Genomic DNA, 115343 nt, shown 5'->3' on the forward strand with positions numbered 1-115343 from the left:
CGGCCTCCCGCTCCAGCGAGTCCAGCAGCGGCGACAGCCGGTTCCACTGGGCGTGCCTGCGGTACTCGGAGGCGACGGCCAGCCTCTCCTGGAGCGCGGTGGGCGGACCGCTGACGGCGGGCACCTCCGACGCGGCGATCTTCGCCAGCACCTCGCCGCGCGCGGAGCGGGCCTCGGCGAGCGTGCGGTCCGCGCGGGACAGGACGTCACGCAGCTGGACCAGGCGCTGCTCGGCGTCCTGCCGGACCGCGAGCACCGCTTCGATCTCGCGGCGTACGTCCTCCAGGGCGCGGGCCGCGGTGTCGTAGCGCACGGTGTCGGGACGCCCGCCACCCGGTGCGGCGCTTCCGGGCCCCGGCAGCCAGAAGGCCAGCGGATCGGAGATCACCTGCACCCGCAGCGTGGTCAGCTCCTGGGTGATCGACTCCAGGTCGTCCCCGGCCGGATGCTCCCCGGGGCGGACCCCGACGGAGTGCGCCAGGGAGCGGGTGCGGCGCAGCTCGGCGGCGAGCAGGTCTATCCGGGCAGGCAGCGCCGACCACACGGAGTCCGCGGCGACGACCATGTCCAGGGACCGGGCGTAGAGGTCGTTCATCCGGGCGACCAGCTCCTCCAGCGTGAACCGCTCGGAGAGTCTGGCCGGACCGCCGGTGGAGGGGCCGGGGCTGACGGCTCCCGGGTTGGCGACGGTCACGCTGTCGCCGCGGAGCACGTCGGTCAGGGCCACCAGGTCGTCCTTGCCGGGGTGGCGGCGCCCCGCACGGATCTCACGCGCCCTGGCGAGCGCCCCGGCGTACGCGTCGAAGTACCCCCACAGCAGGGTGATCGACTGATCGGTCGCGGCCCAGCGTTCCTTGGTGACGCCGGTCAGGTCGGCGCCCTCCAGGAGCCGGCGCCCGGCGTGGTCCTGGAGGGCCAGGAGCGAGGTCTCGATGGCCTCGTGCTCCGCACCGAGCCGGGCCAGCGCACGGTCCGCCTCGTCCCGGTCCATGACCGGGCCGGGGGGCCTCCCCGCGAAGCCGGGGAAGGATCCCGCCACGCCCATCGATCACCTCTCCGTTCCGGCCGCCGGGCCCGAGGGCCCGGACGGGTTCAGTTGCTGCGGTACTTCGGCGCGGGGGGTCCCTCGATGCCGGGCAGCCCCTCCGCCAGCCAGGTCCGGTAGGACGTCATCCAGGGGCTGTCCGCACCGCCCCGGCGGTAGCCGTCCAGCACGTGGTTCACCCGCGCCACCAGGTCGTCGGCGCCGAGCTTGGCCGCGACGCCGTAGTACTCGGTGGTGAACGGTTTGTCGCCCTTGAGCTCCACCGCCGGGTCCTGCGCCGCCTGGCCGGCCGCCAGCGCGTTGTCCGTGACCACGGCGTCGACCTCGCCGAGCTGGAGCCTCACGAGGCAGTCCAGCTGGTTGGGGACGGTCAGCTGGTCCTCGTCCAGCTCGGTGTCCTCGTGCTCGTCCTCGAATATCGCCCCGAAGGACTCCTCCTTCAGCGCGTCGTTCGCCGTCGAGCCCTCCGCCGTGCAGACCCGCTTGCCCTTCAGCGACTCGTCGTAGCCGTCGATCGTGGACTCCTTGGGAGCCAGGACCTGCTGACCGGCCTGGAAGTACGCCGTGGAGAAGGCGACCTGGCCGACGCGCTTGCAGTTGATCGTCATCGTGCGGACGACGACGTCGACCTTCCCGTTCTCCAGGGCGGCGATCCGCTGGTTGGTCGGGATGGCGCGGAAGATCACCGCGTCCCGGTCCCCGAGGATGTCCTCCGCGATGGCGTGCACCAGATCGATGTCGAAGCCTTCGAGCGTGCGGCTCTCCGGGTTCCGGTACCCCCACTGGAAGCTGTTCTGGTCGACACCGGCGATCAGCTTCCCGCGCTCCCGGATCTTCCGGAGACTCGGGCCGTCGCCCGTCGACGCGGGAACACTCGCCTCCGGGTCCTTGCACGTCTCGGCGGCGGCCGGAACGGCAGAGGTGGCCTCCTGCCCGGCGCTCCGGCCGCCGAAAGCCCCGTCGCCGTGCGCCAGCGGCAGCAGTGTGAGCGAGGCCGTGACCGCACAGGCCACCGCCATGCCCGTCACACCGCCCCAGCCGCGCAGCCCCCGCCGCGCGGCCCAGCCCTTCGCCCTGGTCATCGCTCGTCCCCTCACCGGTACTCCGCGAGCCTGCGGTTGACCCCGACGATCGCGGCGACCGCGCCCAGCAGGGCGAGGACGGCGGCCCCGGCGGGCAGTCCGCCCAGCGCCCCGCGCCCGCTCCCGGCAGCCGCGTCGAATTCGCCCTGCTCATGGGCGAGCGCCTTCTCCAGGGCGTCGTCGACCCGCTCGAAGGACTGCCCCGTGGTGTCCTTCGGCCCGATGATCTGCCCGAGCGCGGCGTCGTACTCGCCCCGGTCGTCCGTCTCCCGGGCCTTCCTGTGGCGGTCCTGCCACTCGGACACACCGTCGATGGCGTCCTTCACCGGTCCGCTCCCCGTCGTGTCGTCGCCGGCGAGCTTCTCCGCGGTGCCGAGCTGGGCGCCGAGCGCCCTCATGCCCGTGCTGTAGTCGTTCTCGTACTTGTCCCGGGTGCCGTCCGGGGTGAGCACCGCGCCCCGGGCCACCAGTGTGAGGTTCTCGTTCGCCCGCGCCTTCAGGGAATTGATCCGGGCCTTGTTGAGGACGTCGAGCGACTCCTGGCCGTTCACCATGGCGCCGCGCAGCTCGGCCCTGGCCACCGTGTGACCCACGGCCAGCCACAGCAGCACCACCGTGGCGGCGGCCGTCGCCGCGAGCAGCCCGCGGCTGAAGACACGGTGCGTCCGGCGGTAGTTGCGGCGCTGCATCCAGACCAGCGCGGCCAGCGCCACGATCCCGGCGGCCAGCGAGAGGAACGGCCAGCGCCGCGCGTCGGCCGAGTCCTTGCCGAGGCGGCCCGTCTCCGCCGCGTACAACCGCTCGGCGGCCGGGAGGAGTTCGTTCGTCATCTTCTGATTGGCGTAGCGGAGGTAGGCGCCGCCGAGCGGCAGTCCCTGCCGGTTGTTGGCCCTGGCCCGCTCGATCAGGCCCGTGTACTCGGGGAGCAGCTCACCCAGTTCGGTGATCTCCCGGTGCGAGGGGGTCGAGACGTCGGTGCTCGCCGCGGCCTTCACGAGCAGCCGGGAGGCCTCCTTGATGTCCTTCTCGTACTGCGCGTGGACGTCCTCGGGCTCCTCGGCGCCGGCGAGGAAGCCGCTGGCGGCCATCGTGTCGGCGTCTGCCAGCGAACGGTAGATGCTCGCGGCGTCCGCGCTCAGCGGCTGGCTGCGCTCCACCACGTCGTCGGCGGACGAGGCCCGTCCGGAGATCTCCAGGAAGGTGACCGTCCCGAACACCAGTACCAGCAGGGTGAGTACGGCGCCGATGATCTGGAGCCGGCCCGGCTCGGTGGTCGCCGCGGCACGCAGCCGCCCGGCGGCCTCGGAGCGCAGGCCCCGGCGCTGGGCCGGCACGGTCACGGGCGCGGCCGGACTCTCCGGCCCGGGCTCCCGCAGTGCGGCCCCGGTCGGCGGGTATGTCACTCGACCTCCCCCTCGGTCTCTGACGTCGGCCCCGGCCCCCGGCCGATCGGGGGACTGGCGCCCGGCCAGAAGTATGGCCGCAGGGACCGGCATTCACCAGGAATACCTGGATCCTGCACCGAATCGATCTCCCCATCAAGAACACGTTCGGGACATCTGATCGGTTCCCGTACGGAAGGGGGCGTCTCCCGGCGACCGGCCGGGCAACGCCCCCACCTCTGTGACCAGTCTGTCAGGTGTAGTACGCGCGCAGCCTACGGTGCGCCCCGGCCGGCGCCCCCGTGTGGTCCAGGCCGAGCAGCGCGGCGCCGAGGACGGGAGGCTCCGCGACCACCTGGACCACCGCCTTCGGCGCACGCTCCGCCAGCAGCCGGGCGATGCCCTCGTCCAGCCGGGCGTGCCGTGCCGCCAGCACGCTGCCGCCCAGGACGACCGGCACCTCCTCGGCCAGCAGCCCCAGCCGTCCCAGCGCCACCGTCGCCATGGAGACGACCTCGCCGGCCAGCCGGTCCACCAGGGCGCTCGCCACGGCGTCCCCGGCCGCGCTCGTCGCGAAGAGCACCGGCGTCAGCTCGTGCCGGCGCCCCGCGGGGATCAGCCCCCGGTGCAGTGCCTCGATCAGCTCGTACATCGAGCCGAGGCCGAAGTGCCCCGGCAGCGTGCGCACCAGCTCCGTCGGCTCCCCGCGGCCGTCCTCGGCCCGCGCGGCGAACCACAGGGCCTCCTCGGCGAGGCCCGAACCGCCGCCCCAGTCGCCCGATATCCGGCCGATCGCCGGGAACCGGGCCGTACGGCCGTCCGGGACCATGCCCACGCAGTTGATCCCGGCACCGCAGACGACGGCCACTCCGCGGGGCTCGTCCAGAGCCGCCCGCAGGATCGCGAAGGTGTCGTTGCGCACCTCGACCGTGCGGCCCCAGCCCCGGGCGAGCAGGGCCTCGGCCAGCTCGGCCTCCTCCACCGGGAGATCGGCGTTGGCCAGGCACGCCGACACGTGCTCCACGCTCCCGACGGGCTCCCCGGACGCGGCCAGGGCCTGTCCGATCGCCGAGGCCAGGACGTCCACCGCCGTCTCCACGCCGACGACGGGCGGCTGGAAGCCGCCGCCGCGTGCCGTGGACAGGACGGTGCCGTCCTCGCCGATCAGAGCCACATCGGTCTTGCTGTTCCCCGCGTCGATGGCGAGGACCGAAGCCTTCACGCCCACGCCAGGTGCTCCCGGTTGTGCGCGATCAGCCGGTCGGTGAGGCCCTCGGCGTACTCGAACTGGCCGATGAGCGGGTGCGAGAGCAGCGCCTTGAACACCCGGTCCCGGCCGCCCCGCAGCGCGGCGTCCAGCGCCAGGTCCTCGTACGCCGTCACGTTGGCGATGAGCCCGGCGTACAGCGGGTCGAGGGCCGGCACCGCGAGCGGGGAGGCGCCCGTGCCGTCCACCCGGGCCTGGGTCTCGATCACCGCGTCGTCCGGCAGGAACGGCAGCGTGCCGTTGTTGTACGTGTTGACCACCTGCACGGCCGGGCCGCCCCCGCCGAGCAGCGAGGCGGCCAGGTCCACGGCCGCCTCCGAGTAGAAGGCCCCGCCCCGCTTGCCGAGCAGCGCCGGCTTCTCGTCCAGCGCGGGATCGCCGTACATGGCCAGGAGTTCCTTCTCCATCGCGGCGACCTCCGCCGCCCGGGACGGCTTGGTGCCGAGCTCCCGGACGACCTCGTCGTGCGCGTAGAAGTACCGCAGGTAGTACGACGGGACGACCCCGAGCCGGTCGACGATCTGCCGGGGCATGCGCAGGTCGCCGGCGATCGCGTCGCCGTGCTCCGCGAGCAGCTTCGGCAGGACGTCCTCGCCGTCGGGGCCGCCGAGCCGCACCCCGAGCTCCCACGACAGGTGGTTGAGCCCGACGTGGTCCAGGTGGATCTCGCCCGGAGCGACGTCCAGGAGCCGCGCGAACTTGCGCTGGAAGCCGATCGCGACGTTGCAGAGCCCGACGGTCTTGTGCCCGGCCTGCAACAGGGCGCGGGTCACGATGCCGACCGGGTTGGTGAAGTCGATGATCCAGGCGTTCGGGTTGGTGCGCCGGACCCGCTCGGCGATGTCGAGGACGACCGGCACCGTGCGCAGCGCCTTGGCGAGGCCGCCTGCGCCCGTGGTCTCCTGGCCGACGCAGCCGCACTCCAGCGGCCACGTCTCGTCCTGGTTGCGCGCGGCCTGCCCGCCGACGCGCAGCTGGAGCAGCACCGCGTCGGCGCCCTCCACCCCCGCGTCCACGTCGGAGGTGGTGGTGATCCGGCCCGGGTGGCCCTGCTTGGCGAAGATCCTGCGGGCCAGCCCGCCGACGAGCTCCAGCCGGTCGGCCGCCGGATCGACGAGCACCAGCTCCTCGACGGGCAGGGTGTCCCGCAACCGCGCGAACCCGTCGATCAGTTCGGGTGTGTAGGTGGATCCGCCACCCACTACTGCGAGCTTCATGTCAGCCCTTCACTCCAGTCAGTGTGACGCCTTCGACGAAGGCCTTTTGTGCGAAGAAGAACACGATGATGACCGGCGCCATGACCAGCAGGGTCGCGGCCATCGTCAGGTTCCAGTTGACCGCGTGGGCGCTCTTGAACGACTCCAGGCCGTAACTCAGCGTCCAGGAACCGGGATTCTGTGCCGCGTAGATCTGCGGTCCGAAGTAGTCGTTCCAGCAGTAGAAGAACTGGAAGAGCGCGACGGCGGCGATGCCCGGCTTGGCCATCGGCACGACGATCCGCAGGAGCGTCCGCAGCTCACCGCACCCGTCGACCCTCGCCGACTCGATGTACTCCTGCGGAATGGTGAGCAGGAACTGCCGCAGCAGGAAGATCGAGTAGGCGTCGCCGAACGCCATGGGGATGATCAGCGGCCACAGCGAGCCCGACAGGTGGAGCTGCTGCGACCACACCAGGTACATCGGGATGACGATGACCTGGGGCGGCAGCATCATCGTGGAGATGACGAGGATCATCGCGGTACGCCGCCCGCGGAAACGGAACTTGGCCAGGGCGTAGGCGACCGGCACCGACGAGCACACCGTGAACACCGTGCCGAGCAGGGCGTACATCAGGGAGTTGCGCCACCAGCCGAGGAAACCGGGGGTGTGGAAGACGGTCGAGTAGTTCGACCAGTGCCACGCATCCGGCCACAGGTCGCCGCTCATCGCCTGGCTGTCGCTCATCACCGAGGTGAGGAGGACGAAGACGAACGGCAGGACGAAGAAGAGGGCGAGTGCCACGGCCACGGAGTGGACGGCGATCCAGTTCAGGACGCGCCTGCGCCGGTGGGAGGCGGCGTCCGCTCCGCGCGGCCTGCTCGCCACGGGAGCTTCCGGCCTGGTCAGGGTGGTGCTGGTCATCTCAGTCCTCCGCCGGAATGAGGCCGACGCTCTTGCGCATCAGCAGAAGGGTGACGCCCATGGCGATCGCGAAGAGCACGAGGGAGAGCACGCACGCGGCACCGGTGTTGAAGTTCTGGAAGCCCATCGAGTAGACGAGCTGCGGCACCGTCAGGGTGGAGTGGTCCGGATACCCGGGCTGGATCACCGTGCCGGGTCCGATGGAGACGCCCGAGGCGAGCTTCCCCGCGACGAGGGCCTGTGTGTAGTACTGCATCGTCTGCACGACGCCGGTGACGACGGCGAACAGCACGATCGGGGTGATGGCGGGCCAGGTGACGAAGCGGAACTTCGTCCAGGCGCCGGCGCCGTCGAGATCGGCGGCCTCGTACTGCTCCTTCGGCACGTCCAGCAGCGAGGCCATGAAGATGACCATCAGGTCGCCGATGCCCCACAGGGAGAGCAGGACCAGCGAGGGCTTGGACCAGTTCGGGTCGTTGAACCAGCTCGGGCCGTCCAGGCCGATCCACGAGAGCATCTCGTTGACCGGTCCCGTGGACGGGTTGAGGAGGAAGACGAAGGCGACGGTGGCCGCGACCGGCGGGGCCAGGTACGGGATGTAGAAGGCCGTGCGGAACAGCCCCACACCCGTCTTGATCTTCGTGATGAGCAGGCCGATGCCGAGGCCGAACACCACGCGCAGCGCGACCATGACGACGACCAGCCAGAGGGTGTTCCACAGGGCCGGGCCGAACAGGGGCATCTGCTCGAACACGTACCTCCAGTTCCGCAGTCCCACGAAGGTGGGCGCCTTGATCTGGTTGTAGTGCATGAACGAGAAGTAGACGGTCGCGATCAGCGGGTAGCCGAAGAAGACCGAGAAGCCGACCAGCCAGGGCGAGAGGAACCCCAGGATGCGCAGCCGCTCGCGGTTCCTCCTGCGCCGCAGCGCGGGGGTGCGGGGATCCGGTGCGGCCCCCCGGCCGGCGGACTTCGCCGAGGTGGGAAGGGAAAGTGCCATGACCCGGCTCCTCAGTTCTCCGACTGGACGTTGTCGGCGTCGATCTGGTCGTCGAGGTCCTTCAGGGCCTTGTGCAGGTTCTTCGTCCTGCCGGCCTCGACGGACTGCGAGAAGTCCCCGAACGAGTTGATGTACTGCCCGCCGTTGTTCGACGGGGGAACGGCCTGGCTGTGCGGGTTCCGGGCGATCGAGAGGAAGGCGCGGAACGCCGGATCGGCGTCCAGGGCGGGTGACTTCAGCGCGTCGAACGTGGAGGGCACGTTGTGGATGGCGTTGGCGAAGTGGACGACCGCCTCGGTGTCGATCGTCAGGTACTTCACCAGCTCCCAGGCCGCGTTCTGGTGCATGCTGCTGTGCGCGATGCCGGCGACGGTGCCGGTGAGGTACCCGCGCCCGTAGGTGTCGGCCTGGTCGTCGGGGACCGGGAGCGGGGCCACACCCCAGTCGAAGTCGGCCTTCGCGTCGTCGAGCATCAGCCCGCGCCACTCGCCGTCCAGGTGCATGGCGAGCTTGCCGGTCAGGAAGCCGTTCTGGGACGACATCTCGTCGCCGAAGGTGGCGCGCAGCCGCTCCATGGCGCGGTAGCCGCCCTGTGCGTCGGAGAGACCGCGCATGGTGGAGAAGAACTGCTCGGTCTTCGGCTCGTCGGCGAGCTTCGCCTTGCCCTCGTCGTCGAAGTACTGCGGCCCCCACTGGGCGAACATCCGGTCGGGGGAGTTCTGGTACAGCTGGAAGTTGGGCATGAAGCCGGCGCGTTCGAGCGAGCCGTCCTTCTTCTTCCGCGTCAGCTTGACCGCGTCGGCCTTCATCTCGGACATGGTGCGCGGGGGCCGGCTGATCCCGGCCTCCTCGAAGGCATCCTTGTTGTAGTACATGCCGAACGCGTCGGCGAGCAGCGGCGTCGCGCACTGGACGCCCTCGTACCGGGTGTAGTCCAGCAGGGTCTTCGGGAAGACCTTCGTCTTGTCGATCCCGCTCTTCTTCATGAAGGGGTCGAGGTCCACCCACATGCCGGAGGAGCAGTACTGCCCGACGTTGTTGGTGGTGAAGGACGTGACGACGTCGGGAGCGTCCCCGCCGCCGGCCCGCAGCGCCTGGTTGATGGTCTCGTCGCTCACGTTGCCCGTGGAGACGACGTCGATGTTCGGGTGGAGCTTCTCGAAGCGGGCGATGTTCTCCTTGATCGCCTTGGCCTCGCTCGGCGCCGACCAGCCGTGCCAGAACTTGAGGGTGACGGGCTTCGTGGGGTCGTCGGTGTCACTGCCGGTGCTCGGGTTCGCGCAGCCGGCCAGCAGCAGTGCGGCCGCGCCGAGTGCCACGGGCACACGGGTACGGATGTGCCATCGCGCCATGTCGGACTTCCTTAGCGGGAGGGGAGGGGAGGGGAAAGGGGAGGTGGGGCACAGGGACGGGGGCTGGGGGCGGCAGGCATGGAGGTGCCGTACGGGCCACCGGACCGGGGGCGCCGCCGCGGGGTGACGGGTGGTTCAGACGGTGTCGAAGACGCTGTCGCGGGCCTGGGCGAGGGCCGTGCGCAGCGCGCCGGTCAGGATCGGGTTCCCTTCGATGTCGCTGATGCGCAGCAGGGGCCTGGGCAGCGCCAGGCCGGTCAGCTCGGCCTCGACCAGCGTGCGGAGCGCCTCGCCCCCCGCCTGGGCCACCCGGCCGGAGAGGACGACCAGTTCGGGGTCGACCACGGCGACCACGGCGGCGAGTCCGGTGGCCAGCCTGCGGGCGACCTCGGCCCGGACGGCTTCGTCGGCGAGCGCCTCGGCCAGCGGCCTCCCGCCGGCCAGGGCGCGTATGGCGGGGCGCGAGACGAGGCTCTGGAAGCCGCCCCCCGCGTCCGGGCCCGCCCAGTCCCTCTCGCCGCCGCGGGCGAGCGGGGCGCCCGGCAGAGGCATGTAGCCGATCTCCCCCGCGCCGCCGGTGGCGCCGCGCAGGAGGGAGCCGCCCAGCACGATCGCCGCGCCGACGCCCTCGTCGAGCCAGGCGAGGACGAAGTGGTCGTGGTCCTGCGCGGCACCCTCGTACTGCTCGGCGACGGCGGCGAGGTTCACGTCGTTCTCGATGACGACCGGCCTGCCGACGACCTCGGCGAGGTCGGCGACGAGGGTGCGCGAGTGCCATCCGGGAAGATGGGGTGCATAGCGCAGCTGACCGGTGTGCGGGTCGATCGCGCCCGGGGTCCCGATCACCACACGGTCGAGGTCGTCGTGGCCGAGCCCGGTCCCGCGCAGGGCGCCGTCCACGGCCTCGGCGACGAGCTGGGCGGTGCGGTGGCGCACGTCCTCCGCGACGGCTTCGGCCTCCACGCGGCAGGAGCCGATCACGGTGCCGGTGATGTCGGAGACGACGGCGTCGATGCCGGTGTGCCCGACGGAGAGCGCCGCGACGTGCCCGGCGGCCGGGTCGATCTCGTAGAGCACCGCCCGGGGGCCCGGGCGCCCGCTCTGGCTGCCGGTCGAACGGACCAGGCCGGCGTCCTCCAGCCGCGCGAGCAGCTGGGAGGCGGTGGGCTTGGAGAGCCCGGTCAGCTCGCCGATCCGGGTACGGGTCAGGGGGCCCTGAGCGACCAGGAGATCGAGCGCAGCCCGGTCGTTCATGGCGCGCAGGACACGTGGGGTACCCGGTGTTGTTCCGGCCATGAGCGACGCGCCCTCCCTCTGTTAGGAAACTTTCCTATTCGTTGGGAGGAACGTAGGACCCGTGTCACCGGATCGTCAATGGGGTCGGCCGACACGGCTGCCGAAGCGTTACCCGGGCCGGGCCTCCCGGGAACGCGGAAGGGGCGCCCCGACGGTCTCGCGGAGCGCCCCTCGGCACGGGTCCTACTTGGTCAGGCTGGGCGGCGGTATCGGGGTCGCCGCCAGGGACTGCGGGGACGTCGTCGACGCGTACGCCGAGGGCGCCGCCATGGCCGCCGTCGGGTCGGCCGTGGACTCGCCGTCGGCGCTGAGGGGGAGTGCGCCGATCATCCGGATGCCGGCTGCGTCCAGCGCCTGCTTGATCCGCCAGCGCAGCTCCCGCTCGACCCCCAGCGACTTGCCCGGCATGGTCTTCGCCGTGACCCGTACGGTCATCGAGTCGAGCAGCACCGCGTCCAGGCCGAGGATCTCCACCGGGCCCCACAGCCGCTCCGACCAGGGCTCTTCCTTGGTCATGGTCTCGCCCGCCTCGGCGATCGCCTTGCGCACCAGGTCCAGGTCCTCGGTGGGACGGACCGTGACGTCGACACCGGCCGTGGACCAGCCCTGGCTGAGGTTGCCGATCCGCTTCACCTCGCCGTTGCGGACGTACCAGATCTCGCCGTTGTCGCCGCGCAGCTTGGTGACCCGGAGGCCGACCTCGATGACCTCACCGGAGGCGACGCCCGCGTCGACGGTGTCGCCGACGCCGTACTGGTCCTCGAGGATCATGAAGACACCGGAGAGGAAGTCGGTGACGAGGTTGCGGGCCCCGAAGCCCAGCGCGACACCGGCGACCCCCGCGGAGGCCAGCAGGGGGGCCAGATTGATCTGGAAGGCGCCCAGGATCATCAGGGCCGCCGTGCCCAGGATCAGGAACGACGTGACCGAGCGGAGCACGGAGCCGATGGCTTCGGAGCGCTGGCGGCGGCGTTCCGCGTTGACCAGCAGGCCGCCCAGGGCCGTGCCCTCCACCGCCTGGGCGCTGCGGTTCATCCGGTCGATGAGGTTGGTGAGGGCGCGCCGGATCAGGTACCGCAGCACGATCGCGATGGCGGCGATCAGGATGATGCGGAGACCGGTGTTCAGCCAGGTGGACCAGTTCTCCTCGACCCAGCCTGCGGCGTTCCCCGCCCGTTCGGCGGCTTCGTCCAGAGAGCCGCCGGCGCCGGGTGACGGAGCTGCGGCCAGCAGGGCGGACAGGGACACGGCGGGGACCTCCAGGTGGGGCGACAGCAGACCAACCACAGTAACGAAGCCGGGGGAGTGGTTCGTTGCCGTCGGGGAGGGAGATCCACGTCTCACCGGGGGGAGCACGGGGTGGGGCCGCCCCCGGGGCGGGGACGGCCGCCCCTGCGGCACACCTGTTCCGGTGTGCCCGGGGCGGGGACGAGGCGGGCGGGTGAGAAAAATCCCTCCGGCCCGTTACCCGCACGTGGTGGCGCTCGGACCAGGCATAAGGAGAGACTGAGAGCGGATCGTCCCGGCGCGAGCCACGCGTCGCCGGCGTACAAGGAGGCATCCACGTGCCGCACGTCCTGGTTCTCAACGCTTCGTACGAGCCGCTCGGCGTCGTACCTCTCCGCCGCGCGCTCGTCCTCGTCCTCGAGAACAAGGCCATCTGCCTCGAGGAGTCCGGCGCCTTCATGCACAGTGCCACCCGTGCCGTGCCCGCGCCGAGCGTCGTCCGCCTCAAGCGGTTCGTGCGCGTCCCCTACCGGGGGCCCGTCCCCCTCACCCGCCGTGCGCTCTTCGCCCGGGACGGCGGCCGCTGCATGTACTGCGGGGCCGCCGCGACCAGCGTCGACCACGTCATCCCGCGCAGCCGCGGCGGCCAGCACGCCTGGGACAACGTGGTGGCGGCCTGCCGCCGCTGCAACCACGTCAAGGCGGACCGCCATCTGCCCGAGCTGGGCTGGCGGCTGCGCCATCAGCCGGCGCCGCCCAGCGGGCTGGCCTGGCGGATCATCGGAACCGGACACCGGGATCCGCGCTGGCTGCCCTACCTGCAGCCGTTCGGCGCGGACGACGTGATGGCCCGGATCGACGGCGTTTCCGCCTGAGCACCGGGCCTTCGGCGTACCGGGGCCCTCAGCGGCCCTCCGGGTCCTCGCCGGCGACGGCGTACGCCTCGACCGACCACAGCGAGTAGCCGTACTCCGTGGCCCGGCCGTCGCCCTGGACCCGGAGGAAGCGGGTGTCCTTCGCGTCCATCCGGACCGACTCGCGCCCGCCCCCGCCCTCCCGGACGGTCGCCGCGGTACGCCAGGTGCGGCCGTCCGGGGAGACCTGGACGCGGTAGCGGGAGGCGTAGGCGTCCTGCCAGTGGAGTACGACCTGGCCCAGCCGCACCGGCGCGGGGAGTTCGGCCTGCCACCAGGCGCCGTCCTCGACGGGGGACGACCAGCGGGTCTCCGGGTCGCCGTCCGAGGCGGCCGACGCCGGGAAGTCCGGGGTCTCGTCGCCGGAGGAGGACACCTCGGCCGTACGCACCAGGTCGGGGCCCGCCGTACGCGGGTAGGCCCGCACCGTCAGCGTGCTCTCCTCGCCCCCGAAGCTCAGCGGCACCTCGTACTCACCGGCCGGGGTGTCGGCCGGCACGGTGATGTCCACGGGGACGTGGGTGCGCGAGCCGCGCGTCACGGTCGACTGCTTCGGCACCCTCACCTCGATGCCCTTCGGAGCCTTCGCCTTCAGCTCGCCCTTCACCTCGCCGGGGCGCCCGCCGGCCAGCCGCGCCTCGACCCGCTGCGCACCGCCGCCGATCACGGCGTCCGTCCTGTCCCGGACGAGAGCGAGCCGGGCCGCCGGCTCGTCACCGAACCACGGGACCAGCGCCCGCACCCGCGGGGCGTCCGATGCCGGGGGAGCTGTGCCGGTGACGCCCGGGGCCGGAGGTCCGACGAAGGCCGGGCGGGCGGAGGGGACGGTGACCCGGAGGGCGTCCGCGCGCAGCCCGCGCGCCGCCGTCTGCGTCCAGCCGGCCTCCGACAGGGGGCCGAGCCCGCGCCAGCCCTCCCCCGGCACATGGGCCTCGAGGACGGCGCCCTGCGAGCCGTCACCCGGCCGGGCCAGCGTGGTGACGGCCTCCAGCGGACGGGTCCGGCCGAGACGGAGGGTGTAGCCGTGCGCGTCCTTGCTCGCCGTGCCCGCGTCGCGGTCGGTGCCGTTCCAGGCGCCGGCGTCGCGCAGGACCCGGTCCAGGAAGGGGTCCAGGACACCCTTGCCGACGGTGGCCGTGTGCGCGCCGATCTCCTCGCGCAGGGGTTCGAGTGCCAGCTGGGCCCGCCAGGCGGCCGCCCCGTCGCCGCGGCGCTGGGCCTCCAGCAGATCGACGGCGAGCTCACCCGCCCTGCCGTACCGGGCCAGCTGCTCGGTCCACGGCCGCACCTCGTCCCGGAGCCGGCCGTTCGCGGGCGTCGCCAGGCGCTCCGGCGTCCGCCGCATCACCCCGAACGCCGCCCGCAGCCCGCGCGCGGCCCGGTCACCGTCCGCCGCGTCCTCGCGCGAGGTCCAGAACGCCTTCAGCAGCGGCTTCAGGTACGCCGACTCGTCGCCGCCCAGCACGGAGGCGGCACTGTTGCCGGCCAGCGCCTCCAGGGCCTTCCGGGCCTCGGCGTCCCCGTCCGCCAGGTCGTCGAGGGCGGCCTGCCAGGACTCCTGCGGCCGGTACTGCTTCGGGTTCCAGGCGAAGTCCGCGGCCGTGAACAGCGGGATGCGGGAGGCCGACGGCTGTTCCATGGCGTTGGCCAGCAGCGCCGCCGACCCGCCGGCCACCGCCGGGTCACGGCCCGTGTACGGGCCGAGGAAGATCCGGTCCTGCGCGTAGTCGTTGACCGGGTAGTTGTCCATGGTGACCAGGGGGCGGCGGAAGACCGCCCGCGCGTCCGCCAGCTCCCTGCCGGTGATCGTCCTCGGCACGACCCCCACACCGGTCCAGGCGACCTGCACCCGGTGGTCCAGCTCCGCGGCGAGCGCCGTGCGGTAGTCGGTGGCGCCGTCCTGGTAGTACTCGGTCGGCATCACCGACAGCGGTTCCGCGTCCGGGTGCCGGTCCGCGAGGTGCCGGGCGACGGCGCTCGCGACCCGCGCCTGCGCCCTGGCCGCCGCCTCGGGCCCGCTGCCGTACGTCTCGGCGTCCTGGTCGCAGTGCCACTCGCTGTAGCTGACGTTCTGGAACTGCAGCTGGAAGGCCCGCACCCCGAGCGCCCACATCGCGTCGATCTTCCGGGTCAGCGCCCGTACGTCCGCGTCCGAGGCCATGCACATGGCCTGTCCCGGGGAGACGGCCCAGCCGAGAGTCACGTGCTCGGCCCGCGCCTTCGCGGCCAGAGCACGGAAGTCGGCGCGTTCCGCGGCGGGGTACGGCTCACGCCAGCGGGTCTGCCGGAACGGGTCGTCGCCGGCCGCGTAGAGGTAGCGGTTCTGCTTCGTGCGTCCCATGAAGGCGAGCTGGGCCAGCCGTTCCTCCTGGCTCCACGGCTGCCCGTAGAACCCCTCGGTCGTCCCGCGGACGGCGGTACCCGGCCAGTCCCGGACCACGGCCCCGGCCACGGTGCCGTTCCGCACGAGCTGGCGCAGGGTCTGCACGGCGTGGAACAGGCCGTCCTCACCCACGCCGTCCAGGGCGACCGTGGGGCGGTCACCGGCCCGGCCCACGGCGAGGCGGTAGCCGCCGTACGGCAGGTCGGCGCGTTCGGGTGCGCGCATGGCCCGCAGCGCCCGGCCCGCGTCCGGGCCGCCGAGCCGGATCACCGGGCCCTTGCCGGGCAGGGAGGCGTGCACCGTCCTGACCCCGGCGTCACGCAGGAGCGCCCTGAGCGCGTCCACCGCGTACGGGTCGGCCTGCGCGTCGGCGAGGAGGGTCACCTCGGAACCCAGCGGTACGGACCGTCCGGACGCCTCGACGGACTGCGGGCGCGGCCAGACGGCGGGCAGCCGCGCTTCGTCCGCGCGGTCCGGACTGGTCGCGGCGGGGCCCGGGGGGCTGACGGGGGCCGCGACGGCGGCCGGCCCGAACGGGCCGAGCAGCCCGCCGATCACAGCGACGGCGACGGCCGTCGCATGCCTCCTGCGCCCGAGCTGCACGCCCCGCTCCTTCACCCTGACCTCGCCCCGGCAGTGACGTCCGAGCCCACCATCCGGGCGCGGGGGTGTCAATGCGCATGGCCGTTCCGGGCGGTATGCCCGGTGTATTCCTGGCGTGGCGCGTGACCGCCCGGGGAAGGATCCACGGGTGGCCTAAAACCGCTCATACCTGGCAAGCGGGGGAACCGGATGTGACCCACGGCACGTTGGGCTCGTTGTCCATAACGCCTGTGTCACGTCCACGCCTGCTCGCGCGCCTGCTGGGTAGGCCTGCTGTGTCCTGTTGTCCACGGCCAGGAGGCCCACGTGCCCGCTTCCGCGCAGCTTCTGCTCTCCGCCCTCTCCAAACAGGTACCGAGCCTCGCCGGGACCGACGCGCCGGCAGGCGCCAAGTCCCCGACCCTCACCGCCCCTCCGATGATCAGTGAGCTCCCGCTCGCCGACGTCTCCCACCTGGTCGGCGAACCCGCGTCCGCCGACAGTGCTCCTCTCCTCGGCGAGCCCCCGCTCACCAGTGAGCCCCCGCTCGCCGACGCCACACCTCTCACGAGCGAGCCACCGCTCGCCGCCGTCGCCCCTCTGACCAGCGAGCCGACAGCACCTGGCACCGCAGGGGGCATGGAGTCCCCAGGAGTCTGAATGGGCTTGTCCCGGCTCGCCGCACTGCACGGCGTCGCCACCTCCTTCTCCCCGTCCGCGGACGTCACGGTGTCCGTCCCCGACGACACGGTCACAGCCGTGCTCGCCGCGCTGGGCGTCGACGCCGCCACCCCCGCGGAGGTACGGAGATCACTCGCCGCAGCCGAATCGGCGGCGGCCTCCCGACTGCTCCCGCCGACGGTGGTGGCCTGGTCGGGAGAGCCGCTGCCGGCCGCGCTCGCCGCGCTCCCGCCCGGCTCGGTCCTGACGGTCGACCCCGACCCGGACGCCGGCGGGCCGTCCGCGCCCCTGCGGATGCGCGTGCTCCCGGCCCCGGCCCCCACGGAGAACACCCCGGTCACGCCCTCCTGGTGGACCGAACCGCCCCTGGGTGTCCACCGGCTGACCGTCCGTACCCCCGACCGCCGGTACGCGGCCACCACGCTCGTCGTCGCACCGGACCGCGTACCCCAGCCGCCCGCCCGCACGCACGGATTCCTCGTCCAGCTCTACTCGCTGCTCTCCACCCGCTCCTGGGGCATGGGCGACCTCGCGGACCTGGCCGACCTCGCCGCCTGGGCCGGCAGGACCCTGGGCAGCGGATTCGTCCAGGTGAACCCGCTGCACGCCGCCGTGCCGGGCCGGCCGACCGACCCCTCCCCGTACCGCCCCTCCTCCCGCCGCTTCCCCGACCCGGTGCACCTGCACATCGAGTCGGTCCCGGAGTACGGCCATGTCTCCGAGCCCGGCAGGGCCGCCCTGGACGACCTCCGCCAGGAAGCCGCGGCACTGCGCGAGGCCGTGCTGAACAAGGGCGCCCTGATCGACCGGGACGCCGTGTGGGAGCTCAAGAAACAGGCCCTGGAGCTCATCCACCAGGTCCCGCTGACCCCCGGGCGCCGCGCCGCGTACTGCGACTTCCTCGCCGCTCAGGGGCAGGCCCTGGAGGACCACGCCCTGTGGTGCGCCCTGGCCGAGGTGTACGGCCCCGGGTGGCGCACCTGGCCCGAGGGGCTGCGCGACCCCCGCTCCCCGCAGAGCGCCCGCGCCCGCACCGACCTGCTGGACCGGGTCGACTTCCACTGCCGGCTCGCCTGGCTGACGGACACCCAGCTCGCCACCGCGCAGAGCGCCGCCCGCGAGTCCGGCATGGCCGTCGGCATCGTCCACGACCTCGCCGTCGGCGTGCATCCCGACGGCGCGGACACCTGGGCCCAGCAGGACGCCTTCGCGCACGGCATGTCCGTCGGTGCGCCCCCGGACGCCTTCAACGCCCACGGCCAGGACTGGGGGCTGCCCCCGTGGCGTCCCGACGCCCTCGCCGCATCCGGCTACGCCCCCTTCCGGCGGCTGCTGCGCGGCCTCCTCGCCCACGCCGGAGCGCTGCGCATCGACCACGTCATGGGCCTCTTCCGGCTCTGGTGGGTGCCCGAGGGCCGCCCGCCCACCGACGGCGCCTACGTCGGCCAGGACGCCGAGGCGATGCTCGCGGTCCTCGTCCTGGAGGCGCACCGGGCGGGTGCCGTCGTCATAGGGGAGGACCTCGGGACCGTCGAGCCCGGCGTGCGCGAGGCGCTGGCCCGCCGCGGGGTGCTCGGCACCTCCGTGCTCTGGTTCGAGCGCGACTGGGGCGGCACGGGGCGTCCCCTCGCCCCCGGGGAGTGGCGCGAGGGCTGTGTGGCCACGGCGACCACCCACGACCTCCCGTCCACCGCCGCCCGGCTGACGGGCGAGCACGTGACGCTCCGCCACCGGCTCGGGCTGCTCGGCCGCGAGCTGGAGCAGGAGCTGGCCGAGGACGCCGCCGACACCGCGGAGTGGCTGGCCTACCTGGCGAGGCTCCGTCTGCTGCCCGAGGGGGAGGGCGACGAGGAGGCGGCCGTACGCGCGGTCCACCGCTTCCTGCTGAGCACCCCTGCCCGGATGACCGGGATCTGGCTCCCGGACACCGTGGGCGACCGCCGTCCGCAGAACCTCCCCGGGACCTGGGACCAGTACCCCAACTGGCGCCTGCCCGTCGCCGATGCGGAGGGCCACCCCGTCACGCTGGAGGAGATCACCGCCTCGCCCCGGCTGCACAGGCTGATGACCGTCGTGACCGACGGCCGGGAGTCCCGTACGGCACCCCCGGGCGCGCGCCCCTCGTAGGCGTTCGCTACGTTTGCACCGTGGACAAGAAGAACGCTATGCGCGCCGGCGCCGTCGCGGCCGGTACGACGCTGATGATGCTGCTCATGTCGTCCCCGGCGCTCGCGCTCACCCGCGACGACGGCGACGACCCGGGTCCGGGCCTCAACGTGATGGAGACCCTCGGCCTCTTCGTCGCGGCACCGATCGTCCTGTTCCTGGTCATCGCGGGGCTCGTCATGGTCCTCGACAAGTCCAAGAAGCAGGCCTAGACAGCTGTTCTCCCGAGTGCGCCGCCGGTACGACGTACCGCGCGGCGCACCGGCGTGTCCGGCGCCCGGTAGGTTTCGGCCATGACCGAGTGGGACGTCAAGAAGCTCCGCATCCTGCGCACGCTGCGCGACCGTGGCACGGTCACCGCCACGGCCGAGGCCCTTCTCATGACCCCGTCGGCCGTCTCCCAGCAGCTCACCAATCTCGCCGGACAGCTCGGCGTACCGCTCCTGGAGGCGCAGGGCCGCCGGGTCCGGCTCACCGATGCCGCGCATCTCGTGCTGCGTCACGCCGAGACGGTCTTCGCGCAGCTGGAGCGGGCCGACGCCGAGCTGACCGGTTATCTGCGGGGCGAGGCGGGACAGGTGCGGGTCGGGGCCTTCTCGACGGCCGTGCCGGCCCTCGTCGTGCCCGCCGTACGGCTCCTGCGCGCCGAGGGCCGTCCGGGCCCCGAGGTGCGCGTGCGCGAGGCGGAGGCCGCCCAGGCGTACGAGCTCCTGTCGGCCGGGGACGTGGACCTCGCCCTCTCCCTGGCGGCGCACGCGCCGACGGCACGGGATCCCCGCTTCACCCTGCTGCCGCTCCTGGCCGACCCGCTGGACGTCGCGCTGCCCCTGGACCACCGCCTCGCCCGCGCGCCGGGCCTCCGGCTGGCGGATCTCGCCGCCGAACCCTGGATCTTCGGCGGCTCGGGCCCCTGGTCGGAGATCACGCGGGCCGCGTGCGAAGCGGCAGGGTTCGTACCCGAACAGGCCCACAGCGCTTCGGGGTGGACCGCGATCCTGGCCATGGTGGAGGCCGGGATGGGAGTCGCCCTCGTCCCCCGGATGGCGTCCGCCGCTGACCGGTCGGGTGACGGCGTGGCCATGCGGGTCCTGGACTCGGACCGCCCGTGCCGTCATGTCGTGGCCGCCGTGCGGCAGGGCGCGGAGCGGGGGCCGGCGGTCGCGCGGGTGCTGACGGCGCTCCAGCAGGTCGCGGGGGCGGAGGATCGCCGGGCCGGGGACCGGTGAGGAGGGCCGGGCAGCGGCCCGGCCGGAAGCGGCCCCGGGTCCTCCGGGGCCCGGCGTCCCCTCGCTGGAGCGGCGTTCCATCTGTGCCAGACTGTTCTTATGGCAACGCGGACAGGCCGGACCCGGCGGCGTACGGAGGCGCTCTCCCGGGAGCGCATCGTCGAGGCCGCCGTCGAACTGCTCGACACGGCCGGTGAGAGCGGGCTGACGTTCCGGGTGCTGACCGAGCGCCTCGCCACCGGCCCCGGAGCGATCTACTGGCACGTGGCGAACAAGGGCGAGCTGCTCGGTGCGGCGACCGACGCCGTAGTCGCCGCCGCCGTGGCGGTCACGCCCGGCGCGTCCCCGGCCTCGCCGCGAGAAGGGGTCCGCGCGGTCGCGCTCGGCCTGTTCGACGCGATCGAGCAGCACCCGTGGCTCGCCACGCAGCTGGCCACCCAGCTCTCCCGCAGCCCCTGGGGGCCCGTCACACCCCGCATCTTCGAGAGCATCGGACGGCAGGTCCGCGCGCTGGGCGTGCCCGAGGCCGACCAGGCCACGGCGACCTCGGCGCTGATGCACTACGTCCTCGGTGCCGCCGGGCAGAACGCGGCGAACGTGGAGGGCGCCCGCGCGCTCGGACCCGGCGCGGACCGCGCCGAGTTCCTCGACTCCGTCTCGGCGGCGTGGGAGGAGCTCGACCCCGACGCGTACCCGTTCACCAGGGCGGCCGCGGACCAGATGCGCGGGCACGACGACCGGGAGCAGTTCCTGGCCGGGATCGACTTCATCCTCTCCGGCGTCACCGCCCGTCCGGTGGCGTAGCCGCCTCGCTCCGGCACGACCTTTCGATAAAACTGAAAGAACCGTACGAAAACTTTCGATGGACCTGACAGGTCCCGGTGGGCGACAGTCGTGACATGACCACCGACGCGAACGAGACCGCATTCCACGACACCGACCCCCACGCGAACGACGCGGCCCCTTACGGCGGGGGCGACCCCTATGCCGACTACCGCGCGGCCACCGGCCTCTTCTTCACCGACCTCGTCGACCTCGCGGACCGCCGCCTCGGCGCGGGCGTGATCGCCGCCAACGACGAGTTCTTCGCCGAGCGCGAGAACCTCCTCATCCGCGAACCCGCCGTCTTCGACCCCGAGCGCTTCGGCCACAAGGGCAAGATCATGGACGGCTGGGAGACCCGCCGCCGCCGCGGCGCGGACGCCGACCACCCCTTCCCCGCCCCGGGAGAGCACGACTGGGCGATCGTCCGGCTCGGGGCCCCTGGGATCATCCGCGGTCTGATCGTCGACACCGCCCACTTCCGCGGCAACTACCCGCAGCGCGTGTCCGTGCAGGCCACCGCCGTCGAGGGCTCCCCGAGCCCCGAGCAGCTCCTCGCCGACGACGTGAAGTGGGAGGAGATCGTCCCTCCGACGCCGGTACGCGGCCACGCGGCGAACGCCTTCGAGATCACCGGCGACCGCCGCTACACCCACGTCCGCCTCTGCCAGCACCCCGACGGCGGCATCGCCCGCCTCCGCGTGCACGGCGAGGTCGTCCCGGACCCGGCCTGGCTCTCCGCGCTGGGCACGATCGACCTGATCTCGATCATGAACGGCGGCACCTACGAGGACGCCTCGGACCGCTTCTACTCCTCGCCGGCCCAGATCATCCTGCCCGGCACCTCCCGCAAGATGGACGACGGCTGGGAGAACCGCCGCCGCCGGGTCCGCGACACGAACGACTGGGTGCGCTTCCGCCTCCCGGCCCAGGGCGCGGCGCGCGCCGTCGAGATCGACACGGCCTACCTCAAGGGCAACGCGGCCGGCTGGATCAGCCTCCAGGGCCGCGACGGCGACGACGGCGAGTGGTTCGAGATCATCCCCCGCACCCGCCTCCAGCCCGACACCATGCACCGCTTCGTCCTCGACGCCGAGGCCGTCGTCACCCACGTCCGCCTCGACGCCTTCCCCGACGGCGGTGTCGCCCGGATGCGGCTCCACGGCTCGCTGACGGAGGCCGGCACGGCCGAACTGGCCCGCCGGTACGAAAGGTCCAGGGGCTGACGCTCCGGGACCACCCCGACTTCCGCCCGGCGGACGGCTGCGCACTCGACGCCCGTCCGCCGGGCGGTTCTCATGCCCCGCCCGGACGTCGAGCCGCCGGACCGGCGGCAGGCCGTCGGCCCGGGCACCCGCACCGTGCGGGACGGCCCGGCACCGTGCGGGACGGCCCGGCACCGTGCGGGACGGCCCGACACCCGCACCGTGCGCGAAGAGGGCGCCCCCTGACGGGGACGCCCTCTCGCACGTGGACCGGGTCCGTTACGCGGTGGCGGCCGCCGCATCCGCGGCCTGTGCCTTCAGCGCGCGCTCCACGCCCGACCGGGACTCCGACATCAGCCGGCGCAGGGCCGCGCTCGGCTGCGCCGATTCCAGCCAGGCGTCCGTGGCGTCCAGGGTCTCCTGCGAGACGTGGAGGGACGGGTAGAGGCCCACGGCGATCTGCTGTGCCATCTCGTGGCTGCGCGTGTCCCAGACGTCCTTGACCGCAGTGAAGTACTTCTCCGCGTACGGAGCCAGCAGCTCACGCTGGTCGGTCTGCACGAAGCCGTCGATGACCGACTCCTGGAGGGAGTTCGGCAGCTTGTCCGACTCGACGACCGACGCCCACGCCTCGGTCTTCGCCTCCTCGGAGGGCTGGGCCGCGCGGGCGGACGCCGCGTGGCGCTCGCCCGCGGCCGTCCGGTCGCGCTCGTACTCGGCGGTGATCTCCTCCTCGTCGAGCAGACCGGTCGCGGCGAGGCGCTGCACGAACGCCCAGCGCAGCTCGGTGTCGACGGCCAGGCCCTCGATCTCCTGGGTGCCGTCCAGCAGCGACTGCAGGACGTCCAGGTGGAGCGGGCTGCGGGCCGTCGCCGCGAAGGCGCGGGCCCACGCCAGCTGGTGGTCACTGGCCGGCTCCGCCGCGCGCAGATGCGCCAGCGTCGCCTCGGTCCACTGGTTCAGACCCGCCTCGCGCCACTCCGGGGCGGCGTAGAGGTCGAGAGCCAGCTTCACCTGGCGGTGCAGCGACTGCACGACGCCGATGTCCGTCTCCTTGCCGATCCCGGAGAGGACCAGCGCCAGGTAGTCGCGCGTCGCCAGCTCGCCGTCGCGCGTCATGTCCCAGGCCGAGGCCCAGCTCAGCGCACGGGGCAGGGACTCGGTGAAGTCGCCCAGGTGCGCGGTGACCACCCGCAGCGACTCCTCGTCGAGGCGGACCTTCGCGTACGACAGGTCGTCGTCGTTGAGCAGGACGACCGCCGGGCGGGCCGTGCCGGACGGGAACGGCACGGTGGTCCGCTCGCCGTCGACGTCCAGCTCGATCCGGTCCGTGCGGACCAGCTTCCCGGCCTCGTCGAGGTCGTAGCAGCCGATCGCGATCCGGTGCGGGCGCAGCGTCGGCTCGCCCTTCGCCCCGGCGGGGAGCGCGGGGGCCTCCTGGAGGACGGTGAACGAGGTGACGTGGCCGTTCTCGTCGGTCTCGATCTCCGGGCGCAGGACGTTGATCCCCGCCGTCTCCAGCCACGCCTTCGACCAGGTCTTCAGGTCACGGCCGGAGGTCTCCTCCAGCGCGCCCAGCAGGTCCGACAGGCGCGTGTTCCCGAAGGCGTGCGCCTTGAAGTACGCCTGCACCCCCTTGAAGAAGGCGTCCTTGCCGACGTAGGCCACGAGCTGCTTCAGCACCGAGGCGCCCTTGGCGTACGTGATCCCGTCGAAGTTCACCAGGACGTCGTCGAGGTCCTGGATGTCCGCCATGATCGGGTGCGTCGAGGGCAGCTGGTCCTGGCGGTACGCCCACGTCTTCATGGAGTTGGCGAACGTCGTCCAGGAGTGCGGCCAGCGGGAGCCCTCGGCGTCCGCCAGGCAGGCGATCGAGGTGTACGTGGCGAACGACTCGTTCAGCCAGAGGTCGTTCCACCACTCCATGGTGACCAGGTCGCCGAACCACATGTGGGCCAGCTCGTGGAGGATGGTCTCGGCCCGCGTCTCGTACGCCGCGTCCGTGACCTTCGAGCGGAAGACGTACTGGTCGCGGATGGTGACCGCGCCGGCGTTCTCCATCGCGCCGGCGTTGAACTCCGGGACGAAGAGCTGGTCGTACTTGGCGAACGGGTACGCGTAGTCGAACTTCTCCTGGAACCACTCGAAGCCCAGCCGTGTGACCGCGAAGATCTCGTCCGCGTCCAGGTACTCGGCGAGCGAGGGGCGGCAGTAGATGCCGAGCGGGACGGACTGGCCGTCCTTCTCGTAGCTGCTGTGCACCGCGTGGTACGGACCGGCGATCAGGGCCGTGATGTAGGTGGAGACGCGCGGCGTCGGCTCGAAGGACCAGACGTCGTCCTTCGGCTCGGGCGTCGGCGAGTTGGAGATCACGGTCCAGCCCGACGGGGCCTTCACGGTGAAGCGGAAGGTCGCCTTCAGGTCGGGCTGCTCGAAGCTGGCGAACACCCGTCGGGCGTCCGGCACCTCGAACTGGGTGTAGAGGTAGGCCTGGTCGTCGACCGGGTCGACGAAGCGGTGCAGGCCCTCACCCGTGTTCGTGTACGAGCAGTCGGCGACGACCTTGAGCTCGTTTGCGCCCGCCCGCAGGTGCTTCAGCGCGATCCGGGCGTCCCGGAAGACGGCGGCGACGTCGAGGCTCCGGCCGTTCAGCACGACGTCGTGGACCGCGGGGGCCACCAGGTCGATGAAGGTCTCGGCGCCGTCCTCGGCGGAGTCGAAGCGCACGGTGGTGACGGACCGGTAGGTGCCGCCCTCCTGCGCGCCGGAGAGGTCGAGATCGATCTCGTACGCGTCCACGGTCAGCAGGCGCGCCCGCTCCTGTGCCTCTTCGCGGGTCAGATTCGTGCCAGGCACGCGGTCATCTCCTTTGATGTGCGGTGTTTTCGCCATCCTTCCACGTGCGCAGTGCCCAACGCGATGTCCGTTTTCCGCCGGACCGGCCCAGGCGCACGGGCCACCCTCGGAGCATGACCGCATACGAGGCACGGCCCATCGGGCCGGACACCCTGGAAGAGCTCCGCACGGCCGACGACGCGGGGCGGCCCTGCGTCCCGTACACCGCGACGGAGGGCGGCGAGCCCCTGCGCTGCTGCCTGCGCGGCGCCGTGCCCGGCGAGAGGATCGCCCTGGTCTCCTACGCGCCGCTGCGCCGCTGGGCGGCGGAGACCTGGGCGCGCCCCGGGGCGTACGACGAGCAGGGGCCGGTCTTCGTCCACGCCGAGGAGTGCGAGGGGCCGGCGGGGGACCGGCCCGGGTATCCGTTCTCCCGGGCGGGCGCCCTGCGCACGGTCCGGCGCTACGACGCCGACGGCAGGATCGCCGGAGGCCGGCTGCTGGAGATCCCGGCCGACGAGGAGAAGGGCTTCGACGCGGCCTTCGCGGAGGCGTTCGCAGATCCGGACGTGGCCTTGGTGCATGTACGGGCGGTGGAGTACGGGTGCTTCCACTTCGAGGTACGAGCACATCGAAAGCGGTAGCACTCGGGTAGCCACACCCTTCCTACTCGCGGTAGGATGGACGGCATGAAGATCAGTGTGAGCCTGCCGCAGGAGGATGTCGCCTTCGTCGACGAGTACGCCGCGAAGACCGAGGCGGATTCCCGGTCGGCGGTGATACACGCCGCGATCGAGTTGCTGCGCGAGGCAGGGCTCGAAGCGGAGTACACCGAAGCCTTCGAGGAATGGGACTCGAGCGAGGACGCCGCTCTCTGGGACCGCACGGCCGGGGACGGGATCGTCGATGCGTAGAGGGGACATCCATCTGGTCGATCTGGAGCCGGCCAGGGGCAGTGAGGCCAACAAGGTCAGGCCAGCCGTGATCGTGTCGAACAACGCGGCGAACCTGTCGGTCGAGTCCCATGCGCGCGGCGTGGTCACCGTGGTGCCCCTGACGTCCAACACGGTGCGCGTCCTCACCTTCCAGACGCTTCTCCGTGCTGCGGAGAGTGGCCTGTCGAGGGACTCGAAGGTCCAGTGCGAACAGGTCCGCGCCGTCTCCCTGGACCGGGTACTGAACCGCGTCGGCACCGTCCCGCGTCAGCGCATGGGTGAGATCGACGCCGCACTGCGCAGGCACCTCGCGCTCTGAGGCGGGCAGGAGCACGCGAAAGGGCGGACGCCGGGTTCCCGGCGCCCGCCCTTTCGCGGTGGTGAAGGGGCTCAGCCCTTGAGCTCGGCCGCCACCAGCTCCGCGATCTGGACCGCGTTCAGCGCGGCGCCCTTGCGCAGGTTGTCGTTGGAGACGAACAGCGCGAGGCCGTGCTCGACGGTCTCGTCGTTCCGGATGCGGCCCACGTACGAGGCGTCCTTGCCGGCCGCCTGGAGCGGGGTCGGGATCTCGGAGAGCTCGACGCCCTCGGCGTCCTTCAGCAGCTCGTAGGCGCGCTCGACGCTGATCGGGCGGGCGAAGCGGGCGTTGATCTGGAGGGAGTGGCCGGAGAAGACCGGGACCCGGACGCAGGTGCCGGAGACCTTGAGCTCCGGGATCTCCAGGATCTTGCGGGACTCGTTGCGGAGCTTCTGCTCCTCGTCCGTCTCGAAGGAGCCGTCGTCGACGATCGAACCCGCGAGCGGCAGCACGTTGAAGGCGATGGGGCGCTTGTAGACGCCCGGCTCGGGGAAGTCCACTGCGCCGCCGTCGTGCGTCAGCTTGTCCGCGTCGGCGACGACCTTGGAGGCCTGGCCGTGCAGCTCCGCGACGCCCGCGACACCGGAGCCGGACACCGCCTGGTAGGTGGCGACCGTCAGCGCGTCGAGCTGCGCCTCGTCGTGCAGGGGACGCAGCACGGGCATGGCGGCCATCGTGGTGCAGTTCGGGTTGGCGATGATGCCCTTGGGGCGGTTCTTGATCGCGTGCGCGTTGACCTCGGAGACCACCAGCGGGACCTCGGGGTCCTTGCGCCAGGCGGAGGAGTTGTCGATCACCACGGCGCCCTGGGAGGCGACCTTCTCGGCCAGCGCCTTCGAGGTCGCGCCGCCCGCGGAGAACAGCACGATGTCCAGACCGGTGTAGTCCGCGGTGGAGGCGTCCTCCACGGTGATGTCCGCGCCCTCGTACGTGAGGGTGGAGCCCGCGGAACGTGCGGAGGCGAAGAGCCGCAGCTCGGCGACGGGGAACTTCCGCTCGGCCAGGATCCTGCGCATGACTGTGCCGACCTGACCGGTGGCGCCGACGATTCCGACCTTCACAAGAACTCCCTCACAGACGCGAACGGGCACGGTTGCCGGTCCATGATGCTTATGTCCATGGCCCCCATGTCCAATCCATTGTCCGCCAGGCGGACAGGCCGCGCACAGCGCTGTGGGGCGGGTGCCCTTGCGAGCCCCCGCCCCACAGTGTTCCGGTGTCGTGCGGATCACACCGTCGCTACGGCTACGGCGTGACCTTCTCGATCACGACGCTGCCGGTGCCCGCCGCGGTGCCGCGGGCGTTCACGAGCTGGACCTCACCGAAGAACTGCCGGCCCTCGGGAGCCGCTCCGGCGACCACGACCTCGGCGCCGACCTGGGCGGACGCGCCGTTGGCCAGGTTCACGGCCTTCGACTCGTCGACCTCGATCGCGCCGAGCGACGGGGCGTAGTACACGTCCCGGTAGTCGTACTCCGTGGTCCCGGCCGGGACCGAGTACCCGTCGATGACGACGGTGTAGGTGCCCGCCGCCGGCTTCACCAGGCTGACGGACTCCTCCGAGCCGGCCGTCGTCGAGGCGCCGACCTCGGTGTCGCCCTTGTAGACGTACAGGTCGATGTCGGCGTTGGCGTCCGAGGTGTTGCCGATGGCGATGTCCAGCTTCTCGACGCCCTCACCGATGGTGACCGTCTTCGTGTACTCGCCGCCGGTCGAGATCGACGGGCGCTCGACGTCCGCCGAGCCCAGCGAGCCGCCCTTGAGGGAGCCCTTCAGGTCACCGGCGTTGTTGGTGACCGTCCAGTTCACCGCGGCCGGGGTGCCGATCTTCGCCTCGGCGATGGTCTGCACCGCCGGGTCGAAGGTGGCGCCCAGCAGCGAGACGTCCAGCTTGTACGGGTTGTCCAGCAGCGGCGACGTGCGGCGCGACTCGACCTCGATCTCCCAGACGCCGGGCTGCGGGTCCTTGTAGGAGCGCGTGTCCGGGCGGCAGGTGTTGGCCGGGTTCTCGTAGTTCGGGTAGCAGTTGATCGTGGAGCTGTCCTCCACTGCGACCCCGTACGGGTGGATGGAGATGAACCGCGTCTGGCTGCCCGAGCGCAGGGCGCTCAGCGCGACCTCGAGGGTCTTAGCGCCCTCGGGGACGTTCAGGAAGTACGACGTGGTGCCGTTGCGCTGCACCGAGCCGGTCGTGGAGAACGCGTAACCGGGCTTCACCAGGTCCTTGGCGACGACCACCGTGGAGAGGATCTGCTGGTCGATGCCGGAGGTCTTCTTGTCGTCCACCTGCAGGATGGCGCTGTGGACGCCGTCCGTGGCGGGCTTCGCCTTGACCTTGATCTTGACCGGGCTGCCGAGCGGCAGTGAGACGTACTCGGGGCTGCTCAGCCCGAACGTGCCGTCGTTGTTCTTCCACGACAGCTTGTGCTGGACGTCGCGGTCCGGGCCCGTGGTGCGGGTGACGGTGATGTCGTAGTACTTCGTCTGGCCGGTCTTCAGGCCGCCCTCGCGGTCGTACAGGCCGGTGCCGAAGCCCGGGTCCTTCAGAGCGAAGTCGATCGCGGTGTCGACCGGGGCCTTCACCGTGTACTCGTGCGCCGGGGCACCCTGCTTCTCGATCTGCTTCCACGCGCCGACGATGTCGATCAGACCGGCACCCTGGGCGTGTGCGGGCACACCGTCGATGTGGGTCGCCGTGCTGGTCAGCGCGGTCCGCAGGTCGGCCGGGGGCAGCTCGATGTGCTTCTGCTTCGCGGCGGACAGCAGCAGCGCGGTCGCGCCGGCGGCCTGCGGCGAGGACATCGAGGTGCCCTGCAGCATGGAGTAGCCGGCGGGGAGCGTGTAGCCCGACTCCTTGACCGGACCGCCCGGGAACCAGGTCTGCGTCGTGTTGATCGACGCACCCGGTGCCGTCAGGGTCGGCGTGAAGCCGCCGTCCTCGCGCGGACCGCGCGAGGAGAAGGGCAGCATGTCGTACTTCTTGGTGACGTTGGAGCCGTAGTTGGCGGCCCAGGTCTCCTTGGAGATCGACGCACCCACGGAGATGACGTGGTCGGCGAGGCCGGGGTCACCGATGGTGTTGACGCCCGGGCCCTCGTTGCCGGCCGAGATGACCAGCTGGACGCCGTAGATGTCGATGAGGCGCTTGTAGAGCTCGGCGCGCGCGTTGTTGCCGTCGTTGAGGGGCGGCAGGCCGCCGATCGACATGTTGACGACGTCGACACCGCGGTTGACGACGAGGTCGATCATGCCCTCGGTCAGCGCGATGTTGGTGCAGCCGCCGGACCAGGTGCAGGCACGCGAGGAGACGACCTTGGCGCCGGGCGCCGCGCCGTTCATCTTGCCGCCGAACAGGCCGTTGGCCGCGGTGATGCCCGCGACGTGCGTGCCGTGCTCGCTCTCGATGACGCCGATGTTCACGTAGTCGGCCTTGGCGCCGGCCGCGTTGTAGACGACGTCCTTGCGGGTCTCGACGACGAACGGGATGCGCTCGGAGATCTGCGTCGCCGGGTTGTCCGTGCCGAAGTAGCCGACCTGGTGCTTGTCCTTGTACGGCTTGAGCACGGCTTCGTCGCCGAAGTCCGCGTCGTTGTCCAGGTCCACCCGGACGGTGCCGGCGACCGCGTCGTAGAGCACGGCCCAGACGTCGGTGGTGTCGCCGTCCCGGTTCAGGTCCCCGGCCATGTCGCCACCCTTGGTGGCGGCCTCGGAGAACAGCTGGATCTTGTAGGACCCCTCCGGCGCCGAGTAGGTGCGGCCGCCGATGGTGAACGTCGGGCCGGCCACGGCTGCGGTCATCCGCAGCCAGGTGCCGTCGCCGTCGCTGACGGGGTCGGTCGCCGTCACCCAGTCGACGATCTTGCGCTCGCCGGTGGTGGTCTTCTGGAGCGCGGGGTGGCCGAGGTCGACACCGGAGTCCAGGACGCCGATGGTGATCCCGCGGCCGTCGGCCTTCGGGTGCTGCTTCACGAAGTCGACCGCGCCCGTCTCGAAGGACGGGTTGTACGGGTTCTTCGCCGGGGTGTTCCTGCCCGGGGCCGCGTAACTGCCCGTGGCCTTGGGCTGCTTCGCCCCGGCGGCCCGGTCGCCCGCGGGCGTCGGGTCGTCCAGCTCGATCTCCTGCTTGAGATCGATGCCCTGGACGGAGGAGAGCTTCTGCGCCGCCTTGATGGTGGCCTCGGCGGTCGCGGTCGGCACGGTCGCCCGGACGTAGCCGAGCTTGTCGTACGTCTGCCCCACCACGGACCCCTTGACGGAGTCCAGCTGCTCGGCGACCTGCTCGGTCGCACCAGGGGTGGTGGCCACCATCATGGTGACGTTCTTCTCGCCCTCGGCCTCGGCCTTCGCCAGCACATCGGCGTCGGCCTCGCCCAGCTTGTCGCCCTTCGCGCTCGACGCGGCGGGCTTCACGGGCGAGGTCGCCGGGCCGTCGGCGGCGAAGACCGGGGCGGCGCCGGAGGCGGCCAGCGCGGCCGCCAGACCGGCCGCGGCGGCTATGCGTGCCGCGCGTCTCGCCCCGGGTATGGAGCTGGGGGATTCCTTGGTCATCAGCATCCCTGTTTTGTGAAAGAAAGAGAGAGTCCGGAATTCGGTACCCGATGACCGCTCAGCCTTTCGTAAAAGACAGGGTTTTGTGGAGAGTTGGCGGTGATCGAACAGGGACATGGCGTAGATCCGCCATCGGCACCACCGCGCCACCTCACCGCGGCAGGACCGTCACGTAGGCGGCCGGCTCGCGGTCCTCGGCCGCCATCATCGCCGTACGCAGCACGACCGACAGCTGCGCGGTCGACTCGCGCAGCTGCTTCGGTGACACCCGCACCACCGTGACCCCGAGCCGCTCCAGGTGTTCCCGCTCCGCGGCGAAGACGACGTGCTCCTCCCGGGGTGAGCGGGAGCCGAGTTCGAGCGCGACCGCCTGCTCCGGCCAGTACGCGTCCACCCCGCCCAGCGATCCGCCGCCCGGCAGGGCCAGTTCGACGTACCACAGCGGCTGGGGCAGCTGGTGGGCGCGCACCATCTCGTACAGACTGTCCTCCGCCACCGCCCGGCCCTCGACGAGCAGCGCCTCGACGGCGTCGACCACGTGCGCGCGGCCCAGCAGCCTGGCGGCGTTCAGCTCCCGTACGACGGACGCGGGGTCGCAGTGTCCGCCGCGCACCGCCTCCGTCAGGATCCGGCGCACCGTCGAGGCGTCCGTCAGTGCCGCCACCGCGTCGGACACCGCCCGCTCCACAGGAGCCAGCGGCACACCGAGCCGGCGCTGCGGCCGGGGCAGGTCGGCGGACCGGGTCACCTGGACGAACCGGGTGGAGCGCAGTCGCCTGGTGCGCGACACCAGCACGTCGATCCGGTGCAGCGCGATCATCGGGGGCGCGGAGGTGAAGCCGTACAGCGCCAGGGCGGCGAGGCCCGTCACCATGGCCTCGCCGTAACCGGGTCCCGGCTGGGCGGGCACGGTACGCCGGGCGCCCGCCGGGGGCCTTCCGGCGTACAGCAGGGCGCCCCGCACCCGGTCGTCGTCCGTGGGCGGTTCCGGGTGCAGGAGGTACACGCCGGGGAGCAGCTGCTGCCAGGGGCCGCCGGGCAGGCACTGTGCCGCGGTCTGCGCGGCGGTCACGCCTCGGGCGCGCAACTGCGAGGCGGACTGCACGCGGTGGCTCACTTCGTGGACGGGGCGCGGGGAGAGCGGGGTGTTCCGGTTCATGCCGGGGAGGTTCCCGCAGGCTCGCGGCGCGCTAACCCGTGTTACACGTCCGTCGACAATTCAGGACGACTCCGTCCTAAAGCACGGCAGTTCGAATGCCGAAAAGAGTGGTCACGCCGGGGATTGTGCGGCGCGCGCCCCGCACACGTGTGCGGGGCGCGCACCGGGATCTCACGCCGCCGCGTCGCGCTCCTGCCCCCGCAGCGCCCGCGCCAGATCGTCCCGCGCCTCCAGGACCAGCCGCCGCAGCGCCGGTGCCGCGTCCGGGTGCGAGGTCAGCCACGCGTCCGTCGCGGTGAGGGTCGCGGGGTCGTCCTGCAGCCCGGGGAACAGGCCCTTGACGACGTCCATGCCGATCTGGATGGAGCGCTCGGCCCACACCCGCTCGATCGCCTCGAAGTACGACGCCGTGTACGGGGCCAGCAGCTCCCGCTGGGAGGGCTGTTCGAAACCGGCGATCGTCGCGCCGACGAGGGCGTTGGAGAGCTTGTCCGACTCCACGACCGCCGCCCACGCCTGCGCCTTGACCGCGGCGGAGGGACGCGCGGCCAGGCAGCGCACGTGGTGCCGCTTGCCGGACGCGGTGTCGTCGAGGGCCAGTTCGGCGTCCACGGCGGCCTCGCCGGCCTTCCCGTGTGCGACGAGCGGGGACAGGAACGCCCAGCGGAGCTCCTGGTCGACGTCCAGGCCGTCGATCACGGCAGAGCCGTCGAGCAGCCCGCCCAGCAGCTGGAAGTCCTCGTCCGACGCCGCGACGGCGGCGAAGAACCTGGCCCACGTCAGCTGGTGCTGGCTGCCGGGTTCCGCGCGCCGCAGCTCCGTCAGCGCCCCCTCGGCCAGTGCCCGGCCGCCCTCCTCGCGCCACGCGGGCGCCGCGTAGTGCACGAGCGCCGACTGCGCCCAGGCGTGCAGCATCTGCAGGACGCCGATGTCCGACTCACGGCCCGCGGACGACAGCACCAGGGACACGAAGTCGCGGGCCGGCAGCAGGGCGTCCCGGGTCAGGTTCCAGAGCGCGGACCAGCACAGGGCCCGGGCCAGCGGGTCCGTGATGTCACCGAGGTGCTGGCGCAGGGTGGCCAGGGACACCTCGTCGAAGCGGACCTTGCAGTAGGTGAGGTCGTCGTCGTTGACCAGGACCAGGTCGGGCCTCCCGGCCCCCGCCAGCTCGGTCACCACGGTGCGCTCGCCCGCGACGTCGGTCTCCGCGCGGGCGTACCGCACGAGCTCGCCCTCGGGGGAGAGGCGGTAGAGGCCCACCGCGACCCGGTGCGGCCGCAGCTCGGGGTGGGAGGCCGCGGCCTCCTGGGTCACGGCGAGCTCCGCGATCCGGCCCTCGCCGTCGTACGTCACGACGGGAGTGAGGACGTTGACGCCCGCCGTCTGGAGCCAGGCGCGCGACCAGGCCGTCATGTCGCGCCCGGAGGTCTCGCCCAGCACCGAGAGCAGGTCGCCCAGCCGCGTGTTGCCGAACGCGTGCTGCTTGAAGTAGCGGCGGGCGCCCTCCAGGAACGCGTCCCGTCCCACGTACGCCACGAGCTGCTTCAGCACCGAGGCGCCCTTGGCGTACGTGATGCCGTCGAAGTTCAGCTTGGCGTCCTCCAGGTCACGGATGTCGGCCGTGATCGGGTGCGTGGACGGCAGCTGGTCGGCGCGGTAGGCCCAGGCCTTGCGGTTGTTGGCGAAGGTGATCCAGCCGTTGGTGAAGCGCGTCGCCTCCACCATCGAGAAGGTCCCCATGAAGTCCGCGAAGGACTCCTTCAGCCACAGGTCGTCCCACCACTGCATGGTGACCAGGTCGCCGAACCACATGTGCGCCATCTCGTGCAGGATGACGTTGGCGCGGCGCTCGTAGGACGCCGAGGTGACCTTCCCGCGGTAGATGTACTCCTCGCGGAAGGTGACGAGGCCGGGGTTCTCCATGGCGCCGAGGTTGTACTCCGGCACGAACGCCTGGTCGTACTTGCCGAACGGGTACGGGTAGTCGAAGTGGTCGTGGAAGAAGTCCAGGCCCTGCTTGGTGATCAGGAAGACGTCGTCCGCGTCGAAGTACCGCGCGAGCCCCTTCCGGCACATCGCGCCCAGCGGGACCTCCAGCTTCGAACCGTCGTCGAACGTGCGCGTGTAGGTGTCGCTCACGTAGTGGTACGGGCCCGCGACGACCGCCGTGATGTACGTCGAGATGGGCAGGGTCTCCGCGAACCGGTGGACCCCGCCCTCCTGCGCCTCCTCCGCACCGTTGCTCCAGACCCTCCAGCCCTCGGGCGCCGTCACCTGGAAGCGGTAGGGCGCCTTGAGGTCGGGCTGCTCGAAGTTGGCGAAGACGCGCCGTGCGTCGGCCGGCTCGTACTGCGTGTAGAGGTAGACCTCGCCGTCCTCCGGGTCGACGAAGCGGTGCATGCCCTCGCCGGTCCGGCTGTACGCGCACTGCGCGTCGACCACCAGGACGTTCTCGCCGCCGCTGAGGTCCTCCAGCGTGATCCGGGTCCCGTCGAAGACGGCCGAGGGGTCCAGTTCCCTGCCGTTCAGGCTCAGCGCCGTCACGGAGGGGGCCAGCAGATCGGCGAAGGTCGACGCTCCGGCACGGGCGGCGCGGAAGCGGATCGTGGTCTGCGAGCGGAAGGTGCGCGGACCGGCGTCGTCGCCCCCGTCGGGCTCACCGACGGCGGAACGGAGGTCGAGGACGACCTCGTAACCGTCGACGGTCAGCAGCTCGGCCCTCTCGCGGGCCTCGTCGCGGGACAGGTTCTCACCGGGCACGGAGCACTCCTTTGTGTCTCGTTCGAAGACCTTTGATCCTCCCATGCGGCCGTCGGAGCCGGTGCACGGGAATGCCGGGAGCGCCCGGTGGCGTTCCGGCCTCAGGTGCAGACCGACCTCATGAGGAGAGACATGCCCGAGAACAGCACGTCCGGCGGCAAGGTCCCGGCCGACTTCTGGTTCGACCCGCTCTGTCCCTGGGCCTGGATGACCTCCCGCTGGATGCTGGAGGTGGAGAAGGTCCGCGACGTCGAGGTGCGCTGGCACGTGATGAGCCTCGCCGTGCTCAACGAGCCCAGGCTCGACGAGCTGCCCGAGGAGTACCAGGACATGATGCGCACCAAGGCCTGGGCGCCCGTCCGCGTCGTGGTCGCCGCCCAGCAGAAGCACGGCGACGACATCGTCGGACCGCTGTACACGGCGCTCGGCACCCGCATCCACAACAACGGCGAGGGCCCCACCCGCGAGGCGATCGCCGGCGCCCTGGCCGATGTCGGCCTGCCCGCCGAGCTCCTGGAGTACGCCGACTCCGACGCGTACGACAAGGAACTGCGCGCCTCCCACCAGGAGGGCATCGACAAGGTCGGCCAGGATGTCGGCACCCCGGTCATCGCCGTGCCGGGCGCCGACGGCGAGCAGATCGCCTTCTTCGGCCCGGTCGTCACCCCCGCCCCGAAGGGCGAGGAGGCGGCCAGGCTCTGGGACGGCACGCTGCTGGTGGCGTCGATCCCCGGCTTCTACGAGATCAAGCGCACCCGTACGCAGGGTCCCGTCTTCGACTGACCCCGCTCCTGCCGCGGGCGGGGCGGCCGCCCCGCCCGCGGCATGGCGATCGTGTTTCACCTGCGGCCCGGCCCTTGCCGAAAAGATGAACATCGTTCAGGATCTGCCCATGCCAGCGGCCGGTTCGGAACACCACGCGGCCCCGCCCCTCCCGCCCACCGTGCGGATCGGCTACGGGCTCGGCTCGCTCTGCACCGGCACCTTCGCGACCGTGCCGGGCCTGATCCTGCTCTACTACCTCACCGACGTCCTCGCCGTGCCCGCCGCCGTCGCGGGTGCCGCCGTCTTCCTGCCCAAGGCCTGGGACGTCCTGATCAACCCGCTGGTCGGTGCGGTCTCCGACCGCAGCAGGCTGCGTGGCGGACCGCGCAGGCCGTTCCTGCTGATCGGCGCGTGCACCCTCCCGCCGCTCTTCGCGCTGATCTTCGCCGCGCCGCCGCTGCGGGGAGCCCCCGCCGCTGGCTACGTCGCCGTCCTCTTCCTGCTCGCGGCGACCGCGTACGCCGTCTTCCAGGTGCCGTACGTGACCATGCCCGCCGAGATGACCGAGGACCCGCACGAACGCGGCCGGATCCTCGGCTGGCGCGTGGGGTTCCTCGGCGTCGCCATCCTGCTCTCGGGCGCCCTGGCCCCGGCGATCGCGCACGCCGACGGAGACACCCCGGAGAGCTACCGGCTGATGGGCGCCGCCGTCGCCCTGCTGCTGGCCCTCGGCATGTTCGGGGCCTGGGCGGCCACCCGCCGCGCCCCGGCCGTCGCCCGCAGCGAGGCCGAGCCCTCCCTCCGGGCCCAGCTCGCCGCGGCCCGCTCCAACCGGCCGTTCCTGCACCTGGCCGGGATGTGGACGCTCCAGGCCCTCGCCATCGGCGTGATGCTCGCCGGCGTCCAGTACTTCGCGACGTACACCCTCGGCTCACCCGGCGCGGTCACCCCGCTGTTCGCCTGCCTGATCGGCCCGCTGGTCCTGTTCATGCCCCTGTGGAACCGGCTGGCCCGCAGCAAGGGCGTGACGTACGCCCAGTGGTGCGCGTCCCTGCTGTACACGGCCGGGGCGGTGCTCCTCGCCTTCACCGGGGTCGCGGGCCCCGCCGTCGGCTACGCGGCTGTCGTCCTCGTCGGAATCGCCTATGCCGGGCTGCAGTTGCTCCCCCTGACAATGCTCGCGGACACCCTCGCCGCCGACGCCGTCGCCACCGGCAGGCGCAGGACCGCGACCTTCACCGGGCTGTGGACGGCGGCCGAGACCCTCGCCTTCGCTCTGGGCGCCGGGGTGTTCGCCCTCGTCCTCGCCGTGACCGGCTTCCGCTCCTCCGACGCCGCGCACCACGTGCGGCAGCCGGACGCCGCGCTGACGGGGATCACCGCCGGGATGAGCGTGCTGCCGGCCGTCCTGGCCGCGGCGAGCCTCCTGCTGCTCCACCGCTACCGCGCGACCCCGACCGCCTCCCCACCCCTCCAGGAAGAGCCCGCCCGTGCCGACTGACCCCGCCCTGCCCCACGGCCGCCCCGCCACCGAGGTGCTCGCCGAGCTGCGCGCCCTGCGCGAGGCGGACGCGCCCACCCGTGGGGGCCGCACCTTCGCCTACGTCTACGACGCGGGGCTGGAGGGCCTCGACGAGCTGGCCGCCGAGGCGTACACCGCGTTCGCGACGGTCAACGGACTCGACCCGACGGTCTTCCCGAGTGTGGCCCGGCTGGAGAACGACGTGGTCGGGGCGGTCGCCGCGCTGCTCGGCGCCCCCGGTGCCCAGGGGACGTTCACCAGCGGCGGCACGGAGAGCATCCTGCTCGCCGTCAAGACCGCACGCGACCACGCCAGGACGGTGCGCGGGATCACCGAGCCCCAGCTGGTCCTGCCGTCCACCGCCCACGCCGCCTTCCACAAGGCGGCCGCCTACCTGGGCCTGGAGACGGTCGTCGTCCCCGTCGACCCCGTCACCTTCCGCGCCGACACGGCGGCCATGGCCGCCGCGCTCACCGACCGCACCGCGCTGGTGGTGGCCTCCACGCCCTCGTACGCCCACGGCGTGATCGACCCCGTCGCCGGGATCGCCGCCGCGGCCGCCGCGCGCGGGGTGCTCTGCCATGTGGACGCCTGCATCGGCGGCTGGATCCTGCCCCATCTGCGGCGTGCGGGACGCGAGGTCGAGCCCTTCGACCTCTCCGTGCCCGGCGTCACCTCCCTCTCCGTGGACCTGCACAAGTACGCGTACGCCGACAAGGGCGCGTCCGTGGTGCTCTACCGCGACGCGGAGCTCCGACGCCACCAGTACTTCGCGCACGCCGGCTGGCCCGGCTACCCGGTCGTCAACCCGACGGTGCAGGGCACCAAGTCCGGCGGTCTGCTGGCCCAGGCCTGGGCGGTCCTCCAGTACGTGGGAGAGGCGGGCTACACCGCGCTCGCGGGCCGGGTCGCCGAGGCGTCCGACCGGCTGCTCGCGGGACTGCGTTCCCTCGGCGGCGTACGGGTGCTGGGTGACCCGGCAGCCGGACTCGTCGCGTTCACCGTCAGCCGGGAGGAGGACGGCGCCCCCGACCTCAGCCTGCTCCTCCACCTCGCCGACGAGATGCGCGAGCTCGGCTGGTACCTCCAGCCGCAGCTCGCCTTCGACGGCCTCCCGCCCAACCTCCACCTCACGCTCACCCCGGCGACGGCCGGCCAGGTCGACGCCCTGCTCGGGGACCTCGGGACCGCTCTGGTGAAGGCCCGCGGCCTGGAGCCGGTGGCCGTGGACCCGGCACTCGCCGCGTTCGCCGCCGAGCTGGACCCGGACTCGCTGGGGCCGGACGAGATCGCGGGTGTCCTCGCGTTCGCCGGCCTCGGGGAGGGGGCCGGACTGCCCGGCCGGACGGCGCCCGTGCTCGTCCTGCTGGACGCCCTGCCGGGTGCGCTCAAGGAGCGGCTGCTCGCCGAGTTCATCGGGTCCGTCTTCCGCGTCCCGTAGCCGTCCGTCAGCCGTCCGGTCTGCCTGACGCTCGGGTCAACGGGCTTGCGTGAACGGGCTGTTGCAGTCGTGCGGAGGATCTCTTCGAGGTCTGTCCGGGGGTCACCGGGCGCGGTTACTGTTCCGGCGCCCCCGTAACTCCCGTCCCTTCCCGAAGAGGTTCCGGTGACCCCTGCACCCGTTCCCCCGCCACCGCGGCGCCGCGCGGGACTCCGTACCGCGCTGGTCTCCGTGCTCGCGGCGGCGTCCCTGCTCGCGCCGCTGGCCACGGCCGGCCCGGCGGAGGCCGCCCCGGGCGTCGATCCCGTACCGGCCGCAGGTGACCCCTGCCTCGGCCAGTGCCAGGACATCCTCCCGGCGGGCCAGAACGGCCACGCGACCCTCGCGGGAATCCTGCTCCACCAGACCGTCGGCACCCGCCCCAAGCACTCCGCGGACCAGATCGAGCCGTACGACAACCTTCTGCACGACTACTCCGGTCTGACCGCGGACCAGCTCGCCGCCTACTTCAACGACGCCTCGTTCGGGGTGGCCCCCGGCCAGGTGGAGAGCACGGTGTCGCCGCGCGCCGACGTCACCATCACCCGCGACAAGGCCACCGGCACCCCGCACATCAAGGGAACCACCCGCTCCGGCACGGAGTTCGGCGCCGGGTACGCGGCCGGTCAGGACAGGCTGTGGCTGATCGACGTCCTGCGCCACGTGGGACGCGGCGAACTGTCGTCGTTCGCCGGGGGTGCGGCGGGCAACCGCGCCCTGGAGCAGAGCCTCTGGGCGGTCGCCCCGTACACCGAGGGCGACCTGAGGGCCCAGCTGGAGCGGGTCCGCGACTCGGGCGCCGCCGGCAGCCAGGCCTACCAGGACATCCAGGACTACGTGTCCGGAATCAACGCCTTCATCGACGACACCCTCGGCGCGAACACCTACCCCGGTGAGTACGAGCTGACCGGACACGGCTCCGCCGTCCAGGACTTCACCGCCACCGACGTCGTGGCCATCTCGTCCGTCATCGGCGCCATCTTCGGCGGCGGGGGCGGCGGGGAGGTCGAGAACGCACTCGCCGAGATCGCCTTCCGGAAGCACTACGGCGCCGCGGCCGGCACCGCGGCCTACAAGGCGTGGCGGGCGCAGACCGACAGCGAGGCCACGACGACCCAGCACGGCGGGACCTACCCGTACGCGAACTCCCCGGCCTCCCCGGTGGGGGTCGCCGTGCCGGACGACGGCTCGGTGACCGCCTACCAGCACGCGCGGAACGGGACCGGGACGGGCGCCACCGGGGCGTCCGCGGCCAGGGCCACCGCCGAGGGGATCCTGCCCGCCGACCTGATCACCGCGAAGAAGGGCATGTCCAACGCCCTGGTGGTCTCCGGCGAACACACCGCGTCCGGACACCCCGTGGCCGTCTACGGACCCCAGACCGGCTACTACGCACCCCAGTTGCTCATGGTCCAGGAGCTCGACGGCCCCGGGCTCCGCTCACGCGGCGCCTCCTTCCCCGGCCTGAGCTTCTACGTCGAGATCGGGCGCGGTCTCGACTACTCCTGGAGCCCCACCTCCGCCAACCAGGACATCACCGACACCTTCGCCGTCGAGCTCTGCGAGCCGTCCGGAGCCACGCCCACCACCGCGTCGAAGCACTACCGGCTGCGCGGGGTCTGCACCCCGGTCGAGACGCTGACGAAGAAGAACAGCTGGTCCCCGACGACGGCCGACGCCACCAAGGCCGGGTCCTACGACCTGGTCACCGAGCGGACGGCGTACGGCCTGGTCACCCACACGGGCGAGGCCGGCGGCAAGCCGGTCGCCTTCACCGCGCTGCGCTCCACCTACCACCACGACATCGACTCGGTGATCGGCTTCCAGCAGTTCAACGACCCCGGGCAGATCACCTCCGCGCAGACCTTCCAGAAGGCCGCGCAGAACATCGGCTACACCTTCAACTGGTTCTACGCGGACGCCGACCACACGGCGTACTACAACTCCGGCGCCAATCCCGTGCGGGCGGCGGACACCGACCCCGACAAGCCGATCCTGGCCACGGCTGCGTACGAGTGGAAGGACTGGAACCCGGTGCTCAACACCTCGGCGCTCACGCCTCCGGCCCAGCACCCGCAGTCCGTGGACCAGGACTACTACGTCAGCTGGAACAACAAGCAGGCCAAGGGGTTCGCCTCGGCCTGGGGCAACGGCTCCGTGCACCGCGCCGACATCCTCGACGACCGGGTCTCCGCGCTGGTCGCGGCGGGCGGTGTCACCCGGACCGCGCTGGTGAAGGCGATGGAGGACGCGGCGACCGTCGACCTGCGGGCCGAGCAGGTGCTGCCGACCGTCCTCGACGTGATCGACTCCGCCGCCGTGACCGATCCCGCGCTGTCCGCCGCCGTGGAGAAGCTGCGGGCCTGGGAGGCGGCCGGCGGCCATCGCAGGGAGACCGCGAAGGGGTCGGGCACCTACGCGCACGCTGAGGCCATCCGGATCCTGGACGCCTGGTGGCCGCTGCTGGTCGAAGGAGTGTTCACACCGGGGCTCGGCACCGATCTGTACCAGGCGCTGACCGCGGTCGCCCCGATCAACGAGTCTCCGTCCGGCGGCCAGAACGGCAGCGGGGCCACCGGGTCGGGCATCGCCGCGAGCGAGGCGCACAAGGGGTCGTCCTTCCAGCACGGCTGGTGGGCCTACCTGGACAAGGACCTCAGGTCGGTGCTCGGCCGGAGTGTCGGCAGCCCGCTCAACGCCACCTTCTGCGGATCGGGGGCCCTCGCCGCCTGCCGGCAGGTGCTGCTCTCGACCCTCACCGCGGCCGCGGCCACCCCGGCGGCGCAGATCTACCCGGCCGACAAGTACTGCTCCGCCGCGGGCGACCAGGTGTGCGCCGACTCGATCGTGCACCGCGCGATGGGCGGCATCACCGTGCCCCGCGTCGCCTGGCAGAACCGGCCGACGTACCAGCAGGTGGTGGAGTTCCCGGCCCGGCGCACGGACGACCTGGCCAATCTGGCGAGAGGGGCGGCCGTCACCGCGTCCGACTATCAGGACGCCGTGGTCGTCTCGTACCCGCCGAAGAAGGCGGTCGACGGTGACGTGTCGACCCGCTGGGCGTCGAAGACGGTCTCCACCGCGTGGATCACCGTCGACCTCGGCTCGGCCCGTCAGGTGGGCAGGGTCGCGCTGAACTGGTCCGACCAGTACGCCCTCCAGTACCGGATCGAGGTGTCGGCCGACAACGCCACCTGGCGCACGGTGCACACCACCACGGCGGGACGCGGGGGCGTGGAGAACCGCGCCTTCACCCCGGTCACGGCCCGGTACGTGCGGATCCACGCCACCCAGCGGGGCACGGACAACCGGTACTCGCTCAACGAGATCGGGATCTACGGCCGCTGACGGCCGGCCGTACGCGCCCATGGGAGAACCCCCGCGAGTCATGTCCTCGCGGGGGTTCTCCGTTCATCCGCCTGCCGGGTGAAGGTTGAGAAGACGATCACGAGGCAGGACGCTCGGGGCCGTCAGGGGGCGAGCAGCAGCACGTCCGCGCGCTCCTTGGCGGCGGCGTAACGCTTCGCCACGTCCTGCCAGTTGACGACACGCCACATCGCCTCGATGAAGTCCACCTTCTGGTTCTTGTACTGCAGGTAGAAGGCGTGCTCCCAGGCGTCGAAGACCAGGACCGGGACGGAGCCCTGGCCGACGTTGCCCTGGTGGTCGTAGACCTGCTCGACGATCAGCCGGCCGCTGACCGGCTCGTAGGCGAGGACGCCCCAGCCGGAGCCCTGCGTGGTCGCCGCGGCCTTCGTCAGCTGGGACTTGAAGCCGGCGTAGGAGCCGAAGGACTCCGTGATCGCGTCGGCGAGGTCGCCCACACCGTCCGCGGCCAGGGGCTCGCCGCCACCGTCACCGGTCATGTTGTGCCAGTAGATCGAGTGCAGGATGTGGCCGGAGAGGTGGAAGGCGAGGTTCTTCTGGAGGCCGTTGATCGCACCCCAGGCTTCCTTGTCGCGCGCCTCTTCCAGCTGCTCCAGGGTGTCGTTCGCACCCTTCACGTACGCGGCGTGGTGCTTGTCGTGGTGGAGCTCGATGATCTGCGGGTTGATGACCGGTTCGAGCGCCGCGTAGTCGTACGGGAGTTCCGGAAGCGTGTACGTGGCCATGGGTTCGAACCCTCCAACTGCTACCTGGTGGTTATTGCAAGTTGTTCGCAAGTGCAGGCTAGCAGGAGGAGGGCGCGAAGGTGATCAGCCTTCGGTCCTACGCCCCGAGGCCGTCGCGCGCGCTCGCCGCCAGGTCGGGGAAGTCCGTCACCACGGCGTCGACCCCCTGCCCGAAGTGGAAGGCGTACTCGGCGAACGCGTCCCCGAAGTCGTTCGGCGCGGTGCCCTTCCGGTACGCGGCGGGGAGGAACTGGTTCTCGGCGCGGAAGGTGTACGCCCCGACAGCGAGGCCGGCGGAGTGGGCGTCGGCCAGCAGGGTGGACGGCGGCACCAGCGAGGACTTGTCCGGGCCGATCCACCGGGCGTAGGAGGCGATCTCGCGCAGCCCGGCCGGCGTCATCATCTCCGCGTACGTCTCCGGATGGCCGAACGGCCCGCCGGCCGTCCCCAGCGCCTGCCAGAGAGGGAGGCCGAGACGTGCCGCGGCGATCTCGCGGAGGCTGGACGGCTCGAAGGACTGGACGACGCAGTCGCGTGCGGTCAGCCGGTTGCGGCGGACGAGCCGGATCAGCTCCGGCTCCAGAGGGAGGCCCGCCGAGCGGAAGTACGTCGGGTGCTTCGTCTCCGGGAAGACGGCGATCCGGCGGCCGTGCTCCTTGGAGAGGGCCCGGGCCAGGTCGACGACCTCCTGGAAGGTCATGACCGCCTCGCGCCCGTCGAAGACCGTGTTGCGGTTGCGGACCAGGGGCAGCCGCTCCACCGCCCGTAGCGTCTTCAGCTCGGCGAGGGTGAAGTCCTCGGTGAACCAGCCGGTGACGGCGCGGCCGTCCACGGTCCTGGTCGTGCGGCGGCCGGCGAACTCCGGGTGGCGGGCCACGTCCGTCGTGCCGGAGATCTCGTTCTCGTGGCGCACCACCAGGATGTGGTCCTTCGTGGGGACCAGGTCGGGCTCGATCCAGTCGGCCCCGGACCGCACCGCGAAGGTGTAGGCGGAAGCGGTGTGTTCGGGCCGCCAGCCGGCTGCTCCCCGGTGGCCGATGACGAGCGGGCCTCTCCGGCCCCCCTGCGGTCCGGAGGCTGCGGCGGGGGCCGCGGCTGCGGCGGAGAGGGCGGCCGTCGCCAGGATGACCGAGCGGCGGCGCGGGTGCTGGAAGGACACGGGGGCTCCTCGGTGGGCACGGAGCGACCACCGGAGCCACACGGGGTCACGCCGGGGCGGACGGAACCTTGCTCACTCATGTACGGCCCCGCGTACGGTACTCGGCAGGCGACGGAGGAGGAAGGCATGCGGGTGCGACCGGGGCGGCCCACGGAAGCCGCCCAGCTGACCGCTCTGGCCCTGCGTTCGAAGGCGCACTGGGGGTACGACAAGGCCTTCATGGCCGCCTGCCGCGACGAACTGACCGTCCTGCCGGGTGACACGGCCGGCGGACGCACGCTGGTCGCCGAGGAGGACGGGCACATCCTGGGCTTCACCACCCTGTCGGGGGAACCACCCGAGGGCGTACTCGCCATGATGTTCGTCGAGCCCGGCGCCATGGGCCGCGGCGTCGGCAGACTCCTGTTCGAGCAGACCATGACGCGGGCCGGCCGGCTCGGCTTCGAGGCGCTCACCATCGACGCGGACCCGCACGCCGAGCCGTTCTACGCGGCGAGGGGAGCCGTACGGATCGGAGCCACGCCTTCCGGGTCGATCCCGGGGCGCGAACTGCCGCTGCTCAGGATCGCACTCGACGCGCCTTCGTGAGCGGCGCCCCCGGGTTCCGCCCCGCCCCCGGTGCCAGGGCCAGCGTCACCGCGATCGAGGCCGCGGCCGACACCGCGATCGCCGTCGCGGGGGAGCAGCGCTGGGCGAGGGCGCCGGCGAGCGTCGCCGCGACACCCTGCACGGCGAGCATCCCGGAGGAGTGCAGGCCGAGCGCCTGGCCGGTCATCGCGTCCGGGGTCAGGGCCATCAGACGCTCCTGGAGGACGAGGCTCGCCGAGAATCCGGTGGAGGCCACGGCCGCGAGGACCAGGGCCAGAGGCAGGGAGGGCCGCAGGGCGAAGAGCAGATAGGGGGCCGCGAGCAGCAGGAGCAGGGGAGTGGCCAGCCGGCCGCGCCACCGCGCCGGTACGAACCGTCCCGTCACCGTGTCCCCGACGAGCATCCCGAGCGCCGCGCAGGCGAAGAGCAGTCCGGCCCGGTCGGGCCGGTAGGGCACGAACAGCGACTCGCAGCCGACGACCAGCCCGTTGGGCAGCCACAGCGAGAGAAGGACCCGCCGCCGGGGAGCCGAGGACCAGAGCAGCGCGTTGGTCCGCCAGGTCTCTCCCACCGACGGCCGCCCCGCGGCCCGGGGCGGACGACGGGCGAGGCCGAGGCGGGCGGCCGCCGCACCGGCCGCGTACAGGGCGGCCCCGACGAGCAGTGTCCCGCGCGGCGACAGCACGGCCACCAGGACGCCCCCGGCCGCGTAGCCGCAGATCTGCATGGTGCCCGCGCACATGTTCAGCACCGAACGCCCCAGGAGGAAGCCCTCCCTGGGCAGCACCTCGTGGAGCAGCCCGTACCGCACGCCGCCGGCCACCGCCGCGAGGACGCCCTCGCTCAGGACCACCGCGAACATCAGGGGCAGCGGCAGGCCGGGCACGGCCAGCAGCGCGGTGCCGAGCCCGAAGGCGAGGGCGGCGCCGCTCAGCGCCGCGCGCGGCGGCAGTCGGTCGGCCGCCGACATGAGGAGGGTCGCGCCGGCCAGCTGGGCGAGGGACGCGCCGAACATGGAGAGGGCGGAGAGCAGGGGCGATCCCGTGCTGGTGAACACGAGGACGCCCAGGGCCAGTCCGCTCGTCGTCGACGCGGCGCCCTGCAGGGCGCTCGTCACGAAGAGGGGGCCGAACTGCGGCACGTGGAACAGGGCGCGGTAGGTGAGCATGCCGGGGAGTCTCGGCACGCGCGCCCCACGGCCGTTACTGTTTCGCGGGGGTGCGAAACATGGGCTGGTGGCAGGTCAACGCGGACACGCTGGCCGCCGGGCGCTTCGTCGTGTCGGAACTGTCCGAGACCACGGCGACGCTCCAGGCGCTGGAGCGCGGGACGCCCTCCCACCCGGCCGAACGCAGGTGGTTCGACGCCCACCGGCCCGCCTACCGCAGGCGTCTCGCCGAGGACCCGGGCACCGCCCAGCTCGTACGGACCGGCCTCGGCGGCGACTGGATCGCGGATTTCCTCACCCCCACGCCCACCGGCGCGGTCACCTTCGCCCAGGAGCTGGCCCGGGTGCGCGAGACGTCCCCCGACCGTGCCCGCGCCGACCTGGAGGTGTGCGAGGGGGGACCGCTCCCGGCGGCACTCGACCGGTCCGATCTGCCGCAGCGCGCTGCCGGCCTGCTGGAATGGGTGTGGGAGCGCGTCGTGCTACCGGACTGGCCACGCCGCCGCCGGATCATCGACGGAGAGAGGGTCGCCCGTGCCGGACAGCTGAGCCAGGGCGGCTGGGCCGCCGCGCTGGAGGAGATGAGTCCGGGCATGCGCTGGCTCGGTGGCAGCCGGCTCCAGGTCAACCCGCGTGACTACCCGCCACGCGAACTCGCCGGGGCGGAGCTGGTGTTCGTCCCCGTCACGCCGCGCCAGGGCTGGGTCTCCTGGGACGCGGCCGCAAGGCGGTACGCGGTGGTCCACGCCTGCTCGGGGGCCATGGCGGACGCGGACCGGCCCGCCGTCCCGGACAGCCTCGGCCGGCTGCTCGGGCCCGCGCGGGCCGGTGTCCTGGTGCTGCTCGACCGGCCCAGGAGCACCACGGAGCTGGTCGCGCTCACCGGCCAGGGTCTGGGGTCGGTCGGCCGGCACCTGAAGGTGCTGCTGGACGCGGGTCTGGCCGGGCGCCGACGGGCCGGCCGCTCGGTCCTCTACTTCCGGACCGAGGCGGCCGAGGTGCTCCTGCGGGCCCGGGCGGGCTGAGCGCGTACGGCTCCGCGCGCTCAGCTCCCGGCCGGCGCGCGGCGCTCCGCCCGCTTCTGCCGCACCAGGCCGATCACGATCAGCACCGCGGTCAGGATCCCGGTCGCCAGCAGCTGGTCGCGGGTGTCGGGCTGGCGGAGCATCAGGACGAAGATGCCGGCCATGGCCGCGAGCGCCACGATCGTCAGGACCGGGAAGAGCCACATCCGTACGACCAGCCGCTCCGGGGCCTCGCGCTCCAGCCGCTTGCGCAGGATCAGCTGGGAGACGGCGATGAAGATCCAGACGACGAGGATCACCGCGCCGATCATGTTGAGGAGCCAGGGGAAGACGTCGTCGGGCCGCCAGTAGCTGAGGAGGACGCAGAGGAAGCCGAAGACCGAGGAGACGAGCACCGCGTTGCGCGGGACGCCCGAGGAGACCCTGCCGAGCACCTTGGGGCCCTGGCCCCGGGCGACGAGGGAGCAGGCCATGCGCGAGGCGCCGTAGATGTTGGCGTTCATCGCGGAGAGCAGGGCGACGAAGATGACCACGTTCATGATCTCGGCGGCGCCGGCGATGCCGAGGTGGTCGAGCATCGCGTAGAACGGCCCGACCTCGGCGACCGCGGGGTCGTCCCACGGCACGAGGGTGACGATGACCGCCATCGAGCCGATGTAGAAGACGGCGATGCGCCACATCGCCGTACGCACCGCCCTGGCGACGCCCTGCACCGGGTTCTCGGACTCGGCCGCCGCGATGGTGACCGTCTCCAGGCCGCCGTAAGCGAAGACGGAGGCGAGCAGGCCGATGATGAGCCCCTCGGAGCCGTGCGGCATGAAACCGCCGTCCCCGGTGAGGTTCGAGGCGCCGGGGGAGTCCGTGCCGGGGAGCACGCCCAGGATCGCGAGGACGCCGAGCACCAGGAAGAGCGTGATCGCGACGACCTTCAGCGCGGCGAACCAGAACTCGAACTCGCCGAAGTTCTTCACGGCGGCGAGATTCGTGCCGAGGAAGATCACCATGAACAGGGCGACCCAGGCCCACTCCGGCGTGCCCGGCAGCCAGCCCGTCACGATCTGCGCGGCGCCGATGCCCTCCAGGCCGACGGCGACACAGAGCAGCACCCAGAACGACCACCCGGCGGTGAAGCCCGCCCACGGGCCGATCGCCCGCTCCGCGTGCACGGAGAAGGACCCGGACGCGGGATTGGCCGCCGACATCTCGCCGAGCATCCGCATCACGAACATGACCAGCAGCCCGGAGACCGCGTACGCGACGACGATCGAGGGACCGGCCGCCGCGATGCCCGCACCCGAACCGACGAAGAGCCCGGCGCCGATCACCCCGCCCAGAGCGATCATCGACAGGTGTCGCTGCTTGAGGCCGTGCGTGAGCGCGGAGTCGGCGGTGGGGGCGGCTGCGTCCGTGGGGGGAGGCGCGGAGGTCCGGGACATGGACGGGCTCAGTTCACTGGTCGGGACAGGGGTGGCCCACAGTCTGGCCACCAGCCCCGCTCACAGGGAACACGTGTCCGCTATACGGTCACCAGGCTCACACAAGGTGCTCACCCGCCTACGCCCTCGCCCGCAGCTCCCGTACGGCCGCCACGAGCAGCACCAGCCCGGTGGCACCGGCCGACCAGAGCACCTGCGGACGGGCGGCGTCGTCGGTCAGCATCAGCAGCAGGACGCCCACCAGGCCGGCCAGGGTCACCCAGGTCAGCCACGGGAAGCACCACATCCGCAGCTCCAGCGCGCCCGGCGCCTCCCTCTCCAGCCGCCGGCGCAGCCGCAGCTGGGAGGCGGCGATCAGACCCCAGACGAACAGCAGGACCGCGCCGACCGAGTTGAGCATGTAGAGGAAGACGGTGTCGGGCCACCCGAGATTGAGCAGGACGGAGACGAAACCGAAGGCCACCGACGCCAGCACGGCCCTGCGGGGCACACCGCCGCCCCCGCCCCCCGACACCTTCAGCAGCCCGCGCGGAGCCTCACCGCGCTCGGCCAGCGAGAAGACCATCCGGGACGAGCCGTACAGATTGGCGTTGAGGGCCGAGAGCAGCGCCACGAACACCACGATGTTCATGATCTGCCCGGCCGACGGCACCCCGACGGAGTCCAGGACCTTCACGTACGGGCTGAGTCCGGCCTGCTGCGCGGTCCACGGCAGCACGGTCACGATCACCAGCATCGAACCGACGTAGAAGAAGAGGATGCGCACGACCGCGCTGCGCACCGCACGCCCCACCGCGCGCGCGGGATCGTCGGTCTCGGCCGCGGCGATGGTCACGACCTCCAGCCCGCCGAAGGCGAACACCACGGTGAGCACGCCGGAGACCACACCGTCCCAGCCGTTGGGGAGGAAGCCGCCCCGGCCCGTGAGGTTCGTCAGCCCCACCGGGTCGGTGTCCGGCAGGACTCCGAGGACCGCCAGCAGGCCGAGGACGAGGAAGGCCACGATCGCGGTCACCTTGAGCGCTGCGAACCAGAACTCGAACTCGCCGAAGTTCTTCACGGCCGTCAGGTTGGCCACGGTGAACACCACCATGAACAGCAGCACCCAGAGCCACTGGTCCACCGCGGGCACCCAGCCGTGCGCGATCTGCGCGGCGGCCGTCGCCTCCACGGCGAGCACCACCACCAGCATGAACCAGTACAGCCACCCCACGCTGAACCCCGCCCAGCGGCCCAGGGCGCGCTCCGCGTGCACGGAGAAGGAGCCGGAGGCGGGCATCGCCGCCGACATCTCGCCGAGCATCCGCATCACCAGCATCGCGAGCACGCCCGCGATCAGGTACGAGACGACGACGGCGGGTCCGGCGACCGCGATCCCGGCGCCCGAGCCGACGAAGAGCCCGGCGCCGATCACCCCGCCCAGGCCGAGCATCGTGAGATGGCGCTGCTTCAGACCGTGGGCCAGGGGTTCGGGGCGTACGGGGGAGGGCGTGGGGGGCGCGTCGTGCATGAGCTGCGGATCACTCTCGGATCATTTATGGGGAACCTACAGTCTCACGGCTCCGCGGCCTTTCCCCAACGGAGGTCCGGGCACACCCCCACCTCAGTGACCAGCATCACGCCCTCGCGCGATTGCGCAACGCTCTTTGTCCGAACCCGACTAGACCCTCAACCGCCGCTTTGTGGGCGGCTGATGGTGATCCGGCGACAGGGTGTCGGCTAACGTCACCCTCAGTCCTGCCTGCCGACCTCACCCGCGGAGTCCCCGATGAGCACAGCTGCCGCCCCCGTCCGTTCCGGAGCGGTCCTCGCCGACCTGCTGCCCGCAGCCCGGCACCGCTACGCCGTGGACACGGCGCTGGTCGTCGGTGGTGCCGTCCTCACCGGCATCGCGGCCCAGATCGCCGTGCCCGTCCCCGGCTCCCCGGTCCCCGTCACCGGCCAGACCTTCGCCGCCCTGCTCATCGGCACCGCGCTCGGCGCCCGCCGCGGCTTCCTGTCCCTCGCCCTGTACGCGCTCGTCGGCATGGCCGGCATGCCGTGGTTCTCCGAGGGCTCCTCGGGCCCGGGCGGAGCCTCCTTCGGCTACGTCCTCGGCATGCTCCTGGCCGCCACCGTCGTCGGCGGGCTGGCCCGCCGTGGCGGTGACCGGTCCGTCCTGCGCACCGCGGGCACGATGGTGGTCGGCTCCCTGGTCATCTACGCCGTCGGCGTCCCGTACCTGGCACTCTCCACCGGGATGTCGATGAGCGCCGCCGTCGCGGCCGGGCTGGTGCCCTTCCTGATCGGCGACGCCCTCAAGGCGGCGCTGGCCATGGGGGCGCTGCCCGCCTCCTGGAAGCTCATCGGGCGTCGCGGCTGACGCCGTAGGGACCACCGAAGAGGCTCGCCGGGTCGTGGCGCGACACCAGACCGGCGAGCCTCTCGCGCGTCCCGGGGCCGTGGCAGTCCCGGTACGTCTCCGCGCGGTCCCCGCCGCCGAAGGAGAAGTTGAGCGAGTGGCCCAGGGTGTACGGCGCCGTCTCCCCGGCCACCTCCGCGTACAGGGCCCGGACCGCCGCCACGTCCGTACCGTCCAGCGGTGACAGCAGCCGCAGCAGGAAACCCGCCTCCCGGTAGGGCACCGCGCTGTCCTCGGCGGGCCGGGCGGACAGCGCGCCGCCCAGGTGGTTGAGCTGGACCACGGTCATCATCGGGGCCTTCGGCCCGGTCAGCTCCAGCACCCGCGCGGCGGTCCCGGCGTCCAGGTCGCGGAGCATCAGCCCCTCGCCGTGGTAGGCGTGCGGGAACGGCGGGTCGCTGTGGACGGTGTGGCTGTCGGTGTACGGCATCTCCCGCAGCGAGTCCGAGAGCGCGGGCCCGATCTCCCGCAACGGCGCCACCAGTGCCTCGCCGTCCGCCGCCGTACCGGTGGACGCGACGCGCACCGAGACCACGTACCGGCCGCGCAGCGTCTCGGGCAGCTGCGGCATGTCCGGGTAGCGCAGGGCCGCCACCGAGGAGGTGCAGGTCTCCGGGACCGTACGGGTCCACTCCAGCCAGCGCCGCAGCACCTCCGGGGCCGCGCTCCCGTCGAAGGCCAGCGAGCCGCCGTACAGCCGCGCCACCTCCACCAGCCCGATCTCCAGGCCCGTCACGACGCCCAGCCGGTGCCCGCCGCCCCGCAGCCCCCAGAAGAGGCCGGGCTCGCTCTCCGGGGTGACGTGGCGCAGGACGCCGTCGGCGGTCACCACGTCCAGTGAGCGGACCCGGTCGGCGGCGTAGCCGAACTCCCTCGCCAGGAGGGACAGGCCGCCGCCCAGGGTGTACGAGACGGCGCCCACCCCCGGCGACGAGCCGTTCAGCGGCGCGAGTCCGTGCGGCGCCGCCGCCGCGATCACCGCGCCCCAGGTCGCGCCCGCGCCGACGCGGGCGGTGCGGCGCCCGGGATCGACCGTCACGGAGTCCATCCGGCGGGTGCTGACCAGCATCCCGCCCTCGACGGGACCGGGCAGCCCGTGGCCGGTCGCGTGGACGGAGACGGGCAGGCCGCGCGCGGCGGCGTCCCGCACCGCGTCCCGTACCTCGTCGGCGGAGGACGCCTCGACCAGGACATCGGGGTCGAGGGTGAAGCCGGTCTGGAAGCTGTCGACAGCGGGGGTGGCGGACATGAGGAAGGCTCTCCGTTCGCTCGCGGGATCGCGGGGCGGGGAGAGCCTTCCGGGTATACCTGACATCCGCCGTCAGGTATGGCTGACGGTCACTCGACCGGCGCCGCCGCCCTCGCCTTCCGGGCACGGGCGTCGCGCACCAGCGAGATCCCCACGACCAGGGCCGCGACCAGCAGCGAGAGCAGCACCTGCTCGCGCCCGGCGTCGTCGGTCAGCATGTAGACGAGGACGAAGGAGATCATCGCGATCGTCGCCCAGGTCAGGTACGGGAAGAGCCACATCTTCACGATGAGCTTCTCGGGCGTCTCGCGCAGGATGATGCCGCGCATCCGGAGCTGGGTGAAGCAGATGACCAGCCAGACGAACAGGGCGACCGCACCGGAGGAGTTCAGCAGGAACGCGAACACGGTGTCGGGCCACTGGTAGTTGAAGAACACCGCGACGAAGCCGAACACGACGGACGACAGGATCGCCGCCTGCGGCACACCGCGCTTGTTGACCTTGGAGAACGCCTTGGGTGCGTCTCCCCGCTGTCCCAGCGAGAAGGCCATGCGCGAGGCGGTGTAGAGGCCGGAGTTCAGGCAGGAGAGCACGGCGGTCAGCACGATGACGTCCATGACCTGGCCGGCGTGCGGGATGCCGATGACGTTCAGCGCGGCCACGTACGAACCGTCCTCGACGATCGAGGGGTCGTTCCACGGCAGCAGGGTGAGGACGACGAAGATCGAGCCCAGGTAGAAGATGGCGATACGCCAGATCACGCTGTTGGTGGCCTTGGAGACGGCCCGCTGCGGGTTCTCGGACTCACCGGCCGCCAGCGTCACGATCTCGCTGCCCATGAAGGAGAAGACGACCATCAGCACACCCGTGAGGATGGCGCCCGGCCCCTCGGGGAAGAACCCGCCGGTGTCCGTGAGGTGGGAGAGGCCCGATCCCGCGTGGTCCGAGCCGGGCAGCACGCCGAAGACGGCGAGCAGGCCGACGACGACGAACGCGCCGATCGCCACCACCTTGATCCCGGCGAACCAGAACTCGAACTCGCCGTACGAGCCGACGGAGACCAGGTTGGTCGCGGTCAGCACCACCATGACGATCAGGGCCCAGGCCCACTGGGGGACGCCGGGGACCCAGCTCTCCAGGATCTTGGCACCCGCCGTGGCCTCGACGGCGAGCACCACGACCCAGAAGAACCAGTACAGCCAGCCGATGGAGAAGCCGGCCCAGCGGCCCAGGGCCCGGTCCGCGTACGCGGAGAAGGACCCGGAGCTCGGGCGGGCGACGGCCATCTCGCCCAGCATCCGCATGACGAAGACGACCATCGCGCCGACCAGGGCGTACGACAGGAGGATGGCCGGTCCCGCCGCGGCGATGCCGGCTCCGGAGCCGACGAAGAGGCCCGCTCCGATGACGCCGCCGATGGCGATCATCGAGAGGTGACGGTTCTTGAGACCGGCCTGGAGCCCGTCCGGGGAGTCAGGCTTACCCGGCTCGCCGGGCTGTTGGCCCGGCCCGGCCAGAGTCGTCTGCGACGTCATGGATCGAATCCTTACGTTTTCTGATCACGTGTGTCGGGTTCTTGCCTGCGCGGGGGTGGTGCGGAGGCAAGGCCACGCATTCAAGCCCGGCCGAGCCCGGATGCGGAACCCCTTCATCCGGTTCCTTGACCTGATTGTTGCCCGAGTGGGATTGCGCACAGGCCGTGATCCCGGACCGGACGGCCCGCGAAAAGCCCGGCCGCTCCCGACCCCGCTGACGGTTACCCCGCCCCGCCCGTGCCACACTTCGCTCCATGCGCGTGTACCTCGGCTCCGACCATGCCGGCCTCGAACTGAAGAACCACCTCGTCGAGTGGCTCACCGCCCACGGCCACGAGGCCGTCGACTGCGGTCCCCACATCTACGACGCCCAGGACGACTATCCGCCGTTCTGCCTCCGCGCCGCCGAACGGACGGCCGCGGACAAGGGCAGCCTCGGCATCGTCATCGGCGGCTCCGGCAACGGCGAGCAGATCGCCGCCAACAAGGTCAAGGGCGTCCGCGCCGCGCTCGCCTGGAGCGAGCAGACCGCCGCGCTCGGCCGTGAGCACAACGACGCCAACGTCGTGGCCGTCGGCGGCCGGATGCACACCGTGGAGGAGTCCACCAGGTTCGTCGAGATCTTCCTCGACACCCCGTACTCCGGTGAGGAGCGCCACACCCGCCGCATCGACATGCTCACGGCGTACGAGAACACCGGCGAGCTCCCCCCGATCCCGGCCCACCACCCGCAGCAGGGCTGAACCGCCCCGCACCCGCCTCCCTCGTGCCGCCGGGACCGTTCCCGGCGGCACGAGCGCGTTACCAGGAGACCCGCCGTGCCCGAGGGGCATACGATCCACCGCCTCGCCGCGGACCACCACGAGCGGTTCGCGGGCGGACCGGTGCGGGTGAGCAGCCCCCAGGGCACGTTCTCCGACAGCGCTGCCCTGCTCGACGGCCGGACCCTCACCGGCGTCGACGCCCACGGCAAGCACCTGTTCCTGGGCTTCGAGGGCTCGGTCTGGGTCCACATCCACCTCGGCCTCTTCGGCAAGCTCGGCTTCGGCGGCGTCCCCGCGCCCCCGCCCGCCGGCACCGTCCGGCTGCGGCTGCTCAACGCCGCCCACCACGCCGACCTGCGCGGCCCCACCACCTGCGCCCTGATCACCGCCCCCGAGAAGCGCGCGATACACGACCGGCTCGGCCCGGACCCGCTGCGCGCCGACGAGGACGGCGAGCGCGCCTGGCAGCGGATCTCCCGCAGCCGCGTGACGGTCGCCGCCCTGCTGATGGACCAGAAGGTCGTCGCGGGCGTCGGCAACGTCTACCGGGCGGAGGTTCTCTTCCGGCACGGGATCGACCCCTACCGCCCCGGCAAGGACCTCTCACGGGGCGAGTGGGACGCGATCTGGAGCGACCTCGGCGCACTCATGCGCGAGGGGGTGCGGAACAACCGCATCGACACGGTCCGCCCCGAGCACCTGCCCGAGGCGATGGGCCGGCCCCCGCGCGTCGACGACCACGGCGGCGAGGTGTACGTCTACCGGCGCGCCAGGCAGGCCTGCCACATCTGCGGCACCGGGATCCGCACGGCGGAGCTGGCGGCCCGCAACCTCTTCTGGTGCCCGGCCTGCCAGCCGCCCGTACCGGCCCGGTAGACAGCCCGCCGGGTCAGACCGGGGTCAGAACCCGTGCGGGCACCACGGCTCCACGTCCGCGGAGAACGCCAGGGCGGCCGCGGCCAGCGCACCCGCCCGCAACTCCTGCACCAGCCCCGCCGAGGCCAACGTCGTCAGGGACACCCCGCCGAGATAGGCGGACCCCAACGAGGAGGCGGAAAGGGCGAGTTCGGGCTCGTCGTCCGTCCGCCGGCAGGTGGCCGCACCCTTCGCGTCCGCCGTCAGCCGCCAGCGCCCCTCGTTCCAGGGGCAGAAGGCGTCCTCCACGTCCAGCACCACGTCCACCGGCGCCCGGTAGCTCCGCGCCTCCAGCGCCGCGCCCACCTCGACCACCCGCACGTACATCCCGTCCCGCAGCCGCACGTCGCAGCGGCGGACGTCGGAGACCAGCCGGAGCACGGCGTCGTCCGCAGGCCGGTTGTGGCACTCGACGACCGAGGTCAGGTCGATCCCGAAGAGGAAGCGCCACAGCGCCGCGTACGACGCGGGGTCCAGCGCCGCGAGGTCCCGCACCGCCACGGTTCCCCGGGGCCCGGCATCCTCCCACGCGGGCCTCAGGTGGAACGTGACGTATCCCGTCACCTCGCCGTCCCGCTCCACGAGGACGCACTGCAACGGGGAGCCGCCCTGCCGCCTGCTCTCCGGGTCGTTCACCGGCGTCCGCTCCCATCCGGGCCGGCGCAGGAGGCCACCGGGCCGGGCCGCCGCGAGCTGCCCGTACACGGCCTCGCAGGCGCCGAGCGCCTGCTCCGGGGAAGACCGGCGCACCCGGACCCCGTCCGTGCCCGGGGGCAGCGTGAGGCGGACCCGGGAGGTGTCGATCCTCAGGTTCATCTCGGCCGTGGCCGCGCCGTAGCCGAACCGGCCGTAGATCTCGGGCTCCGACGCCAGCAGCACCGCGAGCGGCTCGCCCCAGGAACGGACGTCGTCCAGCTGACGCCGCATCATCGACGTCAGCAGCCCCTGCCTGCGGTGGGTCGTGGAGACGCTCACCCCCGTGACCCCCGCGGCCGGCACCGCGGCCCCGCCGGGCACGGTCAGGCGGAAGCTGTACGCCCCGGCCGTCCCCACGCAGTCCGCGCCGTCCCAGTGGGCGATCGCACGCTGCGGCTCGGCCAGGGCGGCGTACATCTCACGGCTCTCGGGCGCGAAGGGGACGCCGCCGAACGCCAACTCGAGACAGCCGAACCAGGCATCCCATTCCGCCGCCGACAGCACCCGCAGTTCCGTAGTCATGGGCCCTGCTTACCAGGGCCGCGAGGCCCTGGCGAACCCGTTTCGAACACATTGTCACGGGGTCCCCCTGCACCGGAGGCCGTCGGATGGATAAGGTCCCCAACAATGGCCCGTCGCAGAGGAGCAGACACCTACCCCGCCCGGTGGCGAAGATCGATGCACCGGGCGCGCATCGCGCTGCGCAGGTCCGGCGTCGACTACTTCCGGGGTGACGGCTCCGACTGGATAGCCCTGGCCGGTCTGCTGATCGTCATCCCCGTGATCACCTGCGTGACGCTGCTCAACCCCGTCTGGTGCTCCCCGACCGCCCTGGCCCTGCCGATCGTCGCCGGCGGCCTGCTCCTGCGGCCGGCCAGCCTGCTGAGTCTCTACGCGACCGCGGCCGCCGCCCTGATCGTGGAGTCCATAGCCCTCGGCCCCTACGCGGACGGGCCCGCCCGGGTCACACCGGGCACCGTCCTGGTCGTCGCGGCCTGCGGCTTCTTCGGGCTGGTCCTGGCCCAGTTCCGTGCCAGGGTCGGGGTGCCGTGGCGCCGCGGCGGCACGATGCTCTTCGACCTGCGCGAGCGGATCCGGGTCCAGAGCGCCCTGCCGCGGCTGCCCGAGGGCTGGCACCGCGAGATGGCGCTCCGCCCCGCGGGCGGCCAGTCCTTCTCCGGGGACTTCGTCGTCGCCGCCCGCACCAACGGCGGCCGCACCCTGGAAGTGGTGCTCACCGACGTCTCCGGCAAGGGCATGGACGCGGGTTCCCGCGCCCTCCTGCTGTCCGGCGCCTTCGGCGGCCTCCTGGGGTCCCTGCCGCCGCACGGATTCCTGCCGGCGGCCAACGGCTATCTGCTGCGCCAGGACTGGGACGAGGGATTCGCCACCTCCATCCATCTCGTCCTCGACCTGGAGTCCGGCGACTACGAACTCCTCTCGGCCGGCCATCCGCCCGCCCTGCAACTGCACGCCGGCAACGGCCTGTGGGAGGAGAAGGCCGCCGAGGGCCCGCTCCTGGGCGTCTACGACGGGGCGGAGTTCGACGCGGTGAAGGGATCGCTGGCCCCCGGGGACGTCCTGATGCTCTTCACGGACGGCCTGGTGGAGGCCTCCGACCGGGACATCGCCGACGGCATCGACCGGCTGACCGGCGAGGCCGACCGCTACGTCGCGACGAGCTTCGAGGGCGCGGCCTGGCATCTGATCGAGGCCTGCGCGAAGGACGTCAACGACGACCGTGCGCTGTTGCTGCTGTCCCGCCGCGCCTGACGTTCACGAACCGGCACAAACGGCACAGGCGTCAATGCAGCCTTCGCTCGTCACCCGAACGTGGAGCCATCGAGGGGGTCCCGTCCGTCGGGGCGTCCCGTTCCCGGCGTTCCGGCGGCCCGGCGTCCTCCAGGCGTACCGGCGGCCGGATTTCCCGTCCAGGCATCCCGTCCGCCCGGTGTCCCGTTCCAGGTGCCTCGCCCCAGGCGTCCCGTCCCCGGGTGCGCGGACGCTGCCTCGCACCCGGGGCGTCGGCGCCTCAGACCGGTACCGCCTCCTTCTCGGTCTCCTGGTCCCGCGCGCGCCCTCCGGGCAGGATCCGGGCGAGCCAGTGCGAGCGGCCGGCCGCCAGCGGTGACAGCACCGCGAGCAGCAGCACGTAGCCGGCGATGAACGGCGAGAGCCGCTCGTCCAGACCCGCGCCGGCCGCCATCGTGGCGAGGATCAACGCGAACTCACCGCGCGCCAACAGGGTGGTGGAGATGTTCGCCGTGGCCTGGGGGCCGAAGGCGTAGATCCGGGCCGTGGCCATCCCGGCGAACACGTTCATCGCCACGGTCACCGCGACGGCGGCCAGCACCGGCCACAGCACGCTCGGCAGGTCGCCCGGGTTGATGGACAGTCCGAAGGCGAAGAAGAAGATCGCACCGAACGCGTCCCTCAGGGGGTGGACCAGCTTCAGGATGCGGGCGCCCGAGGTGGTGCTGCCCAGCATCAGGCCGACCATGAACGCGCCGATCGCGTCCGCGACACCGAACCACTCCGAGACCCCGGCCACGAAGACGGCGACACCGAGGAAGGAGATGACGAGGAGTTCGTCGTCCTTGGTGTTCATCAGCTTGCCGACGAGCTTCGTACCGAAGCGGGCCATCACGGCGAGCAGCAGCAGGAAGCCGAAGGCCTTGCCGCCGTCGAGCACCGCCGCCCCGAGGCTGTCCGCGCCGGACAGGATCGGCTGCAGGGCTGCCAGGTAGAGGGCGAGGAAGACGTCCTCGACGACGATGATGCCGAGGATGGGCCGTGTCTCGGGACTGCCGATCCGGCCGAGGTCCACCAGCACCTTCGTGACGATGGCCGACGACGAGATGCCCAGCACTCCCGCCAGGACCAGCGCTTCCGAGGTCCCCCAGCCCAGTGCGAAACCGAAGCCGAGGCCCGCGCCGACGTTCAGGGCCAGATAGGTGCCGCCGGCGAGCGCCATCTTGCGCCCGCCCTTCTTCAGGTCGTCCAGGTGGAACTCGAGCCCGAGGTAGAAGAGCAGCAGCACCAGACCGAGCGCGGAGAGCATCTCCAGGTCGTGGGGGTCGTCGAGGAGGACGACCCCGGGGGTGTGCGGGCCGAGCAGGATCCCGGCCAGGATGAACAGGGGGATGGTCGGCAGTCCGATGCGCCCGCCGACACGGGCGAGCACGGCGGCGGCGAGGAACGCGCCCCCCATGGCGATGAGCGTGTCTGCGTGTCCGATGAGCCTGTCTCCTTCGTTCGGTCAAGAGTGCGTCAAGGAATCGTCAGTAATTAGTTTACCGAACGATTCGGGGTGCACGTGTGGACCGCCGAAGTGGACTGTCGAGGAGATGTGCCGCCGGGCGTACAGTCGGCCCATGCCGATCCCGTGTCTGACCCTGGCCCAGGTGGAGACGATCGCCCGCGAAGCCCATCGCGGGCAGACCGACAAGGCTGGCCGCCCCTACACCGAACATCTGGCGGCGGTGGCCGAAGGCGTGCGGATCCGGGGCGGCAGCGAGGAGCAGAGGGCCGCAGCCTGGCTGCACGACGCGGTCGAGGACGGCGCGCTGTCCCGGGAGTGGCTGGACGAGGCACCCCTGCCCCGGCAGGTGAAAGAAATGGTCCTCGCCGTCACCAAGCGGGACGGCGAGGACCTCTTCACGTACACCGGGCGGATTCTCGCCACGCCCGGCGCGCTGCTGATCAAGGAGTCGGATCTCGCGCACAACGCGGATCCGGACCGGCTGGCGGTCCTGGAGCCGGCCACCCGTACCCGGCTGACCGAGAAGTATGCGCAGGTGCGCGGCCTGTTGGGACTCGACGGGGGCGTGAGGCCCACGGACCGACGGGATCCAGCCAACCCCGCGGCCGGCTGACGCGGCGACGGGACCGGCCCCGCGGGAAGGGGTCGATCCGGACAGCCTCGGTCAGCGCTTGGCGGGGCTCCTGCTGCGGAACGCCCAGTTCATGTCCGGCTCGGTGGCGAAGCGCATCACGCGCCGGACCGGGGGAGTGCAGAGCAGGGTCACGGCGGCCCCCGCGACGAGGGAGACGACGACCAGGCCCAGGGGGCCCGTCAGCCACGTGTGGTGCTCGAACAGGTCGTAGTAGTCGGCGGCCCGGATGAGGAAGCCGTGCAGCAGGTAGCCGCAGATCGTCCCCGCTCCCAGCGCGGTGAACCACATGTGCCGGCGCGGGACCCAGGAGAGGAAGGCGATCGTGAGGACCAGGGCGCATCCGAACATCGCCAGGGTCATCACGACACCCGCCCACCAGGGGAAGTCCATCTCCTGGGCGCTGTTGCTCCGGTAGAACCAGCCGAGCTGCATGCGCGGCGCGGCCCAGTAGGCGAAGAGCAGGGTTGCGGCGAACACCGGAACGGCGGCCAGGCGCACCTCGCGCCGCCGGATCATCTGGAAGTGCTCGGGCTTCATCAGCAGACCGAGCACGAAGAAGGGCAGCAGCTGGCAGACGCGCTGGAGATCGAGGTCGTCACCGATGCCCGGCGTCACCGAGGCGAGCGCCGCGATGGCGAGCGCGACCGGCAGCGGATGCCGCAGTGACTGCCAGATCGGCGTGGTGACGCGCCAGATGAACAGGGCGATCAGGAACCAGGTCAGGAACAGCGGGTCGAGCAGGGTGATGGGGGCGTCACCCTCCCCGCCGGCGTACCGCTTGAAGAGCGAGTACGCGGTCTCGAAGAGCACGTACGGCACCGCGACGCCGGTGACGAGGCGCTTGACCTTGGCGGAGCTCATGTCGAACGACCGGGAGAAGTACCCGGAGACAAGGATGAACGCCGGCATGTGGAACGTGTACACGACCATGTAGAGCGCTCGTGTCGTGCGGCTGCCGTCCATCACCGGCTCCCACGCGTGCGCGACGGCGACGAGCACGATCGCGAGGTACTTCACATTGTCGAAGTACGCGTCGCGGCGCTTGGCCGGTGCGGGGGCGGCGGTGCCGGCGGGAGCCGTCCTGGCGGTGCGGGAAGGGGCTTCCGCGGCCGTCAGGGTCTGCTCGTGTCTCGGCTCCGACTCCCGGCTCTCCGGGGTGATCGGGGCCCTCTGAATTTCGCTCGGAGCTTGGGACATCTGATGCACCTTAGACCCGTCGATCGGTATGCGTAAAACTCTCAAGAGATATCGCGTGTTCCCGGCTATTCGTAAGTGAAACCACCGGCAACTGCCCGTTAGGTAGGGATTCATCCCGCTTAAATGGGGCATATCGACAGGTGGTTGGCGAGAGTGAATTTCGTCGCACGAACTCCCGGCAAATCCCTGTGAATGAAGTGTGGGGATATGGAAACGATCACACCCGGGGATATCCGAACTCCCCTGTGCACAGCGGGTGCACAGCATTCCTCCGAGCGCCCCGCAGGGCGCTGTCCACGCCGGATCACGCAGGGGCGCACGGGGGCGCGAGGATGGCGCGATCCGGCCATGTCTCTTCTTCACCCGGCAGCATCCACAGGGCAGTTGGTGGCACGATGGGCGCGACGGAGGTGTGCTGGGCCGCACACCACCGGGCCGGCAAGGCGGACCGACCAAGGGTGTGATCAGTCGTGGCCATTTCACTGTCTGTGGTGCTTCTGCTGGGGATCGTCCTGGTGGTGTTCATCCGCGGCGGTTCCCTCAAGGGCGGGCCGGCGGTCGTCGCCGTGCTCTTCGGCTTCTTCCTGGCTTCGACCGGCATGGCGCCGTCGATCAACAGATTCATGAACTCGATAGCCGACACGATCAACCAGATCAGCTTCTGAGGCCGCGCAAGGGCCCGGCCGGCCGGTGCGGGCCGACCGGCTCTCCGTCATGCCGCCGTCCGAGGGGGTGTGCCGGCCCGGACGCCCGCGCGGAACTCCTGACCGGAAGGACGTCATGCCCGCCTATGTCATAGCTCACCTGCAGGAAGCCGCCCCGCACCCGGACATCGCCGCGTACATGGAGCGGCTCCCCGGCACCTTCGAGGCGCACGGCGGGCGCTACCTCGTGCACGTCACCCCGCACGAGGTGAAGGAGGGCGTCTGGCCGGGCCACGTCGTGATGATCGGCTTCCCTGGCATCGCCGAGGCCCGGGCCTGGTGGGACTCGCCGGCCTACCGGGAGATCGCGCCGTTGCGCTCACGGCACATCGAGGGCGACATCATCATGGTCGAGGGCGTTCCCGAGGGGTACGACCCGGGCGCCGCGGTGAAGGCGATGCGCGCGGCGCTGCCTGCCGGGTGACCCAGGGGAAAGCAGCAGGGCCAGGCGGAGGAACAATCCTCTGACCTGGCCCTGAGCCGTTGGAGCGGGCGACGGGAATCGAACCCGCGTAGCTAGTTTGGAAGACTAGGGCTCTACCATTGAGCTACGCCCGCGAGCACCGCACCGCAGGTCCTGGGGACCGCGGTACGGACAGCATCGTAGCGGGTCCGGGAAGGTGCGCGCACACCCGTATCGGTGTGCCCCCCGTGACGCCCCCGGTGACGGCCTGTGCGAAGCGGCCGACGCAGCGCTCGTCTGCATGTACCCTACGTGTCGCACCGACGGGGTGTGGCGCAGCTTGGTAGCGCGTCCGCTTTGGGAGCGGAAGGTCGTCGGTTCGAATCCGGCCACCCCGACCACCAGCAAGATCGCATTGTGGGAGTGCTCCCCCTTGCCGTTACTATGCAAATTGCGTGCCCGTGTGTCTGATGTACCGGGCTCGATCCGCGAAGCCGCCTCTCGGCGGCCCAGCAGAACCCCAAGAAGTCAGCCACCAAGGAGACCGAACCGTGAAGAGCGCCGTGGAGACCCTGAACCCGACTCGGGTTCGGCTCAGCATCGAGGTGCCCTTCGAGGAGCTCAAGGACAGCCTCGACGCGGCGTACAAGAAGATCAACCAGCAGGTCACGGTGAAGGGCTTCCGTAAGGGCAAGATCCCCAACCGCGTCATCGACCAGCGGTTCGGCCGTGGTGCTGTGCTGGAGGAGGCCGTCAACGACGCCCTTCCGAAGTTCTACACCGAGGCTGTCAACGAGGGTGAGCTCAACGTTCTGGGCCAGCCCGAGGTTGACATCACCGAGCTCAAGGACGGCGAACTGCTGGCCTTCACCGCCGAGGTGGATGTCCGTCCCGAGATCGAGATTCCGGACTACTCCGGCATCGAGGTCACCGTGGACGCACTCGAAGTCACCGACGAAGAGGTCGAGAAGGCCGTGGAGCAGCTCCGCGAGCGCTTCGCCTCGACCAACCCGGTCGAGCGCGCCGCCGCCGAGGGCGACGTCGTGACGATCGACCTGGAGGCCAAGGTCGACGGAGAGGTCCTCGAGGACGGCGTGGCCGCGGGTGTCTCGTACACCATCGGTTCCGGCGAGCTCCTCGACGGCATCGACGAGGCCGTGACCGGCCTGGAGGCCGGTGGCGAGGCCACCTTCACCTCCGAGCTGAAGGGCGGCTCCGCCGAGGGCAAGGAAGCGGAGGTCACCGTCAAGGTCACCGCCGTCGCCTCGCGCGAACTGCCTGAGCTGGACGACGACTTCGCGCAGATGGCGAGCGAGTTCGACACGCTCGCCGAGCTCCGCGAGGACAGCCGCAAGCGCCTCGAGAACACCAAGCAGTACGACCAGGCCACCCAGGCACAGGAGCGCGTCCTCGAGGAGCTGCTGAAGCTGGCCGAGGTCCCGATCCCCGAGAAGCTTCTCGCGGACGAGGTCCAGACCCGCAAGCACAACCTCGAGCACCACCAGCTCGGCCAGATGGGTCTCGACCTCGAGAAGTACCTCGAGATCCAGGGCAAGACCCTGGAGGAGTTCGAGAACGAGACCTCCGAGCAGGCCGTCAAGGGCATCAAGACCCAGTTCATCCTTGACGAGCTCGTCAACAAGGAGAAGCTGAACGTCAACCAGGAGGAGCTCACCGAGCACCTCATGCGGCGCGCGCAGTCCTCCGGCATGAGCCCCGACCAGTTCGCCCAGGCCGTCGTCGAAGGCGGCCAGGTGCCGATGCTCGTCGGCGAGGTCGCCCGCGGCAAGGCGCTCGCCGTCGTCGTCGAGGCCGCCAAGGTCGTCGACACCAACGGTGAGATCGTCGAGCTCGAGGACGACGAGGACGAGGCGGAGACGGCCGAGGCGGTCGAGGCCGCCGAGGGCACCGAGAAGGCCGAGGAGAAGAACGAGGCCTGAGCCCCGTTCCGCTCGCTGAACCGATCCACGCGGCGGGCCCCGGACGTACCACGTCCGGGGCCCGCCGTCGTATCGGCCCGGGCCCCCCGGCCGCGGCCGGTGACGCACCCGGGAACCCTTGTGCCCACTGGCTTACCTTGCGCTCCCAGCGAACAGTTGGGGAAGCGGGATGGCGTTGTCCCACCTGCGCGTTAGGGTCCATGAAGAGGAAGGGTCGGGTAGTCCCGGCCCACCCGGTACGAAGACGCTGAGACGGCCGGAGCCGTCAGAGACGAGCAGGTGGATACGTGACGAATCTGATGCCCTACGCCGCCGGAGAGCCGTCCCTCGGTGGAGGCCTCGGTGACCAGGTCTACAGCCGACTGCTCGGCGAACGCATCATCTTCCTCGGTCAGCAGGTCGACGATGACATCGCCAACAAGATCACCGCGCAGCTCCTGCTCCTTGCCGCGGAACCCGACAAGGACATCTACCTCTACATCAACAGCCCCGGCGGCTCGGTGACCGCGGGCATGGCGGTCTACGACACCATGCAGTACATCCCGAACGACGTGGTCACCATCGGTATGGGCATGGCGGCCTCGATGGGCCAGTTCCTGCTCACCGGCGGCACGGCGGGCAAGCGCTTCGCGCTCCCGAACACCGACATCCTCATGCACCAGGGTTCGGCCGGCATCGGCGGTACCGCCTCGGACATCAAGATCCAGGCGCAGTACCTGCTCCGTACGAAGACGCGGATGGCGGAGATCACCGCCCACCACTCCGGTCAGACCGTGGAGACGATCATCCGCGACGGCGACCGCGACCGTTGGTACACCGCCGAGGAGGCCAAGGAGTACGGCCTCATCGACGAGATCATCTCGGTCGCGTCGGGCATCCCGGGCGGCGGCGGCACCGGCGCCTGATCCGGGCGTGCGCCACCCCGCTCCCTCTCGTACGCCGAGACCCCCAGCCCACAGATACGCCACCAGGATGGTGAAGACCCACATGAACAACTTCTCCGGCGCCTCCGCGAGCGGCCTCTACACCGGCCCGCAGGTGGACAACCGCTACGTCGTCCCGCGCTTCGTGGAGCGCACCTCGCAGGGCGTGCGCGAGTACGACCCGTACGCGAAGCTCTTCGAGGAGCGCGTGATCTTCCTCGGCGTCCAGATCGACGACGCCTCGGCCAACGACGTCATGGCCCAGCTGCTGTGCCTGGAGTCGATGGACCCGGACCGTGACATCTCGATCTACATCAACAGCCCCGGCGGCTCGTTCACCGCGCTCACCGCGATCTACGACACGATGCAGTTCGTGAAGCCGGACATCCAGACGGTCTGCATGGGCCAGGCGGCCTCCGCCGCCGCCGTCCTGCTGGCCGCGGGCACCCCGGGCAAGCGCATGGCGCTCCCGCACGCCCGTGTGCTGATCCACCAGCCGTCCTCGCAGACCGGCCGCGAGCAGCTCTCCGACCTGGAGATCGCGGCCAACGAGATCCTGCGGATGCGCACCCAGCTCGAGGAGATGCTGGCCAAGCACTCCACCACCCCGCTGGAGAAGATCAGCGAGGACATCGAGCGCGACAAGATCCTTACCGCTGACGACGCACTCGCGTACGGTCTGGTGGACCAGATTGTCTCCACCCGTAAGACCACCGCAGGCGCGTCCGTCTGACGTCGGTCTTTCCCCTTGGCACATTCCGTCCGCACGGCCACGGCCGTGTGAACCGTGCCAAGGGGGGCCCGAACGGGGGGCCAGGCAAGGTACCGTCGGATAGAGGCACCAGGAGCCGCTGAACCAGGCTGCTCCCAGGCGAAGGGGAAGCACCTCGTGGCACGCATCGGTGATGGCGGCGACCTGCTCAAGTGCTCGTTCTGCGGAAAGAGCCAGAAGCAGGTGAAGAAGCTCATCGCGGGACCCGGTGTGTACATCTGCGACGAGTGCATCGATCTCTGCAACGAGATCATCGAGGAGGAGCTCGCAGAGACCTCCGAGGTGCGGTGGGAGGAACTCCCCAAGCCGCGCGAGATCTACGAGTTCCTCGAGGGGTACGTCGTCGGGCAGGAGCCCGCGAAGAAGGCCCTCTCGGTCGCTGTGTACAACCACTACAAGCGGGTCCAGGCAGGCGAGAACGGCGGCGGCGCGAACCGCGACGACGCGATCGAGCTCGCCAAGTCCAACATCCTGCTGCTGGGCCCCACGGGCTCGGGCAAGACGCTCCTCGCGCAGACGCTGGCCCGCATGCTCAACGTCCCGTTCGCCATCGCGGACGCGACGGCGCTGACGGAGGCCGGCTATGTCGGTGAGGACGTCGAGAACATCCTGCTGAAGCTGATCCAGGCCGCGGACTACGACGTCAAGAAGGCCGAGACCGGGATCATCTACATCGACGAGATCGACAAGGTCGCCCGTAAGAGCGAGAACCCGTCGATCACGCGCGACGTCTCCGGTGAGGGCGTGCAGCAGGCCCTGCTGAAGATCCTGGAGGGCACCACCGCCTCCGTGCCTCCGCAGGGCGGACGGAAGCACCCGCACCAGGAGTTCATCCAGATCGACACGACGAACGTCCTGTTCATCGTGGGCGGCGCCTTCTCGGGCCTGGAGAAGATCATCGAGTCGCGGGCCGGCGCCAAGGGCATCGGCTTCGGCGCGACGATCCGCTCCAAGCTGGAGATCCAGGCGAGCGACCAGTTCCAGGAGGTCATGCCGGAGGACCTGGTGAAGTTCGGGATGATCCCCGAGTTCATCGGCCGTCTCCCCGTCCTGACCTCGGTCCACAACCTGGACCGCGAGGCGCTGCTCCAGATCCTGGTCGAGCCGCGCAACGCCCTGGTGAAGCAGTACCAGCGCCTGTTCGAACTCGACGGTGTGGAGCTGGACTTCGAGCGTGAGGCGCTGGAGGCCATCGCCGACCAGGCGATCCTGCGCCAGACGGGCGCGCGCGGTCTGCGCGCCATCATGGAGGAAGTGCTCCAGTCCGTGATGTACGAGGTCCCGTCCCGCAAGGACGTGGCCCGCGTGGTCATCACCCCGGACGTCGTCCGCAACAACGTCAACCCGACGCTGGTCCCGCGCGAGCCGCGCACGATCGGCAAGAACGACGGCGGCCGGCACGAGAAGTCCGCGTAGCGGCAGGCACGACGACACACACGAAGGGGCGCCCGGCCAACGGCCGGGCGCCCCTTCGGTGTTGAGGATCAGACCTTGGTGCGCGACGTGTTGTAGAGCTTGGCCGCGAGGGCGGCCGTCTCGTCCTGCGTCATCGCCTTGTTCGTCATGGCGCCACCGATGTCGAAGCCGATCACCACGCCGACGGTGCTGTAATCGGCCCAGATGCAGACCGGCATGGTCATCTCCTTCGGGCCCTTCTGCACGGACCCGTCCCCCTCCTCGTTGACGACCTTGACGTCCTGGCACTTCATCAGCGCGCCTTCGAAGCCCGCCGGGGTGACGTTCTTGGGGCTGCCGACCAGCGACCCCTTCATGTCCTTGTCCATCGCCGCTTCGTTCTCGGCGTTCTTGAAGGAACCGTCGATCACCTTGGCGGGGTCATCGACCTGGCCCCAGATGCCCTTGAGGATGAGCAGCTTCGTGGTGAGCGGATTCTTCTCCATGTCGCCGCTCATGTACTGCGCGCCGACCTGATTCGGATTCGTCACGCCCATGGCCTCGGCTTCGGCCTTCTCCTTGCCGGTCATCGCGGACGAGGGTTGGGCGGACTTGGTGTCCTGCTTGTAGGCGTCCACCGAGGCCGCCGGCGTGAGCTTGTAGCCCTTGGTGGAGTCCGCGACATCGCTGTTGCTCGATCCGCCCGACGTCAGGAAGTACACCCCGCCCGCCACGACGGCCAGCGCCACCACGGCCGCGCCGATGATCAGCCCGGTCTTCTTCTTCGGCGCACCCGGCTGGGGCGGCATGCCGGGGTAGGCCTGCTGCCCGCCGTACGGCGGGGTGGGCGGCTGCTGGCCGTACGGGCCGGGCTGCTGCGGGTAGCCGTAGCCCGGCTGCGGGGGCTGCTGCTGCGGCGGGACACCCTGGGGGGCCTGCTGCGGGTAGCCGTAGCCGGGCTGGCCCTGCGGAGGCTGCGGCGGGCCGCCGTACGGGCCGGGCTGCTGGCCGTACGGACCCGGCTGCTGGCCGTACGGTCCGGGCTGGCCCTGCGGCGGCTGCCCGCCGTACGGACCCGGCTGGTTGTAGCTCATGGCGCTGTCCCCTCCAGAATGCTTATGCGTTCCGAACATCCTGACGGAAGCGGCGCTCACATAGGGCATCCGGGCATACACCGTTACTCAACAAACCGGTTTCAGTGCACGACTGTGACGCCCCTAAACTGTGTGCCGTGACCGAGAACGCAGCGCAGCAGCCAGCCAGCATCCCCGAACTGCCGACCCAGTACGCGCCGGCCGAGGTAGAGGGGAAGCTGTACGAGCGCTGGGTGGAACGCGGTTACTTCACGGCCGACCCGGAGAGCGAGAAGCCTCCGTACACGATCGTCATCCCTCCGCCCAACGTCACCGGCTCCCTCCACCTGGGCCACGCCTTCCAGCACACGCTCATGGACGCCCTCACGCGCCGCAAGCGGATGCAGGGGTACGAGGCGCTGTGGCTGCCCGGCATGGACCACGCCGGCATCGCCACCCAGAACAAGGTCGAGCAGCAGCTCGGCGAGGAGGGCCGGTCCCGCCACGACCTGGGGCGCGAGGAGTTCGTCGAGCGCGTCTGGCAGTGGAAGGAAGAGTACGGCGGCAAGATCCTCGGCCAGATGCGCCGCCTCGGCGACGGCGTCGACTGGTCCCGTGAGCGCTTCACCATGGACGAGGGGCTGTCCGCCGCCGTCCAGACCATCTTCAAGCGGCTCTACGACGACGAGCTGATCTACCGCGCCGAGCGCATCATCAACTGGTGCCCCCGCTGTCTCACCGCGATCTCCGACATCGAGGTCGACTACCAGGACGACGACGGCGAGCTCGTCTCCATCACGTACGGCGAGGGCGAGGAGACGCTGGTCGTCGCCACGACGCGCGCCGAGACGATGCTGGGCGACACCGCGGTCGCCGTCCACCCGGACGACGCCCGGTACACGCACCTCATCGGCAAGCGGATCAAGCTGCCGCTCACCGATCGCACGATCCCGGTCGTCGCCGACCACCACGTCGACCCGGAGTTCGGCACGGGCGCCGTCAAGGTGACGCCAGCGCACGACCCGAACGACTTCGCGATCGGCCAGCGCCACGGCCTGGAGTCGATGACCGTCATGGACGAGCGCGGTGTCATCACCGTCGCCGGTCCGTTCGAGGGCCTCGACCGCTTCGAGGCCCGTTCCGCCATCGTCGGCGCGCTGCGCGGACAGGGCCGGATCGTGGCCGAGAAGCGCCCGTACGTCCACTCCGTCGGCCACTGCTCCCGCTGCCGCACGACCGTCGAGCCCCGGCTGTCGCTCCAGTGGTGGGTCAAGGTCGAGACCCTGGCCAAGGCCGCCGGTGACGCGGTCCGTGACGGCCGGGTCGCGATCCACCCCAAGGAGATGGAGAAGCGGTACTTCGACTGGGTCGACAACCTCAACGACTGGTGCATCTCGCGCCAGCTCTGGTGGGGCCACCGCATTCCCGTCTGGTACGGCCCCGCGGGCGAGGTCGTCTGCGTCGGCCCCGACGAGCAGCCGCCCACCGGCGAGGGCTGGACGCAGGACAACGACGTCCTGGACACCTGGTTCTCGTCCGGTCTCTGGCCGTTCTCCACGCTCGGCTGGCCCGAGGAGACCCCGGACCTCAAGAAGTTCTATCCGACCGACGTCCTGGTCACCGGCCACGACATCATCTTCTTCTGGGTCGCCCGGATGATGATGTTCGGTCTGTACGTCATGGACGGCGAGGCCCCGTTCAAGACGATCGCGCTCACCGGCCTGGTCCGTGACGAGCGCGGCAAGAAGATGTCGAAGTCCTTCGGCAACGTCGTCGACCCGCTGGACTGGATGGACACGTACGGCTCCGACGCCGTCCGCTTCACCCTGGCCAAGGGTGCCAACCCCGGTACCGACGTCCCGATCGGCGAGGACTGGGTCCAGGCCTCCCGCAACTTCGCCAACAAGATCTGGAACGCGACCCGTTTCGCGATGATGAACGGCGCGACGGTGGAGGGAGAGCTCCCGCCCGTCGAGAAGCTCTCGGCCACCGACCGCTGGATCCTGTCGCGGCTGAACAAGACCGTCGCCGACGCCGACGCGTTCTACGAGGACTTCCAGTTCGCCAAGCTCAGCGACGCCCTCTACCACTTCGCGTGGGACGAGGTCTTCGACTGGTATGTCGAGCTGTCGAAGACCACGTTCTTCGCCGGCGGCGAGCAGGCGCAGGTGTCCGCCCGGGTCCTCGGCGAGGTCCTGGACGTCACGCTCCGGCTGCTGCACCCGATCGTCCCGTTCGTGACCGAGCAGCTCTGGACGACCCTCACGGGTCAGGAGTCCGTCGTCGTCGCCGACTGGCCCAAGGACAGCGGCTTCCGTGACGAGGCCGCCGAGAAGGAGATCGAGCTGGTCCAGCAGGTCGTCACCGAGGTCCGCCGCTTCCGCTCGGACCAGGGCCTGCAGCCCGGCCAGAAGGTCCCGGCCGAGCTGACCGTCACCGGCACGGTGCTCGCCCCGCACGAGGCGGCCATCCGCCAGCTGCTGCGCCTGCAGCCGGCCGGCGACGGCTTCCACGCGACGGCCACGCTGCCGGTCGCCGGCGCCACGGTCGCCCTCGACCTGTCCGGCACCATCGACGTCGAGGCCGAGCGCAAGCGCCTGACGAAGGACCTGGGCGCCGCCGAGAAGGAGAAGGCACAGGCCACCGGCAAGCTCGGCAACGAGGCCTTCCTCGCGAAGGCCCCGGACAACGTGGTCGACAAGATCCGTGGCCGCCTCGCCAAGGCGGAGGCCGACATCGAGCGGATCAGCGCTCAGCTGGCGAACCTGCCCCAGGGCTGATGACCTGAAGCCGGAGCCCCCGCACCCCCGACCGACCGGGAGCGCGGGGGCTCCGCCGCATCCCGGGCCGTGTCCGCAGGGAGCAGGCAGCGGGCGCTGCGCGCGATGTCGGCGGCCATCCGTAGACTGGCCCTGTGAGTGAGCCCCGCCCTTCAGACCGGCACGACGCGTCCGACCCCGACGACACCTTCGCGGAGATCGTCGACGAAGAGACCCAGCGCGACCCCGACCTGGCGGTGATCGAGGCCGGGAGCCGGACGCTGCGCACCCAGTCGGGCCCGCCGCAGGGCGAGGCCGTCCCCGACCGCCCGGCCGACCCCGAGACCGACAGGGCGCTGCGCGAGGTCGAGCAGGAGCTCGCCGGCCGGTGGGGCGAGACCAAGCTCGAGCCGTCGGTGACCCGCATCGCGGCCCTGATGGACGTCCTGGGCGAGCCCCAGCGCGCCTACCCCTCGATCCACATCACGGGGACGAACGGCAAGACCAGCACGGCCCGCATGATCGAGGCCCTGCTGAGCGCCTTCGAACTCCGTACCGGCCGTTACACCTCCCCGCACGTGCAGTCGATCACCGAGCGGATCAGCCTGGACGGCGCGCCGATCGAGGCCGAGCGCTTCATCGAGACGTACAACGACATCAAGCCGTACGTCGAGATGGTCGACACCCAGCAGCCCTACCGGCTCTCGTTCTTCGAGGTCCTGACGGGCATGGCGTACGCGGCGTTCGCCGACGCGCCGGTCGACGTCGCCGTCGTCGAGGTCGGCATGGGCGGTACCTGGGACGCGACGAACGTCATCGACGCCTCGGTCGCCGTCGTCACCCCCATCTCGCTGGACCACACCGACCGCCTCGGCTCCACGGCGGCCGAGATCGCGGGTGAGAAGTCCGGCATCGTCAAGCAGGGCGCGACGGTGATCCTGGCCCAGCAGCCGGTCGACGCCGCGCAGGTCATGCTGAAGAAGGCCGTCGAGGTCGACGCCACGGTCGCCCGCGAGGGCATGGAGTTCGGCATCGTCTCCCGTGAGATCGCGGTCGGCGGCCAGCTGCTGACCCTGCGGGGCCTGGGCGGCGAGTACGACAACATCTTCCTCCCGCTCTACGGGGCGCACCAGGCGCACAACGCCGCGGTGGCGCTCGCCGCCGTCGAGGCGTTCTTCGGCATCGGCGCGGAACAGGCCCGCAGCCTGGACGTGGAAGTGGTCCGCAAGGCCTTCCTGTCCGTCCTCTCGCCGGGCCGCCTGGAGGTCGTCAGGTCCAGCCCGACGATCGTCCTGGACGCGGCGCACAACCCGGCCGGTGCCCTCGCCACGGCGGAGGGCGTCTCCGAGGCGTTCAGCTTCTCCCGGCTGATCGGAGTCGTCGGCGCGAGCGACGGGAAGGACGTCAAGGGGCTGCTCGAGGCGTTCGAGCCGATCTTCGCCGAAGTCGTCGTGACCCAGAACTCCAGCCCGCGCGCCATGGACGCGGACGCGCTGGCCGCGGTCGCCGTCGAGGTCTTCGGCAACGAACGTGTCCAGGTCGAACCGCGTCTGGACGACGCGCTGGAGGCGGCCATCACGCTCGCCGAGGAAGAAGCCGAATACGCGGGCGCCGGAGTCCTGGTGACCGGATCCGTGATCACGGTCGGCGAGGCCCGGCTGCTCCTGGGAAGGCGCTGACCTGTGCGTACGCTCTGTGCATCGACCCTGATCGGTGAATTCTTCGTCATCGGCTTCGCCGGGCTCGTCGCGATGAAGTCCGACGACATGTCCATGGGCACCGTCTGGACGGTCTGCGGCATCGGCATGCTGCTGTCCGTCCTGCTCTGCGGTGTGCTCACCCGGCCGGGTGGCGTGCAGCTCGGATGGGCGCTCCAGGTCCTGCTCGTGCTGAGCGGCTTCTTCGTCCCGATGATGTTCATCCTGGGCGTGGTCTTCGCGGCCCTGTGGTGGGCTTCCGTGCACTACGGCCGCCGGATCGACGAGGCCAAGGCGCGGTGGGCGGCCCAGGCCGAGGCGCAGGAGAGCACGCAGGCTCCGGCCCGGGGATGACGCTGTGTAAGCCCGGCCGTGAGGCCGTCGGCGTACCCCTGTAATCTCGCCCTCACCCGCACCGAAAGCCCGCAAGGAGCCGCACATGACTCAGCGCACCCTCGTCCTTCTCAAGCCCGACGCCGTACGGCGTGGGCTGATCGGCGAGATCGTCGGCCGCATCGAACGCAAGGCCGGCTGGACGATCACCGCGCTGGAACTGCGCACGCTCGACCAGGAGACCCTGGAGCAGCACTACGGAGAGCACAAGGGCCGCCCGTTCTACGAGCCGCTCGTGGAGTTCATGGCATCCGGCCCCGTCGTCGCCCTGGTGGCCGAAGGCGAGCGGGTGATCGAGGGCGTCCGCGCGCTGGCAGGCCCGACCGACCCGATCGCCGCCGCGCCCGGCTCGATCCGCGGTGACTTCGGTTCGATCACCCGGGAGAACCTCATCCACGCCTCGGACTCCGAGGAGTCCGCGGAACGAGAACTGAAGCTGTTCTTTCCCGGACTTTCCTGACTTCGGCTCCGCCAATCAGCGCTCATGACCTGGGCGACCGAAGTAATTCGGTCGCCCTTCGGCATAGGGTCACGTCTCGCGGGAACGCATCCCTCCGACGTAACGTCACCATGGGTGGAACGGGTAGCCGTTCTGCTCGCCATGGCGAAGGACCCTCGCGCTGTGTCCGTGCATACGGCACTACGATGGAAGCTTCCACGCCCGCAGCGCCAACCCTCGCCTACCTGAAACAAGCCATTCTTCGCTTCTTGGGAAGGCCCGACGCATCCTCATGGGGAACAAGGGGAACTCAATGTCGTTCATCGGCCGTGACATGGCTATCGACCTCGGGACTGCCAACACGCTGGTGTACGTCAGGGGGCGCGGCATCGTTCTGAACGAGCCGTCCGTCGTGGCCATCAACACCAACACCGGCGGAATCCTGGCGGTCGGCGCCGAGGCAAAGAAGATGATCGGCCGCACGCCGGGCAACATCGTTGCCGTGCGGCCACTGAAGGACGGTGTGATCGCCGACTTCGAGATCACGGAGCGTATGCTCCGCTACTTCATCCTCAAGATCCACAAGCGCCGCTACCTGGCCCGCCCGCGGGTCGTCGTCTGTGTGCCGTCCGGCATCACAGGGGTCGAGCGGCGCGCCGTCATCGAGGCGTCGACGCAGGCAGGCGCGCGCCAGGTGCACATCATCGAGGAGCCCATGGCCGCGGCCATCGGCTCCGGCCTGCCGGTCCACGAGGCCACCGGGAACATGGTCGTCGACATCGGTGGCGGCACCACCGAGGTCGCCGTGATCTCGCTCGGCGGAATCGTCACTGCCCAGTCGATCCGGGTCGCCGGCGACGAGCTGGACAACGCGATCATCCAGCACATCAAGAAGGAGTACTCCCTCCTCCTCGGTGAGCGCACCGCCGAACAGATCAAGATCACGATCGGCTCGGCCTTCGAGATGGAGAAGGACGAGCACACCGAGATCCGCGGCCGCGACCTGGTCTCGGGCCTGCCCAAGACCGTGGTCATCTCCGCGACCGAGGTCCGCAAGGCCATCGAGGAGCCGGTCAACGCGATCGTCGACGCCGTGAAGACGACGCTCGACAAGTGCCCGCCGGAGCTCTCCGGAGACGTCATGGACCGCGGCATCGTCCTCACCGGCGGCGGCGCGCTCCTGCGCGGGCTCGACGAGCGGCTCCGCCACGAGACGGGCATGCCGATCCACATCGCCGAGGACCCGCTGGACTCGGTGGCGCTCGGATCCGGCAAGTGCGTCGAGGAGTTCGAGGCGCTCCAGCAGGTGCTGGACGCCCAGCCCCGACGCTAGAACACGGCGTTCCGCCGTACGGGCACTGCCGTCCCGTACGGCGGAATGTTGGTATACAGGCACGAACATTCCGACGAGGAAGGCACGGCCGCCGCACGTGAGGGACACACGAGAGAGCCGGCTGCTCCTGGTGCTGCTGATCGCCATCGCATTCGCCCTGATCACGGTGGATATCCGCGGTGGCGAGGAGTCGCCTGTCGATGGAGCCCGGCAGGCCGCAGCCACGGTCTTCGGGCCGGTCGAGAACGGCGTCTCGGCGGCGGTGGACCCGGTGGGCAACGCCATCGGCGCCGTACGGGACTCCGGTGACCGGCACGACCGGATCGCGGCCCTGGAGCACGAGAACGCCACGCTGAAGACGAAGCTCGGCAGCGACGACCGCAACGCCAGCAAGGTCCGTCAGCTCGACACCATGCTGAAGAGCGCGGGGGCCGGCCAGTACGGCATCAAGGCCGCCGAGGTCATCGCCATAGGAGCGGCCCAGGGCTTCTCCTGGACCATCACCATCGACGCGGGGGCCGACGACGGCCTCACGCGCGACATGACCGTACTGAACGGCGAGGGACTCGTCGGCAGGGTCACGACCGTCGGCCCGAACACCGCGACCGTCCTGCTGGCCAACGACCCCGACTTCACCGTCGGCACCCGGCTGGAGAAGACCGACGAACTCGGCTTCGCCACCGGACAGGGCTCCCGGCCGCTCTCGGTCCAGTTCCTCAACGGCAAGGCCGAGGTGAAGAAGGGCGACCGGCTCGTCACCTTCGGCTCCAGCAAGGACAAGCCCTTCGTCCCCGGCGTGCCGGTCGGCCAGGTCGTCCGCGTGGACCCGTCCGGGGGAGACCTGACACGGACCGTCTACGTCGAGCCGTTCGTCGGCTTCACCAAGCTCGACATCGTCGGCATCGTCGTCCAGGCGCCCCGTGAGGACCCCCGGGACATGGTGCTGCCGAAGCAGCCCAAGAAGCCGGAGAAGCCCAAGCCCACCCCGACCGTCACCGTCACCGTCCAGCCGAACGGCGATCTCGTCGACGGCAGCGGGAAGGTCGTCGGGAACATCAACGAGAAGCCCGACGCCTCCGCATCGGGCAGCCCCGACCCGGCAGCCGGCGACGCGGCGAACGAGCAGGAATAGAGCTGATCCTCATGCGCCTGAACCGGACTCTGCTCTCCGTCGCCCTGGTCGTGGTCGCCCTCGTCATCCAGGTCTCCGTCCTCGCCCGCCTCCAGCTCCCCGGCGCCACACCCGACCTGCTGCTCCTCGTCGTCCTCGGACTCGCCTTCGTGTACGGGCCGGTCAGCGGCGCCCTCATCGGCTTCGGCGCGGGCCTCCTCGCCGACCTCGCGCCGCCCGCGGACCACGCGGCGGGGCGCTACGCCCTGGTGCTCTGCGTCATCGGCTACCTCGCCGGAATGGCCCGCCCCGAGACCGGCCAGCTCAAGTCGGCCTTCACCCCGATGGCGTTCGTCGTCGCGGCGGCCGTCGGGTCGACCCTGCTGTACGCCGGCGTCGGCGCCCTCGTCAACGACACGGCGGCCCGTCACGTGGGCCTGGGCAGCCTGCTGTTCACCGCCGCGGTGTACGACCTGCTCCTCGCGCCGTTCACGGTTCCGCTGATCATGGCGCTCGCGAGACGTACGGAGAACGACCCGGTCGCCGACAGCTCGGGCAGCGGTGACGTCGCCGCGGGCTGGCTGGCCTCGGGCACCGGGCTGCGGATCGGCAGCCAGCGTGGCGGGATGCGCCTGAGGGCGGCCCGCAGCCGCGCCGCACGCGCGGGAAGGATCAAGGGGGTCAAGCGACTGTGAGGCCGTACCGGCACCGGACGGGCACCGGGGGCAGCCACCCCCGCCCCTCCGGCCGACCCACCACCACCGGGGGCGCACCGTGAGCAACATTCCGGAGACCGGACGGACCCCGAGGGTCCAGATCCGTCTCGTCGTCATCCAGGTCCTCGTCTTCTCCCTGCTCCTGACGCTCGGCGGCCGGCTCTGGTACCTCCAGATCCGCAACGGGCAGGAGTACACCGACGAGGCCAAGAACAACCACGTCCAGCAGGTCGTGCAGCCCGCCGTCCGGGGTTCCATCCTCGACGCGCGGGGCGTCCCGCTCGCGGACAACGAGACCCGCCTCGTGGTCTCCGCCAGCCGCACCGAGCTGATGAAGATGAAGGACGACGGGGTCGCCGTGCTCACCCGGCTCGCCGACGTGCTCGACATGAAGCCCGAGGACGTCCGGGACAAGGTCCGGCTCTGCGACGCCAAGACCCCGCAGCCCTGCTGGAACGGCTCGCCCTACCAGCCGATCCCCGTCACCGACGAGGCCACCACCCAGCAGGCCCTCACGATCCGTGAGCGCGCCGAGGACTTCCCCGGGATCACCGCCGAACCCACCGCCGTACGCCGCTACGCCGCACCGGGCAAGGCCAACACCGCCCAGGTCCTCGGCTACCTCTCGCCGGTCACCGACGAGGAGGTCACCAAGGCCCAGGACACCGACTCGCCCTACCTCCGCTCCGACCAGGTCGGCCGCTCGGGCCTCGAGCGCACGTACGACAAGGAGCTCCGCGGCAAGGCCGGCGTCACCCGCTACGAGGTCGACAACCTCGGCCGCGTCATCGGCCAGGCCCAGAACGACGAGGCGGAGCCCGGGGCCAGCGTGGTCACCTCCATCGACGCCCGGGTCCAGGCCGTCGCCGAGTACGAGCTGAACAAGGCGATGGAGACCGCCCGCAAGGAGATGGACCGCAACACCAACGAGCTCTACAAGGCCGACTCCGGTGCGGTCGTCGTCATGGAGGCCAAGACCGGCCGGATCGTGTCCATGGCGTCCCTGCCGACGTACGACCCGAACGCCTGGATCGGCGGCATCTCCGCCAAGGACTACGCCGAGCTCACCGGCAAGAAGTCCAACTTCCCGCTGCTGAACCGGGCCATCCAGGGCACCGCGGCCCCCGGCTCCATCTTCAAGGTCATCTCCTCGACGGCCGCGGTCAACGCCGGGTACCCGTTCGACGGCAACTACCCGTGCCCCAGCTCGTACTCCATCGGCGGCCAGACCTTCAAGAACTTCGAGTCCCAGGGCTACGGGGCCATCAGCATCGGCCGCGCGCTCGAGGTCTCCTGCGACACCGTCTACTACGGCCTCGCGCACAAGGAGTGGGCGAAGGACGGCGGCAACAAGCCGAAGAAGGATCCGGCGGACTGGTTCTACAGGACCGCCCACCAGTTCGGCCTCGGCAAGGAGACCGGCATCGACCTCCCCAACGAGGTCTCCGGCCGCGTCCCCGACCGCCAGTGGAAGCAGAGCTTCTACGACGCCAACAAGACCTCGTGGTGCAAGCAGGGCAAGAAGGACGGCACGTACGTCGAGAAGATCGCGTACGAGGGCTGCCTCGAGGGCTACAAGATGCGCGCCGGTGACTCGGTCAACTACTCCATCGGCCAGGGCGACACGCTCGTCACCCCGATCCAGATGGCGACCATCTACGCCGCGATCTCCAACGGCGGCACCCTGTACGACCCGACCGTCGGCAAGGCCGTCGTCAGCGGCGACGGCAAGACCGTCCAGGAGATCGCACCCCAGGCGCACGGCAAGCTCCCCTTCAAGGGAGACACGCGCGACGAGATAGACGAAGCCCTCGCGGGAGTCGCGACCCGGGGCAGCGCCGCCTGGCGATTCGGCGGATGGCCCCAGGACAAGATCCCGATGCACGCCAAGACGGGCACGGCCGAGGTCTACGGCAAGCAGACGACCTCGTGGTTCGCCACGTACACCAAGGACTACTCGATCGTCATGACGATCTCCCAGGGTGGTACGGGTTCCGGCGCCTCCGGCCCCGCCGTGCGCAACATCTACAACGCGCTCTACGGGCTCGACGCCAGCGGCAAGCAGAACCTCAAGAAGGCGCTGCTGCCCACACCGCAGAAGACCCTGCCCACGATCAAGCCGGACGGGCAGATCGAGTCGCCCAAGATCAAGCCGTACACCCCGGAGCCTCCCGCGGAGGACGGCACCCAGGCGCTCGCGGGAGCCCTTCCCGTGTCTCCGGGGAGGCGCGACTGATGGCCGGTGCCGGTTTCTCCGTCTCGCGCTACGCCCCCGAGGAGCGCTCCGCCTGGGCCAAGCTCACCGCCCGTGACTCCGTCGTGCGGCGGCTGGACTGGACCCTGCTCGGCTCGGCGGTCGCCCTGTCGTTCATCGGCTCGCTCCTGGTCTGGTCGGCGACCCGGGGACGCGAGTCCCTCACCCACGGCGACCCGTACTACTTCCTGTTCCGGCACGCCCTCAACACCGGCATCGGCTTCGCGCTGATGATCGGCACGGTCTGGCTCGGGCACCGGACGCTGAGGGGGGCGGTGCCGGTCCTCTACGGCATCTCGGTCGTGCTCGTCCTCGCGGTCCTCACCCCGCTGGGCGCGACCGTCAACGGCGCGCACGCCTGGATCCTGCTGCCCGGCGGGTTCTCGCTCCAGCCGTCCGAGTTCACCAAGATCACGATCATCCTCGGCATGGCGATGCTGCTCGCCGCCCGCGTCGACGCGGGCGACCAGCAGCACCCCGACCACCGGACCGTCGCCAAGGCCCTCGGGCTGGCCGTGATCCCGATGGCGGTCGTCATGCTGATGCCCGACCTCGGCTCCGTCATGGTCATGGCCGTCATCGTGCTCGGGGTGCTGCTGGCCTCCGGCGCGTCCAACCGCTGGATCTTCGGACTCCTCGGGGCGGGCACCGCGGGCGCCCTCGCGGTGTGGCAGCTCGGGGTCCTCGACGACTACCAGATCGCCCGCTTCGCGGCCTTCGCCAACCCGGCGCTCGACCCGGCCGGCGTCGGCTACAACACCAACCAGGCCCGTATCGCCATCGGCTCCGGCGGGCTCAGGGGCACCGGGCTCTTCAACGGTTCGCAGACGACGGGGCAGTTCGTCCCCGAACAGCAGACCGACTTCGTCTTCACCGTCGCGGGCGAGGAGCTCGGCTTCCTCGGGGCCGGTCTGATCATCGTCCTGCTCGGCGTCGTCCTGTGGCGCGCCTGCCGGATCGCCCGGGGGACGACCGAGCTGTACGGCACGGTCGTGGCCGCCGGCATCATCGCCTGGTTCGCCTTCCAGTCCTTCGAGAACATCGGGATGACCCTCGGCATCATGCCGGTGGCCGGCCTCCCGCTGCCGTTCGTCTCGTACGGCGGGTCGTCCATGTTCGCCGTATGGGTGGCGATCGGACTGCTCCAGTCGATCAAGGTCCAGAGGCCGATGTCGGCCTGACCGGATCCTTTCCGCCCTGCATGTTCGCGCGCAGGGCGGAAAGATGCCTTTCATGGCGGACTCCACGCGCGAGGTCGAGCGGAAGTACGAAGCGGCTCCCGGAACCGAGCTGCCGGACCTGACCCGTGCGGCGGGGGTCTCGGCCGTCGTCCACCGGGGTCCGACCGAACTCGACGCCGTCTACTACGACACCGAGGACTTCCGGCTCGCCGCGGACTCCCTGACCCTGCGCCGCAGAACCGGCGGGGGCGACGCCGGGTGGCATCTCAAGCTTCCCGTCTCCGCCGACGTCCGCGACGAGATCAGGGCCCCGCTCGCCGACACCCTGCCGCCCGACCTCGCGGAGCTCCTCCGCTCCCGCGTGCGGCACGCACCGGTCGTGCCCGTCGTGCGGATCCTCTCCTCACGGGACGTCCACCACCTCCTCGACGAGGACGGCGCCCTGCTCGCCGAACTGAGCATCGACGAAGTCCTCGTGGAGCGCCTCACCGAGGAGGGCCGCGGCGCCACCTCGACGTGGACCGAGATGGAGGTCGAGCTGGCCGAGGGCGGCGACACGGAGCTCCTCGACGCCGTGGGCCGGCGACTGCGCAAGGCCGGCGTCCGGCCCTCCGAGGCACCGTCCAAGCTGGCCAGGGCCCTGGCCGAGACCGCCCCGCGGAAACGGCGGCGGACGAAGGAACAGCCCTCCCCCCGCACGGCGGGCGACCACGTGCTCGCCTACGCACGGCACCAGATCGCCGCTCTCGTCGCGCTCGATCCGGCCGTGCGCCGCGACCTGCCCGACAGCGTGCACCGCATGCGGGTCGCCACCCGACGGCTGCGCAGCGCCTTCAGGACGTACCGCCGGCTGCTCGACCGGACCGTCACCGACCCCCTCCGCGACGAGCTGAAGTGGCTCGCCGCCGAGCTCGGGGCGGACCGCGACCGGGAGGTCCTGGACGCCCGGCTCCATGCCCGGCTCGCCGCGCTGCCCGCCCCACTGGTCCTGGGCCCGGTGGACGCCCGGCTGGAGCTCGCCTTCGCCGCCCGGCGCACCGGTTCACGGCAGCGGGTCGCCTCCGTGCTCGACGCGGAGCGCTACCTGGCGCTGCTGGACTCCCTGGACGCCTTCCTCGCCGACCCGCCCCTGCTCCCCGCCGCCGCGGGGGCACCGGGTGACGCGCTGCCCCGCGCCGTGCTCAAGGAGTACGAGCGCCTCGCCGGCCGCGTCGGACACGCGCTGGAAAAGCGGCCGGGCGAGGAGCGGGACGTGGCCATGCACGAGGCGCGCAAGGCCGCCAAACGCGTCCGCTACGCCGCCGAGGCGGCCAGGCCCGCCCTGGGCAAGCCGGCCAAGCGGTTCGCCAAACGGATGAAGTCCGTCCAGTCGGTCCTCGGAGACCACCAGGACGGCGTCGTGGCCCGGGACGCCCTGCGCACCCTGGCGGTGCAGGCCCACGCCGCGGGGGAGCCCGCCTTCACCTGGGGAGTGCTGTACGGGCGGGAGGAGGCGGTCGCGGAGGCACGCGAGCGCGAACTGCCCGAGGTCTGGGCCCGTGCGTCGCGGCCGGGTCCGCGAGCGGCGCTGAAAGGCTGAGCACCGGGTTACGCTTGATGGTCACCCCTGCCAGCTACGAAGGTCCACAGATGTCTGCCGAGTCGGTCTTCCCGCAGCTCGAAGCTCTGCTCCCGCATGTGCAGAAGCCCATCCAGTACGTCGGCGGTGAGCTGAACTCCACCGTCAAACCGTGGGACGAATGCGACGTCCGCTGGGCACTCATGTACCCCGACGCGTACGAGGTCGGACTCCCCAACCAGGGCGTCATGATCCTCTACGAGGTGCTCAACGAGCGCGAGGGCGTCCTCGCCGAGCGCACCTACAGCGTGTGGCCGGACCTCGAGGAGCTGATGCGCGCGCACAAGGTGCCGCAGTTCACCGTGGACAGCCACCGCCCCGTCGGCGCGTTCGACGTGTTCGGCCTCAGCTTCTCCACGGAGCTCGGCTACACCAACATGCTCACGGCCCTGGATCTCGCGGGCATCCCGCTGGAGTCCAAGGACCGCACCGTCGATCACCCCATCGTGCTGGCGGGCGGGCACGCCGCGTTCAACCCCGAGCCGATCGCGGACTTCATCGACTGCGCGGTCATCGGCGACGGCGAGCAGGCCGTGCTGGAGATCACCGAGATCATCCGCGCCTGGAAGGCCGAGGGCCGGCCCGGCGGACGCGAAGAGGTCCTGTTCCGCCTCGCGCGGACCGGCGGCGTCTACGTCCCCGGCTTCTACGACGTCGAGTACCTCCCCGACGGCCGCATCGGTCGCGTCGTGCCCAACAAGTCCGGCGTGCCGTGGCGCGTGTCCAAGCACACCGTCATGGACCTCGACGAATGGCCGTACCCCAAGCAGCCGCTCGTCCCTCTCGCCGAGACCGTCCACGAGCGGATGTCCGTCGAGATCTTCCGCGGCTGCACCCGCGGCTGCCGTTTCTGCCAGGCCGGCATGATCACGCGCCCCGTGCGGGAGCGAAGCATCACCGGCATCGGCGAGATGGTGGAGAAGGGGCTCAAGGCCACGGGTTTCGAGGAGGTCGGCCTCCTGTCGCTCTCCTCCGCGGACCACACCGAGATCGGTGACATCGCCAAGGGCCTCGCCGACCGGTACACGGACGACAAGATCGGGCTCTCGCTGCCCTCCACCCGCGTCGACGCGTTCAACGTGGACCTGGCCAACGAGCTGACCCGCAACGGCCGCAGGTCGGGCCTCACCTTCGCCCCCGAGGGCGGCTCCGAGCGCATGCGCAAGGTCATCAACAAGATGGTCTCGGAGGAGGACCTGATCCGCACGGTCGCCACCGCCTACGGCAACGGCTGGCGCCAGGTGAAGCTGTACTTCATGTGCGGCCTGCCCACCGAGACCGACGAGGACGTCCTCCAGATCGGCGACATGGCGGTCAACGTCATCGCCAAGGGCCGCGAGGTCTCCGGGCAGAACGACATCCGCTGCACCGTCTCCATCGGCGGCTTCGTGCCCAAGCCGCACACGCCCTTCCAGTGGGCCCCGCAGCTCAGCGCCGAGGACACCGACGCCCGGCTGAAGAAGCTCCGGGACAAGATCCGCGACGACAAGAAGTACGGCCGCTCGATCGGTTTCCGCTACCACGACGGCAAGCCCGGCATCGTCGAGGGCCTGCTCTCGCGCGGCGACCGCCGCGTCGGCTCCGTCATCCGCGAGGTCTACGAGTCCGGCGGCCGCTTCGACGGCTGGCGCGAGCACTTCAGCTACGACCTCTGGATGAAGAGCGCCGGGAAGACCCTGCCGGACTTCGGCGTGGACGTCGACTGGTACACCACCCGTGAGCGGACGTACGAGGAGGTCCTGCCCTGGGACCACCTGGACTCCGGCCTCGACAAGGACTGGCTCTGGGAGGACTGGCAGGACTCGCTCGACGAGACCGAGGTCGAGGACTGCCGCTGGACGCCGTGCTTCGACTGCGGCGTGTGCCCGCAGCTCGACCTCGACATCCAGATCGGCCCCACCGGCAAGAAGCTTCTGCCGCTGACGGTCGTGAAGTAGACCCTCCGGGTGACAGCCCGGTGACGAACGCCCGGCCCGGGAAACCCTGGGCCGGGCGTTCGCGTCCTCCCCGGCATGGACCCCGACAAGCACCGCACGCCCGCGCCGTACGAGGGCGGGGAAGGCTGTCTGACCACCCTCATCAGGATTCCGGTGCGGATCGTGGTGCTGGTGCTCGTCCTGCCGGTACGCATGCTCTGGGACCTGCTCGTCGCGGGCGGCCTCTTCCTCGACCGGGTACTGCTGCGCCCCCTGGGCCGGGCGCTGCGACGGGTCCACGACCAGGTGCTCACCCCGGTGGGCAAGGTGCTCGCCTGGCTGGCCGTGGCCGTCCTCGTGCGGCCCTGGGTGGGGCTCTGGCGGTACGTCGTCGTCCCGGTCGTCCGGTACGGAGTCGTCGTCCCCCTGGTGTGGCTCTGCCGGGCGGTGCTCACCCCGGTCGGACACGGGCTGCGGTGGGTGTACGCCGAATTGCTCGTCCCGGCGGTGACCGCGCTGGTCACCCTCCTCCTGGTGTGGCCGGCCGTCGGGGTGTGGCGCCACCTCCTCAGGCCGCTCGGCATCGCGGGCGCGTGGCTGGTCACCACCCTCCTCGTGCTGCCCGTCGCGTGGGTGTACCGGAGTGTGCTGACGCCGCTGGGACACGGGATCGTCCGGACACTGGGGATGCTGGGGCGGGGGCTGGCATTCCTGGGACGGGGAGTGTGGACCGGTGCCGCATGGCTGGCCACCCTCCTCCTCCTGCTGCCCGTCGCGTGGGTGTACCGGCGCGTCCTGGCCCCCGTGGGCCGGGAGATCGTGACCGCCGTCGGCGTCGCCTGGCGGATCGCCGGGTTCCTCTCGCGCGCCGCAGGCCGCGCGCTGGCCTGGCTGGCGTGGCACCTGGTCGGAGCGCCGGTGGCCTGGGCCTACCGCACGGTGTGCACACCGGTGGGGCACTTCGTGCGTGACGTGGCCTGGGCGCCGGTGAAGAGGGCGGCTCTGGAGGCGGGACGCACGGCACGCGACGCCCTGGCCTCGGCCCGCGCGACCCTGCGTGCGGCACGCCGTGACGCATGGCGCGCCCTGGTCGGCCCGCCCCAGGTCACGGACGTGCGGGAACTCGACGAGTCCGCTGCGCGTACCCTGGGTAGGACAACGACTGTCCCCAGCGCGGCGCCCGCGCCCGAGATCTCCCTGCTCGCCGACCCAACGGTCGAGCGGGGGTGAGCCGGAGCGGCACCCCGGGGCACCCTGTACTTCGTGGGCGGCACGCCACCGCGGCCGCCCCGCACCGAGGAGAAGAACCACTGGGCAAGCGACAGCCCGAAGGCCCGCCGCCCGCACCGGCGGTGCAGCGCATCCGACTGCGCTACACCAAGCGGGGCCGCCTCCGGTTCACCAGTCACAGAGACTTCCAGCGTGCCTTCGAGCGGGCGCTGCGCCGCTCCGAGGTGCCCATGGCCTACTCGGCCGGCTTCACCCCGCATCCGAAGGTGTCGTACGCCAACGCCGCCCCCACGGGTACGGGCAGCGAGGCCGAGTTCCTGGAGATCGCCCTCACCGAGGCGCGGGATCCGGACACCCTGCGCAGGCTGCTCGACGCGTCGATGCCCGACGGCCTCGACGTGATCGACGCGGTGGAGGCACGTACCTCCGGCCTCGCCGACCGGCTCACCGCCTCCGTGTGGGAGATGCGGCTGGACGGAGTGGCCGTGCAGGACGCGGAGAAGGCCGTCGCGGCCTTCCTGGCCGCCGATACCGTCGAGGTCCAGCGCCGTGCGAAGAACGGCGTGCGCACCTTCGACGCCCGCGCGGCCGTCGCCGGTCTGGAGGCGTGTGATCCACAGCCTGATAGGTCCGGGGACGGGCCCTGTGCGATACTGCGGCTGGTAGTGCGGCACGTGACACCTGCCGTGCGACCCGACGACGTCCTGTCCGGTCTCCGAGCTGTGGCCGACCTAACGCCGCCGGTCCCCGCTGCGGTGACCAGGCTGGCGCAGGGGCTCTTCGACGAGGAGTCCGGCACGGTGACCGACCCGCTCGCGCCCGACCGCGAGGCAGCCCCGGCCGTAACCACGGCCGATCCGGCCGCCGCCGCGACGGCGCCGGAAGGTGCAGGTTCCGCGTAAGGCGGTCGTTGTAGCGCAGCCCTCGGACTCGGGAGCCACCTGGGTCGGGCCGCGCACCGCCCCATAAGACTTTCGCCAGGCCGTGCGTAGCGCGTACGGAACCGGCGAGCCAGACATCAGCTCCCGTGCGGCGCCCGCGCCCCGGACGGCGGTACCGCGCATCTCGCGCGCATCGCGCCGGACCGGAATCAGGCGCGGCGCCCGGGAGCGCGACGGGAGAACCGCCCGCATGCACGAGCCGAACGAATCCGGTACCACCGGAAACCCCGCACACGCGGAGGACAACAACGCCCCCGGGGACAAGCTGCCGCCGCGCCGCAGGCGCCGCGCCGCCTCCCGCCCCGCCGGTCCGCCCACGGGCGCCCAGGGTACGGCTGCCTCCGAGGACGTCACGCCGGCCGTGACGGCCGATGCCGAGGAGACCCCCGCGGCCGAGGCCGCGCCCCCGGCACGCCCGCGCCGTCGCGCCGTACGCAAGGCGACCGCTCCCGCAGGCGCCCCGCAGGCCGCCGAGACCACGGAGACCGTGGCCGCGCCCCCGGTGGCCGAGCCCGCCCCGGCCGAGACCGCCGAGCCGGCGGAGTCCGCGCCGCCGGCTCGCACGCGCCGCCGTGCCGTGCGCAAGGCGACCGCTCCCGCCGGTGCCCCGCAGACCGCCGAGGTCGTGGAGCCGGTCGTGGAGACCGCCCCGGCCGAGGAGGAGGCGGAGGAGACCGAGGAGGCCGCCGAGGCCCCCGTCGTCGAGGCCGCGCCCCCGGCACGCACCCGCCGCCGCGCCACCCGTAAGGCGACCGCCCCGGCGGGCAGCCCGCAGGAGGCCGAGCCCGTCGTCCAGGACACCGCCGTGGCCGAGCCGGCGAAGACCACGGAGGCAGCCGAGGCCGCGAAGGTCCCCGAGGCCGAGCCCGCCGCCGCGCCGCGTGGCCGTGCCAGGCGCCGTGCGTCCGCACCGGCCGGTGCACCGCAGGCCGCCGCCGGGACCACCGACGCCCCCGCCGCGGTCGTGGCGGAGCCGGTCGCCGAGCCCGCCCGGGACGAGGAGGCCGACCAGGCCGCGCCCCCGGCACGTACCCGCCGCCGCGCCTCCCGCAAGGCGAGCGCCCCGGCCGGCAGCCCGCAGCCCGTCGAGGAGGTCGCCGAGGCGACGGCCGAGCAGGCCGAGAGCCTCCCCGCCGCCGTCGCCGAGGAGCTGGCCGCCGAGCCCGAGCAGGTCGAGGAGGCCGCGCCGCGAGGCCGTCAGCGCCGCCGCGCCACCGCCGCGGCCGGCCGTCCCGAGTTCACCGGCAAGGCCGAGGAGCCGGCCCGCAAGGGCCGTCGCGCCACGCGCCCCGCCGTGGCCGTGTTCCAGGCCCCGGTCTTCGCCGAGCCGATGTTCCAGACCCCGGAGTCCGCGGCTGCCGCCGCCGCTGCTGCCGGTTCGGCCCCTGCGTACGACGAGAGTGACGACGTCCAGGAGCGGAAGACCCAGGAGCGGGCGCCGCGCAGGGCCGAGGCCCGTCAGCAGGCCGTCGAGGCCGCCGCCCCCGCCGAGGCCGAAGCGTCCGCCGAGGCCGCCGAGTCCGCGCCCCAGGGCGGTTCGCGCCGTCGCCGCCGCCGTCGTGGCGAGGCCGTCGAGACCGAGCCGGCCACGACCCCCGTCACCCTTCCGGCCGAGCAGACCGCTCCGGCCGCCGTCGAGGACGAGCACGAGGCCGAGACCGAGTCGGACGCCGAGCACGAGGGCGACGAGTCGGACGAGTACGGGGACCGTCCCTCCCGCCGCCGCCGGCGTGGCGGCCGGCGCCGCCGTCGCGGCGAGGCCAACGACACGGACGACGCGGAGCAGCAGGACGACGCCGCCGCCGACCGTTCCGAGGACGAGCAGCAGGCGCAGGACGACGACGAGGACGACGACCACGAGTCCTCCTCCGGCTCCAGCAGCAGCCGTCGCCGCCGTCGCCGTCGCCGTCGCAGCGGGGACGCCTCCGGCGAGGACCACGGCACGGGCTCGGACGACCCGGAGCGTACGGTCGTCAAGGTCCGCGAGCCGCGCAAGAAGGAGGCCGAGCGCGAGCCCGGCACCGGCTTCGACGAGGTCCAGTCCATCAAGGGCTCGACCCGTATGGAGGCCAAGAAGCAGCGCCGCCGCGAGGGGCGTGAGCAGGGCCGTCGCCGCGTCCCGATCATCACGGAGGCCGAGTTCCTGGCCCGCCGTGAGGCCGTCGAGCGGGTCATGGTCGTACGCCAGAGCGGCGAGCGCACCCAGATCGGCGTCCTCGAGGACAACGTGCTCGTCGAGCACTACGTCAACAAGGAGCAGGCCACCAGCTACGTCGGCAACGTCTACCTGGGCAAGGTGCAGAACGTCCTGCCGTCCATGGAGGCCGCCTTCGTCGACATCGGCAAGGGCCGCAACGCCGTCCTGTACGCGGGCGAGGTCAACTTCGAGGCGCTGGGCATGGCCCACGGGCCGCGCCGCATCGAGACCGCGCTGAAGTCCGGCCAGTCCGTGCTCGTCCAGGTGACGAAGGACCCCATCGGGCACAAGGGCGCCCGCCTGACCAGCCAGGTCTCGCTGCCCGGCCGGTACCTGGTCTACGTGCCCGAGGGCTCGATGACCGGGATCAGCCGCAAGCTGCCCGACACCGAGCGGGCCCGGCTGAAGACCATCCTCAAGAAGATCGTCCCCGAGGACGCGGGCGTCATCGTGCGCACCGCCGCCGAGGGCGCGAGCGAGGACGAGCTGCGCCGTGACGTCGAGCGGCTGCAGCAGCAGTGGGAGGAGATCCAGAAGAAGTCGAAGAACACGAGCAGCTCCAACGCGCCGACGCTGCTCTACGGCGAGCCGGACATGACCGTCCGGGTCGTCCGCGACATCTTCAACGAGGACTTCTCGAAGGTGATCGTCAGTGGTGACGACGCCTGGGAGACCATCCACGGCTACGTCTCGCACGTGGCGCCCGACCTGACGGACCGTCTGTCGCGCTGGACCTCCGAGGTCGACGTCTTCGCGACGTACCGCATCGACGAGCAGCTGATGAAGGCGCTGGACCGCAAGGTCTACCTGCCGAGCGGCGGCTCGCTGGTGATCGACAAGACCGAGGCGATGGTCGTCGTCGACGTCAACACCGGGAAGTTCACCGGACAGGGCGGGAACCTCGAGGAGACCGTCACCAAGAACAACCTGGAGGCGGCCGAGGAGATCGTGCGTCAGCTGCGGCTGCGCGACCTCGGCGGCATCGTCGTCGTCGACTTCATCGACATGGTGCTGGAGTCCAACCGGGACCTGGTCCTGCGGCGGCTGCTGGAGTGCCTGGGCCGTGACCGCACGAAGCACCAGGTCGCCGAGGTCACGTCGCTGGGTCTGGTCCAGATGACCCGCAAGCGGGTGGGCCAGGGCCTGCTGGAGTCCTTCTCCGAGACCTGCGTCCACTGCAACGGGCGCGGCGTGATCGTCCACATGGAGCAGCCCACGGCGGCCGGCGGCGGCGGTGGCAAGCGTTCCAAGAAGCGCGGCCGCGGTGGGTCGGGTCACGAGCACGAGCACGGCCACGAGCACGAGCAGGCCGAGCAGCCCTCCGAGGCCGAGACCGAGGCCGAGGTGGCCGCCGAGGTCGCTGCTCCGGTCGCGCTGCCCGAGCCGGAGTTCGTCGCCGACGAGGAGCTGTACAGCAGCCCGGCCGAGGCCGAGGCCGCCGCGTCGCGCGGCCGTGGCCGCCGGCGGGCGACCCGCAAGGCCACGGCTGCGGCCGGCACGCCGGCCCCGGTGGCCGAGACCGCCCCGGCGGCCCCGGTGGCCGAGCAGGCGCAGGAGCCGGAGCCGGTCGCCGAGACCCCGGTGGAGCCCGCGGCCCCCGAGGCCGAGGCCGCGCCCCCGGCGCGCACGCGCCGCAGGGCGACCCGGAAGGCGACCGCCCCGGCGGGATCGCCCAAGCAGGCCGACGTGACGCCGCCGGTCCAGCCGTCCGAGCCCGCGGCGGAGCCCGTCGCGGCCGAGGACCCGGTGGTCGAGGCCCCCGCGGCACCCGCTCCCGCGGAGACGGCGGCTCCCGTGGCCGACGAGGAGGCCGCCCCGGCGGCCCCGCCGCGTGCCCGCCGCCGGGCGACCCGCAAGGTCACCGCTCCGGCCGGGTCGCCGTCCGGTGCCGAAGAGGCAGCGGTCGTCGTGGTCGACAGCACCGACTCCGACACGCCCGACGCCCCGGGTACCGAGGTGTCGGAGCCGGAGGCCCCGGTCAAGAAGACCGCGGCGCGCAAGACCGCGAAGAAGGCCACGGCGAAGAAGGCGGCCACCAAGAAGACCGCCGCCAAGACGGTCGCCAAGAAGACGGCCGCCAAGAAGACGACGGCGAAGAAGGCGGCGACGAAGAAGACCGTCGCGGCCGAGCAGTCGTCGCCGTCCGTGAGCGTCTCGACGTCGTCCGCCGACTCGGGGCCTGCTTCCGACTGAGCCATTCGTGACCGGTTGTTCATCGATTCGTGTCCCGCCTCGAAGCCTTCGAGGCGGGACACGTGCTTTGTTTCAGAACTGATGCATGAGCCGGTTAACAGGCCTGAAATGGCCTGAGAAATCCCTGATAATGTGACGGCGGTCGCTGACTGTGAAGTTCTTGCAAGGGAATTACGGTCGGTAGCCGACCCGGTTCAGGACCGGCCGGGTCCAGTTTCCTCGGTAGGGCGTCGGCATTGTGCCGGTGGGGTTTACGCGCGGCCTCGTGAGACGTCCCGCACCCCGGAGCTCTGCCTGTGAAGAGCTCTTGCGGTGTTCAAGGAGGACGTCCATGACGAGCATCAACGAGCAGCCGATCCCTGCTGCCCGCCCGGTCATCGGTGAAGAGGAGATCGAGGCCGCGGTACGCGTGCTGCGCAGCGGTCGCGTCGTGCAGGGGCCGGAAGTCGCGGCCTTCGAGGAGGGGTTCTCCGAGCTGGTCGACGGCCGTCACTGCGTGGCCGTCAACTCGGGTACCTCCGCGCTGCACATGCTCCTGCTCGCCCTCGGCATCGGCCCGGGCGACGAGGTGATCGTCCCTTCCTTCTCCTTCGCGGCTTCCGCCAACGCCGTACGGCTGGTCGGTGCCGACGTGGTGTTCGCCGACATCGAGCCCGGCAGCTACGGTCTGGACCCGGCCGCCGTCGAAGCAGCGATCACGCCGCGCACCGCCGCCGTCATGCCCGTACACCTCTACGGTCACCCGGCTGCGATGGACAAGCTCATGCCCATCGCGCAGAAGCACAAACTCGCCGTGGTCGAAGACGCGTGCCAGGCACACGCCGCGGCTCTGAACGGCACACCCGTCGGGGCGTTCGGTGAAGGAGGAACGTTCAGCTTCTACCCGACGAAGAACATGCACGCCCTCGAGGGCGGCATGGTCACGACAGCCGATCCCGAACTCGCCCGCACCCTGCGGCTCCTGCGCAACCAGGGCATGGAGCAGCGGTACGCCAACGAGATCGTCGGCGCCAACATGCGCATGACGGACGTGGCCGCCGCCGTCGGCCGGGTGCAGCTCACCAAGGTCGGTGGCTGGACCGAGCAGCGCCGCGCCAACGCCGCGTACCTCGACGCGCACATCACCGCCCCGAACGTGACGACGCCGCCGGTCGCCGAGGGTGCCCGCCACGTCTACCACCAGTACACGATCCGCGTGCAGGGCGACCGTGAGGCCGCGATGGCCAAGCTCACCGAGGCGGGCATCGGCAACGCCGTGTACTACCCGACCCCGATCCACCGGCTGAAGCCGTACTGGGAGCCGGACCAGAAGGCGGGCCGGAACTGGGACCTGCCGGAGACCGAGCGGGCCGCCGCCGAGGTCGTCTCGCTCCCGGTCCACCCGTCGCTGGGCGAGGGCGACCTCGCGCGCATCGCCGACGCCGTGAACGCGCTGGGGGAGAACCTGTGACCGCCGTACTGAAGGCCGGCCTGATCGGCCTCGGTTCCATGGGGCGTAACCACGCCCGGGTCCTCGCGGGACTCGAAGGCGTGACGCTGGTCGGTGTCGTGGACCCGATGGGTGACAAGAACGGCTGGGCGCAGGGCGCCCCCGTCCTGTCGACCGTCGAGGAGCTCATCGCGCTCGGCGTCGACTACGCGGTCGTGGCCTGCCCGACCGCCCTGCACGAAGAGGTCGGGCTCAAGCTCGCCGAAGCCGGCGTCTGCGCCCTGATCGAGAAGCCGCTGGCCGACACCGTCGAGGGCGCCCGCCGCCTCGTCGAGGCGTTCGAGTCGCGCGGACTGGTGGCCGGCGTCGGCCACATCGAGCGCTGCAACCCGGCCCTTCGTTCCCTGCGGAGCCGCCTGGAGGCCGGCGAGCTCGGTGACGTGTTCCAGGTCGTCACCCGCCGCCAGGGGCCCTTCCCCCACCGCATCGCCGACGTCGGTGTGGTGAAGGACCTCGCGACGCACGACATCGACCTGACGGGCTGGGTGACGGGGCAGACGTACAGCTCGATCGCCGCCCACACGGTGTCCAAGTCGGGCCGCCCGCACGAGGACATGGTCTCCGCCGTGGGCCAGCTCTCCGACGGCACCATGGTCAACCACCTGGTCAACTGGCTGAGCCCGCTCAAGGAGCGTTTCACCTCGGTCACCGGTGAGCGTGGCTGCTACATCGCCGACACCCTCACCGCCGACCTCACGTTCCACTCGAACGCGTCGGTGACCACCGAGTGGGAGGCGCTGCGCGCGTTCCGCGGTGTCTCCGAGGGCGACATGATCCGTTACGCGATTCCGAAGCGCGAGCCGCTGCTGGTCGAGCACGAGCTCTTCCGGGACGCCGTGCTGGGCGAGTCGGCAGACATCTGCACATTGCGGCAGGGGTTGCGTACCGTTGAGGTAGCGGCTTCGGTCCTGGAATCGGCCCGGAGCGGTCGGACGATTGTTCTTGAGACAGGAGAGCCCGCTCGTCATGGCGGTTGACAGTTCGGTAGTGGGAACCAAGAAGAACTCCCGCGGCAAGATCGTCATGCTGGTCGACAACGGCGTGAACGGCGACTCGCGTGTCCAGAAGGAGGCCCGCTCCGCGGCTGCCGCCGGCTGGGACGTGGTGCTGCTGGGCAAGTCGCCGACCAAGAAGGGCCGGCGCTGGCAGATCGGTGACGCCGAGGTGCGTCTGCTCCACGTGCCGACGCCCATGCACCGCAGGCGCCACGAGTACCGTCGCGCCGTCCTGCGGTCACCGCTCGCCTACAAGCCGGGCCCCCTGGCGGCGTACCGCAAGCAGCGGATGAAGGCCTGGCGCACCGAGCTGAACATCCGGCTCATCCAGGCGGGACGGAAGGGGGCGGTCGCCGGCAAGCTGAAGCTGCTGCCGCCGCGACTGGTCTCCAAGGTGATGAGCAAGTGGGTCGGGCTGCGTGTCAAGCAGACCTTCGCACTCGAGCAGCGACGCAAGGACATGAACGCGCCGCTCGACCGTTTCACCACTTCTTTCTGGCTGCGCACCATGGGGGACCGTGCCTGGCGCCGGCTCGACCCGGCGCTGTGGGACATGGAGCTGGCGTACGGCAAGGTCATCGACGCGATCGAGCCCGACCTGATCCACGCCAACGACTTCCGCATGCTGGGAGTGGGCGCGCGTGCCAAGCTGCGGGCGGAGGCCAAGGGCCGCTCCGTCAAGCTGGTCTGGGACGCCCACGAGTTCCTGCCGGGCATCAAGCCGTGGAATCCCCACCCGCGCTGGCACGTCGCGCAGTGCGCGTACGAGCGGGAGTTCTCGCAGTACGCCGATGCGGTCACGACGGTGTCCGAGACACTCGCCGGGATGCTGGCGGAGCGGCACGGTCTCGCGGCCAAGCCGGAAGTGGTGCTGAACGCGCCCGACGCCGAGATCTCGCCCGAGCAGGCCGCCGAACCCGTCCCCGACCTGCGTGAGCTGTGCGGGATCGGACCGGATGTTCCGCTCTCGGTCTACAGCGGTGCCGCTGCTCCGCAGCGCGGGCTCGACATCATGGTCGAATCGCTGCCGCAACTGCCCGGCACGCACGTCGCGTTCGTCGTTCTCAGGCCCACGTCGGACTACATGAACCAGCTGACGGCGCGGGCGGAGGAGCTCGGTGTGTCGGACCGGCTGCATATCCTGCCGTACGTTCCGCACTACCAGGTCGTGCCCTTCCTCGCCTCGGCGGACGTGGGCGTCATTCCGATCCACCACTGGCCGAACCACGAGATCGCGCTGATCACCAAGTTCTTCGAGTACTCGCACGCCCGCTTGCCGTTCGTCGTCAGTGACGTCAAGACGATGGGCGACATGGTGAAGCAGACAGGACAGGGCGAGGTGTTCACGGCGGAGGACGTGGCGGACTACGTCCGCGCGGTCAAGGCCGTGCTGGCCGACCCCGAGAAGTACCGCGACGTCTACGAATCCGAGGGGCTGCTCGACGAGTGGACCTGGGAGGCGCAGGCGGAGGTGCTCGACGCGGTGTACACCCGAACCCTCGGGGGCGGCGCCCACAGCAAGGCTGCCTCTCAGATCGCCCAGGTGGTCGCATGAGCGGAAGACCCGATGTCACGGTCGTCGTAGCCGTCTACAACACGATGCCCTACCTGACGGAGTGCCTCAACTCGCTCGTCGGGCAGAGCATCGGCCTCGACCGTCTGGAGGTTGTGGCGGTCGACGACGGGTCGACGGACGAGAGCAGCGCCGAGCTCGACCGTTTCGCCGAGCGCTACCCCGATACGTTCAAGGTCATCCACCAGGCCAACTCCGGTGGCCCCGCCGCACCCAGCAACCGGGCGCTGGAGGTGGCCACCGGCCGGTTCGTGTACTTCATAGGGTCGGACGACTATCTCGGCGAGGAAGCTCTCGCACGCATGGTGGACTACGCCGACGAGCACGACTCCGACGTGGTCGTCGGGAAGATGGTCGGTACCAACGGCCGATATGTGCACCAGAAGCTCTACAAGAAGAACGACCCCGACGTCAGCCTCTACCGTTCCAGCCTGCCCTTCACGCTGGCGAACACCAAACTCTTCCGCCGCGAGTTGGTCGAGAAACACAGGCTGCGTTTCCCTGAGGACCTGCCGGTCGGCAGTGATCAGCCGTTCACCATTGAGGCGTGTGTCCGGGCCCGGAAGATCTCGGTCCTCTCCGACTACACCTTCTACTACGCGGTGAAGCGGGGTGACTCCAGCAACATCACCTACCGGGCCGATCACCTGTCCCGGCTGCGCTGCACCGCATCGATCATGAAGCACACCGCCTCGCTGGTGGAGGCGGGACCCGACCGGGACGCGCTCTTCAAGCGGCACTTCAGCTGGGAGCTGGCCAAGCTCGTCCAGGACGATTTCCCCGCGCTCGACGATGACACCCGGCGCCAGGTCTGTGCGGGTATCGCGGCCCTTGCCGACGAGTACCTCACCGACGAACTCAGGGACTCCCTGGACGTCAAGCGCCGGGTACGCATCTGCCTGGCTCAGGCGGGGGCCGTGGACGAACTGGTCCGCGCGGTCGTCGAGGAGGTGGAGGAAGGGGCCCCGCCCTTCCACCTGGAGAGCGACCGGGCCTTCGCCACGTACCCCGGTTTCCGCGACGAGGACCTCGGTCTTCCCGACCGTGTCTACGAGTTGGTCGGCGAGGCCGTCCCCGGGCGTCTGGCACAGGGGACCGAGCTGGCCGGTGCCGAATGGGACCAGACCGGTGACGACCTGCGGCTGGTTCTCACCGCACGGGTCGGCGTCCTCGGCGACACCGGCTCCCTGTCGGTGCGCCTTGCCCAGGGCGCGATGCCGAAGAGCGCCGACAAGCCCGGTGCGCGCCGGCTGACCGACGGGCAGGAACCGCCGGCGTCCACGGGCGAGTTCACGCGCACGCCGACCGAGGACGGCCGGGCGACACGGGTGCGCGCGAGCATCCCGGTCCCGGCCGAGAGGGCGAAGCGCGGCGTCCGCGTCTACGTGGACGTGGCAGGCTCGACCTATGAGATCCCGGTGCGGACCGGCGGCATGCCGCTGCCGCTGGCCCGCCGATGGAGGCAGGCCGTCCCGTACAGGGTCGCGGCGAACCGGAACTCCAAGGGCCGGCTCGTGATCACGACGGCGCCCCTGTGGGAGGGCGAACCCGGTACGGGCAAGGGGCTGCGCCACATGCTGTCCAGGCTGAAGAGGAAAGTAATCCGATGAACATCTGTGTAGTCGCGCTCGGCAAGATCGGCCTCCCGCTCGCCGTGCAGTTCGCGGCCAAGGGCCACAAGGTCGTGGGCGCGGACGTCAACGAGAAGGTCGTCGAGCTGGTCAACGCGGCCACCGAGCCGTTCCCCGGCGAGCACGACCTCGACGTCAAGCTCAAGGAGACGGTGGGCGCCGGCCTGCTCTCCGCGACGACGGACACCACGGCCGCGGTCGCCGCGTCCGATGCCGTCGTGGTCGTCGTCCCGCTCTTCGTGGACGCCGAAGGCACGCCGGACTTCGGCTGGATGGACTCGGCGACGAAGGCCATCGCCGCGGGCCTGAAGCCGGGCACCCTGGTCAGCTACGAGACCACCCTCCCGGTGGGCACCACGCGCACCCGGTGGGCGCCGATGCTCGCAGAGGGTTCCGGCCTCACCCCGGGGCGCGACTTCCACCTCGTCTTCTCCCCGGAGCGCGTACTGACCGGCCGGGTCTTCGCGGACCTGCGCCGCTACCCCAAGCTCGTCGGCGGTATCGACGAGGCCTCCGCGCAGCGCGGTGTGGAGTTCTACGAGGCCGTCCTCGACTTCGACGACCGTGAGGACCTGCCGCGTCCGAACGGCGTCTGGGACCTGGGCACGGCGGAGGCCTCCGAGCTCGCCAAGCTCGCCGAGACCACCTACCGCGACGTCAACATCGGTCTGGCCAACCAGTTCGCCCGGTTCGCCGACAAGAACGACATCGACGTCAAGAAGGTCATCGAGGCCTGCAACAGCCAGCCCTACAGCCACATCCACCAGCCCGGAATCGCCGTCGGCGGCCACTGCATCCCGATCTACCCGCGGATGTACCTGTGGAACGACCCGGAGGCCACCGTCGTGCGCTCGGCCCGCGAGGCCAACGCCGCGATGCCCGAGTACTCCGTCGACCTGCTGGCCGCCGCCTATGGTGACCTGGACGGCGTCGGAGTCCTGGTGCTGGGCGCCGCCTACCGCGGTGGCGTCAAGGAGACCGCGTTCTCCGGTGTCTTCGGTGTCGTCGAGGCGCTGAAGGCGCGCGGCGCGGTGCCCTTCGTCTCGGACCCGATGTACACGGCCGACGAGCTGACCGCGCACGGCCTCGTGCCGCACGAGGGCCAGACCGTCACTGCCGCGATCCTCCAGGCCGACCACGCCGAATACCGTGAGCTGGCCGCCGCCGACCTGCCGGACGTCCGCGTCCTGGTCGACGGGCGCCGTACGACCGACCCGGCCAACTGGGCGGGCGTCCGCCGCGTCGTCATCGGCGGCTGACCGCTCCGCACACGTCTGAGGGCCCCACCCGGCACCCGGGTGGGGCCCTCAGACGTGTGCGGAGCGGCCGGGGGTGTCAGACTGCCCGCGAAGGCCTCCGTCACTCCACGTTGGTCCGTACCGTCCGCTGGGCAGGGATCTCCACCTGCCGAGCGGGCAGAAGCGCGTCGAAGAGCGGGCCCACGGTTCCCCAGTCCCAGGTCGAGATGGCCTGCTCGGAGGCTTCGCGACCGGCCGCGAGCCAGGTGTCCTCGGTATCGTTGACGGCGAGGATCCGCGCGGCTGCCTCGGCGGGAGTGGAGACCACCCAGGCACCGGGGAACAACGAATGGGCGCCGTGCAGCTTGTCCGCGAAGAACGGCCAGTCACGGACGACCGGGACCGCGCCGCTGGCCGCGCCCTCCACCAGGCCCAGGTGCCAGCTCTCGCGGACCGAGGTACTGAGTATCAGCCCGACCTCCGTCAGTTCGGTGGCCACGTCCTCGGTGTGACCGCTCACATGTACAGCCCCGGCGGCAGTGAGGGGTTCCAGCTCTGCGGCGAACGCCGAGTGGTAGCGGCCGAGAGCCGGGCCGGCCTCCGGGTTCATCGCACCACCGATCAGACGCAGCCGGTAGCGCTCGTCCTTCTGCCGGAGGATGCGCAGGACCTCCAGGGCCCATCGGGGGTCCTTGGCAACCTGGCCGACGCCGACGAGACCCAGGGTGAACCGTGCATCGGGCTTCTTGGGCAGGGGGAAGGGCGTGAGGTCGACGGCATTGTCGATGACGTGGGTGGCCGGAGCCCCGGGCTCCCGCAGCCCCGGCAGCGCCGCGAGGGCGAGGTCCCGCAGATGTTCGCTGACGAAGACCAGGTCGTCCACGCGGGAGAAGTCGACCAGGTGCGGCCAGTAGCTCAGCGCCTCGAAACTGTGCAGGCGCAGCACCACGCGCGCCGAACCCGGGTCCACGAGAGTGAGGAACGCGGCGGCCGCCGTGCACCAGTCGACGAAGACGACGTCGGCCCAGTCCAGGTGCGGGCGCAGCGCCTCCTCGGCCTGCTTCTCGTAGCCGCTCCGGACCCCGATACCGCAGGCGATCATCCGGCCCATGCCCTTGGCGAGCGGGGCCGTCACCGGGTCGGCCGCGGTGTTCAGCACCCGGACCTCGACATCGGGCTGCCGGCGGTAGCGATCCAGGATCACCGGCAGGAAGTTGTCGTTCGCGCTGTGCAGGAAGAGAAGCCGCAGCGGCCGGTCCGACGGCGGCGCGGCCGCCGGAACCTTGCGTCCGCGCGGTGCCCGGAGCGCCCGCATCACACGGCTGCGGCGCAAAGGAGCGGTGAAACGAGCCGGCTCGGTGGCGAGCGGCGAGGTGAGGCCGTCGAGGTGTGCGACCCGGTGAAATGCCAGGATCAGTGCCTTGGCGGCCGACGCGGCGGCCTCCTTGCGGCGGCCGGCCTTATGGTGCTCGTCGGCGCAGGCCAGCTCCGCCGCGTACGCCTGCGTGAGATGTCGGGGCACGTATCCGAGGTTCAGCCGGGCTTCCGCTCCCGCGGTCAGGACGTCCGCCCTGGTCCGGGAGTCCTGGATGCGGTGACCCGCCACACCCAGCACCCTCTCGGCCAGGACCGGGTTCTTGACGCGTGCCATCCGGTCGGTGGCCCAGCGCGCGAGTCCGACGAGGCGGTCGTCGGAGAAGCGAGGTGTCTGCACAGCGAAGCTCCACGGTCGAGTCAGGAAGTTGGACCGTACGGGCTCCGTCCGGGTAACGGAAGAGCGGATCCTCATGGACCCCAGGAGGCTTCCGTACTGGCCAATCGCACCTTGCCCCGAGTTTACGGCTTCCCCACCGCCCGCAGCGGTTGTGCCTTCGGCCGTACGGGCACCCTGCCGGAGACAGCCGGATGTTCCCCGTGCCGTCCGAGGTCAGAGCGCGCGGACCGCCCGCTCGCTGAGTACGCCGTCGGTCTCGTCGTGCAGCGCGCCCGTCTGCGGGCACTCCCACACACCCGGCTCGTCCGCATGCTCGACGAGCTTGACACCGCTGCGGCCCACCCAGCCGATCCGGCGGGCCGGCACGCCCACGACCAGGCCGAAGTCGGGAACGTCCTTGGTGACCACGGCGCCCGCCGCGACCATGGCCCACCGGCCGATCCGTACCGGTGCGACGCAGACGGACCGCGCGCCGAGGGAGGCGCCCTCCGCGACCTTCACGCCCACGGCCTCCCAGTCCCCACCGCGCTTCTGCTTGCCCTCGGGGTCGACCGAGCGAGGATTGTGGTCGTTGGTGAGTACGACGGCGGGGCCTACGAAGACACCGTCGCCGAGCTCGGCCGGCTCGTAGACCAACGCGTAGTTCTGGAGCTTGACGTTGTCACCGATCTGCACGCCGGTGCCCACGTACGCCCCGCGGCCGATCACACAGCCCTCGCCGAGCCGGGCGCCCTCACGGATCTGTGCGAGCTCCCAGACACTGCTGCCGTCCCCGATCTCAGCGCTCTCGTCGACCTGGGCGGTGGGCTGGACTCTGTAGTTCACGGGCTGCGCCTTCCGGGATGCGGATGTGCGGGAGATCTTACGGTCCCGGCAGAGCCGAGACATGAGCGGTACACCTCCCCTCCGGCGGCTGCCCGACCCGGCGGGGCGACGGTGACGCCGGCGACGCCGGCGACGGGTTCCAGGGCCGTGCGCGGGGGCGGCCCGAACCCCGGACGGCAGTCCGACCGGCCGGGTCCGTGCCGCCCGGGAAAGGGGCGAGGACCGGGGCCCACGGCTGCGGCCGGGGAAGCAGGAGCCGGTTTGACCCCCTGAGGTCCGCCCCGTAACCTTGACCCTCGGCGTGTTTCTGTGCGCCTACCCCCTGAGCACATCCCTCCCGGTGATCCGTCCCCGGGGGAGGCCGCTCATCCCTCCGGACTGTCGCGGGCCCCGGCCCGCGCGGGCGGCTGGCATCAGGGGATCCGTTCCGAGTGAGAGAGAGATCCGCGTGTACGCCATCGTGCGCAGCGGTGGTCGCCAGCACAAGGTTGCTGTCGGCGACATCGTTGAGGTTGACAAGATTTCCACCGCCAAGGTTGGCGACACGGTCGAGCTCTCGACCCTGCTCGTTGTCGACGGCGACGCCGTGACCAGCGACCCGTGGGTGCTGGACGGCATCAAGGTCCAGGCCGAGGTCGTGGACCACCACAAGGGCGCGAAGATCGACATCCTTCGCTACAAGAACAAGACGGGTTACCGCCGTCGCCAGGGTCACCGCCAGCAGTACACGGCGATCAAGGTCACCGGTATCCCCGCGGCTGCGAAGTAAGGGACTGAGGAGACATGGCACACAAGAAGGGCGCATCGTCCACTCGGAACGGGCGCGATTCCAATGCTCAGCGGCTCGGCGTGAAGCGCTTCGGCGGTCAGGCCGTCAACGCCGGTGAGATCCTGGTCCGCCAGCGCGGCACCCACTTCCACCCGGGCACGGGCGTCGGCCGTGGCGGCGACGACACGCTGTTCGCGCTGACCGCCGGTGCGGTGGAGTTCGGTACGCACCGTGGCCGCAAGGTCGTGAACATCGTTCCCGTCGCTGCCTGATCCAGGCAACGGCTGAACGACACAGCACCTTCCGAGGGCGGATCTCAGCTTTCCCGGTAAACGGGGAAGCGGGTCCGCCCTCGGCGCGTTACGTCAAGAGACATTCCCGTATTTTTCCGCAGTACCTGGAGGCACCCACCCATGACCACCTTCGTGGACCGCGTCGAGCTGCATGCCGCCGCGGGTAACGGAGGCCACGGCGTGGCCTCCGTTCACCGTGAGAAGTTCAAGCCGCTGGGCGGCCCCGACGGGGGCAACGGCGGGCGCGGCGGCGATGTGATCCTCGTCGTCGAGCAGGCTGTGACCACGCTGCTGGACTACCACCACCACCCCCACCGCAAGGCGACGAACGGCCAGCCCGGCGCGGGCGACAACCGTTCCGGCAAGGACGGCCAGGACCTGGTCCTGCCCGTCCCGGACGGCACTGTCGTGCTCGACAAGGCGGGCAACGTCCTCGCGGACCTCGTCGGCCAGGGCACCACCTTCGTCGCTGGCCAGGGCGGCCGCGGCGGCCTCGGCAACGCCGCGCTGGCCTCGGCCCGGCGCAAGGCGCCCGGCTTCGCGCTGCTCGGCGAGCCCGGCGAGAGCCGGGACATCGTCCTGGAGCTCAAGACCGTCGCCGACGTCGCGCTCGTCGGCTACCCGAGCGCCGGGAAGTCCTCGCTGATCTCGGTGCTCTCCGCGGCCAAGCCGAAGATCGCGGACTACCCGTTCACGACCCTCGTCCCCAACCTGGGCGTCGTCACCGCGGGCTCGACCGTCTACACCATCGCCGACGTCCCCGGGCTCATCCCGGGCGCCAGCCAGGGAAAGGGCCTCGGCCTCGAGTTCCTGCGGCACGTCGAGCGCTGCTCGGTCCTCGTGCACGTCCTGGACACCGCGACGCTGGAGTCGGACCGCGACCCCGTCTCCGACCTCGACATGATCGAGGAGGAGCTGCGGCTGTACGGCGGCCTCGAGAACCGCCCGCGCATCGTCGCCCTCAACAAGGTCGACATCCCGGACGGCCAGGACCTCGCCGACATGATCCGCCCGGACCTGGAGGCACGCGGCTACCGCGTCTTCGAGGTCTCGGCCATCGCGCACAAGGGTCTCAACGACCTCTCGTACGCCCTCGCCGGGATCATCGCGGAGGCGCGCGCCAGCAAGCCGAAGGAGGAGTCGACCCGGGTCGTCATCCGTCCCAAGGCCGTCGACGACGCCGGGTTCACCGTCACCGTCGAGGACGACGGCATCTACCGCGTGCGCGGCGAGAAGCCCGAGCGCTGGATCCGCCAGACCGACTTCAACAACGACGAGGCCGTCGGCTACCTCGCGGACCGCCTCAACCGCCTCGGCGTCGAGGACGAGCTGCGCAAGGCCGGCGCCCAGGCCGGCGACGGCGTGGCGATCGGCCCCGAGGACAACGCGGTCGTCTTCGACTGGGAGCCGACCATGGCCGCCGGCGCAGAGATGCTGGGCCGGCGCGGTGAGGACCACCGTCTCGAGGCTCCGCGCCCCGCCGCGCAGCGCCGCCGAGAGCGTGATTCCGAGCGCGACGACGCGCAGCGCGAGTACGACGAGTTCGACCCCTTCTAGGGCCCGGCACCGGGCGCTCCGCCGAGCGGGGCGCCCGGATTCACCGAGAACTGCCAGGTGGCGGGCGTCGCGGTCACCTGCGATGTGGGGATTGCGTAAGACTCTGTGGAGTCCGTCACTCCGGGTGCAGGGGTCCGGGGGTGCAATCTGCCTGGCCAGGCGGTGAACTGCGGGTTTCCCCAGGGCGAGCGGCGGTGAACGTCCGCCTTGCGAGACGGTCACGGAGAGTGCGACCATCACACTGTTCCCCCCTGTCATCGCAAGGTAGGTCGTCTGTGTCTGTGCCGCATGAAGCCAAGCCCCGGACCACAGCGGTCGTGCTCGCCGGTGGGACCGGTCAGCGTGTGGGACTGTCGATCCCGAAGCAGCTGTTGAAGATCGCCGGTAAGGCAGTCATCGAGCACACGCTGACCATCTTCGAGAACGCCGAGGGCATCGACGATGTCATCGTGCTGATGGCGCCCGGCTTCGTGCCCGACGTCGAGAAGATCGTCGCCAAGGCCGGGCTGACCAAGGTCATCAAGATCATCGAGGGTGGCAGCACCCGGAACGAGACCACCGAGCGGGCGATCGAGGCTCTCGGTGAGGGACTTGCCGAGGGTGAGGACCGCAACGTCCTCTTCCACGACGCGGTCCGCCCCCTGCTGTCACAGCGTGTCATCAAGGACTGTGTCGACGCCCTCGACCGCTACCAGGCCGTCGACGTCGCCATCCCGTCCGCCGACACGATCATCGTGACCCGCACCCACGGCGAGGACGGCGAGTTCATCACCGACGTCCCGGACCGGTCCCGGCTCCGCCGTGGCCAGACGCCGCAGGCGTTCAAGCTGTCCACGATCCGCAAGGCGTACGAGGTCGCGGCCGGCGACCCGAACTTCCAGGCCACCGACGACTGCTCGGTCGTGCTGCGGTATCTCCCCGACGTGCCGATCTACGTGGTCGCGGGCGACGAGTACAACATGAAGGTGACCCAGCCGGTCGACGTCTTCATCACCGACAAGCTCTTCCAGCTGGCCTCCACCGCGGCCCCCCGCCAGGCCGACGAGGCCGCCTACCGCGAGCTGCTCTCCGGCAAGACCCTGGTGGTCTTCGGCGGTTCGTACGGCATCGGCGCCGACATCGGCACGCTGGCCGAGCAGTACGGCGCCACGGTGTACGCGCTCGGACGCTCCACCACCGGTACGCACGTGGAGAACCCGGAGCACATCGACGACGCGCTGTCGAAGGCCTACGCCGAGACCGGCCGCATCGACTACGTCATCAACACCGCGGGCGTGCTGCGCATCGGCAAGCTGGCCGAGACGGACACCGCGACGATCCAGGAAGCGCTGAACGTCAACTACCTGGCGCCGGTGCAGATCGCGCGTGCCTCGTACAAGTACCTGGCCGAGACCCAGGGCCAGTTGCTGCTGTACACCTCCAGCAGCTACACGCGGGGCCGCGCCGAGTACAGCCTCTACTCCTCCACCAAGGCCGCGATGGTGAACCTCACCCAGGCGCTGGCCGACGAGTGGGCGGGCGAGGGCGTCCGGGTGAACTGTGTGAACCCGGAGCGGACCGCGACCCCCATGCGGACCAAGGCGTTCGGCCAGGAGCCGGAGGGCTCGCTGCTCTCCTCCGAGGCCGTGGCGCGCACCTCGCTCGACGTCCTGCTGTCCGCGATGACGGGCCACGTCATCGACGTACGGCAGCAGGACCCGACCCGTGACGTCACCGAGGCGTCCGGATTCGAGCAGGCGCTGGCCTCGGTGCTGGACCGTCAAGAAGATGTGTAATAATTCTTGACAAATGTACTTTTGCGGGCCTCTGGAATCACTGACCGGTGATTCCGGAGGCCCGAGTGCGTGAAGCCGCACCTTCACATTTCCCTCTATACGTGAAACAACCGGCACCCCCTGGAGCAGGTTCTTCGTGATTTCGACAGCCATCCGCCTGGCCCGTGTGGGCAGTCGGTCAGAACTGGCGGCAGCAATACTGATGATGCTGGGTTACCCCTGCGTCATGATCGCCGCTCTTCTCCCCGATATCTGGTTCTTCGCGGCGGCCACGGCTGTCACGTACATCGCGGACTGGTACCTGCACCAGCGCGGTAGCTACCTGGTGAACCGACTGGGGAAGGTGCGGGCGGGGCTCCCCATCCGCTTCCTGCTCCGCCAGTTGATGATCATCCTGCTCCTGGCCCGGCTGGACCTCGCGGAGGAGCCGCTTTTCTACGCGGCCGTCGCGTGCTTCCTCGTCTTCTACGGCCTGCAGGCCCCGCACGGTGCGCTGACGACGCTGATCCGGCTGCGCCGCAGCCTGCCGATCGTCACCCGGAACGTGGACCTGCACGCGGTCCGTATCCCCGACGCCCCGCCGCGCGCGCTGCTGCACCGCGCCAGCGAGAAGATGCTCCACCTCGACCTTCCCGCGGTGGTGGGCGTGCTGGTCGCCGCCGGTACGGGCGAGGACTTCCTCGGCTACATCGGCGCCGGTGTGACGCTGCTGCTCGCCGTGGGCTATAACGCCCTGCTGATCCCGTATCTGCGGCGGAGCCGGCGGGCGCCGTCCGCCCCTGAGGTACTGAAGGCGCTGGACACGTGGCTGGGCGAGTACCAGCCGACCGTCGTGCTCTACTTCTCCGGCTCCAGCGAGTCCGCCTACCAGGGCAACATGTGGCTGGACACCATGGCGGCCGTCGAGGGACGTCCGCTGATCGTCATGCGTGAGCGCAACCTGGTGCCGCAGCTGGCGGACACGTCCGTGCCCGTGATCTGCGTACCGGCAGGCACCCACCTGATGAACCTGAATCTCTCCACGGTCCGCGTGTGTCTGTATCCGGCCAACGTCGGCAAGAACATCCACATGCTGCGCGTCCCGACCATGAAGCACGTCTTCATCGGCCACGGTGACAGCGACAAGCTGGCCAGCGTCAACCCGTACTCCAAGGTGTACGACGAGGTGTGGACGGCCGGCCGTGCAGGCCGTGACCGCTATGCGCTGGCCGACGTCGGTATCCGCGACGAGGACATCGTGGAGGTCGGGCGGCCGCAGCTGGCGCCGATCGAGAGCTGGACCGGCACCACGAAGAACCCTGTTCCGACCGTGCTGTACGCCCCCACCTGGGAGGGCTGGGACGACAACCCCGGCAACACGTCGCTGCTCCTGGCAGGCGAGAACATCGTCCGCCGGCTGCTCAAGGCGGACAGCCCCGTCCGGGTCATCTACAAGCCGCACCCCTTCACCGGCATCCGCAGCGCCAAGGCCAAGGCCGTCAACTCCCGGATCAAGGCCTTGGTGGCCAAGTCCGCGCAGGAGCGTGCCACCGACCCGCGCTGGGCCAAGGAGGCTTCGGCCGCCGCGGCCGGACACGCCGAGGCCAAGGCGGAGCTGGGCCGCATCGAGGCCCGTCTGGCGGCTCTCGCGAAGCCGGGCCGGGCCGGGGGCGACGAGTCGGAGGAATCCCGGGTCGCGCTCGCCGATCCGGCTCGCCAGGCGGAGATCGCCACGCTGCGGGCCGACTGGAACGATGCCTACTGGCGTTCCTTCGGCTGGTGGGAGCACAAGACGGTGACCGGCGCCCAGCCGAAGCTGTACGACTGCTTCAACCAGTCCGACGCCATGGTCTCGGACATCTCCAGCGTGGTGTCGGACTTCATCGCGAGCGGCAAGCCGTACGCGGTGACGGACTCGGCGCAGCTCGGCGTCGACGAGTTCAAGAGGCAGAACACCGCCGTACGGGCGGCTGTCATCCTCTCCAACGACGCCGCGGAGATCGACGGCCTGCTGTCCGCCGTCGCCGATCCTGCGGCGGACCCGCTGGCCGAAGCCCGTCAGGAACTGAAGACCTATCTGCTGGGCCCGGACGAGCCGACGTCCATGGAGCAGTTCGACGCTGCCGTCCAGGCACTCGCGGCCAAGGCCGAGGCGCGCAACCTGGGCGTGGCCCAGCGCGTGGGTGCGCAGCAGCCCGTCGCCCCGCTGCCGGATGCCGAGGCTGCGTCCAGCGGGGCGGGTGACGGCACGGCCGAGATCATCGCGGAGGTCGACGCTGCGGTCGACCCGGACGTACCCGGCGCGCCGGATGCCGATGCGGGCATCGGCGCCGGTCCGTCGACGATCCGCTGATCTCCGGTGTCCGTCCGGCGGCAGAGCGTGACCGGGCAGACTGGATGCGGAGCTGACGGTCAGATGTAATCCAGCCGTCTTCCAGTTGTTCGAAAGCCGTCCGATTCGCGACGCAACCCATGTGACGGCCCGTCCGTCTCCTTCTCAGGGAGGGGAAGGTACGGGCCGTTCGGCGTGTCCGTACACAGGGCGGGGCATGTGCCATCGTTCTATCGTTTCTCCTGATTGATACGTTTATGCATGAACCGGGGAGAAATGAGCAGCACCGCACCAGATGTGACCGTCGTCATCGGCGCCTACGAAGCGATGCCCTACCTGATCCGCTGTCTGGAGTCCGTCGAAGCGCAGACGCTTCCGGCCGACCGCATCGAGATCGTGGCCGTCGACGACGGGTCGACCGACGGCACGGGGGAGTACCTGGAGGAGTTCGCCGCCCGGACCGCGATCGAGATGCGTGTCGTCCGCCAGGAGAACTCCGGCGGCCCCAGCGGCCCCCGCAACGTCGGCCTCGGGCTCGCCCGTGGCCGGTACGTCTTCTTCCTCGACGCGGACGACTACTTCGGCGAAGAGGCCCTGGAGCGGATGGTCGCGATGGGCGACCGGGCAGGGACGGACGTCGTGCTCGGGAAGGTCGTCGGCGTCAACCGCGGTGCGGCGAAGTCGATGTGGAAGGAGACCCTTGAGCGGGCCGATCTGTACTCCTCCAACATCAAGTTCACCCTGAGCGCTCAGAAGCTCTTCCGCCGAGAGCTCCTGGAGCGACTCGGGATGAGGTTCGACGAGAAGCTCAAGACGGGTGAGGACGCCCTCTTCACCATGGAGGCGTATCTGCGGGGCAACGGCGTCTCCGTCGTGGCGGACTACACCTGCTACTACCTCGTGGGCCGGGACGACGGCAAACACGTGACGAAGAGCGGGAGCTACCTGCTGCGCTTCGACTCCGCCCGGGCTCTGACGGGGCTGATCGCAGAGCACGTCCCGCCGGGGCCCCGACGGGACATCCTGATGGTCCGGCCGTTCGTCATCACCCTGCTCCCGCAGTTCGGGCCTGCCCTGCTGCGGCAGTCCGACGAGGTGCGGCAGAAGAAGATGGAGCTGGCGGCGCCGCTGCTGGAGGCCTACTGGTCACCCGGGCTGGCCCGCCGCCTCAAGGTCCATGAGCGGCTCAGACTGCTCTGCGTCGCAAAGGGCAGGACCGACCTGCTCCTCGACATCCTGCAGTTCATGAACGACAAGCGTGAGCCCCGAGTGGTCCGCAAGGGTCTCCGGGGCCGGGTCCATCTGGTCTACCCCCACTTCGGAGAGGGCAGGGGGCTGCCTTTGTCGGCGTACGAGCTGACCGTTCCCGAGTGGATCGGGCGGAAGCGGATCGATGTGCCGGGCCCTCAGTCCACTGCCGCTTTCATACGTCGCCTGGCGGGCAAGATGCGCAGGACGGCCCGGGCGGCCGCCCTGCACCGGCCGCGGCGTGCCCACAAGGTCTGACCCGGGGCACGCGCGGCGCGTCAGTGGATCTGTTTCCTACTGCTCCGGGCGCAGCAGCCTCCGGACGGGCCGCCCCACCACGCGCCGGGCGCGCCTGTAGGCGGACGGCCACGCGGTCGTGCCGTCGCCCGCCTGGACCTTGATGCTGACCGGTCCGGACTTCTTCTCGAGCTGGCGGAGCAGTTGGGTGTTCTGCGCGGTCAGTTCCTCCATCCGGCTCTTCATGAAGCTGAACCGGCTGCTCATCTCGTCGGGGTCGGTCCCGGTCCACGGGCGGACGGCGGCCGGCAGGGCGCGCTTGGAGAGCAGTGCGTCGAACGCCTTGCCGCTGTCGCCGTGGTGGAACGTGTTCTCCAGACCGTTCCTCTCCATGAAGCCGGTGAAGCGGAGGAACCTCTCCTTGTGGCCGTTGACCAGGTCGCCGAAGTCGGCCGCCTCGTAGAGCTCGGCGGGGTCGATGTTCTTCGGCGTCTCGGAGATCTTGCGGTGCGGGATGCCGAAGTAACGGCAGAGCTCCAGCGTCCGCGAGTCGCTGCAGAGCACGGTGCTCGGGACTCCGGCCAGCAGCGCGGCGATGTTGCCGTGGATGCGGGAGCCGAACGAGAAGTCGAACGCGCGTAGCTCCTCGATCCAAGTGGCCGGATCGATGTAGAGCCGGACCTTGCCCTCGCGGTACATCGGGTGGGACGGATGGGTCGGCATCGAGGTCTGGGCGCCGATCGGGTTCGACGTCTCCCGCCAGTGGAGCAGCTCGGCCTCGAGGAGGTTCTGCCCGACGAACCGGAGATGCGGATAGCGCTCGTGGGCCTGCCGGATCACCGCGTCGAGGCCGTGGGAGCGCACGGCGCTGTGCGAGCCGTTCACCGAGATACGGGATTCCGCGGTGAGCGACTCGGACGTCTTCTCGATGGTGAACGTCTCACCGTTCATGAACATGGAGGGGCAGCCGATGACCTCGACGTCCCGGAAGCCCATGTTCTTCAGGTACTGCTCGGTGAACTCTCCCCGCACGCCGATCGACGCGCTGCGGTTGAGTACCTCGGTGACGAATTCCCGGACCGTCGGCTCCATCGGCTTCAGGCGGGCCGCGTCGTACGCGAGGTCGGCCTGCGCGCCGACACCCAGGACGACGACGGGAATGCGCAGCTTCTTGATCAGCTGCGTCATCCGCTTCAGGGGCCGCTCGAAGGTCGGACGGAACGCGTTCGCCAGCGGGACGACGAATGCGTCGAACTCCTCGTTTATGCGCTCGGCCGCCGACGGATCCGTGCGGATGCCGTTCGAGACGACCTCAGCCTGCGGAGTCGTCAGGATCTTGTGCGCCGCGTCGCTGAAGATCAGGTTGCCCGCGTTGGTCGCGAAGACATCTCTGTGGAGGGACTGTTCGAGCGAAGCCACATCAAAGGGGCTCTTGCCTGATCTGAGAAGAATGCGCTTCTGGCGGGTCGGTTCATCTGTCACATAAAAGAGGGTAGCCCGATGAACGGCTTGTGGAGATTACGTAAATGACTCCATTCGGGCGCATGTCGGTCAGCCGCTCACCGTGATCCTTCCGCGCGGCCGGCACGGCCCGGACCGGCTCGTGACAGCACCTGAGACGGCCCGGTGCCCGCATGCTCCCTCGCGTAGATTGAGAGGACCGAGCAGAACGACGTGATGTGGGGACGGGCGTACGTGTCAGGGGCAAGGGCATCTCAAGGCGCGGCAGGCGAATCCGAAGGTGTGCTCCGTACGCCTTCCGGCGGCGGAGCGGAGCGTAGGCCGGGTGTGACCGAAGCCCGCAGGATCGTCGTCAAGGTCGGCTCCTCCTCCCTCACCACCGCCTCGGGAGGGCTCGACGCCGACCGGGTGGACGCCCTGGTCGACGCCCTCGCCAAGGTCAGGAGCGGCGGGGAGCGCGAGATAGTCCTCGTCTCCAGCGGTGCCATCGCGGCCGGCCTCGCTCCCCTCGGCCTGGTCCGCAGGCCGAAGGACCTGGCCCGTCAGCAGGCGGCCGCCAGCGTCGGCCAGGGACTGCTCGTCGCGCGCTACACCGCCTCGTTCGCGCGGTACGGCGTACGGGTGGGGCAGGTGCTCCTCACCTCCGACGACACCAGCAGGCGCGCCCACTACCGCAACGCCTACAGCACGCTCGACCAGCTGCTCGAGATGGGCGCGTTCCCTGTGGTCAACGAGAACGACACCGTCGCCACCGACGAGATCCGCTTCGGCGACAACGACCGGCTCGCCGCGCTCGTCGCCCATCTGGTCCACGCCGACCTCCTGGTACTCCTGTCCGACGTCGACGGCCTCTACGACGGTGACCCGAGCACACCGGGCACCACGCGCATCGCGGAGGTGAGCGGGCCGGCCGACCTCGAAGGCGTCACCATCGGCAGCGCGGGGAAGGCCGGCGTCGGCACCGGCGGCATGGTCACGAAGGTCGAGGCGGCCCGGATCGCCACCGCCGCGGGGATCCCGGTCGTCCTGACCTCGGCGAGCCACGTCGCCGACGCCCTCGCCGGGCGGGACACCGGTACGTACTTCCACATGACGGGGCGCCGCTCCGCGGACCGCCTCCTCTGGCTGGCCCACGCCTCCACCCCGCAGGGCGCGCTCACGCTCGACGACGGAGCCGTACGTGCCGTCGTCGAGCGCCGCACCTCCCTGCTGCCCGCCGGGATCTCCGCGGTCGAGGGGGAGTTCTCCGCGGGGGACCCGGTCGAGCTGCGGGACACCGCCGGCCGGGCCGTCGCCCGGGGGCTCGTCAACTTCGACTCCAAGGAGATCCCCCAGCTCCTCGGCCGGTCCACCCGCGACCTCGCGCGCGAGCTGGGCCCCGCCTACGAGCGGGAAGTCGTACACAGGGACGATCTCGTCGTCCTCACGCCCCGTACGGCCCCCTGAAACGGCTGAAAGTCCAGCCTTCGGGCGGAGACCTTCACGAAAACCGCCCCACACCGGGCCCCGGGCTGGTCAACTTTGTCCCGGGGACACAGAGGGGTCAGCACAGCTACGCATTCACAGGAGGCCGCCGGTGAGACGAGCGCGCCCGGGGGCACTGCCCCGCGGAACGGGCAGCCGCGCCCTGACCAGTGTCGGAGCGGGGGCCGACTACGTCGGTACACCCACCGACCAGACCCTCGAGCAGGAACCGGTGGTGACGGACGAGGAACGGATCCGCTCCAAGCTGTGGCACATCACCCTCAGCGTCTCCGGCAGCGAGACACCGCTGAAGGAGGTCAGGCGCGGGCTGGAGCAGCTGGCGCACGACCATCCGTTCCTGCTGACCAGCCGGTACGCGAACGACCACGCGGAGATCCGCTACTGGGAAGAGGCCCGGGACCTCCACGACGCCGCGGCGGTGGCGCTGCGGCTGTGGGGCGAGCACCGCTCCAGCGCGAAGCTCCCGCCCTGGGAGATCGTCGGTCTCGAGGTCATCGACCGGGAGACCTACCACCTGCGCATCGCCGAGGGCTACGGTCCGCCACCGGCGGCCCCGGTCGGGGTGCACCCGTACTGACCGGGTGCGCCGGGCCGGGTGCACGGGCGCCGATACGCCTGTCTCGCATCACGGGATACGTGACGGATGCCCGCAGTGGGCGCACTACCCTGCGGGCATGACCACGCTTTCGCCGTACGACAACATGTCCCCGGTCGCCCAGGCCGCCTACCGGGCACGCGCCGCTGCCGACGACATCGCGCCACTCCCGCGCGCGGCGAAGGACGACGCCCTGCTGGCGATCGCGGATGCCCTCGAAGTACGCACCAGCGAGATCGTCGAGGCCAACGCCGAGGACGTCGCGAAGGCCAGGGAGGCGGGGACGAGCGAGTCCGTCGTCGACCGGCTCACGCTCACCCCGGAACGGATCCGCGCGATCGCCGCGGACACCCGGGACGTGGCAGCGCTCCCCGACCCCGTGGGCGAAGTGGTCCGCGGCTCCACCCTCCCCAACGGCATCGACCTGCGGCAGGTGCGGGTGCCGCTCGGCGTGGTCGGCATCATCTACGAGGCACGGCCCAACGTGACGGTCGACGCCGCCGCGCTCTGCCTGAAGTCGGGCAACGCGGTCCTGCTGCGCGGATCCTCCTCGGCCTACGCCTCGAACACCGCACTCGTGAGGGTCCTCCGGGACGCCGTCGGCGGTTCCGGCCTCCCGGCGGACGCGGTGCAGCTCGTCCCCGGGGAGAACCGCGACTCCGTGCGCGAACTCATGCGGGCCCGCGGCCTCGTCGACGTGCTGATCCCCCGCGGCGGGGCCTCCCTGATCCGTACGGTCGTGGAGGAGTCGACGGTCCCCGTCATCGAGACCGGCACGGGCAACTGCCACGTATACGTCGACGCGCAGACCGACCTCGGCATGGCCGTCGAGATCCTGGTCAACTCCAAGGCCCAGCGTCCCAGCGTCTGCAACGCCGCCGAGACCCTCCTGGTCCACAAGGACATCGCCGCGGACTTCCTGCCCGCGGCCCTGGACGCGCTGGCCGAGGCCGGGGTGACGGTGCACGGCGACGAGCGGGTGCTCGCCCACGCCGAGGGGTCCAAGGCCACCGTGGTGGCGGCGACCGCGGAGGACTGGGAGACCGAGTACCTCTCGTACGACATCGCGGCGGCGGTCGTGGACTCGCTGGAGGCCGCCGTGGCGCACATCCGCCTCTGGTCCTCCGGCCACACCGAGGCGATCGTCACCACCTCGCAGGCCGCAGCCCGGCGGTTCACCCAGTTGGTGGATTCCACGACGGTCGCCGTGAACGCGTCCACGCGCTTCACGGACGGCGGCCAGTTCGGGTTCGGTGCCGAGATCGGCATCTCCACGCAGAAGCTGCACGCCCGCGGGCCGATGGGGCTGCCGGAGCTGACGTCCACCAAGTACATCGTCACCGGGGACGGCCACATCCGTTAGGGCGGGGCCCCGGCGGGGCGGGGGGCGAGTTCACGGACTCTCTGCCCAAATCGCCCTGCCGGGGCTACGCTGAGGCTGTGCCGGACGACGTGGGGGGCAAGCCGTTCCCGGACGGCTGGGAGCCCGACGACGACCGCGGGGGCGCGGACGAGGACTTCGCCTCCGTGGTGTTCGACGAGGACTTCGTCAGGTCCGCCGAGATCCACGAACCCACCGCCGTCGAGCGTCTGCTGGCCGCCGCGCAGGCCCGGGCCGAGGCGGAGGCGAGCCGGGCCCGCTCGGGCGCCGGCTCCCTGGACGACGACCTCTACGACGACGGCTACGGGCCGGACGGCTTGTACGGCCGCGAGAGGGCCTTCGGGGACCCGTTCGACCCCGATGACCCCTACGGCATCCACGAGGACGACAACGGCCCGTACGGGCGTCATGGCGGCTCCCTGCGTCCGTACCGAGGCGCTGCCCGCTGGCACCGGCCCGTCGCCTGGCTGCTCGCGCTGCTGATGGGCATCGGAATGGTGGCGCTGGCCTTCAGCGCCGTGTACCGCGGTGCGGGGAGCGACCAGGAGGGTCAGGTACCGCCGCCGGTGACGAGCGGTGTCGACCTGCCGGGCACCGCGCCCTCTGCCTCGGCCGACGACTCGCGCCCCGCGGTCTCCGCCGTTCCCCGCACGCCCTGAGCCTCGCAGCGGCGGGTGCCGGCCTCCTTGTGGCCTCCTGCGGCGCGACGGACGAGAGGGCGCCGGGCCGGCCGGGCGCCGCCCTGACCCCTCCTGCTGCCGTGCTCTTTGCACGGTGCCTGGCCCCCGCTGTGGCGACCTCTGCGTGCCGCCGCACCCCCTGCTGCCGTGCTCTTTGCGCGTCGCCTGGCCCCCGCTGTGGTGACCTCTGTGTGTCGCCCCGCCCCTGCTGCCGTGCCCCCTTCTGCCGTGACACCGCCGGTGCGACGGCGCGGCTGCTCCGGGCCCGCCCGAGCGCCCGTCCGCCTGCCGCCGTCCCCAGCCCGGCAGCCCCGCGGGGCAGGGGTTCCGCGACGTGAGGGCTCGGTCCGCGGTGTCCCCGGCCGCGCGGTGTTCCGGTCCGTCCGCCGGAAGCGGCCCCGGTGCGGCCGCGTGCCCCGCGAACGCCTCTCCCGGCCGCGCTCCACCTGCGCTCCCACCTGCGGGGCGTTTACCGTGATGACGATCGACCCACTCTGAAGGTATGACCCTGTGACTCCTCCTCCCGTCCCCGTCCCCGGGGGGAGGGCAAGCCACTTGTCCCTGTGTCGAACCCGTGACGGACAGGTCCGCACGACGCCCAGCGGCTGACGCGGATCCCAGTGCCACCCGCCGCCGGTGGCGCGGAGATCGGGAGAAGTCATGACAGGCCGCGGAGAACCGCCGGAAGGGCCGCCCGAGAACCCCCAGGGCGGGGAGGACGAGTACCGCTCACTCGTCTTCGACGAATCGTTCGTGCGCGCTGCCCGGCTGCAGGAGTTCTCGGCCCAGGAGCGCATGGGCGAGCACGCGCGCGCCGTACGCTCCCTCCCGGGCCGAGGCGCCGGCCGACGCCGCTCCCGGGCAGGTATCGCCCTCGCCATGCTGATCGTGCTGGCCTTCGCCGCGGCCGTCTACATAGGCTTCCGCAACCCCTACCCGACCCCTGTCGGCAGGCGTGCCGAACCGCTCCAGAGCACGGTGATCCCCCTCGCCCCCCAGGGCCCCGTACCGGGAGGGACCGCGGTGTCGCTCCTCGCCGACGGTCCGGCCGCGGGACACCGCAGCGGCGCCTCCGGCATCAACCTGCCGCCGGGCCGGCGGACGAAGAACTTCTCCGACAGCCAGGTGACCATGGCCCTGACGACGGTCAAGGACTACCTGGTGAACTCCTCCCTCGACCCCGACGTGCTCACCGGCGGGATCGTCCGGCCGGTGGGGAGACTGCTCGATCCGGACCAGACGCCGCAGTTCGACCGGAGCGTGGAGTCCCCGGCCGGCAGCGGCGAGGAGAGCGCCACCGGCTGGCTGGTGCGCTTCGACCCGGCCGCGGTGGAACTGGCCGCTCCCGACATCCGGGTACAGGGCACCCTCACGTACGCGGAGGCGGGGGCGGACACCCTGGAGGTGGTGTCCGACCACACCTTCACCTACGCCCTGCGCCCCGCGGTGTCAGGACCCCACCGGGCGGACGACGCCTCGCTGTTCACCGTGCGGCGGGTCCTGCACTTCCTGCTCGACCGCGAGGACATCCGGCTGCACCGCCTGGAGGTCCGCAGCGCCTACGTCCAGGCCGGCCCGCAGTCCTGCTCGACCGGGGCGACGGGGGTCCTGAGGCCGCTGCTCGCAGGGGAGCGGGCGGCCACCCGGGGGCCGTCGGGCACCGATCCGTACGCCACGGGCGTACCCACGGCCGCGCTCTGCGGAACGCTGGCCGTCAGCTCCCCGAACCCGGGCTCTCCTCCCCGGGGTCCGGACGCCGCCAGGTCCCCTCGGAGCCGTCCGTAGCGTCCGAGGGCGATGCGCCGCCCTTGGCCGCACCACCCCCGCCGGCCGCCCCGGTGAACCTGTCGCGGAGCTTGCCGCCGAGGTCACCCGCACCGCCCGCGATGTCACCGACGAGCTTCATCAGCGGATCCTTGCTGGTGCGGACCGTGTCGGCGTAGTGGGCCGCGGACTCACGGAAGGAGTCCGTCACCGACGTGTCCTTGTCCTCGTCGCGCTTGGGGTAGTGGCCGTCCATGATGCGCTGGTAGTCCCGGGTCTCCGACCACTTCTTCAGCTCAGCGGCTCGGACCGTCGTGAACGGGTGCGAGCGGGGCAGCACGTTGAGGATCTTGAGAACGGAGTCGCGGAGGTCGCCGCCCTTCTCGTACTCCTCGGCCTGGGCCAGGAAGGCGTCCACGTTCATCTCGTGGAGGTGGTTGCCCCCGGCGATCTTCATCAGTCCGCGCATCGAGGCCTGCAGGTCCTGTCCCACCAGGAGCCCGGCCCGGTCGGCCGACAGCTCCGACTTGCGGAACCACTCGCGCAGCGCCGTCACGATCGCCATGATCGCGACGTTGCCGAGCGGGATCCACGCCACCTTGAGCGCGAGGTTGGTGAGGAAGAGCAATATCGTGCGGTACACCGCGTGGCCGGAGAGCGCGTGGCCCACCTCGTGGCCCACGACGGCCCGCATCTCCTCCTCGTCGAGCAGCTCCACCAGCCCGGTCGTCACCACGATGATCGGCTCGTCGAGGCCGATGCACATGGCGTTGGGGCGCGGGTCCTGGCTCACGTACATCGGCGGGACCTTCTCCAGGTCCAGGATGTAACAGGCATCCCGCAGCATGTCGTTGAGATGGGCGAACTGGGCGTCGCTCAC

Annotated in this window: 88 protein-coding genes and 2 tRNA genes (2 of these 90 only partly in view); 58 read left to right on the plus strand and 32 right to left on the minus strand. The window is 71.1% G+C overall.

All coding sequences use genetic code 11. The features are described 5' to 3' along the window. From ACFC51_RS07300 to ACFC51_RS07345, 10 genes are all read right to left on the minus strand, one after another. Positions 1–1045, minus strand: partial view of a hypothetical protein gene (locus ACFC51_RS07300; protein ID WP_376527440.1) — the 5' portion only. Its footprint begins 290 nt before the window's first position; 1045 of the gene's 1335 nt are visible here — the first part of the coding sequence; the start codon lies at positions 1043–1045; the stop codon falls past the left edge of the window. Positions 1046–1092: 47 nt separating this feature from the next. Further along, positions 1093–2127, minus strand: coding sequence for a glutamate ABC transporter substrate-binding protein (locus ACFC51_RS07305; RefSeq protein WP_376373984.1), 1035 nt, complete (start codon positions 2125–2127; stop codon positions 1093–1095). Between the two features lie 11 nt (positions 2128–2138). After that, the gene (locus tag ACFC51_RS07310; protein ID WP_376527443.1) at positions 2139–3530 is read right to left on the minus strand and encodes a hypothetical protein; all 1392 of its coding nucleotides are present in this window, start codon (positions 3528–3530) and stop codon (positions 2139–2141) included. Positions 3531–3762: 232 nt separating this feature from the next. Beyond that, on the minus strand, positions 3763–4737 hold the full coding sequence (locus ACFC51_RS07315; RefSeq protein ID WP_376373978.1) for an N-acetylglucosamine kinase: 975 nt from the start codon (positions 4735–4737) through the stop codon (positions 3763–3765). Further along, on the minus strand, positions 4728–5993 hold the full coding sequence (locus ACFC51_RS07320; RefSeq protein WP_376373976.1) for a 6-phospho-beta-glucosidase: 1266 nt from the start codon (positions 5991–5993) through the stop codon (positions 4728–4730). Before ACFC51_RS07320 ends, ACFC51_RS07315 begins: the two co-directional genes overlap by 10 nt. 1 nt (position 5994) lies before the next feature. Next, complete coding sequence (locus tag ACFC51_RS07325; RefSeq protein ID WP_376527445.1) at positions 5995–6897, minus strand: carbohydrate ABC transporter permease; 903 nt, start codon at positions 6895–6897, stop codon at positions 5995–5997. Position 6898: 1 nt separating this feature from the next. Then, positions 6899–7897, minus strand: coding sequence for a carbohydrate ABC transporter permease (locus ACFC51_RS07330; RefSeq protein ID WP_376527447.1), 999 nt, complete (start codon positions 7895–7897; stop codon positions 6899–6901). 11 nt (positions 7898–7908) lie between these two features. Further along, a complete protein-coding gene (locus tag ACFC51_RS07335) occupies positions 7909–9249 on the minus strand; it encodes an ABC transporter substrate-binding protein (RefSeq protein ID WP_376373967.1) in 1341 nt (446 codons plus the stop codon). Positions 9250–9384: 135 nt separating this feature from the next. Beyond that, complete coding sequence (locus ACFC51_RS07340; protein ID WP_376373964.1) at positions 9385–10545, minus strand: ROK family transcriptional regulator; 1161 nt, start codon at positions 10543–10545, stop codon at positions 9385–9387. Between the two features lie 183 nt (positions 10546–10728). Continuing rightward, positions 10729–11793 (minus strand): mechanosensitive ion channel family protein, encoded by a 1065-nt coding sequence (locus ACFC51_RS07345; RefSeq protein ID WP_376373962.1) that lies wholly within the window; start codon positions 11791–11793, stop codon positions 10729–10731. A 317-nt stretch (positions 11794–12110) separates the two neighbouring features. Here ACFC51_RS07345 and ACFC51_RS07350 point away from each other — a divergent pair, with 317 nt between their 5' ends. Then, complete coding sequence (locus ACFC51_RS07350; RefSeq protein WP_104785722.1) at positions 12111–12647, plus strand: HNH endonuclease; 537 nt, start codon at positions 12111–12113, stop codon at positions 12645–12647. A gap of 28 nt (positions 12648–12675) precedes the next feature. On the opposite strand, the gene ACFC51_RS07355 is transcribed toward ACFC51_RS07350, so the two are convergent. Beyond that, on the minus strand, positions 12676–15672 hold the full coding sequence (locus tag ACFC51_RS07355) for a beta-N-acetylglucosaminidase domain-containing protein (RefSeq protein WP_376527450.1): 2997 nt from the start codon (positions 15670–15672) through the stop codon (positions 12676–12678). A 306-nt stretch (positions 15673–15978) separates the two neighbouring features. Between ACFC51_RS07355 and ACFC51_RS07360 the strand changes: the two genes are divergently transcribed. The 6 genes from ACFC51_RS07360 to alc all read left to right on the plus strand — a co-directional run bounded on the left by ACFC51_RS07360 (position 15979) and on the right by alc (position 21772). After that, entirely contained in the window at positions 15979–16311 is a 333-nt protein-coding gene (locus tag ACFC51_RS07360) for a hypothetical protein (protein ID WP_376373956.1), read from the plus strand. Continuing rightward, positions 16312–18459: a 4-alpha-glucanotransferase gene (malQ, locus tag ACFC51_RS07365; RefSeq protein WP_376527453.1), complete on the plus strand. Its 2148-nt coding sequence runs from the start codon at positions 16312–16314 to the stop codon at positions 18457–18459. A gap of 38 nt (positions 18460–18497) precedes the next feature. Beyond that, positions 18498–18710: a hypothetical protein gene (locus ACFC51_RS07370; RefSeq protein ID WP_329238607.1), complete on the plus strand. Its 213-nt coding sequence runs from the start codon at positions 18498–18500 to the stop codon at positions 18708–18710. An 81-nt stretch (positions 18711–18791) separates the two neighbouring features. Continuing rightward, the gene (locus ACFC51_RS07375; protein WP_376373951.1) at positions 18792–19724 is read left to right on the plus strand and encodes a LysR substrate-binding domain-containing protein; all 933 of its coding nucleotides are present in this window, start codon (positions 18792–18794) and stop codon (positions 19722–19724) included. A 99-nt stretch (positions 19725–19823) separates the two neighbouring features. After that, complete coding sequence (locus ACFC51_RS07380; protein WP_376527455.1) at positions 19824–20528, plus strand: TetR/AcrR family transcriptional regulator; 705 nt, start codon at positions 19824–19826, stop codon at positions 20526–20528. A 95-nt stretch (positions 20529–20623) separates the two neighbouring features. Further along, a complete protein-coding gene (gene alc / locus ACFC51_RS07385; RefSeq protein WP_376527458.1) occupies positions 20624–21772 on the plus strand; it encodes an allantoicase in 1149 nt (382 codons plus the stop codon). Between the two features lie 258 nt (positions 21773–22030). On the opposite strand, the gene pepN (ACFC51_RS07390) is transcribed toward alc, so the two are convergent. Further along, positions 22031–24607: an aminopeptidase N gene (gene pepN / locus ACFC51_RS07390; RefSeq protein WP_376373945.1), complete on the minus strand. Its 2577-nt coding sequence runs from the start codon at positions 24605–24607 to the stop codon at positions 22031–22033. Positions 24608–24720: 113 nt separating this feature from the next. On the opposite strand from pepN (ACFC51_RS07390), the gene ACFC51_RS07395 reads away from it, so the two are divergent. The 3 genes from ACFC51_RS07395 to ACFC51_RS07405 are packed head-to-tail and all read left to right on the plus strand — an operon-like array spanning position 24721 to position 25840. Further along, entirely contained in the window at positions 24721–25230 is a 510-nt protein-coding gene (locus ACFC51_RS07395) for a DUF1203 domain-containing protein (protein WP_376373944.1), read from the plus strand. A 45-nt stretch (positions 25231–25275) separates the two neighbouring features. Beyond that, positions 25276–25500 carry a ribbon-helix-helix domain-containing protein gene (locus ACFC51_RS07400; RefSeq protein WP_376373942.1) on the plus strand — a complete coding sequence of 75 codons (225 nt, stop codon included), beginning with the start codon at positions 25276–25278 and terminating at the stop codon, positions 25498–25500. Continuing rightward, on the plus strand, positions 25493–25840 hold the full coding sequence (locus tag ACFC51_RS07405) for a type II toxin-antitoxin system PemK/MazF family toxin (protein ID WP_376373940.1): 348 nt from the start codon (positions 25493–25495) through the stop codon (positions 25838–25840). Before ACFC51_RS07400 ends, ACFC51_RS07405 begins: the two co-directional genes overlap by 8 nt. A 71-nt stretch (positions 25841–25911) precedes the next feature. Here the strand turns inward: ACFC51_RS07405 and ACFC51_RS07410 are convergent, their stop codons facing one another. The 4 genes from ACFC51_RS07410 to pepN (ACFC51_RS07425) all read right to left on the minus strand — a co-directional run bounded on the left by ACFC51_RS07410 (position 25912) and on the right by pepN (ACFC51_RS07425) (position 34346). After that, positions 25912–26940, minus strand: a complete 1029-nt coding sequence (locus tag ACFC51_RS07410; RefSeq protein ID WP_376373937.1) for an aspartate-semialdehyde dehydrogenase — start codon at positions 26938–26940, stop codon at positions 25912–25914. A 184-nt stretch (positions 26941–27124) separates the two neighbouring features. Beyond that, on the minus strand, positions 27125–30433 hold the full coding sequence (locus ACFC51_RS07415) for a S8 family serine peptidase (protein WP_376527461.1): 3309 nt from the start codon (positions 30431–30433) through the stop codon (positions 27125–27127). Positions 30434–30578: 145 nt separating this feature from the next. Then, positions 30579–31586, minus strand: a complete 1008-nt coding sequence (locus ACFC51_RS07420; RefSeq protein ID WP_376373932.1) for a hypothetical protein — start codon at positions 31584–31586, stop codon at positions 30579–30581. Positions 31587–31757: 171 nt separating this feature from the next. Beyond that, positions 31758–34346: an aminopeptidase N gene (gene pepN, locus ACFC51_RS07425; RefSeq protein WP_376527463.1), complete on the minus strand. Its 2589-nt coding sequence runs from the start codon at positions 34344–34346 to the stop codon at positions 31758–31760. 132 nt (positions 34347–34478) lie between these two features. Here pepN (ACFC51_RS07425) and ACFC51_RS07430 point away from each other — a divergent pair, with 132 nt between their 5' ends. The 4 genes from ACFC51_RS07430 (at position 34479) to ACFC51_RS07445 (ending at position 41461) form a co-directional block, all read left to right on the plus strand. After that, positions 34479–35129 (plus strand): DsbA family protein, encoded by a 651-nt coding sequence (locus ACFC51_RS07430; RefSeq protein WP_376527466.1) that lies wholly within the window; start codon positions 34479–34481, stop codon positions 35127–35129. Between the two features lie 109 nt (positions 35130–35238). Beyond that, a complete protein-coding gene (locus ACFC51_RS07435) occupies positions 35239–36612 on the plus strand; it encodes an MFS transporter (protein WP_376373925.1) in 1374 nt (457 codons plus the stop codon). After that, complete coding sequence (locus ACFC51_RS07440) at positions 36602–38074, plus strand: pyridoxal phosphate-dependent decarboxylase family protein (protein ID WP_376373922.1); 1473 nt, start codon at positions 36602–36604, stop codon at positions 38072–38074. Before ACFC51_RS07435 ends, ACFC51_RS07440 begins: the two co-directional genes overlap by 11 nt. A 165-nt stretch (positions 38075–38239) precedes the next feature. Next, complete coding sequence (locus ACFC51_RS07445; protein ID WP_376527469.1) at positions 38240–41461, plus strand: penicillin acylase family protein; 3222 nt, start codon at positions 38240–38242, stop codon at positions 41459–41461. Between the two features lie 122 nt (positions 41462–41583). Here the strand turns inward: ACFC51_RS07445 and ACFC51_RS07450 are convergent, their stop codons facing one another. After that, a complete protein-coding gene (locus ACFC51_RS07450) occupies positions 41584–42225 on the minus strand; it encodes a superoxide dismutase (protein ID WP_376373918.1) in 642 nt (213 codons plus the stop codon). A gap of 97 nt (positions 42226–42322) precedes the next feature. Beyond that, positions 42323–43384, minus strand: coding sequence for a glycerophosphodiester phosphodiesterase family protein (locus tag ACFC51_RS07455; RefSeq protein ID WP_376373915.1), 1062 nt, complete (start codon positions 43382–43384; stop codon positions 42323–42325). A 126-nt stretch (positions 43385–43510) separates the two neighbouring features. Here ACFC51_RS07455 and ACFC51_RS07460 point away from each other — a divergent pair, with 126 nt between their 5' ends. After that, positions 43511–43972 carry a GNAT family N-acetyltransferase gene (locus tag ACFC51_RS07460; RefSeq protein ID WP_376527472.1) on the plus strand — a complete coding sequence of 154 codons (462 nt, stop codon included), beginning with the start codon at positions 43511–43513 and terminating at the stop codon, positions 43970–43972. On the opposite strand, the gene ACFC51_RS07465 is transcribed toward ACFC51_RS07460, so the two are convergent. Then, positions 43944–45140, minus strand: coding sequence for an MFS transporter (locus ACFC51_RS07465; RefSeq protein WP_376373910.1), 1197 nt, complete (start codon positions 45138–45140; stop codon positions 43944–43946). The two genes, ACFC51_RS07460 and ACFC51_RS07465, sit on opposite strands and share 29 nt — an antisense overlap. A 59-nt stretch (positions 45141–45199) precedes the next feature. On the opposite strand from ACFC51_RS07465, the gene ACFC51_RS07470 reads away from it, so the two are divergent. Then, positions 45200–46165: an ArsR/SmtB family transcription factor gene (locus tag ACFC51_RS07470; protein ID WP_376527475.1), complete on the plus strand. Its 966-nt coding sequence runs from the start codon at positions 45200–45202 to the stop codon at positions 46163–46165. 20 nt (positions 46166–46185) lie between these two features. On the opposite strand, the gene ACFC51_RS07475 is transcribed toward ACFC51_RS07470, so the two are convergent. Next, on the minus strand, positions 46186–47601 hold the full coding sequence (locus ACFC51_RS07475) for an amino acid permease (protein ID WP_376373905.1): 1416 nt from the start codon (positions 47599–47601) through the stop codon (positions 46186–46188). Between the two features lie 118 nt (positions 47602–47719). Continuing rightward, the gene (locus ACFC51_RS07480) at positions 47720–49111 is read right to left on the minus strand and encodes an amino acid permease (RefSeq protein ID WP_376527478.1); all 1392 of its coding nucleotides are present in this window, start codon (positions 49109–49111) and stop codon (positions 47720–47722) included. Positions 49112–49369: 258 nt separating this feature from the next. Between ACFC51_RS07480 and ACFC51_RS07485 the strand changes: the two genes are divergently transcribed. Then, positions 49370–49963, plus strand: coding sequence for a biotin transporter BioY (locus ACFC51_RS07485; protein ID WP_376373900.1), 594 nt, complete (start codon positions 49370–49372; stop codon positions 49961–49963). Here the strand turns inward: ACFC51_RS07485 and ACFC51_RS07490 are convergent. Both ACFC51_RS07490 and ACFC51_RS07495 read right to left on the minus strand, forming a co-directional pair. Next, a complete protein-coding gene (locus ACFC51_RS07490; protein WP_376373897.1) occupies positions 49944–51251 on the minus strand; it encodes an FAD-binding oxidoreductase in 1308 nt (435 codons plus the stop codon). The genes ACFC51_RS07485 and ACFC51_RS07490 overlap by 20 nt on opposite strands. 89 nt (positions 51252–51340) lie before the next feature. Continuing rightward, complete coding sequence (locus tag ACFC51_RS07495; RefSeq protein ID WP_376373895.1) at positions 51341–52786, minus strand: amino acid permease; 1446 nt, start codon at positions 52784–52786, stop codon at positions 51341–51343. A gap of 254 nt (positions 52787–53040) precedes the next feature. On the opposite strand from ACFC51_RS07495, the gene ACFC51_RS07500 reads away from it, so the two are divergent. Both ACFC51_RS07500 and ACFC51_RS07505 read left to right on the plus strand, forming a co-directional pair. After that, positions 53041–53529, plus strand: a complete 489-nt coding sequence (locus ACFC51_RS07500) for a ribose-5-phosphate isomerase (protein WP_376373894.1) — start codon at positions 53041–53043, stop codon at positions 53527–53529. A 75-nt stretch (positions 53530–53604) separates the two neighbouring features. After that, positions 53605–54426: an Fpg/Nei family DNA glycosylase gene (locus ACFC51_RS07505; RefSeq protein WP_376373892.1), complete on the plus strand. Its 822-nt coding sequence runs from the start codon at positions 53605–53607 to the stop codon at positions 54424–54426. 24 nt (positions 54427–54450) lie between these two features. On the opposite strand, the gene ACFC51_RS07510 is transcribed toward ACFC51_RS07505, so the two are convergent. Continuing rightward, positions 54451–55683 (minus strand): GNAT family N-acetyltransferase, encoded by a 1233-nt coding sequence (locus tag ACFC51_RS07510; RefSeq protein WP_376527480.1) that lies wholly within the window; start codon positions 55681–55683, stop codon positions 54451–54453. Between the two features lie 105 nt (positions 55684–55788). Between ACFC51_RS07510 and ACFC51_RS07515 the strand changes: the two genes are divergently transcribed. Then, positions 55789–56934 (plus strand): PP2C family protein-serine/threonine phosphatase, encoded by a 1146-nt coding sequence (locus tag ACFC51_RS07515; protein WP_376373887.1) that lies wholly within the window; start codon positions 55789–55791, stop codon positions 56932–56934. A gap of 259 nt (positions 56935–57193) precedes the next feature. Here the strand turns inward: ACFC51_RS07515 and ACFC51_RS07520 are convergent, their stop codons facing one another. Beyond that, on the minus strand, positions 57194–58372 hold the full coding sequence (locus tag ACFC51_RS07520; RefSeq protein ID WP_376527483.1) for a cation:proton antiporter: 1179 nt from the start codon (positions 58370–58372) through the stop codon (positions 57194–57196). A gap of 163 nt (positions 58373–58535) precedes the next feature. Between ACFC51_RS07520 and ACFC51_RS07525 the strand changes: the two genes are divergently transcribed. After that, complete coding sequence (locus ACFC51_RS07525; RefSeq protein ID WP_376373882.1) at positions 58536–59036, plus strand: HD domain-containing protein; 501 nt, start codon at positions 58536–58538, stop codon at positions 59034–59036. Between the two features lie 51 nt (positions 59037–59087). Here the strand turns inward: ACFC51_RS07525 and ACFC51_RS07530 are convergent, their stop codons facing one another. Then, positions 59088–60254 (minus strand): acyltransferase family protein, encoded by a 1167-nt coding sequence (locus ACFC51_RS07530; protein WP_376373880.1) that lies wholly within the window; start codon positions 60252–60254, stop codon positions 59088–59090. A gap of 470 nt (positions 60255–60724) precedes the next feature. On the opposite strand from ACFC51_RS07530, the gene ACFC51_RS07535 reads away from it, so the two are divergent. After that, complete coding sequence (locus ACFC51_RS07535; protein ID WP_069172794.1) at positions 60725–60919, plus strand: hypothetical protein; 195 nt, start codon at positions 60725–60727, stop codon at positions 60917–60919. 115 nt (positions 60920–61034) lie between these two features. Then, the gene (locus ACFC51_RS07540) at positions 61035–61382 is read left to right on the plus strand and encodes a DUF1330 domain-containing protein (protein WP_376373877.1); all 348 of its coding nucleotides are present in this window, start codon (positions 61035–61037) and stop codon (positions 61380–61382) included. Positions 61383–61442: 60 nt separating this feature from the next. Here ACFC51_RS07540 and ACFC51_RS07545 read toward each other — a convergent pair. Next, positions 61443–61516, minus strand: a tRNA-Gly gene (locus ACFC51_RS07545). A 169-nt stretch (positions 61517–61685) separates the two neighbouring features. Between ACFC51_RS07545 and ACFC51_RS07550 the strand changes: the two genes are divergently transcribed. The 5 genes from ACFC51_RS07550 to clpX all read left to right on the plus strand — a co-directional run bounded on the left by ACFC51_RS07550 (position 61686) and on the right by clpX (position 66412). Further along, positions 61686–61762 (plus strand) — tRNA-Pro (locus ACFC51_RS07550). Positions 61763–61912: 150 nt separating this feature from the next. Further along, positions 61913–63301: a trigger factor gene (gene tig, locus ACFC51_RS07555; protein WP_376373874.1), complete on the plus strand. Its 1389-nt coding sequence runs from the start codon at positions 61913–61915 to the stop codon at positions 63299–63301. A gap of 299 nt (positions 63302–63600) precedes the next feature. Beyond that, positions 63601–64206, plus strand: coding sequence for an ATP-dependent Clp protease proteolytic subunit (locus ACFC51_RS07560; protein WP_198959691.1), 606 nt, complete (start codon positions 63601–63603; stop codon positions 64204–64206). 67 nt (positions 64207–64273) lie between these two features. After that, positions 64274–64957: an ATP-dependent Clp protease proteolytic subunit gene (locus ACFC51_RS07565; RefSeq protein WP_030122564.1), complete on the plus strand. Its 684-nt coding sequence runs from the start codon at positions 64274–64276 to the stop codon at positions 64955–64957. 156 nt (positions 64958–65113) lie between these two features. Next, positions 65114–66412, plus strand: a complete 1299-nt coding sequence (gene clpX, locus ACFC51_RS07570; RefSeq protein ID WP_103516222.1) for an ATP-dependent Clp protease ATP-binding subunit ClpX — start codon at positions 65114–65116, stop codon at positions 66410–66412. Between the two features lie 68 nt (positions 66413–66480). Here clpX and ACFC51_RS07575 read toward each other — a convergent pair whose 3' ends face one another. Then, positions 66481–67485, minus strand: a complete 1005-nt coding sequence (locus ACFC51_RS07575) for a hypothetical protein (RefSeq protein ID WP_376378291.1) — start codon at positions 67483–67485, stop codon at positions 66481–66483. Positions 67486–67622: 137 nt separating this feature from the next. Between ACFC51_RS07575 and ACFC51_RS07580 the strand changes: the two genes are divergently transcribed. The 19 genes from ACFC51_RS07580 to ACFC51_RS07670 all read left to right on the plus strand — a co-directional run bounded on the left by ACFC51_RS07580 (position 67623) and on the right by ACFC51_RS07670 (position 96389). Next, positions 67623–70244 (plus strand): valine--tRNA ligase, encoded by a 2622-nt coding sequence (locus ACFC51_RS07580; protein WP_376378289.1) that lies wholly within the window; start codon positions 67623–67625, stop codon positions 70242–70244. Positions 70245–70378: 134 nt separating this feature from the next. Continuing rightward, positions 70379–71902: a bifunctional folylpolyglutamate synthase/dihydrofolate synthase gene (locus ACFC51_RS07585; protein WP_376378287.1), complete on the plus strand. Its 1524-nt coding sequence runs from the start codon at positions 70379–70381 to the stop codon at positions 71900–71902. A 3-nt stretch (positions 71903–71905) separates the two neighbouring features. After that, positions 71906–72274 (plus strand): DUF4233 domain-containing protein, encoded by a 369-nt coding sequence (locus ACFC51_RS07590; RefSeq protein ID WP_376378284.1) that lies wholly within the window; start codon positions 71906–71908, stop codon positions 72272–72274. Positions 72275–72359: 85 nt separating this feature from the next. Further along, positions 72360–72773, plus strand: a complete 414-nt coding sequence (gene ndk, locus ACFC51_RS07595) for a nucleoside-diphosphate kinase (protein ID WP_376378281.1) — start codon at positions 72360–72362, stop codon at positions 72771–72773. A 292-nt stretch (positions 72774–73065) separates the two neighbouring features. After that, positions 73066–74085 carry a rod shape-determining protein gene (locus ACFC51_RS07600; protein WP_073746922.1) on the plus strand — a complete coding sequence of 340 codons (1020 nt, stop codon included), beginning with the start codon at positions 73066–73068 and terminating at the stop codon, positions 74083–74085. Between the two features lie 97 nt (positions 74086–74182). After that, positions 74183–75217, plus strand: coding sequence for a rod shape-determining protein MreC (gene mreC, locus ACFC51_RS07605; protein WP_376378277.1), 1035 nt, complete (start codon positions 74183–74185; stop codon positions 75215–75217). An 11-nt stretch (positions 75218–75228) separates the two neighbouring features. Further along, entirely contained in the window at positions 75229–75891 is a 663-nt protein-coding gene (mreD, locus tag ACFC51_RS07610; RefSeq protein WP_376378274.1) for a rod shape-determining protein MreD, read from the plus strand. A gap of 79 nt (positions 75892–75970) precedes the next feature. Further along, the gene (gene mrdA / locus ACFC51_RS07615) at positions 75971–78148 is read left to right on the plus strand and encodes a penicillin-binding protein 2 (protein ID WP_376527487.1); all 2178 of its coding nucleotides are present in this window, start codon (positions 75971–75973) and stop codon (positions 78146–78148) included. After that, positions 78148–79347 carry a rod shape-determining protein RodA gene (gene rodA / locus ACFC51_RS07620; RefSeq protein WP_376378269.1) on the plus strand — a complete coding sequence of 400 codons (1200 nt, stop codon included), beginning with the start codon at positions 78148–78150 and terminating at the stop codon, positions 79345–79347. Before mrdA ends, rodA begins: the two co-directional genes overlap by 1 nt. Positions 79348–79399: 52 nt before the next feature. Next, on the plus strand, positions 79400–80926 hold the full coding sequence (locus ACFC51_RS07625) for a CHAD domain-containing protein (protein ID WP_376378266.1): 1527 nt from the start codon (positions 79400–79402) through the stop codon (positions 80924–80926). A 50-nt stretch (positions 80927–80976) separates the two neighbouring features. Beyond that, positions 80977–82902, plus strand: coding sequence for a TIGR03960 family B12-binding radical SAM protein (locus ACFC51_RS07630; RefSeq protein WP_376378263.1), 1926 nt, complete (start codon positions 80977–80979; stop codon positions 82900–82902). A 75-nt stretch (positions 82903–82977) separates the two neighbouring features. Then, the gene (locus tag ACFC51_RS07635) at positions 82978–84111 is read left to right on the plus strand and encodes a hypothetical protein (RefSeq protein WP_376527490.1); all 1134 of its coding nucleotides are present in this window, start codon (positions 82978–82980) and stop codon (positions 84109–84111) included. A 122-nt stretch (positions 84112–84233) separates the two neighbouring features. After that, positions 84234–85013: a TIGR03936 family radical SAM-associated protein gene (locus ACFC51_RS07640; protein WP_376378257.1), complete on the plus strand. Its 780-nt coding sequence runs from the start codon at positions 84234–84236 to the stop codon at positions 85011–85013. A 229-nt stretch (positions 85014–85242) separates the two neighbouring features. After that, complete coding sequence (locus tag ACFC51_RS07645) at positions 85243–89442, plus strand: ribonuclease E/G (protein ID WP_376527493.1); 4200 nt, start codon at positions 85243–85245, stop codon at positions 89440–89442. Positions 89443–89773: 331 nt separating this feature from the next. Then, complete coding sequence (locus tag ACFC51_RS07650) at positions 89774–90892, plus strand: DegT/DnrJ/EryC1/StrS family aminotransferase (protein WP_376527496.1); 1119 nt, start codon at positions 89774–89776, stop codon at positions 90890–90892. Continuing rightward, a complete protein-coding gene (locus ACFC51_RS07655) occupies positions 90889–91908 on the plus strand; it encodes a Gfo/Idh/MocA family protein (RefSeq protein WP_376378248.1) in 1020 nt (339 codons plus the stop codon). The genes ACFC51_RS07650 and ACFC51_RS07655 overlap by 4 nt, the downstream gene beginning before the upstream one ends. After that, entirely contained in the window at positions 91898–93481 is a 1584-nt protein-coding gene (locus ACFC51_RS07660; protein WP_376378245.1) for a glycosyltransferase family 4 protein, read from the plus strand. The genes ACFC51_RS07655 and ACFC51_RS07660 overlap by 11 nt, the downstream gene beginning before the upstream one ends. After that, on the plus strand, positions 93478–95109 hold the full coding sequence (locus ACFC51_RS07665) for a glycosyltransferase family 2 protein (protein ID WP_376527499.1): 1632 nt from the start codon (positions 93478–93480) through the stop codon (positions 95107–95109). Before ACFC51_RS07660 ends, ACFC51_RS07665 begins: the two co-directional genes overlap by 4 nt. Next, positions 95106–96389, plus strand: coding sequence for a nucleotide sugar dehydrogenase (locus tag ACFC51_RS07670; RefSeq protein WP_376527502.1), 1284 nt, complete (start codon positions 95106–95108; stop codon positions 96387–96389). The genes ACFC51_RS07665 and ACFC51_RS07670 overlap by 4 nt, the downstream gene beginning before the upstream one ends. A gap of 100 nt (positions 96390–96489) precedes the next feature. Here ACFC51_RS07670 and ACFC51_RS07675 read toward each other — a convergent pair whose 3' ends face one another. Together ACFC51_RS07675 and ACFC51_RS07680 are read right to left on the minus strand one after the other, a co-directional pair. After that, the gene (locus tag ACFC51_RS07675; RefSeq protein WP_376368606.1) at positions 96490–98082 is read right to left on the minus strand and encodes a hypothetical protein; all 1593 of its coding nucleotides are present in this window, start codon (positions 98080–98082) and stop codon (positions 96490–96492) included. A 213-nt stretch (positions 98083–98295) separates the two neighbouring features. Next, positions 98296–98907, minus strand: a complete 612-nt coding sequence (locus tag ACFC51_RS07680; protein WP_376368605.1) for an acyltransferase — start codon at positions 98905–98907, stop codon at positions 98296–98298. Positions 98908–99355: 448 nt separating this feature from the next. Here ACFC51_RS07680 and rplU point away from each other — a divergent pair, with 448 nt between their 5' ends. The 6 genes from rplU to ACFC51_RS07710 all read left to right on the plus strand — a co-directional run bounded on the left by rplU (position 99356) and on the right by ACFC51_RS07710 (position 107118). Beyond that, positions 99356–99676, plus strand: coding sequence for a 50S ribosomal protein L21 (gene rplU / locus ACFC51_RS07685; protein ID WP_014045903.1), 321 nt, complete (start codon positions 99356–99358; stop codon positions 99674–99676). Between the two features lie 14 nt (positions 99677–99690). Continuing rightward, positions 99691–99948 (plus strand): 50S ribosomal protein L27, encoded by a 258-nt coding sequence (rpmA, locus tag ACFC51_RS07690; protein WP_014045902.1) that lies wholly within the window; start codon positions 99691–99693, stop codon positions 99946–99948. Between the two features lie 141 nt (positions 99949–100089). After that, positions 100090–101526, plus strand: coding sequence for a GTPase ObgE (obgE, locus tag ACFC51_RS07695; RefSeq protein WP_376368604.1), 1437 nt, complete (start codon positions 100090–100092; stop codon positions 101524–101526). Positions 101527–101801: 275 nt separating this feature from the next. Then, positions 101802–103301 carry a D-ribitol-5-phosphate cytidylyltransferase gene (locus tag ACFC51_RS07700; protein WP_376368603.1) on the plus strand — a complete coding sequence of 500 codons (1500 nt, stop codon included), beginning with the start codon at positions 101802–101804 and terminating at the stop codon, positions 103299–103301. Between the two features lie 136 nt (positions 103302–103437). Then, positions 103438–105633 (plus strand): hypothetical protein, encoded by a 2196-nt coding sequence (locus ACFC51_RS07705; RefSeq protein WP_376527505.1) that lies wholly within the window; start codon positions 103438–103440, stop codon positions 105631–105633. Between the two features lie 255 nt (positions 105634–105888). Beyond that, on the plus strand, positions 105889–107118 hold the full coding sequence (locus ACFC51_RS07710) for a glycosyltransferase family 2 protein (protein ID WP_376527507.1): 1230 nt from the start codon (positions 105889–105891) through the stop codon (positions 107116–107118). 36 nt (positions 107119–107154) lie between these two features. Here the strand turns inward: ACFC51_RS07710 and ACFC51_RS07715 are convergent, their stop codons facing one another. Beyond that, positions 107155–108579 (minus strand): polysaccharide pyruvyl transferase family protein, encoded by a 1425-nt coding sequence (locus ACFC51_RS07715; protein ID WP_376368600.1) that lies wholly within the window; start codon positions 108577–108579, stop codon positions 107155–107157. Between the two features lie 306 nt (positions 108580–108885). Between ACFC51_RS07715 and proB the strand changes: the two genes are divergently transcribed. The 5 genes from proB (at position 108886) to ACFC51_RS07740 (ending at position 114484) form a co-directional block, all read left to right on the plus strand. Then, positions 108886–110004, plus strand: coding sequence for a glutamate 5-kinase (gene proB, locus ACFC51_RS07720; RefSeq protein ID WP_376368599.1), 1119 nt, complete (start codon positions 108886–108888; stop codon positions 110002–110004). Between the two features lie 130 nt (positions 110005–110134). Beyond that, positions 110135–110620, plus strand: a complete 486-nt coding sequence (locus ACFC51_RS07725) for a hypothetical protein (protein ID WP_376527510.1) — start codon at positions 110135–110137, stop codon at positions 110618–110620. 97 nt (positions 110621–110717) lie between these two features. After that, on the plus strand, positions 110718–112001 hold the full coding sequence (locus ACFC51_RS07730) for a glutamate-5-semialdehyde dehydrogenase (protein WP_376368597.1): 1284 nt from the start codon (positions 110718–110720) through the stop codon (positions 111999–112001). 77 nt (positions 112002–112078) lie between these two features. Beyond that, positions 112079–112678 (plus strand): hypothetical protein, encoded by a 600-nt coding sequence (locus ACFC51_RS07735; RefSeq protein ID WP_376368596.1) that lies wholly within the window; start codon positions 112079–112081, stop codon positions 112676–112678. A 681-nt stretch (positions 112679–113359) separates the two neighbouring features. Then, a complete protein-coding gene (locus ACFC51_RS07740) occupies positions 113360–114484 on the plus strand; it encodes a hypothetical protein (protein WP_376368595.1) in 1125 nt (374 codons plus the stop codon). On the opposite strand, the gene ACFC51_RS07745 is transcribed toward ACFC51_RS07740, so the two are convergent. Further along, positions 114414–115343, minus strand: the 3' portion of a protein-coding gene (locus ACFC51_RS07745) for a M48 family metallopeptidase (protein WP_376368594.1). Its footprint extends 207 nt past the window's final position; the window shows 930 of its 1137 coding nt (coding positions 208–1137); its start codon lies off the right edge, out of view — the gene reads right to left on this strand; it ends in the stop codon at positions 114414–114416. The genes ACFC51_RS07740 and ACFC51_RS07745 overlap by 71 nt on opposite strands.

It is taken from the genome of Streptomyces sp. NPDC055962 (assembly GCF_042270185.1).
Taxonomy (GTDB): domain Bacteria; phylum Actinomycetota; class Actinomycetes; order Streptomycetales; family Streptomycetaceae; genus Streptomyces.

Excerpts from the sequence above, each read along its gene's own strand:
- ACFC51_RS07305 (WP_376373984.1), bottom strand. The coding sequence starts at position 2,127 with ATGACCAGGGCGAAGGGCTGGGCCGCGCGGCGGGGGCTGCGCGGCTGG.
- ACFC51_RS07320 (WP_376373976.1), bottom strand. The coding sequence starts at position 5,993 with ATGAAGCTCGCAGTAGTGGGTGGCGGATCCACCTACACACCCGAACTG.
- ACFC51_RS07325 (WP_376527445.1), bottom strand. The coding sequence starts at position 6,897 with ATGACCAGCACCACCCTGACCAGGCCGGAAGCTCCCGTGGCGAGCAGG.
- ACFC51_RS07330 (WP_376527447.1), bottom strand. The coding sequence starts at position 7,897 with ATGGCACTTTCCCTTCCCACCTCGGCGAAGTCCGCCGGCCGGGGGGCC.
- ACFC51_RS07335 (WP_376373967.1), bottom strand. The coding sequence starts at position 9,249 with ATGGCGCGATGGCACATCCGTACCCGTGTGCCCGTGGCACTCGGCGCG.
- ACFC51_RS07340 (WP_376373964.1), bottom strand. The coding sequence starts at position 10,545 with ATGGCCGGAACAACACCGGGTACCCCACGTGTCCTGCGCGCCATGAAC.
- malQ (WP_376527453.1), top strand. The coding sequence starts at position 16,312 with ATGGGCTTGTCCCGGCTCGCCGCACTGCACGGCGTCGCCACCTCCTTC.
- ACFC51_RS07370 (WP_329238607.1), top strand. The coding sequence starts at position 18,498 with ATGCGCGCCGGCGCCGTCGCGGCCGGTACGACGCTGATGATGCTGCTC.
- ACFC51_RS07375 (WP_376373951.1), top strand. The coding sequence starts at position 18,792 with ATGACCGAGTGGGACGTCAAGAAGCTCCGCATCCTGCGCACGCTGCGC.
- ACFC51_RS07380 (WP_376527455.1), top strand. The coding sequence starts at position 19,824 with ATGGCAACGCGGACAGGCCGGACCCGGCGGCGTACGGAGGCGCTCTCC.
- alc (WP_376527458.1), top strand. The coding sequence starts at position 20,624 with ATGACCACCGACGCGAACGAGACCGCATTCCACGACACCGACCCCCAC.
- ACFC51_RS07395 (WP_376373944.1), top strand. The coding sequence starts at position 24,721 with ATGACCGCATACGAGGCACGGCCCATCGGGCCGGACACCCTGGAAGAG.
- ACFC51_RS07400 (WP_376373942.1), top strand. The coding sequence starts at position 25,276 with ATGAAGATCAGTGTGAGCCTGCCGCAGGAGGATGTCGCCTTCGTCGAC.
- ACFC51_RS07405 (WP_376373940.1), top strand. The coding sequence starts at position 25,493 with ATGCGTAGAGGGGACATCCATCTGGTCGATCTGGAGCCGGCCAGGGGC.
- ACFC51_RS07415 (WP_376527461.1), bottom strand. The coding sequence starts at position 30,433 with ATGCTGATGACCAAGGAATCCCCCAGCTCCATACCCGGGGCGAGACGC.
- ACFC51_RS07420 (WP_376373932.1), bottom strand. The coding sequence starts at position 31,586 with ATGAACCGGAACACCCCGCTCTCCCCGCGCCCCGTCCACGAAGTGAGC.
- ACFC51_RS07430 (WP_376527466.1), top strand. The coding sequence starts at position 34,479 with ATGCCCGAGAACAGCACGTCCGGCGGCAAGGTCCCGGCCGACTTCTGG.
- ACFC51_RS07435 (WP_376373925.1), top strand. The coding sequence starts at position 35,239 with ATGCCAGCGGCCGGTTCGGAACACCACGCGGCCCCGCCCCTCCCGCCC.
- ACFC51_RS07450 (WP_376373918.1), bottom strand. The coding sequence starts at position 42,225 with ATGGCCACGTACACGCTTCCGGAACTCCCGTACGACTACGCGGCGCTC.
- ACFC51_RS07460 (WP_376527472.1), top strand. The coding sequence starts at position 43,511 with ATGCGGGTGCGACCGGGGCGGCCCACGGAAGCCGCCCAGCTGACCGCT.
- ACFC51_RS07465 (WP_376373910.1), bottom strand. The coding sequence starts at position 45,140 with ATGCTCACCTACCGCGCCCTGTTCCACGTGCCGCAGTTCGGCCCCCTC.
- ACFC51_RS07470 (WP_376527475.1), top strand. The coding sequence starts at position 45,200 with ATGGGCTGGTGGCAGGTCAACGCGGACACGCTGGCCGCCGGGCGCTTC.
- ACFC51_RS07475 (WP_376373905.1), bottom strand. The coding sequence starts at position 47,601 with ATGTCCCGGACCTCCGCGCCTCCCCCCACGGACGCAGCCGCCCCCACC.
- ACFC51_RS07480 (WP_376527478.1), bottom strand. The coding sequence starts at position 49,111 with ATGCACGACGCGCCCCCCACGCCCTCCCCCGTACGCCCCGAACCCCTG.
- ACFC51_RS07485 (WP_376373900.1), top strand. The coding sequence starts at position 49,370 with ATGAGCACAGCTGCCGCCCCCGTCCGTTCCGGAGCGGTCCTCGCCGAC.
- ACFC51_RS07490 (WP_376373897.1), bottom strand. The coding sequence starts at position 51,251 with ATGTCCGCCACCCCCGCTGTCGACAGCTTCCAGACCGGCTTCACCCTC.
- ACFC51_RS07495 (WP_376373895.1), bottom strand. The coding sequence starts at position 52,786 with ATGACGTCGCAGACGACTCTGGCCGGGCCGGGCCAACAGCCCGGCGAG.
- ACFC51_RS07500 (WP_376373894.1), top strand. The coding sequence starts at position 53,041 with ATGCGCGTGTACCTCGGCTCCGACCATGCCGGCCTCGAACTGAAGAAC.
- ACFC51_RS07510 (WP_376527480.1), bottom strand. The coding sequence starts at position 55,683 with ATGACTACGGAACTGCGGGTGCTGTCGGCGGCGGAATGGGATGCCTGG.
- ACFC51_RS07515 (WP_376373887.1), top strand. The coding sequence starts at position 55,789 with ATGGCCCGTCGCAGAGGAGCAGACACCTACCCCGCCCGGTGGCGAAGA.
- ACFC51_RS07520 (WP_376527483.1), bottom strand. The coding sequence starts at position 58,372 with ATGGGGGGCGCGTTCCTCGCCGCCGCCGTGCTCGCCCGTGTCGGCGGG.
- ACFC51_RS07525 (WP_376373882.1), top strand. The coding sequence starts at position 58,536 with ATGCCGATCCCGTGTCTGACCCTGGCCCAGGTGGAGACGATCGCCCGC.
- ACFC51_RS07530 (WP_376373880.1), bottom strand. The coding sequence starts at position 60,254 with ATGTCCCAAGCTCCGAGCGAAATTCAGAGGGCCCCGATCACCCCGGAG.
- ACFC51_RS07540 (WP_376373877.1), top strand. The coding sequence starts at position 61,035 with ATGCCCGCCTATGTCATAGCTCACCTGCAGGAAGCCGCCCCGCACCCG.
- ACFC51_RS07560 (WP_198959691.1), top strand. The coding sequence starts at position 63,601 with ATGCCCTACGCCGCCGGAGAGCCGTCCCTCGGTGGAGGCCTCGGTGAC.
- ACFC51_RS07565 (WP_030122564.1), top strand. The coding sequence starts at position 64,274 with ATGGTGAAGACCCACATGAACAACTTCTCCGGCGCCTCCGCGAGCGGC.
- ACFC51_RS07575 (WP_376378291.1), bottom strand. The coding sequence starts at position 67,485 with ATGAGCTACAACCAGCCGGGTCCGTACGGCGGGCAGCCGCCGCAGGGC.
- ndk (WP_376378281.1), top strand. The coding sequence starts at position 72,360 with ATGACTCAGCGCACCCTCGTCCTTCTCAAGCCCGACGCCGTACGGCGT.
- ACFC51_RS07600 (WP_073746922.1), top strand. The coding sequence starts at position 73,066 with ATGTCGTTCATCGGCCGTGACATGGCTATCGACCTCGGGACTGCCAAC.
- mreD (WP_376378274.1), top strand. The coding sequence starts at position 75,229 with ATGCGCCTGAACCGGACTCTGCTCTCCGTCGCCCTGGTCGTGGTCGCC.
- rodA (WP_376378269.1), top strand. The coding sequence starts at position 78,148 with ATGGCCGGTGCCGGTTTCTCCGTCTCGCGCTACGCCCCCGAGGAGCGC.
- ACFC51_RS07625 (WP_376378266.1), top strand. The coding sequence starts at position 79,400 with ATGGCGGACTCCACGCGCGAGGTCGAGCGGAAGTACGAAGCGGCTCCC.
- ACFC51_RS07630 (WP_376378263.1), top strand. The coding sequence starts at position 80,977 with ATGTCTGCCGAGTCGGTCTTCCCGCAGCTCGAAGCTCTGCTCCCGCAT.
- ACFC51_RS07635 (WP_376527490.1), top strand. The coding sequence starts at position 82,978 with ATGGACCCCGACAAGCACCGCACGCCCGCGCCGTACGAGGGCGGGGAA.
- ACFC51_RS07645 (WP_376527493.1), top strand. The coding sequence starts at position 85,243 with ATGCACGAGCCGAACGAATCCGGTACCACCGGAAACCCCGCACACGCG.
- ACFC51_RS07650 (WP_376527496.1), top strand. The coding sequence starts at position 89,774 with ATGACGAGCATCAACGAGCAGCCGATCCCTGCTGCCCGCCCGGTCATC.
- ACFC51_RS07660 (WP_376378245.1), top strand. The coding sequence starts at position 91,898 with ATGGCGGTTGACAGTTCGGTAGTGGGAACCAAGAAGAACTCCCGCGGC.
- ACFC51_RS07665 (WP_376527499.1), top strand. The coding sequence starts at position 93,478 with ATGAGCGGAAGACCCGATGTCACGGTCGTCGTAGCCGTCTACAACACG.
- ACFC51_RS07670 (WP_376527502.1), top strand. The coding sequence starts at position 95,106 with ATGAACATCTGTGTAGTCGCGCTCGGCAAGATCGGCCTCCCGCTCGCC.
- rpmA (WP_014045902.1), top strand. The coding sequence starts at position 99,691 with ATGGCACACAAGAAGGGCGCATCGTCCACTCGGAACGGGCGCGATTCC.
- obgE (WP_376368604.1), top strand. The coding sequence starts at position 100,090 with ATGACCACCTTCGTGGACCGCGTCGAGCTGCATGCCGCCGCGGGTAAC.
- ACFC51_RS07710 (WP_376527507.1), top strand. The coding sequence starts at position 105,889 with ATGAGCAGCACCGCACCAGATGTGACCGTCGTCATCGGCGCCTACGAA.
- ACFC51_RS07730 (WP_376368597.1), top strand. The coding sequence starts at position 110,718 with ATGACCACGCTTTCGCCGTACGACAACATGTCCCCGGTCGCCCAGGCC.
- ACFC51_RS07740 (WP_376368595.1), top strand. The coding sequence starts at position 113,360 with ATGACAGGCCGCGGAGAACCGCCGGAAGGGCCGCCCGAGAACCCCCAG.